The 82335-nt window shown below is 73.2% G+C and carries 71 protein-coding genes and 3 pseudogenes (1 of these 74 cut by a window edge); 47 read left to right on the forward strand and 27 right to left on the reverse strand.

The genetic code is table 11. The annotated features are described in order from the left end of the window. A protein-coding gene (locus ACTMTJ_RS19835) for a FadR/GntR family transcriptional regulator (protein ID WP_441218639.1) crosses the window boundary here: on the reverse strand, window positions 1-374 show its 5' portion. 352 nt of this gene lie to the left of the window's left edge; the window shows 374 of its 726 coding nt (coding positions 1-374); the start codon lies at window positions 372-374; the stop codon falls past the left edge of the window. Between the two features lie 109 nt (window positions 375-483). Between ACTMTJ_RS19835 and ACTMTJ_RS19840 the strand changes: the two genes are divergently transcribed. The 4 genes from ACTMTJ_RS19840 to ACTMTJ_RS19855 all read left to right on the forward strand — a co-directional run bounded on the left by ACTMTJ_RS19840 (window position 484) and on the right by ACTMTJ_RS19855 (window position 3401). Beyond that, window positions 484-1206: a FadR/GntR family transcriptional regulator gene (locus ACTMTJ_RS19840; protein ID WP_441218641.1), complete on the forward strand. Its 723-nt coding sequence runs from the start codon at window positions 484-486 to the stop codon at window positions 1204-1206. 4 nt (window positions 1207-1210) lie between these two features. Further along, window positions 1211-2095 (forward strand): helix-turn-helix domain-containing protein, encoded by an 885-nt coding sequence (locus ACTMTJ_RS19845; RefSeq protein ID WP_441218643.1) that lies wholly within the window; start codon window positions 1211-1213, stop codon window positions 2093-2095. 80 nt (window positions 2096-2175) lie between these two features. Next, window positions 2176-2910, forward strand: coding sequence for a phytanoyl-CoA dioxygenase family protein (locus ACTMTJ_RS19850; protein WP_441218644.1), 735 nt, complete (start codon window positions 2176-2178; stop codon window positions 2908-2910). Window positions 2911-3029: 119 nt separating this feature from the next. Further along, a complete protein-coding gene (locus ACTMTJ_RS19855) occupies window positions 3030-3401 on the forward strand; it encodes a VOC family protein (protein ID WP_441218646.1) in 372 nt (123 codons plus the stop codon). Window positions 3402-3404: 3 nt separating this feature from the next. Here ACTMTJ_RS19855 and ACTMTJ_RS19860 read toward each other — a convergent pair whose 3' ends face one another. Both ACTMTJ_RS19860 and ACTMTJ_RS19865 read right to left on the reverse strand, forming a co-directional pair. After that, window positions 3405-3662, reverse strand: coding sequence for a hypothetical protein (locus tag ACTMTJ_RS19860; RefSeq protein ID WP_441218648.1), 258 nt, complete (start codon window positions 3660-3662; stop codon window positions 3405-3407). A 21-nt stretch (window positions 3663-3683) separates the two neighbouring features. Further along, window positions 3684-4151 carry a RidA family protein gene (locus ACTMTJ_RS19865; RefSeq protein WP_441218650.1) on the reverse strand — a complete coding sequence of 156 codons (468 nt, stop codon included), beginning with the start codon at window positions 4149-4151 and terminating at the stop codon, window positions 3684-3686. A 79-nt stretch (window positions 4152-4230) separates the two neighbouring features. Between ACTMTJ_RS19865 and ACTMTJ_RS19870 the strand changes: the two genes are divergently transcribed. The 13 genes from ACTMTJ_RS19870 (at window position 4231) to ACTMTJ_RS19930 (ending at window position 25589) form a co-directional block, all read left to right on the forward strand. Then, the gene (locus ACTMTJ_RS19870) at window positions 4231-5181 is read left to right on the forward strand and encodes a LysR family transcriptional regulator (RefSeq protein WP_441218652.1); all 951 of its coding nucleotides are present in this window, start codon (window positions 4231-4233) and stop codon (window positions 5179-5181) included. Further along, a complete protein-coding gene (locus ACTMTJ_RS19875) occupies window positions 5168-6034 on the forward strand; it encodes an alpha/beta fold hydrolase (RefSeq protein WP_441218653.1) in 867 nt (288 codons plus the stop codon). Before ACTMTJ_RS19870 ends, ACTMTJ_RS19875 begins: the two co-directional genes overlap by 14 nt. A gap of 41 nt (window positions 6035-6075) precedes the next feature. Then, window positions 6076-6963, forward strand: a complete 888-nt coding sequence (locus tag ACTMTJ_RS19880; protein WP_441218655.1) for a helix-turn-helix domain-containing protein — start codon at window positions 6076-6078, stop codon at window positions 6961-6963. A gap of 52 nt (window positions 6964-7015) precedes the next feature. Then, window positions 7016-8929, forward strand: coding sequence for a maleylacetate reductase and hydroxyquinol 1,2-dioxygenase domain-containing protein (locus tag ACTMTJ_RS19885; RefSeq protein WP_441218657.1), 1914 nt, complete (start codon window positions 7016-7018; stop codon window positions 8927-8929). Continuing rightward, window positions 8919-10673, forward strand: a complete 1755-nt coding sequence (locus tag ACTMTJ_RS19890) for an FAD-dependent oxidoreductase (RefSeq protein WP_441218658.1) — start codon at window positions 8919-8921, stop codon at window positions 10671-10673. The genes ACTMTJ_RS19885 and ACTMTJ_RS19890 overlap by 11 nt, the downstream gene beginning before the upstream one ends. 79 nt (window positions 10674-10752) lie before the next feature. Continuing rightward, the gene (locus tag ACTMTJ_RS19895) at window positions 10753-10926 is read left to right on the forward strand and encodes a CsbD family protein (RefSeq protein ID WP_441218660.1); all 174 of its coding nucleotides are present in this window, start codon (window positions 10753-10755) and stop codon (window positions 10924-10926) included. Window positions 10927-11242: 316 nt separating this feature from the next. After that, a complete protein-coding gene (locus ACTMTJ_RS19900) occupies window positions 11243-13216 on the forward strand; it encodes an HAD-IIIC family phosphatase (RefSeq protein WP_441218662.1) in 1974 nt (657 codons plus the stop codon). A gap of 3 nt (window positions 13217-13219) precedes the next feature. Beyond that, window positions 13220-16126 carry a condensation domain-containing protein gene (locus ACTMTJ_RS19905; protein WP_441218664.1) on the forward strand — a complete coding sequence of 969 codons (2907 nt, stop codon included), beginning with the start codon at window positions 13220-13222 and terminating at the stop codon, window positions 16124-16126. Continuing rightward, the gene (locus tag ACTMTJ_RS19910; protein ID WP_441218665.1) at window positions 16123-21333 is read left to right on the forward strand and encodes an amino acid adenylation domain-containing protein; all 5211 of its coding nucleotides are present in this window, start codon (window positions 16123-16125) and stop codon (window positions 21331-21333) included. The genes ACTMTJ_RS19905 and ACTMTJ_RS19910 overlap by 4 nt, the downstream gene beginning before the upstream one ends. Window positions 21334-21513: 180 nt before the next feature. Next, the gene (locus tag ACTMTJ_RS19915; protein WP_441218667.1) at window positions 21514-22278 is read left to right on the forward strand and encodes an alpha/beta fold hydrolase; all 765 of its coding nucleotides are present in this window, start codon (window positions 21514-21516) and stop codon (window positions 22276-22278) included. 10 nt (window positions 22279-22288) lie between these two features. Beyond that, window positions 22289-22426: a cellulose binding domain-containing protein gene (locus ACTMTJ_RS19920; protein ID WP_441218669.1), complete on the forward strand. Its 138-nt coding sequence runs from the start codon at window positions 22289-22291 to the stop codon at window positions 22424-22426. Window positions 22427-22527: 101 nt separating this feature from the next. After that, a complete protein-coding gene (locus ACTMTJ_RS19925; RefSeq protein ID WP_441218671.1) occupies window positions 22528-24597 on the forward strand; it encodes a TRAP transporter permease in 2070 nt (689 codons plus the stop codon). Then, window positions 24594-25589 (forward strand): TAXI family TRAP transporter solute-binding subunit, encoded by a 996-nt coding sequence (locus tag ACTMTJ_RS19930; protein ID WP_441218673.1) that lies wholly within the window; start codon window positions 24594-24596, stop codon window positions 25587-25589. Before ACTMTJ_RS19925 ends, ACTMTJ_RS19930 begins: the two co-directional genes overlap by 4 nt. Before the next feature lie 46 nt (window positions 25590-25635). On the opposite strand, the gene ACTMTJ_RS19935 is transcribed toward ACTMTJ_RS19930, so the two are convergent. Then, on the reverse strand, window positions 25636-26931 hold the full coding sequence (locus ACTMTJ_RS19935; protein WP_441218675.1) for an MFS transporter: 1296 nt from the start codon (window positions 26929-26931) through the stop codon (window positions 25636-25638). A 91-nt stretch (window positions 26932-27022) separates the two neighbouring features. Between ACTMTJ_RS19935 and ACTMTJ_RS19940 the strand changes: the two genes are divergently transcribed. Continuing rightward, window positions 27023-27994, forward strand: coding sequence for a LysR family transcriptional regulator (locus ACTMTJ_RS19940; RefSeq protein WP_441218677.1), 972 nt, complete (start codon window positions 27023-27025; stop codon window positions 27992-27994). Window positions 27995-28386: 392 nt separating this feature from the next. Here the strand turns inward: ACTMTJ_RS19940 and ACTMTJ_RS19945 are convergent, their stop codons facing one another. Next, the gene (locus tag ACTMTJ_RS19945) at window positions 28387-29130 is read right to left on the reverse strand and encodes a TIGR04222 domain-containing membrane protein (protein ID WP_441218678.1); all 744 of its coding nucleotides are present in this window, start codon (window positions 29128-29130) and stop codon (window positions 28387-28389) included. Window positions 29131-29251: 121 nt separating this feature from the next. Here ACTMTJ_RS19945 and ACTMTJ_RS19950 point away from each other — a divergent pair, with 121 nt between their 5' ends. From ACTMTJ_RS19950 to mdlC, 4 genes are read left to right on the forward strand one after another with little or no spacing between them, the layout of a single operon-like run. Then, complete coding sequence (locus ACTMTJ_RS19950) at window positions 29252-30184, forward strand: ABC transporter substrate-binding protein (RefSeq protein WP_441218680.1); 933 nt, start codon at window positions 29252-29254, stop codon at window positions 30182-30184. 1 nt (window position 30185) lies between these two features. Continuing rightward, window positions 30186-30947: an ABC transporter permease gene (locus ACTMTJ_RS19955; RefSeq protein ID WP_441218682.1), complete on the forward strand. Its 762-nt coding sequence runs from the start codon at window positions 30186-30188 to the stop codon at window positions 30945-30947. Continuing rightward, window positions 30944-31717: an ABC transporter permease gene (locus tag ACTMTJ_RS19960; RefSeq protein WP_441218684.1), complete on the forward strand. Its 774-nt coding sequence runs from the start codon at window positions 30944-30946 to the stop codon at window positions 31715-31717. The genes ACTMTJ_RS19955 and ACTMTJ_RS19960 overlap by 4 nt, the downstream gene beginning before the upstream one ends. Then, the gene (gene mdlC, locus ACTMTJ_RS19965; RefSeq protein ID WP_441218686.1) at window positions 31699-33285 is read left to right on the forward strand and encodes a benzoylformate decarboxylase; all 1587 of its coding nucleotides are present in this window, start codon (window positions 31699-31701) and stop codon (window positions 33283-33285) included. Before ACTMTJ_RS19960 ends, mdlC begins: the two co-directional genes overlap by 19 nt. Here mdlC and ACTMTJ_RS19970 read toward each other — a convergent pair. Both ACTMTJ_RS19970 and ACTMTJ_RS19975 read right to left on the reverse strand, forming a co-directional pair. Then, window positions 33279-34046 carry an ABC transporter ATP-binding protein gene (locus tag ACTMTJ_RS19970; RefSeq protein ID WP_441218688.1) on the reverse strand — a complete coding sequence of 256 codons (768 nt, stop codon included), beginning with the start codon at window positions 34044-34046 and terminating at the stop codon, window positions 33279-33281. The genes mdlC and ACTMTJ_RS19970 overlap by 7 nt on opposite strands. Window positions 34047-34199: 153 nt before the next feature. Next, complete coding sequence (locus tag ACTMTJ_RS19975) at window positions 34200-34688, reverse strand: MarR family winged helix-turn-helix transcriptional regulator (RefSeq protein WP_441218690.1); 489 nt, start codon at window positions 34686-34688, stop codon at window positions 34200-34202. A 65-nt stretch (window positions 34689-34753) separates the two neighbouring features. Between ACTMTJ_RS19975 and ACTMTJ_RS19980 the strand changes: the two genes are divergently transcribed. The 4 genes from ACTMTJ_RS19980 to ACTMTJ_RS19995 all read left to right on the forward strand — a co-directional run bounded on the left by ACTMTJ_RS19980 (window position 34754) and on the right by ACTMTJ_RS19995 (window position 38318). Then, window positions 34754-35422 (forward strand): NAD(P)-dependent oxidoreductase, encoded by a 669-nt coding sequence (locus tag ACTMTJ_RS19980; protein WP_441218692.1) that lies wholly within the window; start codon window positions 34754-34756, stop codon window positions 35420-35422. Between the two features lie 210 nt (window positions 35423-35632). Continuing rightward, window positions 35633-36817: a M20 family metallopeptidase gene (locus ACTMTJ_RS19985; protein WP_441218694.1), complete on the forward strand. Its 1185-nt coding sequence runs from the start codon at window positions 35633-35635 to the stop codon at window positions 36815-36817. A 4-nt stretch (window positions 36818-36821) separates the two neighbouring features. Then, a complete protein-coding gene (locus tag ACTMTJ_RS19990) occupies window positions 36822-37868 on the forward strand; it encodes a DUF5937 family protein (RefSeq protein ID WP_441218696.1) in 1047 nt (348 codons plus the stop codon). A gap of 204 nt (window positions 37869-38072) precedes the next feature. Further along, window positions 38073-38318 (forward strand): hypothetical protein, encoded by a 246-nt coding sequence (locus tag ACTMTJ_RS19995; RefSeq protein WP_441218698.1) that lies wholly within the window; start codon window positions 38073-38075, stop codon window positions 38316-38318. Here ACTMTJ_RS19995 and ACTMTJ_RS20000 read toward each other — a convergent pair. The 3 genes from ACTMTJ_RS20000 to ACTMTJ_RS20010 all read right to left on the reverse strand — a co-directional run bounded on the left by ACTMTJ_RS20000 (window position 38305) and on the right by ACTMTJ_RS20010 (window position 43469). Next, a complete protein-coding gene (locus ACTMTJ_RS20000; RefSeq protein WP_441218700.1) occupies window positions 38305-41082 on the reverse strand; it encodes a ThuA domain-containing protein in 2778 nt (925 codons plus the stop codon). The genes ACTMTJ_RS19995 and ACTMTJ_RS20000 overlap by 14 nt on opposite strands. Before the next feature lie 163 nt (window positions 41083-41245). Next, on the reverse strand, window positions 41246-42670 hold the full coding sequence (locus ACTMTJ_RS20005; RefSeq protein ID WP_441218702.1) for a HAMP domain-containing protein: 1425 nt from the start codon (window positions 42668-42670) through the stop codon (window positions 41246-41248). A gap of 118 nt (window positions 42671-42788) precedes the next feature. After that, entirely contained in the window at window positions 42789-43469 is a 681-nt protein-coding gene (locus ACTMTJ_RS20010) for a response regulator transcription factor (RefSeq protein WP_441218703.1), read from the reverse strand. Between the two features lie 325 nt (window positions 43470-43794). Between ACTMTJ_RS20010 and ACTMTJ_RS20015 the strand changes: the two genes are divergently transcribed. Next, window positions 43795-44517, forward strand: a complete 723-nt coding sequence (locus ACTMTJ_RS20015; RefSeq protein WP_441218775.1) for a DUF4142 domain-containing protein — start codon at window positions 43795-43797, stop codon at window positions 44515-44517. A gap of 392 nt (window positions 44518-44909) precedes the next feature. Here the strand turns inward: ACTMTJ_RS20015 and ACTMTJ_RS20020 are convergent, their stop codons facing one another. Then, a complete protein-coding gene (locus tag ACTMTJ_RS20020) occupies window positions 44910-45710 on the reverse strand; it encodes a transposase family protein (protein WP_441218705.1) in 801 nt (266 codons plus the stop codon). 126 nt (window positions 45711-45836) lie between these two features. Here ACTMTJ_RS20020 and ACTMTJ_RS20025 point away from each other — a divergent pair, with 126 nt between their 5' ends. Then, the gene (locus ACTMTJ_RS20025) at window positions 45837-46259 is read left to right on the forward strand and encodes a hypothetical protein (RefSeq protein ID WP_441218706.1); all 423 of its coding nucleotides are present in this window, start codon (window positions 45837-45839) and stop codon (window positions 46257-46259) included. Between the two features lie 343 nt (window positions 46260-46602). Here the strand turns inward: ACTMTJ_RS20025 and ACTMTJ_RS20030 are convergent, their stop codons facing one another. From ACTMTJ_RS20030 to ACTMTJ_RS20055, 6 genes are all read right to left on the reverse strand, one after another. After that, window positions 46603-46740 (reverse strand): hypothetical protein, encoded by a 138-nt coding sequence (locus tag ACTMTJ_RS20030; protein WP_441218708.1) that lies wholly within the window; start codon window positions 46738-46740, stop codon window positions 46603-46605. Then, window positions 46737-47075, reverse strand: a complete 339-nt coding sequence (locus tag ACTMTJ_RS20035; RefSeq protein ID WP_441218709.1) for an STAS domain-containing protein — start codon at window positions 47073-47075, stop codon at window positions 46737-46739. The genes ACTMTJ_RS20030 and ACTMTJ_RS20035 overlap by 4 nt, the downstream gene beginning before the upstream one ends. Window positions 47076-47147: 72 nt before the next feature. Next, entirely contained in the window at window positions 47148-47792 is a 645-nt protein-coding gene (locus ACTMTJ_RS20040; protein ID WP_441218777.1) for a response regulator, read from the reverse strand. A gap of 36 nt (window positions 47793-47828) precedes the next feature. Next, entirely contained in the window at window positions 47829-48776 is a 948-nt protein-coding gene (locus tag ACTMTJ_RS20045; protein ID WP_441218711.1) for a PrsW family intramembrane metalloprotease, read from the reverse strand. 75 nt (window positions 48777-48851) lie between these two features. Then, window positions 48852-50708 (reverse strand): ATP-dependent zinc metalloprotease FtsH, encoded by a 1857-nt coding sequence (gene ftsH, locus ACTMTJ_RS20050; RefSeq protein ID WP_441218713.1) that lies wholly within the window; start codon window positions 50706-50708, stop codon window positions 48852-48854. Window positions 50709-50720: 12 nt separating this feature from the next. Further along, window positions 50721-51587, reverse strand: a complete 867-nt coding sequence (locus tag ACTMTJ_RS20055) for an aldo/keto reductase (protein ID WP_441218715.1) — start codon at window positions 51585-51587, stop codon at window positions 50721-50723. Window positions 51588-51757: 170 nt separating this feature from the next. Between ACTMTJ_RS20055 and ACTMTJ_RS20060 the strand changes: the two genes are divergently transcribed. Both ACTMTJ_RS20060 and ACTMTJ_RS20065 read left to right on the forward strand, forming a co-directional pair. After that, on the forward strand, window positions 51758-52126 hold the full coding sequence (locus ACTMTJ_RS20060) for a response regulator transcription factor (protein WP_441218717.1): 369 nt from the start codon (window positions 51758-51760) through the stop codon (window positions 52124-52126). Beyond that, entirely contained in the window at window positions 52123-53430 is a 1308-nt protein-coding gene (locus tag ACTMTJ_RS20065; protein ID WP_441218719.1) for a DUF4118 domain-containing protein, read from the forward strand. Before ACTMTJ_RS20060 ends, ACTMTJ_RS20065 begins: the two co-directional genes overlap by 4 nt. A gap of 3 nt (window positions 53431-53433) precedes the next feature. Here the strand turns inward: ACTMTJ_RS20065 and ACTMTJ_RS20070 are convergent, their stop codons facing one another. From ACTMTJ_RS20070 to ACTMTJ_RS20095, 6 genes are all read right to left on the reverse strand, one after another. After that, window positions 53434-54459, reverse strand: a complete 1026-nt coding sequence (locus ACTMTJ_RS20070; protein WP_441218721.1) for a suppressor of fused domain protein — start codon at window positions 54457-54459, stop codon at window positions 53434-53436. Then, the gene (locus tag ACTMTJ_RS20075) at window positions 54459-55058 is read right to left on the reverse strand and encodes a copper resistance CopC family protein (protein WP_441218723.1); all 600 of its coding nucleotides are present in this window, start codon (window positions 55056-55058) and stop codon (window positions 54459-54461) included. Before ACTMTJ_RS20075 ends, ACTMTJ_RS20070 begins: the two co-directional genes overlap by 1 nt. 71 nt (window positions 55059-55129) lie before the next feature. Then, window positions 55130-56731 (reverse strand): FAD-dependent oxidoreductase, encoded by a 1602-nt coding sequence (locus tag ACTMTJ_RS20080; RefSeq protein WP_441218725.1) that lies wholly within the window; start codon window positions 56729-56731, stop codon window positions 55130-55132. Further along, on the reverse strand, window positions 56728-58557 hold the full coding sequence (locus ACTMTJ_RS20085; RefSeq protein WP_441218727.1) for an MGH1-like glycoside hydrolase domain-containing protein: 1830 nt from the start codon (window positions 58555-58557) through the stop codon (window positions 56728-56730). Before ACTMTJ_RS20085 ends, ACTMTJ_RS20080 begins: the two co-directional genes overlap by 4 nt. After that, a complete protein-coding gene (locus ACTMTJ_RS20090; protein WP_441218729.1) occupies window positions 58554-60338 on the reverse strand; it encodes a glycoside hydrolase family 127 protein in 1785 nt (594 codons plus the stop codon). Before ACTMTJ_RS20090 ends, ACTMTJ_RS20085 begins: the two co-directional genes overlap by 4 nt. Continuing rightward, window positions 60335-62395 carry a golvesin C-terminal-like domain-containing protein gene (locus ACTMTJ_RS20095; RefSeq protein WP_441218731.1) on the reverse strand — a complete coding sequence of 687 codons (2061 nt, stop codon included), beginning with the start codon at window positions 62393-62395 and terminating at the stop codon, window positions 60335-60337. Before ACTMTJ_RS20095 ends, ACTMTJ_RS20090 begins: the two co-directional genes overlap by 4 nt. 198 nt (window positions 62396-62593) lie before the next feature. On the opposite strand from ACTMTJ_RS20095, the gene ACTMTJ_RS20100 reads away from it, so the two are divergent. The 8 genes from ACTMTJ_RS20100 to ACTMTJ_RS20135 all read left to right on the forward strand — a co-directional run bounded on the left by ACTMTJ_RS20100 (window position 62594) and on the right by ACTMTJ_RS20135 (window position 71868). Further along, window positions 62594-63670 (forward strand): LacI family DNA-binding transcriptional regulator, encoded by a 1077-nt coding sequence (locus tag ACTMTJ_RS20100; protein WP_441218733.1) that lies wholly within the window; start codon window positions 62594-62596, stop codon window positions 63668-63670. Then, on the forward strand, window positions 63667-64596 hold the full coding sequence (locus ACTMTJ_RS20105) for an ABC transporter permease (protein ID WP_441218735.1): 930 nt from the start codon (window positions 63667-63669) through the stop codon (window positions 64594-64596). The genes ACTMTJ_RS20100 and ACTMTJ_RS20105 overlap by 4 nt, the downstream gene beginning before the upstream one ends. Continuing rightward, window positions 64593-65465 (forward strand): ABC transporter permease, encoded by an 873-nt coding sequence (locus tag ACTMTJ_RS20110; RefSeq protein ID WP_441218737.1) that lies wholly within the window; start codon window positions 64593-64595, stop codon window positions 65463-65465. The genes ACTMTJ_RS20105 and ACTMTJ_RS20110 overlap by 4 nt, the downstream gene beginning before the upstream one ends. A gap of 35 nt (window positions 65466-65500) precedes the next feature. After that, entirely contained in the window at window positions 65501-67006 is a 1506-nt protein-coding gene (locus ACTMTJ_RS20115) for an ABC transporter substrate-binding protein (RefSeq protein WP_441218739.1), read from the forward strand. Beyond that, a complete protein-coding gene (locus tag ACTMTJ_RS20120; RefSeq protein WP_441218741.1) occupies window positions 67003-68022 on the forward strand; it encodes an ABC transporter ATP-binding protein in 1020 nt (339 codons plus the stop codon). The genes ACTMTJ_RS20115 and ACTMTJ_RS20120 overlap by 4 nt, the downstream gene beginning before the upstream one ends. Next, window positions 68015-68800 (forward strand): ABC transporter ATP-binding protein, encoded by a 786-nt coding sequence (locus ACTMTJ_RS20125; RefSeq protein ID WP_441218743.1) that lies wholly within the window; start codon window positions 68015-68017, stop codon window positions 68798-68800. The genes ACTMTJ_RS20120 and ACTMTJ_RS20125 overlap by 8 nt, the downstream gene beginning before the upstream one ends. Beyond that, on the forward strand, window positions 68797-69696 hold the full coding sequence (locus ACTMTJ_RS20130) for a dihydrodipicolinate synthase family protein (protein ID WP_441218745.1): 900 nt from the start codon (window positions 68797-68799) through the stop codon (window positions 69694-69696). The genes ACTMTJ_RS20125 and ACTMTJ_RS20130 overlap by 4 nt, the downstream gene beginning before the upstream one ends. A 90-nt stretch (window positions 69697-69786) precedes the next feature. Further along, window positions 69787-71868: a golvesin C-terminal-like domain-containing protein gene (locus ACTMTJ_RS20135; protein WP_441218747.1), complete on the forward strand. Its 2082-nt coding sequence runs from the start codon at window positions 69787-69789 to the stop codon at window positions 71866-71868. 42 nt (window positions 71869-71910) lie between these two features. Here the strand turns inward: ACTMTJ_RS20135 and ACTMTJ_RS20140 are convergent, their stop codons facing one another. Continuing rightward, a complete protein-coding gene (locus tag ACTMTJ_RS20140) occupies window positions 71911-72954 on the reverse strand; it encodes a hypothetical protein (protein ID WP_441218749.1) in 1044 nt (347 codons plus the stop codon). A gap of 98 nt (window positions 72955-73052) precedes the next feature. Next, window positions 73053-74018, reverse strand: coding sequence for a helix-turn-helix domain-containing protein (locus tag ACTMTJ_RS20145; protein WP_441218751.1), 966 nt, complete (start codon window positions 74016-74018; stop codon window positions 73053-73055). On the opposite strand from ACTMTJ_RS20145, the pseudogene ACTMTJ_RS20150 reads away from it, so the two are divergent. The 9 genes and pseudogenes from ACTMTJ_RS20150 to ACTMTJ_RS20190 all read left to right on the forward strand — a co-directional run. Next, window positions 74017-74265, forward strand: a pseudogene (locus tag ACTMTJ_RS20150) (ATP-binding protein); the annotation flags it as partial. The gene ACTMTJ_RS20145 and the pseudogene ACTMTJ_RS20150 sit on opposite strands and share 2 nt — an antisense overlap. An 84-nt stretch (window positions 74266-74349) precedes the next feature. Continuing rightward, window positions 74350-74460: pseudogene (locus ACTMTJ_RS20155) on the forward strand (alpha/beta fold hydrolase); the annotation flags it as partial. Then, window positions 74457-75254, forward strand: a complete 798-nt coding sequence (locus tag ACTMTJ_RS20160) for an alpha/beta hydrolase (RefSeq protein WP_441218753.1) — start codon at window positions 74457-74459, stop codon at window positions 75252-75254. The pseudogene ACTMTJ_RS20155 and the gene ACTMTJ_RS20160, both read left to right, overlap by 4 nt. Continuing rightward, window positions 75244-76038 (forward strand): MBL fold metallo-hydrolase, encoded by a 795-nt coding sequence (locus ACTMTJ_RS20165; protein WP_441218755.1) that lies wholly within the window; start codon window positions 75244-75246, stop codon window positions 76036-76038. The genes ACTMTJ_RS20160 and ACTMTJ_RS20165 overlap by 11 nt, the downstream gene beginning before the upstream one ends. Before the next feature lie 3 nt (window positions 76039-76041). Further along, a complete protein-coding gene (locus ACTMTJ_RS20170; RefSeq protein ID WP_441218757.1) occupies window positions 76042-76830 on the forward strand; it encodes an alpha/beta fold hydrolase in 789 nt (262 codons plus the stop codon). A 264-nt stretch (window positions 76831-77094) separates the two neighbouring features. Then, window positions 77095-77895, forward strand: a complete 801-nt coding sequence (locus tag ACTMTJ_RS20175; RefSeq protein ID WP_441218759.1) for an inositol monophosphatase family protein — start codon at window positions 77095-77097, stop codon at window positions 77893-77895. Further along, a complete protein-coding gene (locus ACTMTJ_RS20180) occupies window positions 77892-78599 on the forward strand; it encodes a ThuA domain-containing protein (RefSeq protein WP_441218761.1) in 708 nt (235 codons plus the stop codon). The genes ACTMTJ_RS20175 and ACTMTJ_RS20180 overlap by 4 nt, the downstream gene beginning before the upstream one ends. Beyond that, window positions 78569-79648, forward strand: a complete 1080-nt coding sequence (locus ACTMTJ_RS20185) for a Gfo/Idh/MocA family protein (protein ID WP_441218763.1) — start codon at window positions 78569-78571, stop codon at window positions 79646-79648. Before ACTMTJ_RS20180 ends, ACTMTJ_RS20185 begins: the two co-directional genes overlap by 31 nt. Before the next feature lie 30 nt (window positions 79649-79678). Continuing rightward, on the forward strand, window positions 79679-81238 hold the full coding sequence (locus tag ACTMTJ_RS20190; RefSeq protein WP_441218765.1) for an MFS transporter: 1560 nt from the start codon (window positions 79679-79681) through the stop codon (window positions 81236-81238). Here ACTMTJ_RS20190 and ACTMTJ_RS20195 read toward each other — a convergent pair. Further along, a complete protein-coding gene (locus ACTMTJ_RS20195; RefSeq protein ID WP_441218767.1) occupies window positions 81228-81827 on the reverse strand; it encodes a hypothetical protein in 600 nt (199 codons plus the stop codon). The two genes, ACTMTJ_RS20190 and ACTMTJ_RS20195, sit on opposite strands and share 11 nt — an antisense overlap. A 396-nt stretch (window positions 81828-82223) precedes the next feature. Continuing rightward, a pseudogene (locus tag ACTMTJ_RS20200) lies at window positions 82224-82335 on the reverse strand (IS481 family transposase); the annotation flags it as partial.

Here is an 82335-nt window from a genome sequence, read left to right on the forward strand (position 1 = left end):
GTGGTGGCCGGGCTGCGGTGGCGCGCCGCCAGGCCGGCCAGGTACGGCTCGACCAGCAGCCGGGCGTCGAGCAGCTCGACGAGCCGCTCGGCGTCCAGGGTGGGCAGGTTGGGGTTGGCGATGACGACCCGGTCCAGCGCGGCGTTCACGTACATGCCGGAGCCGTGCCGGATGTCGATCGCGCCGGTGGCCTGGAGCTGGCGCAGCGCCTCCCGGATGGTCGGCGTCGCCACCGCGAAGCGCTCGGCCAGCACCCGCGCCGAGGGGAGCCGGTCGCCCGGCCCGAGCCCTTCCGTGCGGATGAGGTCGACGACGCGACCGATGAGCGCGTCGGAAAGGCTCCGGCGCAGCAACTCGTCGTCCGCTACCGTCACGACCCCTCCTCGCGGTATGTTTCCCACCTGTTAAAAGTGAGCAAGAGATTAGATGACTTGCTCACCTGGTGTCTAGACCTTGATCTCGAACCAGCGAGAGAATGAGCCCGTGTCCACCCCCATGTCCGTTTCGCGCGGCGCCGCGGCGCCCGTGGCCAGGCGAAAGCTCCTCGACGAGGTGACCGACCGGATCCTGGCCCACATCCGCGACGAGGGGCTGCGCCCCGGCGATCGCCTGCCGTCCAACCGGGCGCTCTCCGAGCGCTTCCTCGTCGCCACACCGACCCTGCGCGAGGCGCTGCGCCGCCTCGAGGCCACCGGCGCCGTCGAGATGCGGCACGGTTCCGGCGTGTACGTGCGCGCCGACCTGTCCCGGCTGATCATGGCGAACCCCAACCGGCTGCGCCTCGACGCCACCGCGATCCTCGACCTGCTGGAGGCGCGCGAGCTGATCGAGCCGCACCTGGCCGAGGCGGCCGCCCGGCGCGCCACCGACGCCCAGCTCGACGAGCTCGCCGCGAGCCTCGACCGGGCCGGGCGCTCACTTGGTCAGGACGCGGCGCTGCACGCCGCCAACATGGCCTTCCACCGCACGCTCGGCCGGCTGGCCGGCAACCCCGCGCTGGCCCAGGTGCTCGACTCGCTCATCGACCTGCACGACGAGGAGCAGCGGCACATCCAGGCGCTGTACGGCGACCGCGACCACGACCACCACGTCCACCTGGCGATCCTGGCGGCGGTGCGCGGGCGCACCCCGGTGAAGGCCCGCCGGCTGATGGTCGAGCACCTGCGCGACGTGCGGCGCGTGGTCACCCGGGCCCTGGAGGGGTAGGCGCGTGGGGTGGACCGACCTCCTGAACGCCGGACCGGGCGCCATCCGCCTCGGCCCGGTGGACGTCGACGTCTACCACTGGGCGGAGATGGCCGACACGGTCGTCAACCCGCCGCACCGCCACACGTACTACGAGGTGTGCTGGGTCGAGGACGGCACCGGCGAGTTCACCGTGGACGGCCGCACCCACGCGATCGGGCCGGGCTCGCTGCTGTTCGCGCGGCCGGGCGTACCGCACCGGATCGTCAGTCGCCGCGCGCCGGGCATCCGGCTCGCGTGGGTCGCGTTCCACCTGCGACTGTCCGAAGGCGACGGTGACGTCGCGGCGCTCTTCGAGGCGTTCGCCGGGTCGGCCCGGCCCCTCGCCCACGACGCACACGACCGGGTGGCCGCGCTGTGGGCGGCGCTGCGGGCGACCGGCGGCGGGCCGGCGCTGCCGGGCCAGGAGGCGGCCACCGCGGCGGTCGCGCGGGCGCTGCTCGTCGCGCTCGCCCAGGCGGGTGCGGAGAGCCTGCGGCCGCGGGCGGCCGCCGCGCCCGACGCGGGAGCCGCCGCGGTCCGGCTCGTCCTGCGGTACGTGCAGGACAACCTCGACCGCCCGCTGCCGGTCGAGGAGCTGGCCCGCCACGTGCACCTCTCGCCGCGGCAGCTCTCCCGGCTCTTCGCCGTCCACGTCGGACAGTCCCCGGCCGGATACGTGGAGCACACCCGGCTCGACCACGCGGCCGCCCTGCTGGTCCGCACCGACCTGCCGATCAAGCGGGTCGCGGCGGCGGTCGGCTACGGCGACGTGGCCGGCTTCACCCGCGCGTTCACCCGCCGGCTGGGCGCTCCCCCGGGCCGCTTCCGGGCCGCCGCCGACCTCCGGCCGGTGCTCTCCGTGTCCTGACCTGCCGATGTCCTGATCTGCCAATCAGGTGGCCGGCTGGTCCAAAGACGCCGGCCCGCTGGTGGCGCAGGCTTTCCGGCATGAGCAGACTGACCACTCAGCAAGCCGATCGGTTTCGCACCGACGGCTACGTCCTGTATCGCCAACCCGTCCTGCCGGCCGAGTCGTTCGCCCGCCTCAAGGCCGTCTTCGAGGAGCACCTGGCCGGCGCCTCCCGCGGCGACAGCGGCGAGCTGGACATGCCGCACCAGCGCGACCCGCGGCTGCTCGACTTCCTCCTCGCCGACGAGCTGCTCGACCTCGTCGAACCGGTGATCGGCCCGGACATCGGGCTGTTCGCAAGCGCGTTCCTGTCCAAGGAGGCGTACAGCGGGCGGGCCACGCCGTGGCACGAGGACTCGTACTTCTGGCAGGACCGCTTCGACCGCATGGACCGCATCGCCACGGTGTGGCTGGCGCTCGACCCGGTCGACCGGGAGAACGGCTGCATGCGCGTGCTGCCCGGCAGCCACCTGAGCGCGGGCCGCGAGTACGAGTTTGCCGATCCGGACACGAACTCCTTCGACCGCGTGGTCCAGGGCGACGTCGACGAGGCCAAGGCCGTCGACTTCGAGCTCGACGCCAACCAATGCTCGCTGCACGACGCCCGCATCATCCACGGCGCCACGGCCAACCGCAGCCCGCGCCGCCGGGCGGGTTACACGATCCGGTACTTCTCCCAGGAGCTGCGCTTCGACCCCGACCACCCGCGCAACAAGGGTCACCTGCTGTGGCACGCGCGCGGCCGCAACCTCGCCGGCAACCCGGTCCAGTAGATGGCGGCCGGCGGTGTCGCCGGCGACCTCGACGGGGCCCCGGCCGCCCGCCCGGGCCGATCGGCCGGGGCTTGTCGAATCGGGCACCGCGCCACTCGTCATCGGGTAGGAGGTAAACGATGTTCGACGAGATCTTCCCGATCCTGACCGCGCGCGACCTGCCCGCCGCGCTGGGCTTCTACCGCGACCTGCTGGGCGGCACGGTGACGTACCAGTTTCCGCCGGAGGGCGAGCCGGCTTACGTCGCGGTCGACCTCGGCCGCTCCCACCTGGGCATCGGCCGTCAGGACCAGCCGGGCGACCTGGTCAACGACCGGGTCACCCTCTGGGTCTACGCCGGCGACTGCGACGCGGCGGTCGACCGCCTCCGCGCCGCCGGTGTGCCGGTGCTCCAGGAGCCGGCCGACCAGCCGTGGGGCGAGCGCATGGCCACCGTCACCGACCCGGACGGCAACCGCGTGATCGTGGCGACCCGGGCACCGGCCGGGTGACGCTCACCCGTCCGGGCGGAGGACGAGCACGGCGGCACCCGCCAGCGCGAGCAGGCCCAGCGCGACGCCGCCGGCGGCGCGGCCGGCGCCACCGCCCGGGCGGCCCCGCTCGCGCGCGAACGCGACGACCCCGGTGACCACGGCGGCCAGGCCCAGCGGGATGCCGAGGCCGAAGCAGAACAGCGTCGGGATGGCGACGGCGCCGAGCCCGAGCGACACCACGGCCAGCGGTGGCCGGCCGGAGGGAGCCGGATTGGTCATGGCGTCGACGGTATGGGCGGGTCACGCTCGCCCGGAACGCCCCGCGGAGGTATCCCGCTGTCCCCCCGCGGGAGGACGGACCGCGGCGGTGACCTCCACCTCCAGCACCGCCCCGGGCAGGAACAGCCGGCTGACCTTGACCGTGGTGCTGGCCGGCGGGACGGTCGCCGGCGCGGCCGGGAAGCGGGCGCGCCGGACCGCTCCGTACGCGGGCAGGTCGTCCAGGTCGGTCATGAACGTGCGGATGTGCGCGACGTCGGCGAGCGAGGCACCGTGTGCGGCGAGGATCCCCTCGACGATCTCGAAGATCCGCTCCGCCTGGGCACCGGCGTCGCCGGGCGCGACCACCTCGCCCGCGTCGTCGACGGCGACCTGGCCGGCGAGCATCAGCAGCGCCCCACCGCCGCCGGTGTCCAGGCGGGCCACGTGGGCGAAGCGGTCGCCGAACGGCGCGCCCACGCCGTCCGGGTTGTCCAGGGTCAGGTTCACGGCGACCACGCTAGGGCGGCCGCCCGCATGCGTCCAACGAATGTCTAGCATCACTGCCATGCGCGGCTAGCATGTGTGCGTGGAGACGCGGCTGCTGGAGGTGTTCCGAGCGGTCGCGCGGCTCGGGTCGATCACCGCCGCCGCCCGCGAGCTTCGCTTCACCCAGTCGGCCGTCTCGCGCCAGATCGCCGCGCTGGAGGCGGAGGTCGGCGCGCGGGTCTTCGACCGGCTGCCGCGCGGCGTGGCGCTCACCGAGGAGGGGCGGGCGATACTCCCGCACGCGGAGGCGGTCCTCGACCGGCTCTCCGCCGCGCGGCGCGACCTCGACGCCCTGCGCGGCCTGGGCGGCGGCCGGCTGCGGGTCGGCGCGTTCCCCACCGCCGTCGCGGCGCTCGTCCCGCGGGCGCTCGCCTCCTTCCGCACCGCTTTCCCGGAGGTGGCACTGTCCCTTGTGGAGGGCTTGACGCCGGTACTCCTGGATCGGCTGGAGGCCGGAGACGCGGATGTGGCGGTCGTGAGCTCGTCGCCCGCGGGCCTGGCGCCCGGATCCGGTTTCGACCTGCACCACCTGCTCGACGAGCGGCTGCTCGTGGCGGTCCCGCGCGACCACCGGCTGGCCCGGCGGCGCACGGTGCGCCTCGCCGACCTGGCCGGCGACGCGTTCGTCGTGGGCTCCGCGACGGCCGAGGAGACGCTGCTGCGGGCCAGCCTGCCCAGCGGCTTCCGGCCGCGGATCGACCTCGTGGCGGCCGAGTGGACCGGCAAGCTCGGCCTGGTCGCCGCCGGCCTCGGCGTCGCGCTCGTGCCGGCCCTCGCCGTCCGCGGCACACCCGCCGACATCGCGCTGCTCCGCTTGCACGCCGCCGACGAGTCGGTGCGCCGGGTCTACGCCGCGACCCGCGCCGGCCGCGGCGTCCCGCCCGCCGTGGAGCGGTTTCTCACCCACCTCCGCGCGGCGGCCGATGAGTTCGCGGGCGCCGGGCCGTCTAACCCGGCAAGCTCACGAAGGAGAAATCATGAACAGCCCTGAGACCCGCACCGTCGACGCGCCCGGCGCCACCGTCACCTACGACGTGCGCACCGCCGCGGCGAGCACCGAGCCGCCCCTGCTGATGTTCGGCTCACCGATGGACGCCAGCGGGTTCGCGGCCCTGGCCGACCAGTTCCCGGACCGCACGGTCGTGACCTACGACCCGCGCGGCACCGGCCGCAGCCAGCGGACGGAGAGCGGCGAGTGCACGCCCGAGCAGCACGCCGACGACGTGCGCCGGGTGATCGCCGCGGTCGGCGGCGGGCCGGTCGAGGTCTTCGCCAGCAGCGGCGGCGCGATCAACGCGCTCGCCCTGGTGGCCCGCCACCCGGAGCAGGTGCGCACGCTGGTGGCGCACGAGCCGCCGGCCGCCCAGCTGCTCGAAGACCGCGAGGCGGCGCTGGCCGCCATCCAGGACGTCCGCACCACGTACCTGCGGGACGGTTTCGGCCCGGCGATGGCGAAGTTCATCGCTCTGACGATGTACGACGGGCTGGTGCCGGCGGACTACACCGAGCGCCCCGGGCCGGATCCGGCCACCTTCGGGCTGCCGACCGAGGACGACGGCACGCGCGACGACCCGCTGCTCGCCCAAAACCTCATCACGTGTACCCACTACCAGCCGGACTTCGACGCGCTCGCCGCCGCGTCGACGCGGATCGTGGTCGCGGTGGGCGCCGAGTCGGGTCAGGAGCTGGCCTGCCGCGGCGGCCTGGGTGTGGCGGCACGACTCGGCACCGAGCCGGTCACCCTCCCCGGCCACCACGGCGCCTACCTGCCGCCGGAGTTCGGCATGGGCGGCGACCCGGCCGGCTTCGCCGTGGCCCTGCGGAAGGTGCTCGGCGAGAGCTGATGCCCTTGACCTGATCTGCGGATCGGGGTTATGTCAGGGTCATGGAGGAGCTGACCGTACAGGACACTAACGGCATCCTCCGCCAGCCGTGGGTGCGTCCCTCGCGCACCAGCTCGGGCCTGGGTTGGGAGCACCTGTACGTCTCGACCCAGTGCGAGCGTCCCTACCGGGCGTCGTTCGACGGTGCCCGCAGCCACCTGGTCATCCTGCACCTCAACGGGCCGGTGACCGTGCGCCGCGGGCACCTCGGGCTGACCCGCTCGCGCACGGTCCCGCCCGGCGGCCTCTTCGTGCACCCGGCCGGCAAGGACCTGACCGTCGAGCTCGGCGGCCAGCTCGACACCGTGCACGCGTACCTCACCGACGAGACGCTCCAGGAGGTGCACGACGGCGCGGCGGCGGTCGAGCTGGCCGAGGAGCTGGGCAGCCTCGACCCGCTGCTGGAGCAGCTGCTGCTGACGCTCGACGGGGTGCTGCGGCACTGGGAGCCGTCCGCGCGCACGTACGTCGACCACCTCGGGCACGCGCTCGCCGCGCAGCTCGCCCGCGCGCACAGCGTGACCCCGCGGCCCGGCCCCGTGCCGCCCAGCCGGGCCGGGCTGAGCGAGCGGCAGTGGGCGGCCGTGCGCGACCTCGTGGAGGCGCGCCTGGGCCAGCCGGTGCCGCTGCGCGCGATGGCCGGCGCGGCGGGGCTGAGCGTCAGCCAGTTCGCCCGGCAGTTCAAGACCCGCACCGGCCTCACGCCGCACCAGTTTCTCGTCCGGCGGCGCGTCGACGCCGCCTGTGAGCTGCTGCGCGACACCGTCGTGCCGATCGCCGAGGTGGCGCTGCGGTGCGGCTTCTCCCACCAGGAGCACCTCACCCGCGTCCTCAAGGCCCACCTGCACACCACGCCGGCCGCGATCCGCCGCGAGCGTTTCGTGCAGTGACGACAGCGGAAACATGCAGGACCGCACCGCCACGCCCGTCGCACACTGAGCCATGCGGTCGTTCGAGTTCACGGCGCATCCGGCCCGGGTGGTCTTCGGCGCGGGCACGCTCGACCGGCTGCGCGCCGAGGTCGAACGGCTCGGCGGCACCCGGCCGCTGATCCTGACCACGCCGGAGCTGGCCGCGGTCGCGGACCGGGCGGTTGGGGTGCTCGGCCCGCTCGCGGCGGCCCGCTTCGACGGCGCCGCCATGCACACCCCGGTGGAAGTCACCGAGCGGGCCCTCACCGTGGCGCGCGAGCACAGCGCCGACTGCCTCGTCTCGATCGGCGGCGGCTCCAGCACCGGCCTCGGCAAGGCGCTCGCCGACCGCACCGGGCTGCCGCAGGTCGCGGTGCCCACCACGTACGCCGGCTCGGAGATGACGCCGGTCCTCGGCGAGACCGCCGGCGGTGCCAAGACCACGCGCAGCTCGCCGGCGATCGTGCCGGCCGCCGTCGTGTACGACGTGGAGCTGACGCTCGGCCTGCCGGTGGCGCTCTCGGTCACCAGCGGCGTCAACGCGCTCGCCCACGCGGTCGAGGCGCTCTACGCCCCGCAGGCCAACCCGGTGGTGGACACCTACGCGCTGCGGGCGGTGGCGCTGATCGCCGGCGCGCTGCCCCGGATCGCCGACCGGCCGGACGACCTCGACGCGCGGGCGGACGCGCTCACCGGCGCGTGGTTGGCCGGCATGTGCCTCGGCACGGTCGGCATGGGCCTGCATCACAAGCTCTGCCACGTGCTCGGCGGCTCGTTCGGCCTGCCGCACGCGGAGACGCACACGGTGGTGCTGCCGCACGCCATGGCCTACAACGCGCCCGCGGCGCCGGACGCGATGCGGCGGATCGCGTCCGCTATGGGTGTGGCGGACGCGCCGGCCGGCATGTACGACCTCGTGGCAGGCCTGGGCGGCCCGACCTCCCTCGCCGCGCTGGGGCTCGCGGAGCCGGACCTGACGGCGGCGGCCGAAGAGGCGACCGGAAAGCCCTACCCGAACCCGCGCGAGGTCACGCCGGCCGGCGTCCTCGCCCTGCTGACCGCCGCCTGGCGCGGTACGCGCCCGCCGGCCGTGACCGGACAGCTCACCGAACAGGTCGTGGCCAGCTTCGCCAAGGCGCCCGACCGGCGGGTCGGCGAGCTGCTCGGCGCCCTGGTCCGGCACCTGCACGCGTACGTCCGGGAGAACGACGTCACCGAGGCGGAGTGGCGGGCCGCGATCGACTTCCTGACCCGCACCGGACAGGTGAGCGGCCCGACGCGGCAGGAGTTCATCCTGCTCTCCGACACGCTCGGGGTGTCCAGTGTGGTCGACGTGCTCACCAACTCCCGCACCCCGGACACCACGCCGTCCGCCGTGCTCGGTCCGTTCTACGTGGACGGTCCGCCGGAGGTGCCGCCCGGCACGGACATCTCGGGCGGGCTGCCCGGCGTGCCACTCTGGACGGACGTGCGGATCGCCGGCCCGGACGGCGCGCCCGTGGCCGGCGCGGTCGTCGACGTGTGGCAGTCCAACCAGGACGGTTTCTACGACGTGCAGCTGCCCGACCTGGAGGGTCCGGTGCTCCGCGCCCGCCTCCGTAGCGACGGGTCGGGACGGGTCACCTTCTGGTCGATCCTGCCGTCGGAGTACCCCATTCCGGACGACGGGCCGGTCGGGCAGATGCTCCGGGTCACCGGCCGGCACCAGTACCGGGCCCCACACCTGCACTTCATGATCTCCGCACCGGGCTACCGGCGGCTCGTCACCCAGCTTTTCGTCGCCGGTGGCGCGTACCTCGACTCGGACACCGTCTTCGGCGTCAAGGACGACCTGATCGTCGACTTCGCCGCGCGCCACGGCCCCACCCCGGACGGCCGCGCGGTCGACGGGGAGTGGCGGAGCGTGGAGTTCACCTTCCACTTAGGAGTTTCCGATGCCCGCTGACGTCGAGACCGACGTGCTGGTGGTCGGCAGCGGTCCGGCCGGCGGCGCCGCCGCGCTGCTGCTGAGCACCTACGGCGTCGCCAACATCGTGGTGACCAAGTACGGCCAGCTCTCCGACACACCCCGCGCGCACATCACCAACCAGCGCACCATGGAGGTGCTCCGCGACGCCGGCATCGAGGACAAGGTGGTCGCCAAGGCCACCCCGCAGCACCTGATGGGCGACACGGTCTTCTGCTCCAGCCTCGCCGGCGAGGAGCTGGGTCGGCTGCGCACCTGGTATACGCACCCGCTGCGCCAGGCCGAGCACGACCTCGCGTCGCCGAGCGCGATCTGCGACATGCCACAGCACCTGATGGAGCCGGTGCTCGTGGAGAACGCGATCGCGCGCGGCACCTCGTTCCGCTACCAGACCGAGTACCTGTCGCTGGAGCAGGACCCGGACGGGGTCACCGCGACGGTGCGCGACCGGCTGCGCGGCGACGAGTACCGGATCCGCGCGAAGTACCTCGTCGGCACCGACGGCGGCCGGAGCAAGGTGGCCGAGGACATCGGGCTGCCGATGGTGGGCCGGATGGGCGTCGCCGGCAGCATCAACATCGTCTTCGAGGCCGACCTCACGAAGTACACCGCGTACCGCCCCAGCACGCTCTACTGGGTGCTCCAGACCGGCTCGGACGTCGGCGGCATCGGCATGGGCCTGGTCCGCTGCGTGCGGCCGTGGCACGAGTGGCTGATCGTGTGGGGCTACGACATCGACGGCGCCCCGCCGGACCTCACCGAGGAGTACGCCCGCCGGATCGCGCACCACCTCATCGGCGACGACTCGGTGCCGGTCACCATCCGCTCGTCGTCGACGTGGACGGTCAACCACCAGTACGCCGAGACGTACCACCGGGGACGGGTCTTCTGCGCCGGCGACGCGGTGCACCGCCACCCGCCGTCGAACGGGCTCGGCTCCAACACGTCCATCCAGGACGCGTACAACCTGGCGTGGAAGCTCAAGCTCGTGCTGGACGGCGCGGCCGGCCCGGAGCTGCTCGACACGTACTCGGCCGAGCGGGCCCCGGTGGGCCGGCAGGTCGTCGAGCGCGCCAACCGCAGCATCGGCGAGACCGCCCGCATCTTCGAGGCGCTCGGCCTGCTCTCCACCGGCGACCACGCGCAGCTGCGCCGCAACATGGACGCCCGCAAGCTGCCCACCGCGGACGCGGAGAAGCAGCGCCGGCAGCTGCGCGAGGCGATCGAGCTCAAGAACTACGAGTTCAACACGCTGGGTGTCGAGCTCAACCAGCGGTACGCCTCGACCGCCGTGGTGCCGGACGGCACCCCGCCGCCGATGAACCCCCGCGACGACGAGCTGCACCACCTGGCCACCACCTGGCCCGGCGCGAAGGTGCCGCACGCCTGGGTCGGCCGCGACCGCACCCGGGTATCCACACTGGACCTGGGTGGGCGGGGCCGGTTCACGGTGCTGACCGGCGTCGGCGGCGAAGGCTGGGTGGCCGCCGCGGCGGCGGTCGGCGCCGAGCTCGGCGTGCCGGTCGCCGCGGTGACGATCGGGCCGGGCGCCGACTACGAGGACCTGTACGGCGACTGGGCCCGGCTCCGCGAGGTCGACGACGGCGGCTGCCTGCTGCTCCGCCCCGACAACCACGTCTGCTTCCGCGCCCGCGCCGCCGCCCGCGACGAGACGACTACCCTCCGTGACGCCCTCCGCCAGGTACTCAGCCTGGGTCCGTGACGGATTGGACGGATCGGCCAGCGGGTATCCCTCCGGTAAGCGACGCCCGTCAGGGCTTCGACGACGGAAGGGGCAGGCCATGGGCCTGGACGACAAGATCGACAACAAGACCGAGGAAATGGGCGGCAAGGTCAAGGAGCACGTGGGCAAGGCCACGGACGACGAGGACCTCGAGGCCGAGGGCAAGGTGGACCAGAGCGCCGCCGACCTCAAGCAGGCCGGCGAGAAGGTCAAGGACGCCTTCCGCGACTGAGCACGCCCACGGAGAGGGCCGCGGCGCTGGCCGCGGCCCTCCGTCGTGCGGTGACTTGGCCGGCCGACTAACCCGAACGGATCAACCTGGGTGGGCCATTGGGCCAGGTTCCGGGCGCCGGCCCGGCCGCCGGCCACCGCATTGACCTCGTGAAATGCGTCGATCCGGCGGGTCGACCGGGCCGACCGCGCGGCGTTGACAGGCCCTCACCCATGGCTAGACTGCTGTCTACCGCAAGCTATGGGAGCGCTCCCACACGGCTCCCGCGTGGGCGCGACACGAGGGGGCCTCTACATTGGACGAACTGTGCGTTGCCGTGGCCGCCAGCTTCACGGCAGACCCGGTCGACGAGTCGCTGCGCCACTGGTGGGACGAGCTCGGCGTGCCGGCCCGCACCGCTTTCGCGCCGTACAACCAGGTCTTCCAGGCGCTGCTCGACGGCGACGGACCCCTCGCCGCCAACCGGCACGGCGTCAACGTGGTGCTGGTCCGCCTCGACCGGTGGCGGGACGCCGAGGCCGACGACCTCGCCGCCGCCGTGCGGCACAGCGCCGGCCGCGCGCCGGTACCCCATCTCGTGGTCTGCTGCCCACCCCCGCCCGGCACCTCCGCCGCGGCCGCCGAGACCCGCCTCGCCGCGGCCCTCTCCGCCGACCCGCGCGTGCGGGTCGTGACCAGCGCCGACCTGGCCGCGCTCTACCCCGTGGCCGACTACTTCGACGCCTACGGCGAGCGGTCCGCGGACGTGCCGTACACGCGGGCGATGTTCGCCGCGCTCGGCACCGTGGTGGCCCGCGCGGCGCACGCGTGGCTCACACCACGCCCCAAGGTGATCGCGGTCGACGCCGACAACACGCTGTGGGACGGCGTCGTGGGCGAGGACGGCACGTTCGGCGTGCGGGTCCCGGCCGCCCGCCGCGCGTTCCAGGAGCTGCTGCTCGCCCAGCGGGCCGCCGGCCGGCTCATCGCCATATGCAGCAAGAACACCGAGGCCGACGTGCTCGCCGTGCTGGCCGACCACCCGGACATGGTGCTGCGCCCCGAGCACGTGACCGCGCACCGGATCGACTGGCGCCCCAAGTCGGCCAACCTCGCCGCGCTCGCCGCCGAGCTCGACCTCGGTCTCGACGCGTTCGTCTTCCTCGACGATAACCCGGTCGAGGTCGCCGAGGTGCGCGCCGCCCACCCGGAGGTGCTCGCGCTCACCCTGCCCCTCGACGGCGTCGCCGACTACCTGCGGCACTGCTGGCCGCTCGACCACACCGCGGTCACCGACGATGACCGCGAGCGGGCCGAGCGCTACGCGGTGGAGGCCCGCCGCCGGGCCGCGCGCACCGCCGCGCCGTCGATGGCGAGCTTTCTCGACGGGCTCGGCCTCGTCGTCGACGTGCGGCCGATGGCGCCCGCCGACCTCGCCCGCACCGCGCAGCTCACCCAGCGCACCAACCAGTTCAACCTCACGACGGTACGCCGGACGGCGGCCGAACTGTCCACGGTGGACGTGCTCGTGGTCGACGTGGCGGACCGGTTCGGCTCGTACGGCCAGGTCGGCGTCGTCGTCCACGAGGTCTGGGGCGACCGGCTGGCCGTGGAGACGTTCCTGCTGAGCTGCCGGGTGCTCGGGCGCGGCGTGGAGCACCGGGTCCTCGCCATGCTCGGCGCGCACGCCGCCAACTGGGGGCTCACCGAGATCGCCCTCGCCTACGCACCTACCGACCGCAACCGCCCCGCGTACGACTTCCTGACCGGGCTGCCCGGCGTACGCCGCGAGGGGGACGCGTTCGTGCTGTCCACCGTGGACGCGCTCGGGGCACGGTACGAGCCGCCCGCGGCCGCGCCGCCGGCCGCCGTCGAGTCGACGGCCGTGCCGGGCCGGCCCGCCGACGCCGAGCGCGTGCACCGGATCGCGAGCGGGCTCACCTCCGCCGCCGCGGTGCTGGCCGCGATCGACTCCCGGCACGCCGCCGCCACCGTCGAGACCGACGACCCGACCGAGGCGCGGGTCGCCGCGATCTGGGCCGAGCTGCTCGACTTCCCGCCGACGTCGGTGCACGACAACTTCCACGAACTGGGCGGCCACTCGCTCGCGCTGGTGCGCTTCGCCGTCCGGGTCCGCGACGACTTCGGCGTGGAACTGCCGGTCGACGCGCTGTTCACCGACGCGTTCACGGTGGCCGACATCGCCCGCACGATCAAGCGGCACGAGTCGGCCGGCCTCGACGACCTGCTCGCCGAGCTGGAACAGCTGTCCGACGACGAGGTCCGCGCGCTGCTCGATGCCGACCGCTGAACCATGGGCACGTTCCTGGTAACCACGTACGGCACGAACGGCGACGTGCTGCCGTTCATCCGGATCGGGCAGGCGCTGCGCCGGCGCGGCCACGAGGTCGTCCTGCACACGCACGCGTACTACGGCGCCACCGCCCGCGCGGCCGGCCTCGACTTCGTGGCGGTGGACACCGAGGAGGAGTACGCCCGCACCCTGCACGACTCCCGGCACCTGCTGCTCGACGTGCTCGCGGACGTCAACCACCTGGCCGAGTTCTACGAGCGCAACGGCCTGTGGGAGCAGATCCGCCGGGAGTACGAGTCGATGGCCGCCCTGGCCCGGGCGCGCGAGCTGGGCCAGGTGGTGGCGGTGAGCCGGCACACCTCCGGCCTGTCCGCGCTGATGCTGCGCGAGTCCCACGGCGTGCCGGCGGCCTGGCTCGCCCTCTCCCCCACGCTCTTCATGGCCGTGCCGCTGACCGAGCGCCTCTTCCCGCAGACCCTCGCCGGTCCGGCCGGCCGGGTCCGCGCCGCCGTCGGGCTGTCCACCGTGGACGACTGGGCGACCTGGCTCTCCTCGGCCGACCTCCAGATGGGGCTCTGGCCGGACTGGTTCGACACGGCGGGCGAGCCGGCACCGGCCGGTGCGGCGCTGCCCGGCTTCGTGACGCACGACGACGCGGAGACCGGCGACCTGCCGGCCGAGGTGACCGCCCTTGTCGAGTCCGGCCGCGGCCCGGTGCTGCTGACCGGCGGCTCAGGGCAGCTGCTGCACCGGGAGTGGTACCGGGTCGCCGCCGAGGCCTGCGCGCTGGCCAGCCGGCCGGGCATCCTGGTCTGCCGCCACCGCGACATGGTGCCGGACCCACTGCCCGAGGGCGTGATCTGGCAGCCGTCGCTGCCCTTCCGCACGTTGATGCCGCGGGTCGCCGCCGTCGTGCACCACGGCGGGGTGCTCACCTGCGCGCGGGCGATCGCGTCCGGCACGCCGCAGGTGATCCTCGCGCACGGCACCGACCGGCCGGACAACGCCGCCCGGCTGCGGCGGCTGGGCCTCGCCGAGTGGCTGCCGGCCGCCCGCTGGACCCCGGACGCGGCCGCCGGCCTCATCCGGAAGGTGCTCGACGACCCCGGGTACGCGGCCCGCAACCGGGATCGGGCACCGCTCGTCGACTCGACCGCCGCCGTCGAGGCGGCGTGCGACCGGCTCGAAGGTTTGCTCGGGGCCCGGGTGACGGCGGCACCGGTCACGACCGCGAAGGAGGCATCCGTGCGCGACCGGATCCAGCGGCTCTCGCCCGAGCAACGCGCCGCGCTCCTCAAACGCCTGCGGCCGGTGCCGCGTCCACCCAGGACGGAGGGCGAGGAGGAGTTCGAGTGCTCGTACCACCAGCGGCGCGCCTGGCTCGCCGCCCAGGTGGACCCGGACGGCGCGAGCGCGCACGTGGCGACCGCGATCCGGCTGCGCGGGCCGGTGGACGTGGCCGCCCTCGCCGCCGCCGTCGACGAGGTGGTGGCCCGGCACGACGGCCTGCGGACCGTGCCGGTGCCCGGCGCGGAGGAGCCCCGGCAGCGGGTCGTCGGCGGCCTGCGCTCCCCGCTGCGGGTGGAGTCCACGGTGGACGTCGACGCCTTTCGCGCCGAGCCGTTCGACCTGCGCGACGGGCCGCTGGTCCGGATGGGGCTGCTCAAGGACGGCGTCTTCGTGCTGGTCGGCCACCACTTCGTCATGGACGCCGCGTCGCTCGGCATCGTCGCCGGCGAGGTCGCGGCCGCGTACTCCGCGCGGGTCACCGGCGCCGAACCGGCGTTCGACGGGCCGCCGGTGCAGTACCCGGACGTCGCCGTGCACCAGCGCCGCCGGCTCGCGGGCGGCGGGCTGGAGCGGTCGATCGCCTACTGGCGCTCCACTCTGGACGGAGCCGGCCCGCCCGCCGCGCTGCCGCTGCCGCCGCCCGCCACGCCCCGGGATGGTACCGGCGAGGCGGTCCGCATGCTCGCGCCCGACCTCGCCAAGCGGCTCGCCACCGCGGCCGGCGGCGCTGGGCGGCTCAGCCTGGCACCGATCCTGCTGACCGCGTACCAGCTGCTGCTCGGGCGCTACCTGGGCCGCCACGACGTGCCGATCGGCGTCTTCGTCGGCGGGCGCACCGAACCCGGCGCCGAGCGGGTCGTCGGCGACTTCACCAACATCGTCGCGGTCCGCGCCGACCTCGGCGGCGAGCCGTCGTTTCCGGACGCGGTGCGGTGGGTCGGCGAGGCGTTCGCCGGGGCGCTGGCGCACCAGGACGCGCCGTTCGAGGCGGTCGTCGCCGCGCTCGCGCCGCCGCGGGTGCCGGGGCGGCCACCGCTCGTCGGGTTCGGCTTCAGCATGCAGGACCACCGGCTGCACGACATCCCGTGGGCCGGACTGACCGCCGAGGTGCTGCCCGTGGCGGCCGGACACTCCCATGTGGACCTCACGCTGATCGCGATGCCGACGGCCACCGGCGAGGTCAAGCTCGTCTTCGAGTACCCCGCCGGCCGGTTCGCCGCCGAGCCGGTGGAGGCGCTCGCCACCCGCTACCACGACCTGCTGCGGCTGCTCGCCGGCGGGCCGGACCGCATCGTCGACGAGGCGGTGCTGGCGAGCGTGCCCGAGCCGGTGGCGGTGCCACTGGCGGCCGCCGCTCCCCCGCCGCTTCCCGTGGAGTACGTGCCGCCCCGCACCGAGGGCGAGGAGCTCGTCGCCGGCGTGGTCGCCGAGGTGCTCGGCCTGGAGAAGGTCGGCACCCACCACGACTTCTTCGCGCTCGGCGGCCACTCGCTGCACGCCATGCGGGTGATCGGCCGGATCAACGCGGCGACCGGGCTGGACGTGCCGGTCCGGCTGCTCTTCACCCACCCGACCGTCGCCGGCCTGACCGAGGCCCTCGAGGAGCTGGCCCGATGACGTCGGCGCTGGCGCGGCGCTGGAAGGCGGCCGCCCCCGCCATCACGCGCGAAGGCGGGCCGCCGCCGCTTTCCTACGCCCAGGAGCGGATGTGGTTCCTGGAGCAGTACTCCCCGGGCACCGCGACGTACCACATGTGGCTGCCGCTGCGGGTGTCCGGCCCGCTCTCCCTGCCCGCCCTGCGGGCCGCGCTCGACGCGCTCGCCGCCCGGCACGACAGCCTGCGGATGCGTTTCCCGTCCACTGTGGATGGCCAGCCGCTGGTCGAGGTGGCCGCGCCCGCGCCGGTCCCGCTCGACGTCCTGCGCGCCGACGGCGAGGCGGAGGCCCGCGCGGTACTCGCCCGGGCGGTGGCCGCGCCGTTCGACCTCGCGGCCGGGCCGCTCTTCCGCGCCGCGCTCGTCCCGCTCGCCCCGGACGACCACGTGCTCTGCCTGACGATGCACCACATCGTCAGCGACGGCTGGTCCACCGAGCTGATCCTGGACGAGCTGGGCGCGCTCTACGACGCCGCGCGCACCGGCGTGCCGGCCGGCCTGGCCGAGCTCTCCATCGGGTACGGCGACTGGGCCCGCTGGCAGCGCGCGCTCGGCTCGACCGAGCGCGACCTGGCGTACTGGCGGGAGCGGCTGGCCGGCGTGCCCGCCCTGGAGCTGCCCACCGATCGGCCCTACCCGCCGGAGCAGACGTCGTCCGGGGCGGTGCACACGTTCCGGCTCGACGCCGCGCTGACCGGGGCGCTCGCCGCCGTCGGCCGGGCCGGCGGCGCGACCCCGTTCATGGTGCTGCTCGCCGGTTTCCAGGCCCTGCTCGGCTGGTACGCGGGTCAGGACGACTTCGCCGTCGGCGTGCCGGTCTCCGGGCGCGGGCAGCCGCAGGCCGAGGGCCTCGTCGGGCTGTTCGTCAACACCGTCGTGTTCCGCGCCGACCTCGACGGCGACCCGTCCTTCGCCGAGCTGCTCGGCCGGGTGCGGGAGGCGGCGATCGACGGGTTCGCGCACCAGGAGCTGCCGTTCGAGCGGCTGGTCAGCGAGCTGAAAGTGACCCGCGACGTGCGGCGGCCGCCGGTCTTCCAGGTCAGCTTCGCGATGCAGAACTACACCAAGGGCCGGGACGGGCGGCTCGGGTCGCTCGCGGTGGCCCCGTTCGACGTGGCGCCGTCGACGACCCGGCACGAGCTGGCGCTGTACCTGCACCACGACGGCGACGACCTGACCGGCACCGTCACCTACAACACCGACCTCTTCGACGCGGCGACGGTGGCGACGCTCTTCGCCCGCTACCGCGCACTGCTGCGCCAGGTCTCCGCCGCGCCGTCGGCACCGCTGTCCACACTGGACCTACTGACCCCCGCCGAGCACGAGCGGCTGGCGTCGCTCTCCGGCGAGCCGGGAGAGGCGCCGCCGCCGGCCCTGCTGACCGACCGGTTCGACGAGTGGGTCGCCCGCACGCCGGACGCGCCCGCCGTGGACACGCTCACCTACCGGCGCCTCGACCGGCTCGCGAACGGCCTCGCGCTACGGCTGCGCGGGTTGGGCGTCGGGCCGGACGCGCGGGTCGGCATCTGCCTGGCCCAGTCGACCGCCTCCGCGGTGGCCGTACTCGGCGTGCTCAAGGCCGGCAGCGCCTACCTGCCCCTCGACCCGGAGCAGCCGCCGGCCCGCCTGGCGTACCTGCTCGCCGACGCGGGCGCCGAGGTGCTGCTCACGTCACCGGACCTGGCCGGCCTGTTCGAGGCCTTCGGCGGCACGGTCCTCACCGACGTGACCGGCGGCGAGTCCGGGCCGCTCCCGCCGGTCGCCCAACCCGACAACCTCGCCTACGTCATCTACACCTCCGGCTCGACCGGCCAGCCCAAGGGCGTCGCCGTCCAACACCGCCAGCTCGTGCGCTACCTCGACGGGGTGCGCGAACGGCTGGACATCGTGGACGGTGCCGCCTACGGGCTGATGCAGTCGCTGTCGTTCGACTTCGCGGTCACGATGTTCTACCTGGCGCTCGCCACCGGCGGCCAGGTGCACCTGATCCCCCGCCGGGCCACCGCGCAGGAGGTGGCCGCACACCTGGCCGTCGCCCGGATCGACTACCTCAAGCTGACCCCGTCGCACCTCGCCGCGCTCGCCGCCGAGGTGCCGGCCCGCGACCTGCTCCCGCGCCGGGCGCTGCTGCTCGGCGGGGAGGCGTCCCGCGCCGACTGGACCCGGGAGCTTGCCGGCCTCTCCCCCGCAGCGGTGGTCAACCACTACGGACCGACCGAGGCGACGGTCGGCGTCACCACGTACGAGGTGCGACCCGACGTCGACCCGGGCTCGGTCACCACGCCGATCGGCCGCCCGCTGCCACACGCCCGCGTGTACGTGCTCGACCGGCTGCTGCGGCCGGTGCCGGAGGGCGCGGTCGGCGAGCTGTTCCTCGGCGGCGACCGGCTGGCCCGCGGCTACCTGGGCCGCCCCGAGCTGACCGCGTCACGGTTCGTGGAGACGGCGGCGTACGGCCGGCTCTACCGCACCGGCGACCTGGCCCGCTGGCTGCCCAGCGGCGACCTGGAGTTTCTCGGCCGGCGCGACCACCAGGTGAAGCTCCGCGGCTACCGGATCGAGCTCGGCGAGATCGAGGCCGCCCTCGCCGCCCTGCCCGAGGTGACCCAGGCCGCCGTCGTGGTGCACGGCGAGCGGCTCGTCGCCTACCTGGAGCGGGCCGGCGCGACCGAGCCGCCGATCAGGGAGCGGCTGGCCGGCACGCTGCCGGAGTACATGCTGCCGGCCCAGGTGGTGTGGCTCGACGCGCTGCCCCGGATGGCGCACGGCAAGGTCGACCGGTCCGCGCTGCCGGCGCCGTCCGCGGCGCCAGGCGCCGCGTTCGTCCCGCCGGACGGACCCGTCGAGGAGGCGATCGCCGAGGTCTGGCGGGATCTGCTCGGCGTCGAACGGGTCGGCGCGCACGACGACTTCTTCGCGCTCGGCGGGCACTCGCTGCTCGCCATCCAGGTGGTGAGCCGGCTGCGCGGGCGGCTGCCGGCCCCGGTCACCGCGATGGACCTGTTCAAGCACCCGACCGTGCGCGGGCTGGCCCGCCTCGGCTCGCGATCGGGCCCCCGCCCGCTGCTGCACGAGCTGACCCGCGGCTCAGCGGCCGCGACCCGGTCGCTGGTCTGCGTGCCGTACGGCGGCGCCAGCGCGGTGGTGTACCAGCCACTCGCCGACGCGCTGCCGGACGGCGTGCGGCTCTGGTCGGTCGCCGTGCCCGGCCACGACCTCGGCGTCGCGGAGGAGGCGCAGCCGCTCGACGAGGTGGCCGCGCGGGTGACCGAGGAGGTGCTGAGCCGGGTCGGCGGCCCACTCGTCCTCTATGGACACTGCGGCCCCGGCGCCGCGCTGACCGTCGAGGTGGCCCGCCGGCTGGAGGCGGCCGGCCGCACCCTCGACGCGGTCTTCCTCGGCGGCGTCTTCCCGTTCGCGCGCCCCAAGGTGGCCTCGCTCTTCCGCTTCGAACGGCTCCGCTCCGACACCGTCTACGCGAACTGGCTCCAGTCGATGGGCGCCGACGTCGGCGCGCTCGAACCGGACCAGCGCCGGCACCTGATCCGGGCCATGCGCCGCGACGCCGAGGAGGCGGAGGCGTACTTCACCCGCCTGCTCGCCTCCAGCGTCGCCCCCCTCGACGCCCCGATCGTCTCCGTCGTGGGTGAGAAGGACCCGGGCACCGACTACTACCAGGAGCGCTTCCGGGAGTGGGGCTTCCTCTCCCCGCGCACCGGCCTCGTCGTGCTGGACGAGGCGGGGCACTACTTCCTGAAGTACCGGGCGGCCGAGCTGGCCGGCATCGTGACCGGCGAGGTGCCGGTAGCGGCCTCGGACGTGCCGGCTGTCGCGGGACCGCGGCCGAGCATGGGCCGCTTCCTCGCCGTCGCCGCCGGCCAGCTCGTGTCCATGACCGGCACCGCACTGACCGAGTTCGCGCTGCCCATCTGGGCCTACCTGGAGACCCAGTCACTGCTGCGCTTCGCGCTGTTCGCCGTGGCGGGCGTACTGCCCGGCATCCTCGTGGCACCGGTCGCGGGCGCGCTGGTCGACCGCGGCGACCGCCGCCGCGCGCTGATCGGCGCGAGCGTCCTGGCCGGACTGATCCAGGCCGCCCTCGCGGTGCTGCTCGCCACGGGCGCGCTCGGCTCGGCCGTCCTCTATGGACTGCTGGCCGCGCTGTCGGTGGCGCTCACCTTGCAGCGCCTCGCGTACACGTCCGCCGTGCCCCAGCTCGTGCCCAAACACTACTTAGGACACGCGAACGGGGTGGTGCAGCTGGCGACCGGGGCGGCGCAGTTCCTGGTGCCGCTCGTCGCGGTGGCGCTGCTGCACTCGCTCGGCATGCTCGGCATCCTGCTGCTCGACGTGGCCAGCTACGCCGCCTGCGTGGCCGTACTGCTGGCGATCCGCTTCCCGCGCACGATGGCGTGGCGCCGCCGGGAGACCGTGCTCGCCGAGATCCGCGGCGGCTACCACTACTTCTTCCGCCGCCCCGGCCTGCGCGCGATGCTGCTCTTCTTCGTCGGCCTCAACGCACCCCTCGCCGCGGTACTCGTGCTTGTCTCCCCACTCGTGCTGGCCGTCGGCTCACTGGCCGACGCCGGCCGCGTGGCGATGGTGTCGGCGGCCGGCGCGATCGCCGGCGGCCTGGTGATGGCGCTGTGGGGCGGCCCCAAACGCCACCGGATGCGCGGCCTGCTGTGGGCGGCGGCCGGCATAGCCGCGGCCGCCGCGGTGACCGGCCTGCGCCCGTCGGTAGCGCTGATCGCCGCCGGCACGTTCTGCCTTTCGTTCGCGCTGGTGCTGGTCAACGGCGCCTGGATCACGATCATCCACACCAAGGTGCCGCAGCGCTTCCACGCCCGCGTGATCGCCCTCAACCAGATGGTCGCGCTCTCGGTGCTCTCCCTCGGCTACCTGCTGGCACCCCTCGCCAGCGCCGCGCTGCAACCCCTCGTCGCCCCGGACGGCCTCCTCGCCGGCTCGGTCGGCGCGCTGATCGGCACCGGCGCCGGCCGCGGCACCGGCCTGCTCTACCTGCTCTGCGCGGTCGCGATGGCCACACTCGTCGCGGTGTCGCTGCGCACGCCGGTGCTGGCCCACTTCGACCGCGACGTCCCCGACGCCGAACCCGACGACCTCGTCGGCCTGGCCGCCCTCTCCAACCGCACAACGCCCCACTAGATCTTTCGGTGTCGAGGACGGCCAACGGCGGACGGGTGAGGCCGCGGGAGCAGCGGTCTGGACCACGACGGACATCGCGGTAGCTCAATCTCTCTCCAAATGAGGGATTCGATGGTCGAAGCCACCCCGGCTCCGAATCTGGCGGCGCCTCTAGGGTGAGGGCTGACGAGGGGGCGACCGATGATCGTGGTGTCGAAGGACGGGACGCGGATCGCGTACGAGCGGGCGGGGAGCGGCCCGGCGGTGATCCTGGTGGGTGGGGCGCTCGACGACGGTGCGGAGAACGCGCCGCTGGTGCCGGCGCTGGCGGGGCGCTTCACCGTCTACAACTACGCGCGCCGCGGCCGGGGTGGGAGTGGCGACACGCCGCCGTACGCGGTCGGGCGGGAGGTCGAGGACCTCGGGGCGCTGATCGCCGTGGCTGGCGAGCCGGTCCGCCTCTACGGTGTGTCGTCGGGCGGCATGTTCGCGCTGGAGGCGGCCGCGGCCGGGTTGCCGGTCGCGAAGCTCGCGCTCTACGAGGTGCCCTACGACCCGTCGCCGGGCGCGGCGGCGCGCTACGACGAGTACCGCGCGCGGCTGGCGGAGGCGCTTGGCGGTGGGCGGCGGGACGAGGCGTTGGCGTTGTTCATGCGGCTGGCCGGCTCGTCGGACGCGGACGTCGAGGGTGCGCGGCGTTCGCCTTACTGGTCCGGCCTCGAGGCGCTCGCGCCGACGCTCGCGTACGACGCCGCCCTCTACGGGCCGCCGCCGGCCGCGCGGTTGGCGGCGGTCACCCAGCCCACGCTCGTCGCGACTGGGGGCGGCGACGAGTTCTTCGGGTACGCGGCCGACGCGGTCGCCGCGCTGCTGCCGAACGGGGTGCGGGCGACGTTCGCCGGGCAGGGGCACGTCGCGGATCCGGCCGCCGTCGCGCCGGCGCTGGTGGAGTTCTTCGGCGATTGACAGGGCGTTGGTGAGCGGCGCCGACGTCGCCGTGACGAACCTGAGCTGGAACGGTGCGCTCGCGGCCAACGCGACCACGACGTTCGGCCTGACCGGCGGCTCGAGCGGGACGCCGGTGACGCCCACACCCATCTGCCGCGTCACGTAGGCGCGCCCGAGCGCGTCACGTGGGCGCGCCCGAGTGACCGCTCGGCGAGTTGTCGATCTAGAAAGCGCGATACTTCGATTTATCCGTAGTATGGTCCGGCTATGTCCGAAAGGCGGGACGCCGCACCCCGCTCTGCCGACCCGCCCGTGTCCATAGTGGAAGACGGGCGGCCCGGCGAGCCCACCGTCGTGTACGACGACGAGGAGCGACCCGCGCGGCGGCTCACCGGGCCGGTCGAGCGCGGCGTGGCCGTCGTGGCGTTCGCGGTGGCGGTGCTCGTGCTGTGGCAGGTCTTCCGGCCGCTCGCCCAAGGCAGCCAGTTCTACCTGATCATCTTCCTGGCCGGGGTGCTGCCGCTCGTCTTCCTCAGCTACCGCAGCGGCATCCCGCTCCCGGCGCGGCTCCGCCGGGCGAAAGACGCGGACCGCGCGGGAGACCTCCCCACGCCCGTCGACTGGGCGCTCGCCGCCGTCACGCTCGCCGTCTGCCTGTACCCCGTCCTGCCCTTCGCCAGCGGCGGATACGACGCGTTCCTGGACCGCCAGGCGCTGCTGGACCCCGCGGACATCGCGATGGGCGGGGTCCTGCTGCTGCTCGTCGTCGAGGCCTGCCGCCGCACCACGGGTTGGGTGCTGCCGGCCGTCTGCCTCGCCTTCCTCGCGTACGGCTACTACGGCGGCCTCCTCCCGCAGACCTGGACGATCGCGCACGCCGGCCTCGACTTCAGCCAGATCGTCGACGCGCTCTACAACTCCGGCAGCGGCTTCTACGGCACCCCGCTCGACGTGGCCGCCTCGTACGTGGTGCTGTTCACGATCTACGGCGCGGTGCTCGACCTCTCCGGCGCCGGTCGGTTCTTCGTCGACCTCTCGGTCGCGGCGTTCCGCCGCTCCCGCAGCGCCGCCGGGCGCACGGCGGTCGCGTCCGGCTTCCTCCTCGGCACGGTCTCCGGATCGGGTACCGCCACCGCCGTCAGCGTCGGCGCGGTCACCTGGCCGATCCTGCGGCGCGCGGGGTACCCGGCCGAGCAGGCGGGCGGCATGCTCGCGGCGGCCGGGGTCGGTGCGATCCTCTCCCCGCCCACGCTCGGCGCGGCCGCGTTCATCGTCGCCGAGTACCTGGAGGTCTCGTACCTCACCGTGCTCGGCTGGGCGATGATCCCGACCGTCCTGTACTACCTCGGCATCCTGCTCGCGGTCGAGATCGACGCACGCCGCTTCCGGGTCCGGCCGGTGGACGTGGCGGTCGACTCGCCGTGGCGGCTGCTCGCCCGCTTCGGATACCACTTCTCCTCGCTCGCCGCGATCGTCGTGCTGCTCGCGGTCGGCGTCAGCGCGACGAAGGCCGTCGTGTACGCCACCGTGCTCGCCTTCGCGCTGTCCTTCTTGGACCGGCGCGGCCGGCTCACCCCGCGCCGCCTATTCGAGGCGCTGTCGGCCGGCGTGCGCGGGGTACTGCCGGTCGCGGCCGTCTGCGCGGCGGCGGGCGTCATCACCGCGGTCACCACGAAGACCGGCCTCGGCGCGCAGCTCGCCTCCCTCCTGGTACGCACCGCCGAGTCGCTGGCCGACAACCGCACCGCCGTGCTCGCGCTGACGGTGGTGTTCGCGGCGGTCGCGCTCTCGCTGCTCGGGCTGGCGGTGCCGGTGACCGCGTCGTTCATCATCGGCTGGGTCATCATCGGCCCGGCGCTGCTCACGCTCGGCGTGCCCGGTCCGGCCGCGGCGATGTTCGTCTTCTACTACTCGGTGCTCTCGGAGGTCACCCCGCCGACGGCGCTGGCCGCGGTCGGCGCCTCCGCGGTCACCGGCGGCCGTCTGGTGCCGACGATGTGGCAGGCGCTCAAGTACGCGCTGCCCGCGTTCCTGGTGCCGATCACGTTCGTGCTCACCGGACCCGGCGAGTACCTGCTCGGCCGCGGCCCGGTCTGGGGCGTGGTCTGGACGACCGCCGTGGCCTGCCTCGCCGTCGCCGCGCTCGCGATCGCCACCGGCGGCTGGGTGCTCGGCCTCGGCCCCGCCGCCGTGCCCGAGCGGACCGTCACCGCGGTGGCCGGTCTGCTGTTGCTCTACCTGCACCCGGTCACCATCACGGCCGGTTGCGCACTGCTGGCGGCGGCGCTCGTCGCGGTACGACTGCGCCGCCCACCCCTGGGGAAGGAGTCGACATGAGAGCTGTACTCGCTTTGGTCCTGGTGGCCGCCGGCCTGACGGCGTGCGGCGGGCGGCAGGACGCCGCCGGCACCGACACGGGCGGCGACGTCACCTGCGAGGTGGCCGGCGACGTGCGGGTCGGCATCGCGACCGGCAACGCCACCGGCGTCTACTTCGCGCTCGGCAACGCCTACGCCGAGCAGATCGCCGCGGCCACCGGCGGCAAGGTACAGGCGACCGCCGCCGAGACCGGCGCCTCGGTGCAGAACATCCAGCAGCTGGTGGCCGGCACGTACCAGGTGGCGTTCTCGCTCGCGGACAGCGCGGCCGACGCGGTGCGGGGCACGGGCAGCTTCGACGCGCCCCAGCCGGTGCAGGCGCTGTCCCGCATCTACACCAACTACACGCAGGTCATCGCCCGCACCGACGCCGGCATCACGACGGTCGAGCAGATGAAGGGCAAGCGCGTCTCGACCGGCTCGCCCAAGTCGGGCACCGAGGTGATCGCCAACCGCCTGCTCACCGCCGCCGGCCTCGACCCCGCCAAGGACGTCTCGGCCCAACGCCTCGACCTCACCAAGACCGTCGACGGCATGAAGGACGGCTCGATCGACGCGATGTTCTGGTCGGGCGGCCTGCCCACGCCGGGCGTCACCGACCTGTTCACGACGGCCAAGGGCGAGGTGCGGTTCATCGACATCACGCCGCTGCTGCCGAAGATGAAGGAGGTCAACCCGGTCTACGAGGAGAGCGCGATCCCGGCCGCCACGTACGGCCTGCCCGCGGACGCCAAGACCATCGTCGTGCCCAACCTGCTGCTCGTGAAGCAGGACACCGACGCGAACGTGGTCTGCGCCCTGACCAAGGCGCTCTTCGACCGCAAGCCCCAGCTCGAACAGGCCAACGCCGCCGCCAAGGAGATCAGCCTCGACAAGGCCCGCAAGACCGACCCCGTCACCCTCCACAGGGGAGCGGTCAAGGCCCTGGACGACCTGGGCGCCCCGACCTGACGGTAAATCTGGCGCGGTGGGCCGAGCTCGACTACATCGAGGTCGCCTAACGCGGTGGCCGCGAACGTCGGCCGGCTTCGCCGGCCCGGGTGAGCGGCGGCCGAAGGCCGCCGCTCACCCGATGAAGGTTCGTGGCCACCGCACTGGGGCGCGGGAGCAGCAGCGGGGTGGCCAGGATCAGCAGCCCCGCGACCGCGATGGCCGTGCGTGGGCTGGTGGCGCCGGCGAGCAGGCCGCCGAGCGCGCTGAGGACCGCGATGGCCGCACCGCTGCCGACCGTCCAGGCCGACAGGGCGCGGGCGACGCGGTCGCCGGGCGTCTGTTCGAGCCGGTAGGTGGCGAGCACGGGGTTGTACAGGCTCATGCTGACGATGATCGCGAGCTCGACGGCCATCACCGTCGCGAGGCCGGCGACGCCGGGCTGGACGAAGGCGAGGCCGATCAGCCAGACCGCGCGCAGCGTGCCGACGGTCCGGATGACCCGGTGCTGGCCGTACCGCGCCACGACCCGGCGGGCCAGCCGCGAGCCGACGAGCCCACCGACGCAGGGTGCGGCGAAGGCGAGCCCGTACTGCCACGGCGGAAAGCCGAGCTCGCGGAGCAGGAGCACGGCCAGGAGCGGCTCGGTGGCCATGATCAACCCACTGACGAGCAGCTGGTTGAGGTAGAGCGCCCGCAGGTCGGGATGGCCCAGGATGTGGCGCCAGCCGTCGAGCAGCTCGCCGGCGCGGACCCGGCCCCCGCCGGCGCGCCGCGGGCGCTCTTCCCGGTCTCGGATGGCGGCGATCCCGAGCGCGGACAGCAGGTAGCTGAACGCGTCCACCAGCACCGTGACGACCGGCCCGAACAAGCCGATCGCCGCCCCGCCCAGCGGCGGCCCGACCGCGATGGAGCTCCACGTCGTCGACTCGAGCCGCGCGTTGGCCACGAGCAGGTCCTCCGGCCGCACGATCGCCTTGAGGTACGCGCCGCCGGCCGCGACGCGGGCGATCCGGGCCGCGGCGACCACCGCCGAGACGGCGAGGAGCTGGACGAAGGTGAGCCGGCCGAAGGCGTACGCGACCGGGATCGTCACCATGACCGCGAACCGGGCCAGGTCCATCGCGACCATCACCGGGCGCTTGCGGCGAAACTCCACCCACGGCCCGAGCGGCAACGCGATCAGCGCGCCCACCGCCGGCCCCACCGCGGACAGCGCGGACACCTGGGCGGGGCTGGCGTGCACCACCAGCACGGCGATCAGCGGGAGCGCGCCGAAGCCCAACCCGGAGCCGTAGGCGCTGACCGCGTACGAGGCCCAGAGCCATCCGAACCGCCGTCCGAGGGATCGCCTGCCAAACACGGGCGGATCAAAGCAAGCCCCGGGAACGCGGATCAAACAACGGAACCGGCGGCGAGCCACAACCAGCCGTTGTACGGGTACCTTGTGGCGCGTGGATCTCGACGCCGTGCGCACCTTCGTCGCCGCCGCGGACGCCGGCCAGTTCCAGGAGGCCGCCGCCACCCTGTCGGTCACCCAGCAGGCCGTCTCCAAACGCATCGCCGCGCTGGAACGAGACCTCGATGTGCGCCTGTTCACCCGCACGGCCCGCGGCGCCCAGCTCACCGTCGACGGCCAGGCGTTCCTGCCGCACGCCCGCGAGCTGCTCCGGGTGGCGGCCCGGGCCGACGCGTCCGTGCGTCCCGGCCGGCGCGCGCTACGCGTCGACGTGCACAGCCGGCGGATCGCGCCAGCCGTGCTCCTGCAAGACTTCCACCGCGCGCACCCCGAGATCGCGCTGGACGTCGTGACCCTGAGCGGCGACGTCGACACCGCGACCGCCGCCGTCGAGGCCGGCACCGTCGACGCCACGTTCCACGCGGTCCGGGCCTCCACGCGCCGCCCGCCGGGCCCGATCGAGACCGCCCGCGTGATCGACGAGAGGCACCAGCTGCTCGTCGGCCCCCGCCACGCGTTCGCCGCCGCCCGCGCCGTCACGCCCGCGCAGCTGGCCGCGCACCGGATCTGGATGCCCGGCATGGACGCCGGCACCGAGTGGGCCGACTACTACGACGAGCTGGCCGCCGCGTTCGGCCTCACGATCGACGTGGTGGGGCCGGCATTCGGAAACGAGGCCCTGATGGCCGAGATCGCCGACTCCGCGGAGCTGGCCACCCTCGTCGGCGAACGCTCGCGCTACCTGTGGCCGGACAGCTACGACCTGCGCCGCGTACCGGTGCGCGACCCGGCGCCGATCTACCCGATGTCACTGATCTGGCGCGCCGACAACCCGCATCCCGGGCTCGCCGCGCTGCGCGCTTACCTCACCGCCCGGCGAGCGCCCGCACCCGACACCGAGATCTGGCTGCCCAGCTGGAGCCCCGGCTCCTTCAAGCAAATTTCCCGGGTCCGCGTCAGCCGCTGACCGTCGCTCCCGCCGGAGAACGCGGAGGTCGGCGGCTCGCAGCGCTCGCCGATATCTCCGACCTCCGCTGCCAGCTCCGCGCGCGTCGCGGTTACTTCGGCGCCTCCGGCGGGGCCTCGGGCTCCGGCCGTGGCCGTCCCCGGCTTGTTTCACGATGTTGGGTGAATGGATGCGGTGGGAACCGGGCTTCGCACTCCTGCTGCGGCTGGGGGGGTTGGCCCGCCTTCCCACTGGTTGGGGAGGTGGCTCAGCATGTGGGCGGCGTGACCGCGACCAACCGCGCAGGGTGAGGCCGCGGGAGCAACGGTCTGGACCACGACGAACGTCGCGGTAGCCCAAATCTCCGTCCTAACAGGAATCCAGAGCCAGGCCACCCCGACTCCGAAAGCTCCCTAGAAGCCGGATACCGGGTTCTCCCGGTTCATCTCGCTCATCGCGGTGTCCGTCCACTCGCCATAGTCCTCACTGGAGTGGAGGATGCGCCGGGTCCAGCGGCCGCCGTGGAGCAGGCCGGCGCCTCGGGCCTCGGGCATGATGGCGAGCAGCGCGGCGTCGCCGTAGAGCGCGACGATCGCACCCACCCGCCGCGGTGACCACTCCGCCACGTCGGCCGCGCCTGACTCGAGGGCGGCGACGTCGGCCGCGTACTCGTCGCGGAGCCGGCGTAGCGCACGCGCGCCGGCGACGGTGCGGCGGGGCAGAAACCAGATCGCGGCGGCGGCGCAGGCCACGACGGCGAAGACGCCACCGGCGGGCGGCACGGCGCCGAGCGACACCAGCCGGGCCACGACGACGCCCGGTACGACGGCGAGCGCGAACGGCACGACGAGGCGTTTCCAGGCGGGGCGCAGCAGTCCGCGCCGCTCGAGTGCGCGGCGGGTGTCGCGCAGCACGGCGCGGACGCGGGGCTTTTCGCCCACCTCGCGCGCGCCGCTCCAGCCGAGCAGCCCGGCGAACAGCGCCTTCTCCAGCGGCTCACCATCGCGCGGGGAGCTCCCGACGCGTTCGACGCGGCCGCGGCGGTTGGTGTTGAGCAGGCCGCGCCGCAGCAACATGACGAGGCCGGCGCGGATCGTCGCCCAGCGGCCGCCGACCAGGCAGGCGATCTCCGTCACCAGCATGTCCTCACGCCCCATGTCGACAGTGTGGACCATGGGCGCTCGCGGCCGGATTGCGGAAAAGCGCGATTTACGCATTGATGTCGATCAAGTACTATAAGCGTCAATGTCTCGGTGTCGTGCCCTTCTGGGCGTTCTCGTGACCGTATCGCTGGCCGCCGGCTGTGGCGGCGACGACCCGGGTGACGGCGGCGGCGCCGGCCTGGAGCGGCCGACCATCAAGGTGGCGGTGCTCTCCCTCCCCATGAACGCGCCGTATTACATCGCGGTGAAGGAAAAGCTCTTCGAGGCCGAGGGGCTGAAGGTCGAGACCCAGCCCGTCCAGCAGAGCACGCAGGCCTACCCCGCGCTCAAGAACGGCACGATCGACGTCGTCTTCGCCAACAACTCCTCGATGCTGCTCGGCCACGACAAGGGCGACCTGAGGATCAACCTGATCGTCGAGGGCACCCGGCTCACGCCCGGCTTCATGGGCGTGCTGGTGATGCCCGGCTCGCCGATCCAGACGGCCAAGGATCTCGAAGGCAAGAGCGTCACCGTGCACGTGCTCAACAACATCCAGGCCATCACGCTCAACGCGATCGTGAAGGCCGGCGGCGCCGACCCCTCGAAGATCGACTATCGGCAGGTGGTCTTCCCGCAGATGGCGGCCGTGATGCAGAAGGGTGACGTGGACGCGATCCACGTGACCGAGCCGTTCCTCACCGACGCCAAGCAAAAGCTCGGCGCCCGCGTCGTCGTCGACGGCGGCGGCACCCCGGTCACCGACCTGCCGCTCGACGGATACTTCGCGCTCGACGGGTGGGCCGAGCAAAACCCGAAGACCGCCGCGGCGTTCCAGCGGGCGATGCGCAAGGCCCAGCAGATGGCCGCCGACCGCAAGGTGGTCGAGGCGATCCTGCCCACCTTCGTGCGCAACGTCTCGACGGAGGTGGCCAGCACGATGACCATGCCGGCCTTCCCCGTCGCGAACGACGCCGCGCACGTCCAGAAGCTCATCGACCTCATGCGCGAGCAGGGCCAGCTCACAAACCCGTTAGACGCGAAGTCCATCGTGTACGAAGCGGGTTGACGTGCCGCTCCGCCGGCTCGCCCGCGGCGCCGTAGGGGTCGGCCTCGTCGTCGGCGTCAGCGAGGCGCTGGGCCGGGCCGGCATCGTGCACGAAGACTTCCTGCCGCCCGCCTCGACGATCCTGGCCCGCGCCGCCGCGCTCGCCGCCGACACCGGCTTCCTGACCGACGTGCGCGCCACGCTCACCGCCTGGGCGCTGGGGCTGCTCATCGCGGTCGGCGTCGCGGTGCCGCTCGGCCTGGTGCTGGGCAACATCCCGCTGGTCGGCAACGCGGTCACCACGATCGTCGAGTTCCTCCGGCCGATCCCGTCGGTGGCGCTCGTCCCGCTGGTGGCGATGCTCCTCGGCAGCGGGCTGGAGATGAAGCTGACCGTCATCGTGTACGCCTCGGTGTGGCCGGTGCTGTTCAACACCGTGTACGGCCTGCGCGAGGTCGACCCGGTCGCGAAGGACACGTTGCGCGCGTTCGGTTTCGGCCGGCTCGCCGTGCTGTGGCACGTGGCGGTCCCGGCGACGGCGCCGTTCATCGCGACGGGTGTGCGCCTGGCCGCCGCGGTCGCGCTGATCCTCGCGGTGACGGCGGAGATGTTCGGCGGCTTCGGCGACGGCATCGGCATCTTCATCGCCGAGGCGGCCAACTACCCCGGCGGCACCACCGACACGCTCGCCGCCACCGTGTGGGCGGGCGTGCTCGGGCTGCTCATCAACACCGCGCTGGTACGGGGCGAGCGGCGCGCGTTCCACTGGGCCCGGCCGCGATGAGGGCCCTGCTGTCCCGCTGGGGCGTGTTCGTCGCCGGTGTGGCGGTGTGGCAGGTCGCGACCGCGGCGGCCGCCGACCCGTTCTTCCCCACACCCCAAGTCATCGCCGGGCGGATGTACGACCTGTGGTTCTCCGGGCCCGCCACGCGCCTGTTCCTGACCGACGGGGCGGTCGGCAACATCCTGCCGAGCCTGGCCCGGCTGAGCGCCGGCTTCGCCATCGGCGTGCTGGCCGGGGTCGCGCTGGGCCTCGCGGTCGGCCGCTCCGCCTGGACCTACGACCTGCTCGACCCGGTGCTCCAGTTCTTCCGGGCGATCCCGCCACCGACGCTCGTACCGGTCTTCATCGTGCTCTTCTCGCTCGGCCCGCAGATGCAGATCGCGTCGATCGCGTTCAGCGTGCTGTGGCCGGTGCTGCTCAACGCCGCCGACGGCGCCCGCACCGTCGAGCCGGTGCAGCTGGACACCGCGGCCGTCTTCCGGCTGACCACTGTGGAGCGGCTCCGGCTGGTCATCGTGCCGTCCGCGCTGCCGAAGATCTTCGCCGGGCTGCGGCTGTCGCTGTCCCTCTCGCTGATCCTGATGGTCTTCTCCGAGCTCCAGCCGGGTGCCGCCGACGGGATCGGCTTCCAACTCGTCGAGGCGACCACGCGCTTCGACTACGAGACGGTGTGGGCGGCGATCGTGCTGCTCGGCGTGCTGGGCTACGTCCTCAACATGGGTTTGCTGGCAATCGAGAGGCGGGTGCTGTCATGGCAACGGCCGGCCTGAGCGTGCGCGAGGCCTTCTTCGACGTGTGCCGGCGGGCGGGGATGACGACCTGGTTCGGCAACCCGGGCTCGACCGAGCTGCGCATGTTTCGCGACTGGCCGGGCGACTTCGCGTACGTGCTGGCCCTCCAGGAGGCCTCCGCCGTGGGGATCGCCGCCGGCCACGCCATCGCCACCGGGCGGCCGTCGCTGGTCACGCTGCACTCGGCCGGCGGGGTCGGGCACGCGCTCGGCGCCGTCTTCGACGCGTACCGCGACCGGGTGCCGCTCGTGGTCGTCGCCGGCCAGCAGTCCCGGTCGATGCTCGCCGCGCGGCCGTTCCTGTCCGCCGACGAGCCGGCCACGTTCCCCCGCCCGTACGTGAAGTGGGCCCGCCAGCCCGAGCTGCCCGCGGCCGTGCCCGCGTTTCTGGCCGAGGCGATCCGGGTCGCGGCGACGCCGCCGTGCGGGCCGGTGTTCCTGTCCGTCCCCGACGACGACTGGGACGCGGCCGCCGAGCCGGTGCCCGAGCGCACCGTCCACACCGGATTCGCCGCCGACCCGGCCGCGCTGCGCGAGGTGGCGAGCGCACTCGACGCGGCCACCGCGCCCGCGATCGTCGCCGGCCCGGGCGTCGACGAGGACCGCGCGTGGGCCGAGCTGACCGCGCTCGCCGAGCGGCTGCGGGCGGCGGTGTGGGGCGCGCCGATGACCAGCCGCGCCGCCTTCCCCGAAGACCACCCGCTCTTCCAGGGCCACCTGCCGCCGGTGCGGGCCGGCATCGCGAAGCTGCTCGCCGGCAACGACGTCGTGCTGGTCGTCGGTGCGCCGGTCTTCACGTACCACGTGGACAGTGCCGGGCCGCCGCTCGCGGAGGGCACCCGCCTCTTCCACCTCGACTGCGACCCGGCCACCGCGGCGTGGGCGGTGGCGGGCACGAGCGTGCTGACCACGGTGCGCGCGGGCACCGCCGCACTGCTCGCGCTGGTGGGTGAGCGGGACCGCCCCGCCCCGCCGCCGCGCGTACCCCCGCGACCACCCCCGCCGGGCGACCCGCTCGACGCGGCCGCGGTGCTCGCCGCGCTGCGCACGGCCATCCCGCCCGGCGCGGTCGTCGTCGAGGAGGCGCCGTCCCACCGCGACGCGCTGCACGACCACCTGCCGATGACGAGGCCGCGCGGCTACACCACCACGGGCGGCGGCGCGCTCGGCTGGGGCCTGCCGGTCGCGGTCGGCCGGGCACTCGCCGGCGAACGCGTGGTCTGCGTGGTCGGCGACGGCTCCGCCCTCTACTGCGTCCAGTCACTGTGGACGGCCGCGCGGCACTGCGTGCCGCTCACCGTGGTGGTGCTCGACAACGCCCGCTACGAGTCGGTCGCCGGGCTGGGCCGCCGCCTCGGCATCCCGGCGATCCCCGGCACCGACCTGCCCGGGCTCGACCTGACCGCGCTCGCCACCGGCTTCGGCGTCGCGTCGGGCCGAGTGTCCACCGCGGACGGTCTGGCGCCGGCGCTGGAGCGCGCCCTCTCCCACGCGGGCCCGTACCTGCTCGACGTGCACGTGCGGGCGACCGACACCGCCATCTACTGAACCGTCTCCGCCCGCTCCCGCACCAGCCGCCCCACCTCGGCACGCAGGTGCACGAACGCGGGCAGCTCCCGGGTGGCGATCTGCTCGCGCGGCCCGGGCAGGTCGACCGGCAGGTCCGCCCGCACGGCGCCCGGCGCGCCGCTGAGCACCACGACCCGGTCCCCCACGTACACGCTCTCGTCGATGTCGTGCGTGACCAGCAGGATCGTCATGCCGGGGCTCGCGCCGCGGACCCGCAGCAGCAGATCTTCGAGGTCTTCGCGCGCCTGTGCGTCGACCGACCCGAACGGCTCGTCCATCAGCAGCAGCCGCGGCCCGTAGGCCAGCGCGCGGGCGATCGCCACCCGCTGCTGCATGCCGCCGGAGAGCTGCATCGGATGCCGGCGGGCGGCGTCGCCGAGCCCCACCTGGGCCAGCGCCTCCTGCGCCGCCGCCCGCCTTGCCCGCCGGTCGAGACCGCGGCGCCGCAGCGGCAGCGCCACATTGTCGCGGATGGACAGCCACGGGTAGAGCGAGCGCCCGTAGTCCTGGAACACGAACGCCAGGTCGTCCGGCACACCCTCCACCGGCCGCCCGTCGAGCACGATCCGCCCCTCGGTGGGCCGCACGAGGCCGGCGACGCACCGCAGCAGCGTCGACTTGCCGCACCCCGAGGGACCCACGATGCTGACCAGCTCGCCCGCCGCCACCTGGAGCCGCACACCCCGGATCGCGACAAGCCCGTCGGCGTACGCGTGCGTGACGTCCTCAATATCGAGCACGGTCCCTACTCTAGGCACTCCCGCCCGCCCTGCCGTTTACACGTCTGGGCGGGTATACGGGAGCCCTCCTCGGAATTCACACCCAAGAGGGCTGCCCTCTTGGGGCGGGCCTGGGCGGTGGTCGGAGCGCGGAGCCGGCAGTGGAGGCCGGGGCTACTTGGGGCGGGTGGACAGGTCGGTGGTGGCGGTGGCGCCGGCCTCGGTGGTCCTGCGGAGGAAGTCGGCGAGGAGCTGGAGCTGGGCCTCGTCGTAGTCGGCGCAGAGGTCGTCCATCGCGCCGTTCATGCCGGCGTAGAGCTGGAACACCTCGCGGCCGCGGTCGGGCAGCGCGCGCACCGTGACCGCGCGGCGGTCGGCCGGGTCGCGTTCGCGGACGACCCAGCCGGCGCGTTCGAGGCGGTCGAGGATGCCGGTCATCGTCGCGGGGTGGAGGCCGGCGGCGCGGGCGAGCGCGGTCGGGCTGAGGGGGCCGTGGCGGCTGACCAGGTCGAGGCAGTCGAGGTCGACGTCCTTGAGGTCGAGGTGGATGCCGACCTGGCGGTTGAGCATCGAGAGCTGGTTGCGCAGGTCGCGGAGCGAGTCCTTGATCTCGTTGGTGAGCTGCCGGCGAGCACGCTGGTTTCCAGATGTTACGGGAGTCATATTGTCTCGGCCCCAAACTCAAATACTATGGTTCTCGTATCATACGGCAGCGAGAGGACAGGACCATGAAGCTCACCGTCGTGGCCGCCACCGGCGGCATCGGAAGGCATCTGGTGGAGCAGGCGGTCGCCGCCGGGCACGAGGTCACCGCGGTGGCCCGCCGCCCGCGGGACCTGCCGGAGGGGGTGCGCGTGGTCGCCGTCGACCTCGCCTCCCCCGACATGGCGGCGCTGCGGGCGGCCGTGGGTGGCGCCGACGCCGTGCTGTCCGGGCTGGGCCCCCGCGACCCGCGCGCGGACGCCGGCGTCACCTCGCGCGGCACCCGGGCCATCGTCGCGGCGATGCAGGCCGAGCACGTGCGGCGGGTCGTCGTGGTCAGCGCCGCGCCGGTCGGGCCGGTGCCCGTGCCGGGCGAGCCCCGGCCGCCCAAGCACGACCCCGGCGACGGGTTCTTCATGCGGCACCTGTTCAGTCGCATCGCCCGCGCGCTGTACGGCGCGCACTACGCGGACCTCGCGCTCGCCGAGCAGGCCCTGCGCGAGAGCGGTCTGGAGTGGACGGTCTCCCGCCCGCCGAAGCTCACCGACAAGCCGCTCACCGGCCGCTACCGGGTCGCGCTCAACCGCAACATCCGGGGTGGCTTCTCGGTGCCGCGCGCCGACGTCGCCCACCACATGCTCCGCATGGTCGACCAGCCGGAGACGGTCAAGCAGGTCGTGGGCATCGCCACCTGACCAGCCATTGAGCTCAACCGCTGGATCCAGACCGAAGGCCTGCTGATGATCGCCGCGCGTACGGTCCGCCACTGACGCGGACGCGGACAATCTGCCTCGAGGACGCCACGACGGGCGGCGACCCTACCCCGAAAGGTCTCTAGGACTAGGGTTACCTCGGCCGCGGCAATGGGCGGCCGGCCGCGGGTCCGGGGCGGCACGCTGTGGGGCATGTCACTCACGCTTGACGATCTGGTCGCCGCGCTCGACGCGCTGCGGCCGCGCATGGACGAGGTCAGCCTCGCGATCCACGCGCGCCCCGAGCTGAAGTTCGCCGAGTTCCACGCCCACGAGCTGCTCACCGCCTGGCTGGGCGAGGAGGGGTTCGCGGTGCGCGCGCCGGTTGGCGGGCTGGCGACCGCTTTCGTGGCCGTACACGAAGGACGGTCGCCGGGCCCGTACGTCGCGGTGCTCGCCGAGTACGACGCGCTGCCCGGGGTGGGGCACGGCTGCGGGCACAACCTCATCGCCGCCGGGGGCGCGGCCGCCGTGATCGCCGTGGCCCGCGCGCTCCCCGACCACCCGGGCACGGTGGCCGTCATCGGTACCCCCGGTGAGGAGATGGGCGGCGCCGGCAAGATCCGGTTGGCCGACGCGGGGATCTTCGACGGGGTGGACGCCGCGGTGATGGTGCACCCGGGCGACCGCTCGTTGACCGCCCGGCCGGGGCTGGCCGCCGCCCACCTGCGGGTCGACTTCACCGGGGTGAGCGCGCACGCCGCCGTGTCACCCTGGCTGGGCCGCAGCGCGCTCGCCGGCGCACAGCTCTTCCTCCAGGCGCTCGACGCGATGCGCCAGTTCGTGCCACCGACCGCGCGGCTGCACGGCATCGTCTCCGACGGCGGGCAGGCCCCCAACGTGGTGCCGGCACACGCCGCGGTCGACCTCTACGCCCGGGACACGACGGCGGTGTCGGTCGAGTCGCTGGTGCGGCGGATCACCGACGCGGCCGACGGCGCGGCGCTCGCCACCGGTACGAAGGCGGCGGTGGCCGAGACCGGCCCCCGGTACGCGGAGCGGCGCAACAACACGGTGCTGGCCGAGCGCTTCGGCGAGACGGTGCGCGCGCTCGGCGTCGACATCACCGCCGACGGCCCGGGCAGCCCGGCCGGCTCCTCCGACATCGGCAACATCTCGCATCTGCTGCCGGTGATCCATCCGTACATCCAGGTCGCGGACGCCGGTACGCCCAGCCACTCGGAGCCGATGCGGGAGGCGGCGGCCACCTCCTTCGCCCACGACCGCACCCAGGTCGCCGCGGCCGGGCTGGCCCGGGTGGTCGCCGACCTGTTGACCGAGCCGGAGCTGCTGGCCGCGGCGCGGGCCGAGTTCGACGGCGCGGCCGGCGGACAATAGGGCCATGTCGGTGGTGATCGTGCTCGGCGGGGTGGGGCCCGAACGGTTCAGCGTGACCGTCGCCCCGCTCCCCGAGCTGGCCGCCTGCCTGCACGTGCTGAGCGGGCCGGACCACCACACCGAGCACGCGCCGTGGGTCGACGAGGTCACCCGCGCCGCACCGCCCGCCTTCCGCGCCGGCCTGCACCGCTTCGCTCCACTGTGGAACGCCTTGCGCTGGCGCGGCTTCTACCCCGGACTCGACGCCCTCGACCTCGACACGTTCGCGGAGCTGACCGCGTACACGTGCGCGAGCGGCTACTCCGGCTTCGACTTCGGCCATGTCCTGCACGACCCCCGCCAGGCCGCGCTCCTGCGCCAGACCGCCTCCCGCCTGCCCGAGCCGCACCTGCGCCTCGCCGACGACCTGCTCCGCGACCCCGAGGCGGTGCGGTCCGACCTGCACGCCTTCGTCGACCTGTGCCGCGACGTCTTCTTCGCCGGCGTCTGGGCCCGCACCGAGCCGCTGCTCACCGCCGCCGGCCACCGCGTGCGGCAACGCCTCGCCGACCAGGGACCGGCGGCCGCACTGCTCTCCCTCAGCCCGTCCGGCGCCCGCCTCGTCACCCCGGCGACCGGGCCCGCGCGGGTCGTCTTCGACAAAGTGCACCACGCGGTGGTCAGCCCGGCCCGCACGCCGGTCACGCTGATCCCGACCCGCTACGGCGCGCCGCACCTGCTGGTCAAGAACGAGCCGGGCCTGGCGCCGGTCGTCCACTTCCCGGTCGACGCCCCCGACGTGGGTGTCACGCTGGCCCGCAGCCGCCTGCTGGGGCTCACCGACCCGCGCCGGGTCCGGCTGTGCCGGCTGATCGCCCGCCAGGCGATGACCACCGCCGACCTCGCCGACCGCCTGTCGATGACCCGCCCCCAGGTCTCCCGCCACCTGCGGGTGCTGCGCGACTTGGGCCTGGTGCGGGTCGAGCGCCACGGCCGGTACGTCCACTACGGACTCGACCTCGCCGCCGTCGAACGCATCGGCCAGGACGTGGCCACCGCCTTGCAGTTCTAGCGACCTTTCGACGTCAAGGTAGCTTTCCTCCGAGTCCCTTCAGGACGGGATTTTGGGCTACCGCGACGTCCGTCGTGGTCCAGACCGCTGCTCCCGCGGCCTCACCCATCCGCCGCTGGCCGCGCTCACCCCGGCGGCTGCGCCGGGCCTTACGGCCCCGGCCGGGGGTAGGCGCGCGGGATGCCTTTGCTCTGCTTCCCTGGAGTGGCCACCCCCATCGGCCCACCGCCGTACGCACGACGGCGTGAACGCGGCGGTGCGCTCAGCCCGACAGCCGAGATGGGCGCGGCGGCCGCCACGGTGCTGGCGGAGCTGCGGGCGGTGGCCGAGCACCCGTGGTGCCCGTTCCTCGACGACTTCGACAGCCGCACCCGGCGCGGCCTCGGCCACCGCGACGGCGCCTTCCGCGCCGCGGCCCGCTCCACTGTGGAGCGGGTCAGCCCCGGATGACGGCGGCCAGCGCGTCGATGTCGCGGGCCAGCACCGACCGCACGCCCGCGTCCGGCACCAGCGCCGGGTCGGTGGCCAGCTCGCGGAGCGCGGCGAGCTGTCGCAGCGCCCGCTGGTCGTCGCCGGCCGCCTCGGAGGTGCGGGCGGCGTCCAGCTTGCCCGACAGCTTGCGATGCGCGACGGCGGAGAGCTGGCTCGTCGCGCGGAAGCGGTCGAGCAGCGCCCGCACGTCGCGGAACGACGTGGTGACGTAGAACCGGACCGTCGTGGTCGTGTGGTTGCCGGCCTTGTCGGTGGCGGTCACGGTCATCTCGTGAAGGCCCAACCCCAGGTCGTACAGGGGTTGCAGCCGCCCGCTCGGGTAGGCCGCGCCGTCCATCGTGCCGGCCGTCGTGGCGATGCCGGACGTCGGGTCGACCGCCTGGTAGGTGATCCGCACGTCCTGGCTGTCGCCGTACAGCGCACCCTCCGCGACGCCGGACACGATCGTGGTCGGCTTCGTGCCGTCGATCTTCAGGGTCGCCGCCCGGAGCGGCTCGGTGTTGCCGGCCGCGTCGGTGGCCCGGTAGCGCAGCTCGTGCGTGCCGTCTCCGGTGACGCCGACCGGCCCGGTGTAAGCGGTCCAGGGGCCGCCGTCCAGCGACCAGTCGACGGCCGTCACGCCGGCGCCGCCGTCGGTCGCGGTGAGCGTCACGGGCACGGCACCGGCGTGCCAGCCGTCGTCGTTGGCGGGCGCGAACGTCGCGGTCGTCCGCGGCGGCGTGCCGTCGGTGCGCAGCGTCGCCGTGCGGGTCGGCTCGACGTTGCCGGCCTTGTCGGTGGAGCGGTAGCGCACCTCGTGCCCGCCGTCACCGGCCACCTCGAACGGTCCGGTGTAGACGGTCCACGCCGTCGCGCCGTCCACCTGGTACTGCGTCGACGCCAGGCCGCTGCCGCCCGGCTCGTCGGAGGCGGTCAGCGTGACCGTGGCCGGGCCGATGTACCAGCCGCCGGACTCCGCGCCGGCCAGCGAGACGTCCGTCGACGGGGCGGTCGTGTCGGTACCGCCGGTGGGCGCGCCGTAGACGTTGAGCTCCCACAGCGAGTAGCCCCACTGGGTGCCCCGCTCCGCGCAGTAGACCCGCACGTAGCGGGCCTCCCCCGCGACCTCGACGTCGTCGATGCCGCCGTTGCCGGCCGTGGTGCTGTAGACCGGTGCCCAGTCGATGCCGTTGGTGGACGCCTGTATCTCGTACGACTTCGCGTACGCCGCCTCCCAGTTGAGGCGGACGCGGCTGAGGTCGTACGTCGCGCCGAGGTCGACGCTGATCCACTGTGGATCGCTGTGCTCGCTCCCCCACCGGGTGGCGGCGTTGCCGTCGACGGCGTTCGCCGCGACGTGCGAGCTGCCAGGCTCCACAGTGGACGCCTGGGTCACCTTTCCGCGGGCCAAATCCTCGCCGGTGGTACCGCCCGCCCGCACTCGGATGTTTCGGTAGCTGATGTCGAGGCCGGCGCCGTCGTTCTGCACACCGATGTAGCCGTCGGCGATCGCCCGCTCGCTCGTGTAGTCGTTGATCTTCACGCCGTTGAGGTAGACCTCGACGTGCTGGCCGCTGACCCGGATGTCGTAGGAGTTCCACTCGCCCGGCTCGTTGAGGTTGGCCTCGCGCAGGGCGGTGTCCGGCGCCTTGAAGCTGTACACGCTGCCGGTCGTGCGGGTCGGGTCGGCGTCGGTGGCGTCGATCTGGATCTCGTGGCCGGCCGAGACCGGTGCCCACGGGTCGTCGCCGGGGTTGGGGAAGCCGACGAAGACGCCGCCGTTGTCGTCGCCCGGCATCATCCAGTCGACCTTCAGCGAGTAGTCGCTGAACGTGCGGACCGGGAACCACAGCAGGCCCATCCCGCCGACCGAGCTGATCGTGCCGTTTTCCAGCGTGAAGCCGCCCGGCCCGGCGTGCAGCCACTGGTCGAGGCTGGCCTGGGTGCCGTCGAAGAGCGGCGTGTAGCCGGTCTCCGGCCGGCAGTCGCCCGCCGCGTCACCGGCGGCCAGCCGGATGCCGCCGAGCAGCATCTTCAGGTAGCTCTCGTCCGCGTAGGACTCGGCGGTGTGGCCCATGCCGGTGTACCAGGAGCGGCCGCCGTCGTAGCGCTGGCACCAGGTGATCGGGTGGTCGGCGCCCATGCCGCCGCCGTTGTAGCTGGACTCGTCGAGGCTGGCGAGCACCTTCACGTTGGCCCGCGGGTTGGTGCGGTAGTCGTACCACTCGTCGGTGCGGGTCCAGGTCGGCGCGAAGTGCGCGGTCGACGGGTTGGCCCGGTCTTCGAAGCGCACGGTCGCCTGCTGGGTCGCCGGGTGCGACCGGAAGTACGCGCCGACGAGTCCGCCGTACCACGGCCAGTCGTACTCGGTGTCGGCCGCCGCGTGGATGCCGGCGAAGCCGCCGCCGCCCCGGATGTACCCCTCGAACGCGGCCTGCTGCCCCGCGTCGAGCACGTCACCGGTCGTGGAGAGGAACACCACCGCCTTGTACCGCGCGAGGTTTTCCGGGGTGAACGCGGCCGCGTCCTCGGTGGCGTCGACGGCGAAGCCGTGCTCCTCGCCGAGCCGCTCGATGGCCGCGACGCCGGCCGGGATCGAGTCGTGGCGGAAGCCCGCGGTCTTGGAGAAGACCAGCACCGGATTGCCCTCCGCCGCGCGCGCGGACGCCGGGCTGGCCGGCGCGGCGAGCGCGGTGAGGACGAGGGCGGCGCAGGCCAGCGACGCCAGCAGGCGAAGGCGCATCGTGCGCTCCTTCCCACCGAGGGGTGGCTCAGCGGATCGAGTGGGACAGGGCGCGCCGCCGCACCTGGGTCGTCTGGCCACTGTGGACAGACTGGCAGCGGCCGCCGAGCCACCGCGCCACCAAATTTACGGCGGCGCGGACGGAGCGTCAACGCGCGGCGACCTATCGGGTAAGCAGCGTGGCATAGTCGGCCGCGGTCGCCGGCGCGTGCGACAGCGAGCCGTCCGCCCGCGGCACGCCCACCGGCTGCCGCTCGTGGGTGAACGCGACCGACGTGATGCCCGCCTTCGCGGTCAGCGTACAGACGATCTGGGCGAACGCGAGCACCTGGTCGGTGCGGCCGCCGCCGTCCAGCACGCCGGTCAGCTCGACCACGGCCCGACCGCCGCTGACCTGCACGCCGGCGACGTCGGCCGCGCGCAGCGCGGTGGTCATCCCCGCGCCCCGCTCGGCCGGCGTCGGGCCGGCGAGCAGGTCGTCGACGAGCTCGTCCACGGTCGGTTCGGCGGGCAGGTGGCGGGTGACCGCGACGAGCCCGCCGCCGCGGACGAGGAAGACCCGCTCCGGGACGCTGCCGGTGCCGTTCTCCGGCGGGGTGGGGGTGGCCCAGGCGTGCGCGACGCCGCTGGGCGGGTTGACCCGGCGGGCGTGCTCCTCGGTCTCGACGCCGCAGCCCGCGACGGCCAGCACCGCGCAGCTCGCGCCGGCCAGCAGGTCGGTGACGAGGTGCTGGAAGCGCTCCACCTCGCCGGATAGCAGGGTGACCGCCGTGGCCGTCCGGCTGTCCAGGCGGCCCCGGTTGCGGTCGAGCACGCTCGTCGCGGCGGCCAGCGTCTGGAGCGGCGAACGCAGCTCGTGGCTCACGTCGGCGGCGAACCGGCGGTCCCGTTCCAGGCGGGCGGAGAGCTGGTCGACCATCTGGTTGAACGACGTCGTGAGGCGTTCCAGATCGGGTTCGGTGGCCGGGTCGAGACGGGCGTCGAGGTCGCCGGCGGTGATCTCGCGCGCGGCGGCCGTGACCGTGTCGAGGGGGCGCAGCGCGCGGCGGGCGAGGTACCAGCCGAGGCCCGCCCCGGCGGCGGTCGTGCCGGCCGCGACGAGCGTGAGTACCAGCGCGAGCACCCGCAGCGTGTTGTCGAGCTCGTGCAGCGAGTCGATCACGTAGAAGCCGGTCGACGAGGGCAGCGGCACGCCGACGACCACCGCCGGCCCGGTCTCGGTGCGCACCCGCTGCATGCCCAGCTCGCCCCGCTCGACGAGCTGCCGCAGGCCCATCGGGATCGTGTCGGTGACGCCGGCGTCGGCGTCCCGCGCGTACCAGCGGCCGTCGCGGTGCAGGAACGCCCGCCGGGTGGTGCCGGTGTTGAGCGCGCGGAGCACGCCCACGATGTCCGGCTGGGGTGTGGCCAGCCCGGTCTGCACGACGCCCGCGTCGAGGTAGGCCGAACGCAGCGCGTTTCGCTCGCGGCCGGCCATCAGGGCCCGCTCGGTGAACTGGTACGAGAGCGCCGCCATCGAGGCGGACAGCGCGAACGCGCCGGCCGCGAACGCCGCCGCCACCCGGGTGCGCAGCCCTGGCCGCTTCACGGTGCCACCTTCGCTCGCTCGTGCGGCGCTGAAGGCGACGTCTTCCCTCGCCGGCCCGAAACCCCGACTTCGTCGGCGGGCCGGCTCAGTCCAGACGCCGCCGCGCCAACTCGCTCGCTCATCGGGGCAGCTTGTAGCCCATGCCGCGGACGGTCACCAGGTGCCGCGGCGCGGCCGGGTCGGCCTCGATCTTCTGCCGTATCCGTCCGATGTGGACGTCAACGAGGCGCTCGTCGCCGTACGCGTAGTCCCACACCCGCTCCAGCAGCTGGGCCCGGGAGAGCACGCGGCCGGGGTGCTGGGCCAGCTCGCACAGCAGCCGGAACTCGGTGCGGGTCAGCGCCACCGGCCGCCCGGCCACCGACACCTCGCCGGCCTCGGGGCGGATCTCCAGGTCGCCGAAGACGAGCGCGGGCACGACCGACGCCGCGCTGGCCGCGCGCGCCCGCCGCCGCAGCGCCCGCAGCCGCGCCGACAGCTCCTTGACCGCCACCGGCTTGACCAGGTAGTCGTCGGCGCCGGCCTCCAGCGCGGCCACGATGTCGTGCGTGTCGTCGCGCGCGCTCACCACCACGATGGGTACGTCGTCGCGGCTGCGCAGCTGGCGGATGCACTCGAAGCCGTCGACGCCGGGCAGCATCAGGTCGACCAGCACCGTGTCGGCCGGCTCGCGCCGCTGCGCCACGAGCCCCTCCTCGGCGGTGGCCGCGCCGCGGACCGCGTAACCCTCGTCTTCGAGGCCGAGCGTCAACGACAGCCGGATGCGGTCGTCGTCTTCGATCAGCAGCACCTGTTCCATCCAGGCATCATGGACCACTCGCCGCCGCGCGGCACAGTGCGGACGGTTGTCACACGACCGTCATATAACCGCGGAATGATCGCCATATCCGGGGTCGAGGCTTACTTCGAGGTCTTCGCAGCCGCTCCGGGAAATTGCCGGCAGCGGCTTTTCGGCGTACCCTTTTCTTTGTGTCAGAATGCGCTCGCATCAGCCGTGCGGGCGAGCCGCCCGGATCAATCTCAAAGCACAATTCTTCCTTAAGAAAACACTATTTGACTTGGTCGTCCAAGGCGCTTTACCGTGCCCTCGGAAACAGTTTCTTAGTGCTTTTCTCGCGGAGGTGATGGTTGCCGTGACCGCCCCACGCATCGCGGCCGTTCTCGTCGGCCTGGCGCTCGCGTTGGCGGCACCCGCGGCCGCGGCGAGTGCGCAGCCGGTAGGTCCCGCGCAGCTCGGCGCGACCGACCTCGCCCTGCTCAACGGCGTGCGCCTGGCCGGCCTGTGGGAGATGCCGGCCGGTCAGATGGCCTCCGAGCGGGGCAGCTCGCAGCGGGTGCGCGAGGTCGGCGCGGAGATCGCCGCCCAGCACGCCGAGCTCGACCAGCTCGTCGTCGACGCGGCCAACAAGCTCGGCGTCCAGCTCCCCACCGAGCCCAATGCACAGCAGCAGGGATGGCTCAACGAAATGCGCGGCGCGTCGACCGACCGCGAGTTCGACCGCATCTTCGTCGAGCGCCTACGGGCCGCACACGGCAAGATCTTCCCGGTCATCGGCGCGGTCCGCTCGGGCACCCGAAACGAAATCGTGCGCAAGCTCGCGCAAGACTCCAACGGCTTCGTGATGACCCACATGACGTTGCTGGAAAGCACCGGCCTGGTCCGCTACGGCGACCTGCCGCCGGCCGTCATGCCCGCCGACCAACCCAAGATCGACTCGATTCAGGAGGCGGCGCTCGCCAAGACCGCCGCGGGCAGCGGCCTCGACCCGCTGGTCATCTGGGTCATCGTCCTGGCCGCCGCGGTCCTGGGCGTCGGCGGCACGTGGCGCCTCTTCAAGCCCCGCTAAACCGCGGCGCCGCTGATAGCCGCCCACCGCGGCCCCGGGGTCAGCCCGCACCGCGGCCCCGGGGTCAGCCCGCACCGCGGCCCCGGGGTCAGCCCGCACCGCGGCGCCGGGGCCAGCCGCGCACCGCTGCTCCCGCCGGAGACCGCGCGGGCCGGCGGATCGGCGGCCCACCTTCCCCCTGTTTGGGGATGTGCCGCGGCAACCCCGCATCTCCCACGTGACGGGACGATCGGGTCAGGATGTGGAAGGCGTGGTGATCGTTAGCCCAGAACCCGTGTGACACGCGGGCACGAACGCGGGTTTTGGGCTAACGATCACGAGCGCGGTGGACGCCGCCGGGCCCCGCACCGAGAGCGCTATTCAGAACGGTTTATCCCCACGTGCGGTAGATCTCAAGTCCGGTGACGGTGCGTAGTACTTCGGGGAAGTCGGTGAGGCGTCCGCGCCAGCCGGTGTCGAGGACCTTCCAGTTGACCAGGTAGGCGATCGCGCGTTCGACTCCCGCGCGGGTGCTGTTGATCGCTCGGTTGCAGGCGCGTTGGATCTCGGTCAGTTCGGCGTTGTGGGGGTTTGCGGGTGCCGGTGATCGCCCCGGTGCCCAGGTAGCCGAGGTCGGCGAGCATGCCGGGCCCGCCCGGTTGCAGGTGGTTGGCCCAGCGGTCGGCGATGCCGGACTCGGCCAACGCCTTGCTGTCGTGGCGGGCGCCGGGTACCGGTAGGCCGGTGTCGATCAGCCTGCCGACCAGGTCGGATACGGCTTGGACGTTGAGGCCGGCGGTGTGGCGCTTGCCGGAGTACAGATCCGCGACGCCGGCGCGGTTTCCGGTCGGTGCCAGGAACCCGTCAACCAGCACGGCCGACCGCTTGGTCTGCTGCCGTATCTGACCGGCGAAATCCGCAGTGACCGCGCGCAGCAGCGGCCGCAACCGGCGCACGATCCGAGACACCGTCGATTGTGAGCAGCCGAACAGCTCGCCGGCCACCGCCTGGGACTCGTTGCGGCGCATTAGGAACAGGGCCAGCACCACCGCTCGGTACAGGCCCAGCACCCGACGTCGTCCCTTCACCGGCTGCCATACCCCGTCCAATAGTTCGAACACCGCGGTCACCAGGTCGGCGACTTGATCGCCGCGTAGCCCGGTCATAGCCTGGCAGCGCGGCGGTTGCCCCATGTTGATCTCTTTGGTCCACACAACCCAGGTGATCTACTGCCAGGCTGCCGCCGTTACCCGTACCGACACCCGTGTTATCGACCACAGTGGACCGTCAGACGTTCGGAGAACAGCGCTCATGGCACAGCCGCGAACCAAGGCCGGCACGTGAACGTGCGGGAGGCGGTCATCGAGCGGCGCTGCTGGTCGTGTGGATTGATGGCGTCGTGCCGGGCGTACGAGTCGGTCGTGCAGAGCCGGCTCCAGTGGGGGATCTTGTATCAGTGCGCCTCGTGTGACGAAACCGCGGAGGAGTGCGGCTGGGACCAGACCCCCGCCGAGGTCCGGCAGGCGCTACTCGACCAGTGCGGCGTGTACCGCTTGCAGGTCGCGCAGGGCACCACGCGGATGCCTATGCTGCGGGTCTTCCGAGCCCGTGGCGTACCGGTCCGCGAAGTGTCCACCCTGGTCGAAAGCATCATAAACGCAGGTCAACCGGGCACCGAGGCGGAGTTGGAACTGCTCCGGCTGCACTTGGCAGCAGCCGGCGTGCGGGCGACCGTCACGCAGGACGCTCCTCCACCACCGTAACGTGACCACGCTCCAGGGGCCCGCGCAGCCCGCCGTAACGCGTAGTGGCAACGCGCGTTTAGCCCATAGTGGACCGTCAAACGTTCTGAATAGCGCTCCGACCAACCGCCAAAGTCGACGGGCCATTGGATACCAAGATCTGGCGGCGGGCCTTCCGAACCAAGGTCTTGCCCGGGGGCTTGCACCGCGGGCCGGCAGTGGACGGCCGGGGGTTTCGGCGAGCGCTGCGAGCCGCCGGCCGGGAGCGGTGCCCGCAGGAGCATACGGTCTACAGCTGGCGCGGACCGGGGCAAATATATCTCCAGACACTCACAAAAGGGCGAGACACCCCGGATCCGAAGCTTCAGACCTCGACGGTGATCTGCTCGTCGCGGGTGCCTTCGTCCAGGAGCAGCCTGGGGACGACGCCGGCGGCGAGCACCTGGTCCCGGCTCGGCCGCGGCGCCGGTCGGCGCGAGGGGCCGGGCATCGGGGTGCTCACGGTGCGGTCTCCCCGGCCGGGGCGGCGTCCGCCGGGACGATGCTCAGGACCTGGTCGACCCGGGCGATGCGCAGGATCCGGCGCAGTCTCGGGGTGGGCGCGCGCAGGGTCAGGCGGGCGCCGGCCCGCCACATGTCGCGGTGCACGTCGAGCAGCAGGCCTATCCCGGCGGCGTCGATGGTCGCGCAGCCGGCCACGTCGAGCACCAGGCTGTCGGGGCGCAGCCGGACCGCGGCGTCGAGCACGGGGCGCAGCGCGGGCAGGCAGGCGACGTCGAGGCGCTCGGTCACGTAGACCTCCACCACCGGGACGTGGCACGGTGCGGTCGCCATCATGCGGACAGTCTCCGGCCGGGACATGGTGGCGCCCCCGCGGCTCCATGACGGTCTGGTGACGGCCCCGAGCGGTCAGCGGGAGTCGAGGAAGGCGAGCACGGCCAGCACGCGGCGGTGGTCGTCGTTGGCCTCGGCGAGGTCGAGCTTGGCCAGGATGTGGCGCACGTGCTTTTCCACCGTGCCCTCGGTCAGCCACAGGCGGCGGGCGATGCCGGCGTTGGAGCGTCCCTCCGCCATCAGGGCGAGCACCTCGCGCTCCCGCGCGCTGAGCGCGGCCAGCGGGTCGTTGCGGCGGCGGGCGCTGACCAGCTCCTGGATGAGCGCCGGGTCGACCACCGAGCCGCCGCGGCCGACCCGGCCGAGCGTGTCGATGAACTCGGCCACGTCGCTTACCCGGCTCTTCAGCAGGTAGCCGACCGCGCGGCCGCTGGCCAGCAGCTCCATCGCGTGGTCGAACTCGGCGTGCGCGGAGAGGACCAGGATCGCCGTGTCGGGGTGTTGCTGCCGGATGGCGCGGGCCGTGTCGAGGCCCTCGGTGGTGTGGGTCGGTGGCATGCGGATGTCGATGACCGCGAGGTCGGGCCGGGTCTCGCGGACCACCTCCAGCAACGCGGCGCCGTCGCCGACCTGGGCGACCACCGTGAGGCCGGAGCGCTCCATCAGGCTGGCCAGGCCCTCGCGGAGCAGGACGTCGTCATCGGCGATGACGACCCGCATAGGGGTCGTCTCGCCGGTCTCCGTCATGGTTCAGCATTATCGACCATCGGACAGCGCCCGCTGCCCCCGCATCAGCCACCGCGCCCAGAGCAGGAGCAGGCCGACCGCGGCGACCCCGGCCATCAGGCCCCAGTTGAGGATCGTGTACACGTGCACCTGGGCCTGGGTGACGCCGGGCTGCTGGCCCAGCTCGATCATGCGCAGCTGGGCGGTGGTGCCGGTCAGCAGCAGCGTCAGCCACACCGCGACGATGCCGGCCGCGTCCCACATCGCGTGCAGGGCCGAGACCAGCAGGTACCAGCCGAACACCGAGCCGCGCGCCTTGGGCCGGCCGTTGCGGGCCCGCGCGGCGGTGGCGAAGAGCGCGCCGCCCAGGATCGCGGTCCACAGGCCGTGGCCGACCGGGGCGAGGGCGCCGCGCAGGGCCTCGGTCTCCACCACGTTCAGCAGCGACAGGCCGTTGGGCGTGAAGAGCGATGTGAACGCGTAGCCGGCGCTCTCCAGCGCGGCGAACCCGAAGCCGACGGCGGCGCCGAGCACCATCCCGTCGCGGACGGTGTAGCGGTTCAGGCGGCGGGCCAGCAGCCACAGCGCGCCGAGCTTGACCGCCTCCTCGATGAGGCCGACGCCCACGAAGCCGAGCGCGGAGGGCTTGCCCAGCAGCGCCGACTCCAGCACTGAGGCGCCCAGCACGCCGAGCACGCCGCCGACCACGAACGCGGTGAAGATCCGCTGCGGGGTCAGCACGCCGTCGGCGCGGGCGAACGCGAACACCACGAACGTGACCGGCACCAGGAAGCTGCCCAGCAGTATCACGGTCGGTACGAGGTTGACGTTTCCGGTGGCGAACGTGATCAGCACGGTCGCCACCCACAGCGCGGCGCCCGCGAGGAAGGTCTTCAGCCAGCTCGGGACGTGGCGGCGGCGGTGGGTCACGGCCTGCGTGTAGACCGCCGGCGGGGCGAAGGAAGTCATAGCGCTCATAGACAAAGGCTGGCAGCGAAGGCGCCTTCCGCGCTTCGCCGCCAGCCTCCCTTCCGGGTACCGGCTAGCCGGTATTCAGGTCTGCCGGATGGCTTCGTCGACGTCGGTGCCGTCGATGGTCTCCCGGTCGAGCAGGACCCGGGTGAGCCGGTCGAGGGTGGCGCGGCGGTCGGTGAGGGTGGCGACCGCGCGCTCGTCCGCTTCCCGCAGCAGGCGGCCCACCTCCTCGTCGATGACGCGCTGGGTGGCCTCCGCGTACGGGCGTACGGTGTCGAGCCCGCCGAGGTAGGACGGGCCGCCGCTGGTGAAGCCGACCGGCCCGAGGGCGGCGCTCATGCCGAACTCGCGGACCATCCGGGTGGCCAGCTCGGTGGCGCCGGCGAGGTCGTTGGCGGCGCCGCTGGACACCTGCCCGAACACCACCCGCTCGGCCGCGCGCCCGCCCATGCGTACCGCGAGGGAGTCCTTGAGGTAGCCCTCGCTGTACAGGTGGCGCTCGTCGACGGGCAGCTGCTCGGTCACGCCCAGCGCCTGCCCGGCCGGCAGGATCGTCACCTTCGCCACCGGGTCGGCGTGCGGCGACAGCGCGGCCACGAGCGCGTGCCCGGCCTCGTGTACGGCCACCGCGCGTTTCTCCTCCGGCAGCAGCGCGTTGGTGCCGTCGCGGCGGCCGAGCAGGATCCGGTCGCGCGCCTCGGCGAAGTCGAGGGCCTCGATGACGTCCCGTCCCGCGCGGACCGCGAAGATGGCCGCCTCGTTGACCAGGTTGGCGAGGTCGGCGCCGGAGAAGCCGGGCGTGCCGCGGGCCACCACGTTGAGGTCCACACCGGACGCGAGCGGTTTGCCGCGGCTGTGCGCGACGAGGATCGCCTCACGCTCCCGCTGGGCCGGCAGCGGGATCGCCACCTGCCGGTCGAAACGCCCGGGCCGCAGCAGCGCGGGGTCGAGCACCTCGGGCCGGTTGGTGGCCGCGATCACCACCACGCCGCCGGCGGGGTCGAAGCCGTCCATCTCCGCGAGCATCTGGTTGAGCGTCTGGTCGCGCTCGTCGTTGGCGAACAGCTGCCCACCGCGGCGCTGCCCCAGCGCGTCGATCTCGTCGATGAACACGATGGACGGTGCCTGCCGCCGCGCCTCCTCGAACAGGTCGCGCACGCGCGCGGCGCCGACGCCCACGAACATCTCCACGAAGCTGGAACCGGTCACCGAGATGAACGGCACGCTCGCCTCCCCGGCCACCGCGCGGGCGAGCAGGGTCTTGCCGGTGCCGGGCGGCCCCACCATGAGCACGCCCTTGGGGCCGACCGCGCCGGCCCGCCGGTAGCGGTCCGGGTGCTTGAGGAAGTCGACCACCTCGCTGACCTCGCGCTTGGCGCCCTCGTAGCCGGCGACGTCGGCGAACGTGGTGCTCGGCCGCTCCCGGTCGAACAGCCGCCCGCGCGAGCGCCCGATGCCCATCAGCCCGCCGATCTGCCGGCGGGCCGTCCGCCCGGTCCACAGGAAGAGGGCCACGATCAGCAACAGCGGCAGGAAGCTCAACACCAACGACCAGACCGGGGTACCGGACGGCTTGGTGCTCACCTGCACGTCGTGCTGGTCGAGCAGCTGGGTGAACTGCGGGTCCTGCAAGCCCACCGGATAGCTGGAGGTGAACGTGGTGCCGTTGGTGAGCTTGCCGGAGACACTGCCGTCCTGGCCGAGCGCCACCGAGGCGACCTGGCCGGCGCCGATGTCCGTCTTCAGCTGCGAGTAGGTGAGGCTCTCCGGGTGGTGCGCGGCCGGGTTGGGCACGAAGAACAGCGCCATCGCGACGAGCACGCCGGCCAGCAGCAGCCACACGCGCCAGCGCGGCGGGCGGGGCGGCGGTGCCTGCGGCGGCCCAGGCCTCGTCGTCCCGCGGTCCAGGAGCTGACCGCCGGTTTCTCTCTTCATCGCGTTCTCCGTCTACAGTGGAGTGCCGTCGCGCACGGCGGCGGCCTCGGCGGGGGTGAGCTTGATCGCCACGGCGGCCACGTTGTCGTCGAGGTGGGACACCGTGCCGGTGCCCGGGATCGGCAGGATGGCCGGCGACCGGGCCAGCAGCCAGGCGAGCACGATCTGGCGCGGCGTCGCGTCGTAGCGCTCGGCCAGCGTGGTGATCGCCGGGTTGCCGTCGAGGTCCTGGATCGGCGCCCACGGCAGGAACACCATCGACTCCTGCTCACACAGGTCCACAAGGGACTCCGAGCGGCGGTCGTCCACGTTGTACCTGTTCTGGACCGACACCACCGGAGTCAGCGCCTGGGCCGTCCGCAGCTGCTCCTCGGTGACGTTGGAGACGCCGATGTGCCGGATCTTGCCCTGCTCCTTGAGCTGTACGAGCGCGCCGATCGAGTCCTCGTACGGCACCTGGGGGTCGGGCCGGTGGTGCTGGTAGAGCGGGATCTGCTCCAGCCCCAGCCGCCGCAGGCTGCCCTCGCACGCCGCGACGAGGTGCTCGGGCCGCCCGTCGGCCGGCCACGGCCCGCGGCCGCGCCGCACCAGGCCGCCCTTGGTCGCGATGACCAGATCTTCCGGGTACGGGTGGAGGGCCTCCCGGATCAGCTCCTCGCTGACGTGCGGGCCGTACGAGTCGGCGGTGTCGATGAACGTGACGCCGAGCTCGACGGCCCGGCGCAGTGTCGCCTTCGCCTCCTCGCGGTCGGCCGGCTCGCCCAGGATGTAGGGGCCGGTGATCCGCATGGCGCCGTAGCCGAGGCGGTTGACCGTCAGGTCGCCGCCGACGTCGATCGTGCCGGCCATCGAGGCGTGCACCGTGTTCCGCGCTGGCATGGGTCAGGACCCCCTTCGTCGGGAAACTCGCTGTGCGTTCCAGCCTCGCCCCGCCCGGGCGGTGGGCCATCGCGGTCAGCGGGAATGTGGCGATACCCGCTAGCGGGTAGACGAACCTATACCTGCTACCAGGAATGCGCCGGTGGCGGGCCGGATGCCATGCTCTGGGCATGGTAAGGCGCTGCCTGATCGTCGACGACAACGAGCGGTTCCTGGCTGTCGCCCGCACGAGCCTCGAGCGGGACGGCCTGGAGGTGGTGGGCACCGCGACCACCGTCGCGGACGCCCTCGACAAGACCGACCGCCTGCACCCGGACGTGGTGCTGGTGGACATCGCGCTCGGCGCGGAGAGCGGCTTCGACCTGACCCGCCAGCTCGTCGAGCGCCACCCCGACCTGCGCGCGCGGGTCGTGCTGATCTCGACCCGCCGGGAGGACGACTACGCCGACCTGATCGCGCTCAGCCCGGCCGCCGGCTTCGTGTGGAAGGCGCAGCTGTCCGGCGGTGCGGTGCGCGAGCTCGTGCCGGAGACCTCTTGACGGCCCGCTGGCTCCGCGGCCTGCTGGCCGGTGCGGTCGGCGTCGCCGCGGTCACCGCCGTGGTCGCCCTGGTCGAGCCGCACCTGCCCGCGATGAGCCTGCTCGTGCTGTACCTGCTGGCGATCCTGCCGGTCGCGGTCCGCTGGGGTGCCGGGCCGGCGGCGGTGGTGTCGGTGGTGAGCACGGTGCTGTTCGGGCACCTGTTCCTCCCGTCGAGCCGGCGCTGGTGGTTCACCGAGGTCGACAACGCCGTGGCGATCGGCGTCTTCCTCGTCACGGCCGTGGTGGTCGGCGACCTCGCGGCCCGGCAGCGCCGGGCGGCGGAGCACTCCGCGCGGCTCTCGGCCGAGCAGGCGGCGCTGCGGCGGGTGGCCACCCAGGTGGCCCGCGAGGTGCCGCCCGAGGAGGTCTTCGCGACCGTCGTCGACGAGGTCGGCCGCCTCCTCGGCGCCGACTCCACCACCGTCGAACGCCTCGAACCGGACGGCCGGCGCACCGTCGTCGCGCGCAGCGGCTCCGCGGCGGACGGAGCGGACGAGCTGGTGATCCCGGTGGTCGCCGGCGGCCACACCTGGGGCGCCCTCACCGCGCGGCGGGGCAGCGACGGGTTCCCGGCCGGCGCCGAGCGGCGGATCGCGGAGTTCAGCGAGATCGTGGCCATCGCGATCGCGAACGCGGAGAGCCGCACCCAGCTGGCCGCCTCCCGCGCCCGGGTCATCGCCGCGACCGACGCCACCCGTCGCCGGCTGGAACGCGACCTGCACGACGGCGCCCAGCAGCGGCTCGTCTCGCTGGCGCTGGAGCTGCGCCAGGTGGAGAGCGCCGTCCCCGCCGACCTGGCCGGATTGCGGACGGACCTCGACCGGATGGCCGGCGACCTCACCGACGCCCTCGACGAGCTGCGCGAGCTCTCCCGCGGCATCCACCCGGTGATCCTCTCGGAGGGCGGCCTCGGCCCGGCCCTGCGCACGATCGCCCGCCGCGCCGCGGTCCCGGTCGAGCTGGACGTCCGCACGACGTCACGGTTTCCGGAGCCGGTCGAGGTAGCCGCCTACTACGTGGTGTCGGAGGCGGTCACCAACACCACCAAACACGCCGCGGCCACGCACGTCCAGGTCACCCTCGACGCCAGTGGCGGCACCCTGACCCTCCGGGTACACGACGACGGCGCGGGCGGCGCCGACCCGGCCCACGGCTCGGGCCTGACCGGCCTGCGCGACCGCGTGGAGGCGCTGGGCGGCGCGATCCACGTCACCAGCCCGCCCGGCGCCGGCACCACGGTCGACGTCTCGCTCCCCCTGTGACCGTCAGCCGATCTCGGCGACGATGTTGCCGTCGGGGTCGCGGATCCGCGACTTCACGATCCGCACGGACAGGTTGGGCGCGCTCGGCAGCCGGTAGGTGCCGGCGACCGGGCGCAGCGCGCCGGCCAGCTCGGCCAGCACCGGCGGCGGCACCTGGATCTCCGCGAAGCCCTCGCCCCGGTCGGTGACCGTCACCCGCTCGCCCGGCTGGAAGCCGACCGCGCCGTTGGGGCCGTCGACCAGCAGCCCCCGGCCGAACGGCAGGCGGGCGGCCAGCACCCGGCCGACGCGGGCGGCGGCGTTCGCGCCGAAGGTGAGCGTGGTGCCGGCGGCCGGCCCACTCTCCCAGCTCGCCTCCGCCACATACATCGAACCGGTCGACGAGCCCTCGCGCCGCACGCCGTCGGCGATCGCGGCCGCCACCGCCGGGTCGTCGGTGAGCGTGCCGCGGGCGAGGTCGGTCACGAAGAGCGGCAGGTGCGGCGCCAGCGCCTGGAGCAGCGCGGCCGCGTCCCACAGCTCGATCGTCGCGTACTCCTCCAATGTCAGCCCCACCACCTGGAGGAAGCGCAGCCGCCCGTGCGGCGTGCCGATCACGCCGAGCTCCGGGTCGTCGACGAACGTGATCGCGCGGATCGCCGTGTCCGGCGCGGCGAGCGAGATGGGCCCGTTGAGGTCGACGTGGTGGCCGGGCGCGAACGGGTTGCCACTGCTGAACACGTAGCGGGCGAGGTTCTGGAGGAAGTTGAGCGCCCACACCGGCGGCTCGGTCTCCGCGCCCCGCGCGACCCGGAAGGTGAGCTCGAAGCCCCACCCCGACTCGTCGGGGTCGTCGGACTCCTTGTCGTACAGCTCGGACATGCCGTAGCTGACGAAGTGCCAGTGATCGTCGCGGGGGTAGACGCTGAGCCCGTCGAGCGGATCCGGCCCACCCAGCCGCCACTTGACGACCGTGCCGTAGTGGAGCGGCTCGACGCCGGGGTAGATCCGGCCGAGCGCCCCGTCGATCGCGTCCCAGCCCGCGGGCATCACGGCGTCCCGGTCCTGCGGCGGCGCAGGACCATGCCGGCGATCGCGGCGAGGAGCAGGACCGCCGCGCCGACGATCCACCACACGGTCGACGAGGAGGAGTCGTCGTCGCCGGCCTGGGCGACCGGGGTCGGTGAGGGCAGGGTGGCGGCCGGTGGCGGCGCGGCGGTCGTGGCCTCGGCGCTCGGGGTGGGGAGGGCGCTGGGGCTCGGCGACGGCGCCGCGGCCCGGTTGGTGAACGTGAAGCTGCCCTGCATCGGGTGCCCGTCGGCCGCCGTCGTGCGCCAGGTGACCGTGATGACACCGACCGCGAGCCCGTCGACCTTCTGGGTGATCGTCTTGTCGAGCACCTCGGCGGCGCCGGCGCTGTGCGACGTCTTGTCCGGTCCGGTCACCGCGACCGTGGTGCCCGGCTTTTTGACCAGCCCGGTGAACGTGAGCGTAACCTCGGTGACCGGCTTGGTCGTGGTGCTCTTGGCCGCCGGCACCGTGCTCTTGAGCTCGGTGTGCGCCGCGGCGGGCGCGGCCGGCACGACGATCCCGAGGGCGGCGGCGAGCACGGCGGCGGAGGCGGCCAGCAGTCGGTGACGGTTGTCCACGGCGCCCACCGTAGCGGCTCCCGGTGCAAAGGTCCCGGGAACTTTTCGGCGCTTCGGGACGACGCGGCCGATCAGTATCCTCCGATCCGCGGCCACTCCGGCTCCACGCCCCCGCGTACCAGCGACGCGCGGAAGTCGTCGAACCGCCGCGGGTCGGCTCGCACCTGCCGCGGGGCCAGGCCGGTGTCGAGGCAGTGCGCGGCGAGCGCGCCGGCCACTTCGCCGATGTTCCACTCGGTGGGGTGCATGCGGTAGCAGCCGTTGGTGATGTGCGTGGTGCCGATGTTCTTCCCGGCCGGCAGCAGGTTCTCCATCCGCACCGGCAGCAGCGCGCCGAGCGGCAGGTGGTACGGCGTCGCGCCGACGTCGATGTACGTGTCGAAGCCGGTCGAGGGGTGCAGGTCGATCCGGTACGCGCCCACGCCGACGCTGTCCGGGTACACCACCGAGCCGTGCTCGCCCCGCACGTCCAGGGACAGGTCCTGTTCGACCACTGTGTACTCGGCGCGGACGCGGCGGGACTCGCGGATGTACGGCGCCTTGGCGAAGCCGTCGGCGGTGCCGAGCACGTCGCCGCGCGGCCGCAGGCCGGGCCAGCCGGTGCCGCCGTCGGGGCGGGGCGCCTCGGTCTGGAGCCAGTACAGCATGCTGAGGCTGAGCTGCCGGGACGAGGCGAGGTGCTTGGCCTGCTCCGCCTCGCCCACACCGATCAGCGGCCCGAGGAAGTAGTCGATCATCGGCCAGTTGACCAGCGTGACGTCGCTGCCGACCGTGCCCGCCGGAAACGTACGGCGCGCGACGATCCGCCGGAAGACCCACAGCTCGCTGTCGCCCGCGCTGACGCTCTGGTCCGCCACGACGTCGCTCTCGTCGGCGGGGTTCGGCACGAACGAGCGGGGGTACCGCCGCAGCGTCCGCGGGTCGGGCGCGGTCAGCGACACGAGCTCGCCGCCCCAGAAGTCCGGGCTGAACCCGCGCCAGAAGTCGTACTCGGCGGGCTTGTCGACGGTGTGGTCCTCGCCGGCCCGGTGCTCGATCGCGAAGCACCACGAGAACGCCTGCATGTTGTCCGGCTGCGCCCGCGCCGGGGCGTGCGGCTCGCCGGTCTCCGCCCGCGACTCGAAGCCGGTGACGTGCTCTGTGCCGGTCAGCGGCAGCAGGTCGCCCAGCTCGGTGGCGTCCAGGACGTACGGTGCGGCGAGCTCCGTCCGGTTGCCCTCGACGTCCTCGACCACGACGGCGCGCACCCGGTCACCGTCCACATCGGCCGCGATCGGCCGGGTCCGGAGCAGCACCCGCAGCCGGCCGGCGGCGGTCCAGGGGGCGAGCATCGCCTCGATGACCGCGGCGGCCACCCGCGGCTCGTGACACAGTGGACTGACCGTGCCCTCCCCCGGGTTGAGATAGCGGGCCCCGCGGGCCCGGTCGCTGAGCGGGTACCACCGGCGGTAGTACTCCCGGATGCCGTCGCGCAGCTCCCGGTAGCTGGCCGTGCAGCCGAACCGCTCGATCCACGGGTGCTCGTCCGGCGGCACCGCCTGCGCGGTCAGCTGGCCGCCGAGCCAGTCGGTTTCCTCGGTGAGCAGTACGGTGCGGCCGCGGCGCAGCGCCGCGAGCGCCGCCGCCACACCGCCCAGGCCGCCGCCGACGACGAGCACGTCCGCGCTGGTCATGCGTTCACCTCGCGGAAGTACTCGACGGATCCGCTCTCGATCAGCGGGATCAGGCTCAGCAGCGCGCCCCACGAGTGGAACGGTTCGCTGTTGGCCTTGTCGCAGCCCTCGCCGGTGTTCGCCGAATAGTTCTCGTGCACGTGACGCGCCTCGCTCCATTCCTTCATCGCCAGTTCGGCGCTGCGCTCGGCGAGCCAGCTCCGTTCCTCGGTCAACCCGGCCCGCCGGAGTCCGATGTAGACCAGGAAGTTCATCGGCGGCCACACCCGCCCGTGCCAGTAGTAGCTACGCGACGCGGACTCGGCGTCGGTGCGGGGCGTGGACGGCACCGACCAGCGGCCGCCGAAGTACCGCTCGTCGCGCAGGTAGCGCTCGACCATCCGCCGGTCGCGGCCACCGGCCCCGATCCCGGCGAGCAGCGGGTAGAAGCTCATCGGCGAGATGTCCGCGGTGAAGTCGCCGGTGTCGGTGCGGCGGCTGCGGTACGAGCCGGTCTCATCCGACCACAGTAGACGCTCCATCGCCTCCGCCACCGCGGTGCCGCGCCCGCGCAGCTCGTCGCGCTCGGCGTCGCGCCCGAGCACGGCGGCGATGTCCGCGAGCGCCGCGCAGTCCATCGCGTACTCGCTGTTGAGGCTCACGTCGTGCGCCATCAGCAGGCCGACCGTCGGGTCGTACGGGATGTCCGCGAAGATCGGATGGTCGTCGCAGCCGCTCTCGCAGGTGGCGCCGAAGTGCTGGTTGATCCGCGGGATGTCCTGCGGCGACGGCCACTCCGGCTCGAAGGCGGTGGAGCCGAGGCAGAGCAGCTCGCCGTCCCGCCGCGTGTTCCACCACCACCTGTTCCAGCTGAGCAGGCCGGGGAACACCTCTTCGAGGAACCAGCGGTCGCCGAACCGCTTGTACAGCTCCAGCGCGGCGAGGGAGCCCACCGGCGGCTGCGAGCCGTCGTACGTGCGCCGCCCGGTGCCCTGCTCCACGTTCGGCACGAAGCCGGCCGGCGTGAGCGCACGGGTCATTTCGACCGCGTTCGCGTACGCGAGGTCGGCGCTGAACAAGCCGGCGAGCAGCGCATTGAAGTAGTTGTCCCAGCAGAAGAGGGCGTAGCCGCCGCGCTTGCCCACGTTCCACAGTCGACTGACCGTGGTGACGACGCGTTCGCCGGCCGGCTCGTAGACGGTGTTCCAGGCGATGGCGTCCCGGATCAGCTCCCGGTGCTCCCCGTCGGCGTCCTCCGGACGCGCGAGCCGCGCGCCGGCGACGATCCGCTGGACGGTGGCCAGGTCGCGCGGTGCCCCGGTCGAGACGCCGACCGGGCCGTCCAGCCGCACCGCGAGGTACGGCCCGGTCAGGTCGACGTACGGGTCGTGGTGCCCCGGCGCGGTGGCGGAGACGGTGACCGCACGGCCAGGCAGTTCGGCCGTGACCCCGTCTCCGGACCGCCGCACCGCGCCGGGGCGGCCCCACAGCAGTCCGACCGCGACGGTCAGCGTCGCCGGCTGGACCTGGTTGGCGAGGGGCGTGGCGAGCAGCACCAGGTCGGGCCCGTCGTGCGCGCTCTCGACCAGCACCTCGACGCCGCGCCAGCGCACGGTCACGGAGGTGTAGCTCCCGTCGATCGCGTGCGGGCCGAGCGTCACCTCCTCCGCGTCCTGCTCGCGCCGTCCGATCTGGACCCGGTTCAGGACGTTTCCGCGGTAGTACTCCTTGAGGCCCAGCGATACGGCGAGCCCGTCGGGCAGCAGCACCTGGGTCAGCAGGCTGTGCGTGTCCCAGGTGTTCCAGCCGCGCGCCAGCCGCCGCTGCGCGTCCTCGTACGACGTCATTCACTCGCCTCCGGTATCCATACCCGCATCGCGTGGGGTCCCCTGTTCGCCCAGGCGAAGTACGGGATGAGCGTGGTGTCGCCGGTGCGCAGCACGGTCACACCGCCGAGCAGCTCCGGCCGGTTCTCGGCGCGGATCGGCGCGCCCGCGTCCAGGCGGATGTCTTCCAGCGTGACACCTTCCGGCTGGTCGGGCTGCTCGATCGCGTACACCAGCGGCCCGCGCGCGACGGCGACGCAGCCGCGCAGGGCGTCGACCCGGTCGTCGGGCCGGATCAGCCGGGGCGGCATGGGCAGCTCCAGCACGAGGCGGTCGCCGGGCCGGAACACCTGCCGCAGCCGGGCGTACCCGCCGGCCGCCACCGGCTCGCCGTCCAACGTGGACCCTTCGGCCCACGCCGGCACGCGCAGCGCCAGCTCGACCTCGCCCGGCGGGGCGGCGCGCACGGTCAGCACGACCCGCTCGTCCCACGGATAGGCGGTGTCGACGTCCACGGCCAGCGCGCCGGACGACAGCGAGCCCGGGGCGTACTGGTGGATCTGAAGGCCGTCGCCGGTGCCGGTGGCCAGGTAGGCCGGCAGGCTCGCCAGCGTACGCAGCAGGTTGGGTGGGCAGCAGGCGCAGTTGAACCAGGGCCGCCGACCGTTGGCGGGCGCCCGCTGCACGTCGGGACGGGCGCCGGTACGCCGGTGCAACGTGTTGACGTAGAAGAACTCGTCACCGGCGAGCGACACGGCGGGCAGCACCGCGTTGTAGAGCAGCCGCTCGATCTGGTCGGCGTACTCGGCTTCGCCGGTGGCCAGCAGCAGCCGCCACGCCCACTGGAGCATGCCGATCGCGGCGCAGCTCTCCGCGTACGCCCGGTCCGGTGGCAGCTCGTCGTCGTCGCCGAACGCCTCGCCGTCCCAGCGGGACCCGACGCCACCTGTCACGTGCTGCTTGCGCCGCGCCACGTTGTCGAACTGGCGGCGCACGGCGGCCAGCAGCGCGGCGTCGCCGGTCTCGATGGCGACGTCGGTGGCGCCGGCGGCGAAGTACACCGCGCGGACCGCGTGCCCGGACAGCGTGCCGGCCGCGCGCACCGGCTCGGCGTCCGCGTAGTGGCCCGGGTCGCCGTAGGGCGACGGGTCGAAGCCCGGCTTGGTGGCCCGGCCGTAGCCGCGGGTGTCGACGAAGTGCCGGGCCAGGTCGAGGTAGCGCGGCTCGCAGGTCTGCCGGTGCAGCTCGACGAGCGCCATCTCCACGAGCGGGTGCCCGTCGAGCTCGGTGCGCCCGTGCGGGCCGAACGTGGCGGCCAGGTGGTCGGCGAGCCGGGTGGCGACGTCGAGCAGCGTCGTGTCGCCGCTCGTGCGGGCCGCCGCCACCGCCGCCTGGAAGAGATGGCCGGCGCAGTAGTGCTCGTGGCTCATCCACAGCTGCGTGTACGGCTCGCCGCCGCGCACCTGGATGACCGAGTTGAGGTAGCCGTCGGGGCGCTGGGCGGCGGCGACGGTGCGCGGCAGCTCACCCGCGTCCAGGCCGGCCCAGGCGACGGCCTCCAGCCACTTGTACACATCGGAGTCCCGGAACGCGGCCCCTTCGACCACGCCGGTCTCCGCGCCGGCGGCGATCCGCAGGTTGCGGATGTGGCCGGCCGCGACGAGCCGCTCGTGGACGACCGGGATGGCCGCGTGGTTGGCGGCCAGCCGCGGGGCCCAGAACCCGCCCGCCAGCCGGCTCGCCGGCATGGGCAGGGGGCGCAGGGCCACCGCGGCGTTCGCACCGGGTACGACAGGGCTCACTGATCGACCCTCAGGAAGCGGACGGCGTCGGCGATGACGGTGCGGTCGGCGGCGTCGGTGAGCACGACGTGCCCGTCGATCCCGCCCTTGAACGGGAACACGCCGAGCGACGTCCACTCCCCGCCGCGCGGCGCGGGTGCGCCGGCGACCTGCTGGTTGACCGCGACCGGGGTGCTGCCCTCGGCGTGGTGCACGGTGTAGGTGGCGTTGGTCGCGCGGTTGGTGCCCGCCGAGTAGGAGACGAGCACCTCGTACCGGCCGTCGCCGGGCAGGGCCGGCTGCCAGTCGACCGCACTGGCTCCGGTGCCGGGCCCGTGGGAGAGGTAGTTGAAGCCGTAGTAGCCGGGCACGCCGCGGCTGCTCGGCCACGAGCCGGACACGAGCTCGAAGCCCAGCTCTCCGTTGTCGACGGTCACGTCGGGGCGGACGTCGGCCGGGTGGGGCGCCCGCACGAGGCTCAGCTCGTCGACCGACACGGCGGTGCCGCCGCCGCGCCCCGGACCGGCGAGGGTGAACCGGATCGCGTGCCGGCCGGAGCGCAGCCACGTCTTGTCGAGCCACAGCACGTCGTAGCCGGCGCTGCGCCACGCGGTCATGTCGACTGTGGAGTTTCGCGGCTCCCCGCCGTCCACGGTGATGCGTACCACGCCGCCGTCGAGCGTGCGGAAGTACCGCAGCCACAGCTCGTATTCGCCGGAGCGGCCCACCACGAAGGGGTACTCGATGTAGTCGCCGGCGGCGCCGGGCGTGTAGGCGGCGCGCGCGCCGTGCCGGGCGGTGGCCTCGCGCACGACCGCGACCGTACCGCCCGAGCGGCGGGCCAGCGGCGCCATGCGGCCGAGGTCGAGCGCCTGCTCGGTCACGCCCGGCCCGTCGGCGAGGGTGTCCCGGCCCTGGGTGAGCCACTCCAGGTTGAACCGGGCGGCGGCCACCCGGCGCGGCGTGCCGTCGAGGTCGCCGTCGCAGCCGTAGAGCAGCACGATCGTGCCGTCGGAGAGCCGCGTGAGGTCGGAGTAGAAGGCGCGGCCGGGGTTGACGACCCGGCTGTACCGCCAGCTGTCGCCGTCGTCGTAGCTGACCGAGACGGTCATGTTCCACCGCATGGGCGCGTCGGGCCGGCTGAGGAGCACCCGACCCCGGCTGAGCCGCAGCAGCCCCGCGTCGACGCCGTTGAAGAGGCCGGCGCCATCGTCGAGCCGCGGCACCGCCCAGGTCAGACCGCGGTCTTCGCTCACTGTGACGCTACGCGACCAGTTGCTGCCCGAGCCGGCCCGGCTGTTCATGAGGACGGTGCCGTCCTCGCGCTGCACCAGCCGGGCTTCGCCGACCGTGGGGTACTCCGGCCCCATCGGCACGGCTCCGCCGGACTTCCAGGTGCGGCCGTGGTCGTCGCTGTACAAAGTGGAGACGCCGTAGTTGCGCTCGCTCGTCGGTACCCCGGTGATGATCGTGCGGTGCGAGACGGTGAGCAGCAGGCGGCCGGTGTCGAGCTGGATGCCGTGCCCCGGCCCCGGCCCGTGCATCGACCAGTTGTACGGGAAGTGCGCGAACAGGTCGGTGAGCTCGCGCGGCGCGCCCCAGGTCACGCCACCGTCCACACTGGAGATGACGTACATGGTGCTGGAGTCGGCCGAGCAGCTCGTGTTCTCCGGCAGGCGCACGCACCAGTTGTAGAACAGGAAGACCTCGCGCGTGCGGCGGTCGACGACGAACGTCGGGTTGGCCCAGCACTGGCCCTCGGTCGCGGCGACGAGCGTCTGTGTCGGCGTCCAGGTGGCCCCGCCGTCGGTGCTGCGGCGCAGCAGGATGTCGTGCGGGCCGGCGTCGCAGTTCTCGTACCGCCCCTCCGTGACGGCCAGGACCGTGTCGTCCGGCAGGGCGGTGAGGGCGTGCACGTGGTAGCTGGCCAGCGGGTCGACGGTCGAGTCCCAGAGCGTCGTCTCGGCGAAGAAGGGGGTGGCGGCACCGGAGGCGAAGGCGCTCGACGGCACGAAAGTCGCGGCGGCGCCCGCCGCGAGCCCGAGCGTGAACGTCCGCCTGCTGATGGATTGAGGCATGCGGGGGTCTCCTGATCCAGAGGCCGGTGGGGCGATCTTATTAATACGTATTAAGATCAACCGTCTGTGACGCTACTTGACGGCTTTACGCACGTCAACGGGGCGGCAACAAGACCGAAACAGCTTGTTGACGTTGGCGGGACACGACGAGTACGGTGGCTCCACCGGATCTTCTAATACGTATTAATTGGAGCTGCGGTGACCCCATCCCCGCGCCGAGGCCGGCCCACCCAGGTCGACATCGCCCGCCGTGCCGGCGTCTCTCAGGCGACGGTATCTCTTGTGATCAGCGGCGGCGCCGTCAGCGACCAGGTGGCCGAGCCGACCCGACAGGCCGTGCTGGCCGCGGCCGCCGAGCTCGGCTACACGGCCAACGTCGCGGCCCGCCGCCTGCGCGGCAAGCGCAACAACCTGCTCGGCATATACACGTTCGAACCGGTCTTCCCGGTCGACCAGCGCGACTTCTACTACCCGTTCCTGGTCGGCGTCGAGGAGGCGACCGCGGCGCTCGGCTACGACCTGCTGCTGTTCAGCTCGGTCACCTCGGCCGCCGACCGCTCCATCTACGCCGGCGGCGTCAACCGGCTGCGGATCGCCGACGGATGCGTCCTGCTCGGTCGCAACGTGCGCCGCGACGAGCTCGCCGCGCTGGTCCGGGAAGACTTCCCGTTCGTCTTCCTCGGCCGCCGGGAGCTGCCGGACGCCGACATCTCCTACGTGGCCGCCGACTACGTCGCCGCGACGAGCGCGATGGTGACCACCCTCGCCGGGCACGGGCACGAGCGCATCCTCTACCTACGCGCCACCGACGACACCGAGCCCACCCGCGACCGCGAGGCCGGCTACCGCCAAGGTCTCGTCGCGGCCGGGCTCGCGGTCGACGAGTCGCTGATCCAGGCGCTCGCCGACCCAGCGGAGCTGACCGCCGAGCACCTGGAGCACTGGATCGCGCGGTACGGCGTGACCGCCGTGCTGGTGGAGCCCACGGAGGACACCAGACTGACCACCGCGCTCGACGAGATCGCCGCCGCGGCGCGGATCCGCTTCCCGCAGGACTGCTCGATCGCGCTGCTCGGCGACCCTCCATCATGGACTCCGGACCGCCGGGACTGGACCCGCTTCTCGCTCCCCCGCGTGGAGATGGGGCGCGAGGCCGCCCGCATGCTCATCGAGCTGCTGGAGGACCGGCGTACGGCACCCGAGCGGGTGAGCCTGCCGTGCACGTTCGTGCCCGGCGACTCGATCGGGCCGGCGCGAGCGGGGCGTCCGTCATGATCCGGCTCGTCGTCAAGCGCCTGCTCATCGGCGTACTCGTGATGTGGGGCGCGGCCTCGCTCATCTTCCTCATCGTCCGCGTCGTCCCCGGCGACCCGGCCACCATCCTGCTCGGCCCGGACGCCGACCAGCAGCAGATCGACGAGTTGACCGCGCGGCTCGGGCTCGACCAGCCCAAGCTCACGCAGTACGCGCACTACCTCGCCGACGCGGCCCGGTTCGACTTCGGACAGTCGTACCGGCTGGGCCGGCCGGCGATGGACACCGTGCTGGAGCGCCTGCCGGCGAGCGTCGAGCTGATGCTCACGTCCACGCTCATCGCCGTCGTCCTCGGCGTCACGCTCGGGCTGCTGGCCGGCGCGCGCCCGGGTCGCGCGCTCGACCGGGTGGTGTCCGCGAGCACGATCGCGCTCCAGTCGTTCCCGACGTTCTGGGTCGGCATCATGCTGATCCTCATCTTCGCGCTGGCGCTGGGCGTGCTGCCCAGCGCGGGCTCCGGCACACCACAGCACCTCGTGCTGCCGGCGGTCACGCTCGCCCTGCCGTTCACCGCCATCGTCGCCCGGCTGACCCGGACCAGCGTGGCGGAGACCATGCGCGAGCCGTACATCCAGACGGCCCGCTCCAAGGGCCTCACCGAGCCGCAGGTGCTCACCGGCCACGCCCTGCGCAACTCGCTCATCCCCGTGGTGACGATCGTCGGGCTGCACATGGGCGGGCTCATCGGCGGCGCCGTCATCGTCGAAAACGTCTTCGCCTGGCCGGGCGTCGGCACGCTGGTCGTGGACGCGGTCGCCAACCGCGACTACGAGGTGGTGCAGGCGGCCACGTTCGTCATCGCCGGCATCGTCATGCTCTTCAACCTGCTGGCCGACCTGCTCTACACGAAGCTCGACCCAAGGATCAAGCTGGACGGCGTGTCATGACGGCGGCGTTGGAGCTCCAGACGGTAAGCGTCCCCCGGATCCGGCCGCGGCGCTGGCTCGGCCGCATCCCCTACCTCGTCCTGGGGCTGTACGCGGCGGTCGCCGTCATCGGCCCCCTGTTCATCGACTACGACCCGGTGCACACCTCGCTCCAGGACCGGCTTCTCTCGCCCGGGTCGGCCGTGTCCGGCGGCGGCACCGCGTGGCTGGGCACCGACGCGCTCGGCCGCGACGTGCTCGCCCAGATCGTGTACGGCGCGCGGACGTCGGTCATCATCGGCGTCTGCACCGTCGTCGTCGCCTGCGTCGTCGGCGTGGCCGTCGGCACGGTCGCCGGCTACTTCCGCGGCTGGCTCGACACGATCCTGGCCCGCGGCATCGACATCCTCCTCGCCTTCCCGGCGATCCTGCTGACCATCGTGATCGCGGGCGCGTTCGAGCGCAGCGTCTTCCTCGTGGTGACCGCGCTCTCCGCGACCGCCTGGATCTCCTTCGCCCGCGTCACCCGCGGCATCGCGCTCTCCCTGCGGGAGCGGGCCTGGGTCGACGCGGCCCGGGTGCTCGGCGTGCCCCGCCGGGCCGTCCTCGTCCGGCACATCCTGCCCTTCACCATCGGTCCGGTCGTCGCCCTGGCGACGCTGGAGTTCGCGCTCGTCGTGCTGGCCGAGGCCGGCCTCAGCTTCCTCGGCATCGGCCTGCCCAACTCGGCGGTGTCGTGGGGCCAGACGATCGCGAACGGCAAGCAGTACCTCGAAACCGCGTGGTGGATCTCGGCGCTGCCCGGCATCGCGCTGTCCGTGCTGATCGTCAACATCGGCATCCTCGGCGACCAGCTCACCGCCCGGTACGGCCGCGGCCACCTGAACTGACTGACTCTCCCCGCGAAAGATTAGGAGCCCATACCGTGAGAAAGTCCCTTTTGTACAGTCTCGCCGTCGCGGCGATAGCGCTCGCCGGCTGCTCGGACGCCACCACCGGCGGCGGGTCCGGTGCGGGCTCCGGCCAGCTCACGGTCGCCGGCACGTACCCCATCGAAAGCCTCGACCCGCACGGCGCGCAGGGTGGCGGCACCGGCACCCAGCTGGCGTCCCGGGAGATCTACAGCCGCCTGGTCGGCCCGGGCAACGACGGCAAGCTGAAGGGCGACCTCGCCACCGAGTGGAAGCCCAACGCCGACGCCACGGAGTGGACGTTCACGCTCCGCTCGGGTGTGCGGTTCAGCGACGGCAAGCCGGTCACCGCGAACGACGTCGCCGCCTCGTTCAAGCGCTTCATGGACCTCAAGGGCACCAACACCGCCAACTTCACCGGGTACACGATGACCGCCACCTCCGACACGCAGGTGGTCATGAAGACGACGAAGCCGGACGCGGCGGTGCCCGGCAAGCTCGCCACGTTCTACGTCATCCCGGCCGGCGTGGCACCGGACGACACCGCGTTCTTCCAGAAGCCGGTCGGCTCGGGTCCGTTCACTGTGGACTCGTTCACCCCGTCGCAGACCCTCGCGCTGGTACCGAACGCCCAGTACTACGGCGGCGCGCCGAAGGTGTCGAAGGTGACCATCAAGAAGATGCCCGAGCTGGCGGCCCGGCTGACCGCGCTGCGCACCGGCGAGGCGGACGTCGTGTGGGGCATCCCCGACGACCAGCTCGGCGAGCTGCAAAGCGACTCGAAGCTGACCGTACAGACGGTACCGAGCACGGCGGTCTTCACGATGTGGTTCAACTCGTCGACCCCCGCGCTGAAGGACGCCAAGGTGCGGCGGGCGCTGTGGCAGGCGGTCGACTTCGAGACCATCATCAAGCAGCTGTACCCGCAGACCGGTTCGCTGTCCGACGCGCCCGTCTCGCCGATCACGCTGGGCTACGTCAAGCAGCAGCCGATCGGGTACGACCCGGACGCGGCCAAGGCGGCGCTGACCGCGGCCGGCTTCGACTTCTCCAAGAAGCTGCGGCTCCAGTTCGCCAATGCCGAGTTCCGGCAGTTCAACCAGGCGGTCGTCTCCGACCTACAGAAGATCGGCGTCCAGGTCGACCTGCTGGAGAAGGAGCAGGCGGTCTTCACCAAGGACCTGCTGGCGCTCAACTGGGACATCAACTTCCAGCAGCTGTCCAACCCGACGTTCGACGCGGCGAACACGCTGGGCCGCCTCTACCCCTGCGCCGCCAAGCGCAACGGGTACTGCAACCCCGAGCTGGACCAGCTGCTGAGCAAGGCCGGTTCGAGCCCGGACGAGGCCGAGCGGACCAGGCTCTACGGTGAGGCCAGCCAGATCATCTGGCAGGACGCGGTCGGCATGTTCCCGATGGCGGTCAAGTACGCGTACGCCTGGAACAACCGCCTCCAGGGCTTCTCGCCGGACCCGAACGGTCTGCCCGACTTCGCCACCGCGCAGGTCAACGGGTCATGACCGCCGCTCGCTTGGCCGACCAGCCGGCGGCCGAGTCCTCGACGGGGCCGCTGCTGGAGCTGGCCGGGCTGGTCGTCGACCTGCCCGGCCAGGCCGGCCACCTGCGCGTGGTCGACGGGGTGTCGTTCGACGTCCCGCCGGCCACCACGGTCGGGCTCATCGGCGAGTCGGGCAGCGGCAAGACAATGACCGCGAACGCGATCATCGGCCTGCTGCCCGACGGCGCCCGGACCGGCGGCGAGCTGCTCTGGCGGGGTGAGAACCTGCTGCGCGCGGACCGCACCCGGCGCCGCCGGCTGCGCGGACACGAGATCGCGATGATCTTCCAGGACCCGCTCGCCGCCCTCAACCCCACCCAGACGATCGCCCGCCAGGTCGGCGAGATCCTGCGCCGCGACGGCAAACCCCGCGACGAGGTACGCCGGCGGGTGCTGGACCTGCTCGAAAGGGCCCGCATCCCGGACCCGGCGCGGCGGCTGCGCAACTACCCGCACGAGTTCTCCGGCGGGATGCGGCAGCGGGCGATGATCGCGCTGGCGCTGGCCGGCAGCCCGGCGCTGCTGCTGGCCGACGAGCCCACCACCGCGCTCGACGTCACCGTGCAGGCGCGCATCCTGCGCCTGCTGCGGTCGATCCAGGAAGACGAAGGGCTGGCGATGCTGCTGGTCAGCCACGACCTGCGGGTGGTCGCCCACGTCGCGCACCAGGTGGTGGTCATGTACGCGGGGCGGGTCGCCGAGCGCGGCCCGACCGCGGCGGTGCTCGGCCGGCCGGCGCACCCCTACACGCAGGCGCTGGTGCGCAGCGTGCCGGCCATCCGGACCCGCACCGCGCTCGCCCATCCCCTACCCGGCACGCCGGCCACCCCGGCGAACCGCCCGGCGGGGTGCGCGTTCCACCCGCGCTGCCCGCTGGCCCGCGACCGGTGCCGCACCGAGCAGCCGGCCGTCCGGCAGGTCGCCTCCGGCCGCTGGACGGCGTGCCACTTCGCCGAGGAGCTGTTGCAGAGTGAGTGAGGCGTTGCTGGAGGTGCGAGACCTGCGGGTCAGTTTCGGCCGCCGGTCCAACAGGTTCGTCGCCGTCGACGGGGTGAGCCTCCGCGTCGCGGCGAACGAGACGGTCGGGCTGGTCGGCGAGTCGGGATCGGGCAAGACCACCGCGGCCCGCGCCATCATCGGCCTCGTCCGGCCGGACTCCGGCGTGGTCACATTGGACGGTCACCGCCTCGGCCCGGTCGGGCGCCGGCCGGCCGCCCTTCAGCGGGCGATCCAGATGGTGTTCCAGGACCCGCGTTCCTCCCTCAACCCGCGGATGACCGCCGCCGCCATCATCAACGAGGCGTGGCGGACCCACCCGGCGTCGGCGCCGGCCGGCGACCGCACCGCGGCCGTGCACCGGCTGCTCGACGACGTGGGCCTCGACTCGAGCGTCGCCCGGCAGCACGCGGGCGAGCTGTCCGGCGGCCAGTGCCAGCGGGTGAGCATCGCCCGCGCGCTCGCCGTCAAGCCGCGGCTGCTGGTCTGCGACGAGGCGGTGTCCGCGCTGGACGTCTCGGTACAGGCGCAGATCCTCCGGCTCCTCGTCGACCTGCGGGCCAGCCACCACCTGTCGATGCTGTTCATCTCCCACGACCTGGGTGTGGTGCACCAGATCGCGGACCGGATCGCGGTGATGCGGCAGGGCGAGCTCGTGGAGGAGGGCCCGGCCAGCGAGGTGCTCGGCGCCCCGCGCCACGAGTACACCCGCACGCTCGTCGACGCCGCCCTGGAGCTCAACACCGGACGTGCCGCGTGAAAGACCTGCTCGGCGGCCTCGTCGTACCGCTCGTGACGCCCATGGACCGGCCCGGCGTGCCGTCCGCGCCGGCCGCGACCCCGCTGCTGCGCGCGATGGCGGGCGCCGGCGTGCGCCGGCTGATGCTCCTCGGCAGCAACGGCGAGGGCCCGCTGATCCGCCCCGACCGGCTGCCGGCGTACGTCGCCGCCATGGTCGACCGCTGGCACGGTCTCGTCGACGGCGGCGTGGTGCTCGTCAACGTCACCGCCGCCGGCACCGACGAGGTCCGCGAGCGCGCCGACCGCGCGGTCGCGGCCGGCGCGGACGCGCTCGTGGTCAGCCCGCCGACGTACTTCAAGCACCGCCCGGACGAGGTGGTCGCCCACTATGCCGCGCTCGCCGGGTGCGGCCGGCCGGTGGTGGCGTACAACGCGCCGAAGTACGCCACTCCCCTCATCGAGTCGAGTGTGGACGGTCTCGTCGCGCTGCCGCACGTGGTCGGCGTCAAGGACTCGTCCGGCGAACCGGCGACGCTGGCGTACCTGGTGAAGGCGGCCGGCCACCGCCCTGATTTCACGGTCAGCCAGGGCGACGAGCGGGCGCTCGCGGCGGCCCTGCGCGCCGGCGCGGGCGGCATCGTGCCCGGCACAGCCAACCTCGCGCCCCGGCTCGCCCTGGACCTGCTGGCCGCGCACGAGGCCGGCGACGGCGCCGCGCTCGACCGGCTCCAGGAGCTGAACACCCGCCTCGCCGGGCTGCACGCGGTCCGTCCCGGCGTTCCCGCGGTCAAGGCGCTGCTCGCCCGGCGGGGCCTGTGCCCGCCGCACGCCGCGCCGCCCCTCGCGCCATGCACGCCGTCGGAGACCGACGAGCTCGAACGCGTGGTCGCCTCCCTCGGTTCATACCTGCTCTGACCCCTCCCGGTCCACCTGCTCTGACCCTCTCCCCGTCCACACGTGCTCTGACACCCTCCCGGTCCACACCTGCTCTGATAGGAGCGCTGCATGATCGCCAGACGGACGTTCACCATCGGGCTCGCCGCCGGCGCCGCCACGGTCGCGGTCGGGCCCCGAGCATTCGCCAGCCCACCCCGGAACGAACCCTTCTTCCACGAGACGACGCTGTGGGACTCCACCGTGGACCCGCTGGAGAACTATCACGTGCACGGCCTCGTCGTGCTCCCGAACGACACGATCCTGGCCGCCACCGAGGGCCGGTACGAGGTGTGCGACGCCGGTCCGCGCGACCTGCTGGTGCGGCGCAGCCCCGACGGCGGCGAGACCTGGGGGCCGACGCAGACCGTGGTGTCCTCCGTGGACGGTCAGTCGTGGGGCAACCCCGCCTTCGTCGCCGACCGGATCACCGGCGAGGTGTTCCTGTTCTACATGCTCTCCGAGCGGCTCCCGGAGAACACCACCTGCTCCGGCGACAGCGGCGACCTGTACGTGGTGTCCAGCAAGGACGGTGGGCGGACCTGGGGCGAGCCGCGGCCGCTGGCCGGACTGTTCGACCATTTCCCGTACGACTGGGCGCTGCACGGCCCGGGACCCGGCCACGGCATCCAGCTCGACGACGGCCGCCTGCTGATCAACGTCGCGCACCGCCGGGTCATCGTCGGCAACACCGTCGCGCAGCGCTTCTACGGCATGGCCGGCCTCTACAGCGACGACCACGGCCGCACCTGGCAGGCGACCGGCGAGGTGCCGGTCTCCGTGGAGTACCCCATCAACGAGGCCCGGCTCGTGCAGCGCGACGACGGCCCGGTCGTGGTCAACGGCCGCGCGGCGGCGGGCGGCAACCGCCAGCGCATCGTCGCGGTGAGCCAGGACCGCGGCCTCACCTGGTCACCGCCCAAACTGGACGGCGCCACGGGTGTCTTCAACGCCGTCGACGCCAGCCTCGTCCGGTACACCGGCGGCCCGCGCTCGCACGACATCGACCGGATCCTTTTCAGCCGGCCGGACGCGCCGATGCGGTGGAACATGACGGTGTCGGTCAGCTACGACGAGGGGCACTCGTTCCGGTACAGCCGGGTCGTCAACCCCAACCGCTCCTACTACTCCGACCTCGCGCGGCTCTCCGACGGCACGATCGTGCTCCTGTACGGCTGCGACGGCGACATCCCCAGCTTCCCGCGGCGGATCGCGCTCGCCCGGTTCAACCTGGAGTGGCTCACGCAGGGCCGGGACAGCCTCTCCCGCGGCCCGCGCCTGACCGAGCACCGCCACGACCTCGGCCGCACCGCGCCGCACGCGCGGCGGCCCGGCGGCACCGTGGCCGTCGTCCGCGAGCCCACCGCCCGCGACGGCGCCCGCGCGGTCTACACCCCGCACGCGGCCGGCGACTACATCGAGTACCCATTCGAGGCCGGGCATGGCGGCGTGTTCGAGGTCTGGCTCCGCTACTACCGCCCGGTGGCCGGTGGTCTCGTCGCGGTCACCATCGACGGCCGGGCACCGCGGGTCGCCGCGATCGACACGACGGCGGAGAGCGCCGACGGGTACGACGTCGTGCGGCTGGACCGGCTGCGGCTCGGGCCCGGCCGGCATCGCGTGCGCTTCACGCTGGCCGGCCCCGGCCGCGGCGGCGGCCAGCTGATCTCGCTCGACGAGCTGAGCCTGGTCGAGGCGCCCGGTCCGGCCGATGTCCGCGAGGACATCACCATCGACAACGGCGAGCAGGGCTTCCAGGTGGTCGCCGGCACCTGGCCCGGCGGCACGGGCGTGCCCGGGTACTACGGCAGCAACTACACCTCCCACGCGGCCGGCGACGGCACCGCGGCGGTGCGCTGGCGCCCGGCCATTCCCGGCGACGACCGCTACGAGGTGCGCGTCTCGTACAGCGCGGCGTCCAACCGCGCGACGAACGCCACCTACGTCGTCCACCACGCCGGGGGCAGCACGCCGGTCGCCGTCGACCAGCGGGTACGCGGCGTGCCGGGCCCGCGCGGCGGCGAGTGGGTGTCGCTCGGCACGTTCCCGTTCACCGCGGGTCTCGACGGCCGCGTCGAGCTGAGCGACGCCGCGAACGGCGTGGTCGTCGCGGACGCCGTCCAATGGGTACGGACCAGCAGCCCAGTGTCCTGACACCGTCGAGAAGGCGGCCGGCCCACCACCCCGGGCCGGCCGTCAGGTGGTGTCGAGGTGGGCGACGCCCTCCAGGGCCGGGTCGTAGGCGACCTTCGCCTGGGCGCGGCCCTCGCGCCAGCCGGCGAGGCGCCCTTCGACGTGGCCGGCCGCGGGCGTCGCACCGTCCACATAGTAGTGAAGGACGCGGGTGCCGCGGGTGGTCTCGTGCGCCAGCAGCTCGCCGTCGGTGCCGACCGCCTCGGTCAGCTCGTCTTCGAAGGCGCGCAACGCGGTCAGCGAACCGTCGAGCGGCAGCCCGCCGTCGTTGGTGTCGCGGAACGGCAGCGTCACCGCGACATGCGTGTCGAAGCGCGGGAAGCGCACCGGCAACATCACCTTCTGCGCGGTGGCGAGCACCGGCCAGCCCTTCTTGTCCTGGGCGGTGAGCATCACCCACACGGGCTCCTTGTGCTCGACCGCCTGGCGCTCCACGGCGGCCCGCAGCTCGTCCGGCGCGTACGCGTCGACCGGGGGTGCCTCCCCGCCGAACTCGACCGCGCCGACCCAGCGCTCCACGCCTTCCTCGCCGAGCAGCCAGTCCAGCGACAGGAAGGCGATCTGCCCGCGCACCTCCTCGGGCAGGTCCGGAAACATCGGGTGGTAGACGGTGACGTCGAGGAGCTGCCGCCCGCCCTCCACCGCGAACCCGTACCGCAGGTCGGCCATCGCCAGCTCGGCGCCGCCGATCTGGAGCCGCGCGCCGAACGCGTTCGGGTCGGGCTGGCGGGACGTGTGGTACTCCCACGTCTCGTCCGCCGGGGGCGCGGCCGCCGCCCAGCGCGCCGCCACGGCCCGCAGCTCCGCCCGGCCCGCCGGCGACACGACCAGCGCGTGCGCCGACCGGGCACCGCGGGCGAACTCCCAGTGCAGGTCGGCGTGGATGGCCGAGACAAGCGCGTTGATCTGGTCGCTGAGGTCGGCCCAGTCACCGGTGGTGACGGCCGCCTCCACCCGGCCGCGGGCGCCCGGCCACCACTCCCAGAACGCGGCTATCGCGGTGTCGGGGGCGGACGTGGGCTCGGCACGGCGGCGAGAGAAGATCACGAGCGGAGACTCTACGCCCACCCGTCAACCCCGGCCGCCCCACGCCGGCCGGGTCCACCGTGGACAGACGATTAGGACTCCTTACAACAGACGTTCTCCTAGGAATCCGCCTGTGGCGCGGCGAGGCGGCGCCACTCGCTGGGGGTTTGGCCGTAGGTGCCGCGGAAGCGGCGGGTGAAGTGGGTCGGATCGCTGAAGCCCCAGCGGCGGGCGACCGTCGCGATCGTGCGGCCGTGGCTATCCGGGCGCAGCAGCTCATCGCGGGCGCCGCGCAGCCGCTCGCCGATGATCCACTGCTCGAGGCTGAAGTCGGCCTGGGCGCAGACCTTGTAGAGGTAGCGCAGCGAGACGTTGTGCGCGGCGGCGATCGTGGCGGGGCGCAGGTCGGGGTCGGCCAGGTGCTGGCGGACGTAGGCGCGGACCTGGGTCAGCAGCGTCTCGGCGAGCACCGCGCGGGCGTGCGGCTCCGCGTGGGCGGCCGACGCGATGAGGGCGCGGGCGAGCTCGATGCTCGCGTGGCCGGCGGTGACGGCGGCCGGGTCGGCGCTGAGCTGCTCGGCGTCCCGCACCAGGTGGGCGACGTGGCTGGTCACCAGGTGGTACAGCGGGCTGGTCGGCAAATTGGCGGCGGCGCGGCGGATGACGTCGATCGGGAGGCCGACCTGGTCGAACGGGATCTGGAGGCAGCCGGCCGCGCCGTCGCCGGACCAGGAGAAGTCGTACGGAGAGGACAGGTCGACCATCATCAGCGAACCAGGGCGCACGATCTGGCGGTGGCCGAGCTGCTCGTGGCGCCCGTCGCCGAGCAACTGCACGGAGAGGGCGACGATGGGCGCGGCGTCCTGTTTGGCCTGTTTGGGCGTGCGAAGCAGGCGCAGGCCGGTGGACCGCGCGGTGAATACGTTGGCGCTGCCGAAGTCCCAGACCTCGAGGCGGGTGCGGACGTCACCACCCGGATCCTCGTGGATCACGTAGGACGGGACCGACGCCTGCATCATCGCGGCGTAGACCGCCTCGACCCGCTCGCCCCGCGGTATGTCCGCCGTGTCCAGAAGAAAACCCATGTGCGCCGCCCAGTGTGCACCGTCAGCCGACAACAGTGCACGCATAGCCCCGCCAGCGGCGCACACGCTTCCTAAGGTCGCACGGGAGTGTTACAAGGGGGGATCGGTGCTCAGGGGCCGAAAAAGTGAACGCGAACACCTTGACGAGCTCGTCGCCGCGGTCCGCGAGGGGTTGAGTGGCGTGCTCGTCCTCCAGGGCGACGCGGGCATCGGCAAGACCGCGCTGCTCGACTACGCGGCCGGCGCCGCCGCCGACCTACGGGTCGTCCGCGTCGGCGGGGTCGAGTCGGAGGCCGGGTTCGAGGTGGGTGGGAAAGCGTCAGCCGCGCGCGTCAACGACGCGACCCTCGTCGTGTACCCGGGCGCGCCGCACGGCATCACCGACACGCACAAGCAGCAGCTGTCGGAAGACCTGCTTACATTTTTGAGGAGTGTGCCATGACCGCGCCCGACACGATCGTCCTCGTCCACGGCTTCTGGGTGACGCCGCGCAGCTGGGAGCACTGGGTCACGCACTACGAGGCCCGCGGCTTCCGGGTCATCGCGCCCGGCTACCCGGGCTTCGAGGTGGAGGTCGAGGCGCTGCGGGAAAACCCGCAGATCATCGTCGACGTGACCGTGCCTGCGATCATCTCGAAGATCGAGGGGATCATCCGCGAGCTGGACCGTCCGCCGATCATCATGGGCCACTCCGCCGGCGGGGCGTTCACCCAGATCCTGCTCGACCACGGGTTCGGCGCCGCCGGCGTCGCGCTCAACTCGGCGCCCACCGAGGGCGTGCGGGTGGTGCCGCTGTCGCAGGTGAAGTCCACCTTCCCGGTGCTCAAGAGCCCGGCCAACCGGCACAAGGCGGTCGGGCTGTCCTTCGAGGAGTGGAAGTACGCGTTTACCAACACGTTCACCGAGGACGAGTCCCGCGCCCTGTACGACCGCTACCACATCCCGGCCAACGGCGGCATCCTGTGGGGCAGCGTGCTGGCCAACTTCCAGCCCGGTCACCAGGACACCTGGGTCGACTACCACAACGACAAGCGGGTGCCGCTGCTGTTCGTCTCCGGCGGCGAGGACCACATCATGCCGCCGGCCATCCAGCAGTCGAACGCCAAGCACTACAAGTCGAACACCATCACCGAGATCAAGGAGTACGAAGGGTACGCGCACCTGCTGCCCGCGCAGAAGGGCTGGGAGCGGATCGCCGACGAGGTCTTGGACTGGGCGCTGTCCCATGCCCGCTGACGTCCGCGTCACCCACGTCGGCGGCCCCACCGTGCTCATCGAGTTCGCCGGGTGGCGGCTGCTGACCGATCCGACGTTCGACCCGGCCGGGCGCACCTACACGTTCGGCTGGGGCACCTCGTCCCGCAAGCTCGCCGGGCCGGCGATCGACGCGGACGCGGTCGGGCCGGTGGACGCGGTGCTGCTGACCCACGACCACCACGGCGACAACCTCGACGAGGCCGGCCGCCGCCTGCTGCCGTCGGCCGGCATGGTCGTCACCACCGTGTCCGGCGCGGCCCGGCTCGGCGGCGGCGCGCTCGGGTTGGCGGCGTGGGCGTCGACCACATTGGAGGGTGCGGGACGGCCGGCCGTCGAGGTGACCGCCACGCCGTGCCGGCACGGTCCCCCACTGAGCCGGCCGATCGTCGGCGACGTCGTCGGCTTCGCGCTGCGCTGGGAGGGGCAGCGGCACGGTGCACTGTGGATATCCGGTGACACCGTCCTCTACCCCGGCGTCCGGCAGGTCGCCGGCCGGGTGCCGGTCGGGCTGGCGCTGGTGCACCTCGGCGGCGTCCGCTTCCCGGTCACCGGACCGCTGCGGTACACGATGACCGCCCGCGACGCGGTCACCCTCCTCGGCGAGGTGCGGCCGCACACCGCCGTGCCCGTGCACTACGAGGGCTGGAAGCACTTCCAGCAACCCCGTTCCGACATCGAACGCGAGTTCGCCGCCGCGCCGCGCGACGTGCGCGACCGCGTCCGCTGGCTACCCATCGGCACTCCCACCGACCTGGAGACATGACACATGAGAAGACTCGTGACCGCGCTCGTGCTGCTGCTGACCGCCACCGGCCTGTTGGCCACGCCGGCGGCGTCCGCGGCGACGGGCTCGCACGGACCCAAGCCGACTGTCGTGCTCGTGCACGGCGCCTTCGCGGACGCCTCCGGCTGGGGCGAGGTCGTCAAGCGCCTGCACCGCAAGGGTTACCCGGTGATCGCGCCGGCCAACCCGCTGCGCGGCGTCCCGTCGGACTCGGCGTACATCGCCAGCGTGCTGGCGAGCGTCAGCGGACCGATCGTCCTGGTTGGACACTCGTACGGCGGGATCGTCATCACCAACGCGGCCACCGGCAACCCCAACGTCAAGGCGCTGGTGTACATCGCGGCGTTCGCACCCGACCAGGGTGAGCCGCTCGTCGCGCTACAGACGAAGTTTCCCGGCAGCCGGCTCGGCTTGGAAGCGCTCGACATCCGGCCCACCGGCCCGGAGACCTTCGACGGCTACATCAAGGCGAGCGTCTTCCGGGAGGTCTTCGCGGCCGACCTGCCGGCCAGCACGACGGCGGTCATGGCGGCCACCCAGCGCCCCGGCGATCTGGCCACGCTCCAGCAGCCGTCCGGCCCGCCGGCTTGGAAGGCGATCCCGTCGTGGTACCTCGTCGCCAAGCAGGACCAGGTGATCCCGGCGGCCGCCCAGCGTTTCATGGCCGAGCGCGCCGGTGCCCGTACCAGGGAGGTCAACGCCTCGCACGTGGCGATGATGTCGCGGCCGGACGCCGCGGCCGACGTGATCGTCGCGGCCGCCCGGTCCTGACGGGAGGGGTTGGAGGGGGCCGGCCGGGGTGGCCGGCCCCCTCCGTCTCCCTCCCCCACCCCCGAGATCGCTCCTGCCGCGGGTCCACATAGGTGGGTGGGACGAGCTCCGGTAGCCGGTCGGCGGCGAGGCGGACGGTCCGGTGTCCGCGGTGGATGATCCGGTGCCGCGCGCCACCCCCCGCTGATCAACCGTCGGCCGCGGTCGAGGTCCAGAACCTGGACCACCCAACCCTCGGCCCGGGGCGCCGGATATGATCTACGAATGTCTGACGCGGAGCTCGCCATCGCCGCGGCGGAGGCGGGTGCGGCCGTGGTGCGGGCCAGGTTCGGCCAGCCGCTCGACCGGTTCGTCAAGTCCGGCAACGACTTCGCCACCGCCGCCGACCTCGACTCCGAGAAAGCGATCCTCGACGTCTTGCGGGCCGCCCGCCCGGACGACGCGGTGCTCGCCGAGGAGTCCGGCGGCGCGGGCGATCCGGGCACCGGCCGGGTGTGGCTCGTCGACCCGCTCTGCGGCACGCTCAACTTCGCCGCGCACACCCCGCTCGCCTCGGTCAACGTCGCCCTGCGTACCGGCGGGGAGGTGACCGCGGCGGCGTCGGCCGACCCGTTCAGCGGCGAGGTCTTCTGGACCGACGGCACCACGGCGCGCATACGCCGAGGCCAAGACCAAAACCCACTCACGCCCACCGCCACCGTCCCGCTCGTCGACGTCGACCTGGATCCGCCGTTCGCCAACGGGCCCGGCTTCCGCGCGGTGCGGCTGCTCGGCGACCTGGCGTTCACCCAGCGCTTCGGGGTGCGGGTAACGTCGACGACGCTGGCGCTGGCGTGGGTCGCGGCCGGGCGCCGGGCCGCGTACCTGAGCGACAGCGACCTGACCGACAACGTGCACTTCGCCGCCCCGGTGGCCATCTGCCGGGCGGCCGGCTGCGTGGTCACCGGCCTGCGCGGGGAGCCGGTCGGCGAGGGCGCCGGCGGCCTACTCGCCGCCGCCGACCAAGAGACGCACGACGCGCTGCTCGCGCTCGTCGCCAAGCAGTTTCGAGGGGGTCGACCGTGACGTTGAAGGCTCTCGTGGTCCGCGGCGGGTGGGAAGGGCACCAGCCGGTCAAGGCCACCGAGATGTTCATCCCGTTCCTGGAACGCGCCGGCTACGCCGTGCGCGTCGAGGAGTCACCCGAGGTGTACGCCGACGCGGGTGAGATGGCCGCCACCGACCTGGTCCTCCAGTGCGTGACGATGTCGGAGATCACCGGCGACCAGGTGGCCGGTCTGCGCGCGGCGGTCGAGGCGGGCACCGGCCTCACCGGCTGGCACGGCGGCATCGTCGACTCCTACCGCGCCTCCTCCGACTACCTCCAGCTGGTCGGCGGCCAGTTCGCCACCCACCCGGGCAAGGAGCCGTGCGAGCGGCAGGGCGGGCAGGAGGACAACTACCTGCCGTACACGGTGAACCTCACCGCCCTGGGCCGGGAGCACCCGGTCACCGCCGGTGTCGAGGACTTCGACCTGGTCACCGAGCAGTACTGGGTGCTGCACGACGACCTGATCGACGTGCTGGCCACCACCACCCACCCGACCCAGCCGTGGCACCCTTGGCACCGGCCGATCACCTCGCCGGCGATCTGGACCCGGCGTTGGGGCGCCGGCCGCGTCGTCGTCACCACGCCGGGGCACAGCCTCGACGTGCTGGAGCACCCGAGCGTGCGCACCGTCATCGAGAGGGGCATCCTGTGGGCGAGCCGCACCGCGTCGGCATCGTAGGTCTCGGCGTCATCTCCCGGCAGTACCTGAACACGCTCGTCGGCCACCCCGACGTCCGCGTGACCGCGGTGGCCGACCTCGACGCCGCCCGGGCCGAGGCGGTCGCGGCCGAGTTCCCGGGGGTGGAGGCGGTGAGCGTCGAGCGGCTGTTCGACGGCGCGGGCGTCGACACGGTGCTCAACCTGACCATCCCGGCGGCGCACGCCGACATCGCGCTGGCCGCGATCGCCGGGGGCAAGCACGTGTACGCGGAGAAGCCGCTCGCGGTCACGTTCCCGGGCGGCCGGTCGATCGTCGACGCGGCCGTCGCGGCCGGCCTGCGGGTGGGATGCGCCCCGGACACGGTGCTCGGTACGGGCATCCAGACGGCGCGCGCCGCCGTCGACGCCGGCCTGATCGGGCGCCCGATCGCCGCGTCCGCCGTGATGGTGACGCCCGGCCACGAGCGCTGGCACCCCAACCCCGACTTCTACTACGTCGCCGGCGGCGGCCCGCTGATGGACATGGGGCCGTACTACATCACGGCGCTGGTCCACCTGCTCGGCCCGGTCCGCGCGGTGACCGGCGCGGCGAGCCGGCTGCGCGGGGAGCGGGTCATCGGCTCGGGGCCGCGTGCCGGCGAGCGGATCCCGGTCGAGGTCGACAGCCACGTCAGCGGGGTGCTCGAACACGCCAACGGCGCGCTCACCACGATCACGACGAGCTTCGACAGCGTGGAGACGGCCGCCGTGCCGATCGAGGTGCACGGCGAGACCGGCACGCTGTCCGTCCCCGACCCCAACCATTTCGAGGGCGAGACCCGCCTGTTCGAGCTGGGCGGCAGCGAATGGCGCCCCCTCAAGCCCTCCGCCGGCTACGTGGGCGCCGGCCGCGGCGTCGGCCTGGTCGACCTCGTCACCTCGGACGGCCGCGCGAGCGGCGAGCTGGCCCTGCACGTGCTGGAGGTAATGACCGCGCTGCTCGACTCGGCCGCCGAGGGGCGCCGGATCAACCTCACCACCACCGTGGAACGCCCCGCGCCGGTGCCGCTCACCCATCCGGTCCGATGAGTTTGCCGCGCCCGGTCCGTCATACCGGGCATGAACACATCGACTGCTGAGACGGCGACCCGCCGCGCCTGGTTTGGCCTCGCGATCCTGGCCCTGCCCACCCTGCTGCTGTCCCTGGACGTCAGCGTGCTCTACCTCGCGCTGCCCAACCTGAGCCGTGACCTGGGCGCGTCGAGCACCGAGCAGCTGTGGATCCTCGACATCTACTCGTTCCTGCTGGCCGGCTTCCTGGTCACGATGGGCACGCTGGGCGACCGCATCGGCCGCCGGCGCCTGCTGCTGATCGGTGCGGCCGCGTTCGGCGTGGCCTCCGTCGCGGCGGCCTACGCGACCAGCGCCGAGATGCTCATCGCGAGCCGCGCCCTGCTCGGCGTGGCCGGCGCGACGCTGGCGCCGTCGACGATGGCCCTGATCCGCAACATGTTTCCGGACCCCAAGCAGATGGGCCAGGCCATCGCCATCTGGTTCGCCTGCTTCATGGGCGGCATGACGGTCGGGCCGCTGGTCGGCGGCGCGCTGCTGGAGCACTTCTGGTGGGGCTCGGCGTTCCTGCTCGGCATCCCGGTCATGGTGCTGCTGCTCGTGCTCGGCCCGGTCGTGCTGCCCGAGTACCGCGACGCGCACGCCGGCCGCCTCGACATGGCGAGCGTGGCGCTGTCGCTGGCCGCGATCCTGCCGGTCATCTACGGCCTGAAGAGCATCGCCCGCGACGGCCTGCACACCACCGCCCTGGCCGCGACCGCCGCTGGCATCGCGTTCGGTGTGGCGTTCGTCCGGCGGCAGCGCACGCTGGAGCACCCGCTGCTCGACCTGCGGCTGTTCACGAACGGCAGGTTCAGCGCCGCGCTGTCCACCATGTGGTTCGGCGGCCTGGTAATGGCCGGCGTCAGCCTGGTCACCTCCATGTACCTCCAGCTGGTCGAGGGTTTCTCGCCGCTGACCGCGGGTCTGTGGCTGATCCCGCAGAACATCGCGATGATCGCCGGCTTCCAGATCGCGCCGCGGCTGGCCCAGCGTTTCCGCACGTCGAGCGTGGTCGCGGCCGGCCTGGTCATCTCGGCCGCCGGCTTCGTCATGATGGCCCGGGTGCCGACCGAGGACGGCGTGACCTGGCTGATCGGCGGCCTGGCGCTCGCCGCCGCCGGCATGAGCCTCCCGATGGCCCTCACCGCGAACATCATCATGGGCGCCACCCCGCCGGAGAAGGCCGGCTCGGCGGCCGCGGTGATGGAGACCAGCGGCGAGTTCGGCATCGCGGTCGGCATCGCCACCCTGGGCAGCCTGGCCACGTTCGTCTACCGCGGCGAGGTCGCCGACGGCCTGCCCACCGGCCTGCCGAGCGACCTGGCGGCGGCGATGAACGAGAGCCTGGCGGTCGCGGCCACCGCCACCCAGCGGGCCGACCTGCTCGACCTGGCCCAGGACGCGTTCACCTCCGGCCTGAACGTGGTGAGCGGCGTGGGCGCGGCCATCTTCGTGACGCTCGCGGCCGTCTGCCTGGCCGTCCTCCGCCGCGCCGACCAGCCCGCGCCGGTCGAGGTGGTCGCCGAGGAGACCGAGGATCGGGTACCGGTCGCGGCTACCCGGTGAGCGTGTCCATAGTGGACAGAAAGCGCTCGGCCCGCCGCCGGCGCTCGAGCTTCCAGTCCGGACCGGCCGCGCCGCGCTGTAGATCGGTGAGGTACGCATACTCATCGGACAGCAGCCGGCGCGGCTCGTCGTCGGCCGCGACCCACGCGTCGGCGAACTCCCGGAACGTCGGCGCCTCCCCCGCCGTCCAGAACTCCATGACGAGCACGCGGGCGAGCGCGCCATCGCGAAACCGCCCGCCGGTCAGCTCGGCCAGCAGCCGCGTCACCGGCTCGTAGGTCTTGTTGTACCACCGGTAGTAGAGCCGGTCGGACTCCCGCAACTCCGCCGGTGGCCCACCCGGCCGCACGATCTCCGCCGCCAGCCGCGTGGCGCCGAGCACCTCCCCGGTCGTCAGGAAATGGCGCACCCGCCGCAGGATCACCGGCTTACGGTCGGTGTCCCGCGTGACCTTCGCCCCCGCGACGATCCGGTACGGGATGGCGTGCCGCTCGCAGAACGCCCGGATCTCCCCCAGGTTGAGGTAGTTGAGGTCGTCGAGCAGCTCCTCCCGCCGCCCCGCCGCCAACCCCGCCAGCACGCCACCCATAGCCCACATCATGCCGCGCCGCCCTCTTCCTCGACCGCGACACGGCTGGAGAGGGGTTCGGGTCAGGGCCTTCTTGAAGACACTGTCCGCATTAATCAGGGGTCTCCTAGAGGCCCTTCGGGGTCAGGGTCACCGCCCGTCGTGGCGTTGCTTAGAGGCATATTTGCCCATGTCCGCGTCAGCTGTAGGCCGTATGCTCCCGCGGGCACCGTTCCCGGCCGGCGGCTCGCCAGGGCTCGCCGAAATCCCCGGCCGTCCACTGCCAGGTCCGCGGGACAAGCCCCGAGAGGGGTCTTCGCGGGCCCTACCTGGGCCATCCTGACGCGGCGTAACCAGCCCAGGGGTCGAGACTTCGAAATCTAGGAGACCTAGGGTTGAAATAGCGCCCTAACTCTCCTAGATGTTGTGTCCGGAGAGGTTGGGTACGCGGCTGGCGGGTGGGCCGCCGATGGCGGTGTGGTGTCGGTGATGGTTGTACATGTGGAGCCAGTGGGGCAAGGCGGCGCGG

It is taken from the genome of Phytohabitans sp. LJ34 (assembly GCF_052068095.1).
Classification (GTDB): domain Bacteria; phylum Actinomycetota; class Actinomycetes; order Mycobacteriales; family Micromonosporaceae; genus Phytohabitans.

Coding starts and splice junctions, on each gene's coding strand:
- ACTMTJ_RS20010 (WP_441218703.1), bottom strand. CDS start 43,469: ATGGAACAGGTGCTGCTGATCGAAGACGACGACCGCATCCGGCTGTCG.
- ACTMTJ_RS20045 (WP_441218711.1), bottom strand. CDS start 48,776: ATGAGCGCTATGACTTCCTTCGCCCCGCCGGCGGTCTACACGCAGGCC.
- ACTMTJ_RS19910 (WP_441218665.1), top strand. CDS start 16,123: ATGACGTCGGCGCTGGCGCGGCGCTGGAAGGCGGCCGCCCCCGCCATC.
- ACTMTJ_RS20175 (WP_441218759.1), top strand. CDS start 77,095: ATGTCTGACGCGGAGCTCGCCATCGCCGCGGCGGAGGCGGGTGCGGCC.
- ACTMTJ_RS20035 (WP_441218709.1), bottom strand. CDS start 47,075: ATGATGGCGACCGCACCGTGCCACGTCCCGGTGGTGGAGGTCTACGTG.
- ACTMTJ_RS20085 (WP_441218727.1), bottom strand. CDS start 58,557: ATGACGTCGTACGAGGACGCGCAGCGGCGGCTGGCGCGCGGCTGGAAC.
- ACTMTJ_RS20095 (WP_441218731.1), bottom strand. CDS start 62,395: ATGCCTCAATCCATCAGCAGGCGGACGTTCACGCTCGGGCTCGCGGCG.
- ACTMTJ_RS20000 (WP_441218700.1), bottom strand. CDS start 41,082: ATGCGCCTTCGCCTGCTGGCGTCGCTGGCCTGCGCCGCCCTCGTCCTC.
- ACTMTJ_RS19855 (WP_441218646.1), top strand. CDS start 3,030: ATGTTCGACGAGATCTTCCCGATCCTGACCGCGCGCGACCTGCCCGCC.
- ACTMTJ_RS20105 (WP_441218735.1), top strand. CDS start 63,667: ATGATCCGGCTCGTCGTCAAGCGCCTGCTCATCGGCGTACTCGTGATG.
- ACTMTJ_RS19990 (WP_441218696.1), top strand. CDS start 36,822: ATGTCGGTGGTGATCGTGCTCGGCGGGGTGGGGCCCGAACGGTTCAGC.
- ACTMTJ_RS19895 (WP_441218660.1), top strand. CDS start 10,753: ATGGGCCTGGACGACAAGATCGACAACAAGACCGAGGAAATGGGCGGC.
- ftsH (WP_441218713.1), bottom strand. CDS start 50,708: ATGAAGAGAGAAACCGGCGGTCAGCTCCTGGACCGCGGGACGACGAGG.
- ACTMTJ_RS20195 (WP_441218767.1), bottom strand. CDS start 81,827: ATGGGTGGCGTGCTGGCGGGGTTGGCGGCGGGGCGGCGGGAGGAGCTG.
- ACTMTJ_RS20165 (WP_441218755.1), top strand. CDS start 75,244: ATGCCCGCTGACGTCCGCGTCACCCACGTCGGCGGCCCCACCGTGCTC.
- ACTMTJ_RS20015 (WP_441218775.1), top strand. CDS start 43,795: ATGGTTGCCGTGACCGCCCCACGCATCGCGGCCGTTCTCGTCGGCCTG.
- ACTMTJ_RS20190 (WP_441218765.1), top strand. CDS start 79,679: ATGAACACATCGACTGCTGAGACGGCGACCCGCCGCGCCTGGTTTGGC.
- ACTMTJ_RS20055 (WP_441218715.1), bottom strand. CDS start 51,587: ATGCCAGCGCGGAACACGGTGCACGCCTCGATGGCCGGCACGATCGAC.
- ACTMTJ_RS19875 (WP_441218653.1), top strand. CDS start 5,168: ATGAACAGCCCTGAGACCCGCACCGTCGACGCGCCCGGCGCCACCGTC.
- ACTMTJ_RS19860 (WP_441218648.1), bottom strand. CDS start 3,662: ATGACCAATCCGGCTCCCTCCGGCCGGCCACCGCTGGCCGTGGTGTCG.
- ACTMTJ_RS19945 (WP_441218678.1), bottom strand. CDS start 29,130: ATGGGGCGTGAGGACATGCTGGTGACGGAGATCGCCTGCCTGGTCGGC.
- ACTMTJ_RS19880 (WP_441218655.1), top strand. CDS start 6,076: ATGGAGGAGCTGACCGTACAGGACACTAACGGCATCCTCCGCCAGCCG.
- ACTMTJ_RS20120 (WP_441218741.1), top strand. CDS start 67,003: ATGACCGCCGCTCGCTTGGCCGACCAGCCGGCGGCCGAGTCCTCGACG.
- ACTMTJ_RS19890 (WP_441218658.1), top strand. CDS start 8,919: ATGCCCGCTGACGTCGAGACCGACGTGCTGGTGGTCGGCAGCGGTCCG.
- ACTMTJ_RS20070 (WP_441218721.1), bottom strand. CDS start 54,459: ATGCCCGCGGGCTGGGACGCGATCGACGGGGCGCTCGGCCGGATCTAC.
- ACTMTJ_RS20060 (WP_441218717.1), top strand. CDS start 51,758: ATGGTAAGGCGCTGCCTGATCGTCGACGACAACGAGCGGTTCCTGGCT.
- ACTMTJ_RS19885 (WP_441218657.1), top strand. CDS start 7,016: ATGCGGTCGTTCGAGTTCACGGCGCATCCGGCCCGGGTGGTCTTCGGC.
- ACTMTJ_RS19905 (WP_441218664.1), top strand. CDS start 13,220: ATGGGCACGTTCCTGGTAACCACGTACGGCACGAACGGCGACGTGCTG.
- ACTMTJ_RS20135 (WP_441218747.1), top strand. CDS start 69,787: ATGATCGCCAGACGGACGTTCACCATCGGGCTCGCCGCCGGCGCCGCC.
- ACTMTJ_RS20170 (WP_441218757.1), top strand. CDS start 76,042: ATGAGAAGACTCGTGACCGCGCTCGTGCTGCTGCTGACCGCCACCGGC.
- mdlC (WP_441218686.1), top strand. CDS start 31,699: ATGGCAACGGCCGGCCTGAGCGTGCGCGAGGCCTTCTTCGACGTGTGC.
- ACTMTJ_RS20110 (WP_441218737.1), top strand. CDS start 64,593: ATGACGGCGGCGTTGGAGCTCCAGACGGTAAGCGTCCCCCGGATCCGG.
- ACTMTJ_RS19850 (WP_441218644.1), top strand. CDS start 2,176: ATGAGCAGACTGACCACTCAGCAAGCCGATCGGTTTCGCACCGACGGC.
- ACTMTJ_RS19985 (WP_441218694.1), top strand. CDS start 35,633: ATGTCACTCACGCTTGACGATCTGGTCGCCGCGCTCGACGCGCTGCGG.
- ACTMTJ_RS20145 (WP_441218751.1), bottom strand. CDS start 74,018: ATGGGTTTTCTTCTGGACACGGCGGACATACCGCGGGGCGAGCGGGTC.
- ACTMTJ_RS19980 (WP_441218692.1), top strand. CDS start 34,754: ATGAAGCTCACCGTCGTGGCCGCCACCGGCGGCATCGGAAGGCATCTG.
- ACTMTJ_RS20160 (WP_441218753.1), top strand. CDS start 74,457: ATGACCGCGCCCGACACGATCGTCCTCGTCCACGGCTTCTGGGTGACG.
- ACTMTJ_RS20080 (WP_441218725.1), bottom strand. CDS start 56,731: ATGACCAGCGCGGACGTGCTCGTCGTCGGCGGCGGCCTGGGCGGTGTG.
- ACTMTJ_RS20040 (WP_441218777.1), bottom strand. CDS start 47,792: ATGCGGGTCGTCATCGCCGATGACGACGTCCTGCTCCGCGAGGGCCTG.
- ACTMTJ_RS19960 (WP_441218684.1), top strand. CDS start 30,944: ATGAGGGCCCTGCTGTCCCGCTGGGGCGTGTTCGTCGCCGGTGTGGCG.
- ACTMTJ_RS19915 (WP_441218667.1), top strand. CDS start 21,514: ATGATCGTGGTGTCGAAGGACGGGACGCGGATCGCGTACGAGCGGGCG.
- ACTMTJ_RS19925 (WP_441218671.1), top strand. CDS start 22,528: ATGTCCGAAAGGCGGGACGCCGCACCCCGCTCTGCCGACCCGCCCGTG.
- ACTMTJ_RS19930 (WP_441218673.1), top strand. CDS start 24,594: ATGAGAGCTGTACTCGCTTTGGTCCTGGTGGCCGCCGGCCTGACGGCG.
- ACTMTJ_RS19975 (WP_441218690.1), bottom strand. CDS start 34,688: ATGACTCCCGTAACATCTGGAAACCAGCGTGCTCGCCGGCAGCTCACC.